The sequence below is a fragment of the Aliivibrio wodanis genome (assembly GCF_052920805.1).
In genome coordinates, this window is the sequence record NZ_JBREXA010000002.1 from 2,881,334 (window position 1) to 2,996,676 (window position 115,343).

Sequence of the window (115,343 nt, forward strand, 5' to 3'; positions counted from 1 at the left end):
AACAGAAAAAGAGTTGATCGGTTTATCACCTAAGGATGTATATAACGCAGAAGTAGCAGCCAAAGTTATTGATACCGATAGACAGGTATTGAGAGAAGATCAGGCTCTAACTTATGAGCAATGGCTCGACTATCCTGATGGGAGAAAAGCGTGTTTTGAGCTCAGTAAAATCCCGTTCTACAGTAAGTCAGGCCGTCATCTTGGTCTTGTTGGTTTTGGGCGAGATATAACGGAACGTAAAGAGTATGAGGACGCATTACAAAAAGCCAGCCGTGATAAAACAACCTTCATTTCTACCATAAGCCATGAGTTACGTACTCCACTAAATGGCATTGTTGGTTTAAGCCGTATGTTGTTAGATACCCGTCTTGATGATGAACAACATAATTACATGAGAACCATTAATGTTAGTGCAATCACTCTCGGTAATATTTTTAACGACATTATTGATATGGATAAATTTGATCGTCGTAAATTAGAACTGCTACCTAAACCGCTTGATTTCATAAGCTTTGTTACTGAGATGGAAAATATTTCAGGTTTAATGGCTGAGCAGAAAGGATTACGCTTTGATCTTGAAAGGCTCTCTGATTTACCCGCTAATATTAGTGTCGATAGTACACGATTACGACAGGTGCTTTGGAACTTGATCGGTAATGCGACTAAGTTCACCAAAGAAGGCAGCGTTGTGATGTCAGTTGGCGCAGAGATCCATTCAGACAGTGCCGAGATTACCTTTGAGGTTGAAGATACCGGTATTGGGATCCCTGAATCTGAGTTAGATAATGTTTTTGCCATGTATTATCAAGTTAAGCAAGGGAAAGATAACTTACATGCAGTAGGCACAGGTATTGGATTAGCAGTATCTAAAGAGTTAATAAATCTAATGGGAGGAGATATCACTGTAAGTAGTGATATTGGTTTTGGTAGTACGTTTATCATTACGATTAACGTGCCATTGGTTGATCATGCTGAAGAAGAAGAGGCGATGCCTGAAACGAAAAGTGCTAAGTCATTACGTATCTTCATGCTTGAAGATATAGAATTGAATGTTACTGTTGCCCGTTCATTACTTGAGAGCCTTGGTCATACCGTAGATGTTGCTATGTGCGGTGAAGATGCCATTAAGCAATTTGATCCAACTAAATACGACCTAGCCTTACTGGATATTCAATTGCCAGACATGACAGGCTTTGATGTTGCCCAAGCTTTCAGAGAAAAATTTGATGAGTTACCCCCATTGGTGGCGTTAACTGCAAATTTATTAAAAGAGAAAGATGAATATTTTGAAAAAGGGATGGATGAAGCGATCAGTAAACCACTCAGTGTGAAAGCTTTAACTGAGGTTCTTGATCTCTTCTCAATGTCGGATAAGAAAGTACCACAGAAAAAATCAATACCAATAGCAGTGGTAAAGACGACAGAGCAACTAGAGAATGAACAGTTGATTGATCGTTTGTTAGATATAGAAATGCTAGAGTCTTATATTGATATTGTTGGAACCAAACCGGTTTATAGCAGTATTGAAATGTTTGAAAAAAGTATGAAAGAGTATATTCAAATATTAGATACCAATATGACAGCAAGAGATCAAGACGGTATTGTGTTTGAAACTCATAAAATGAAAGGGGCGGCGGGCTCTATTGGATTGAAGCATATTCAACAAGTCGCTCAAAAAGCACAATCACCAGATCTACCAGCATGGTGGGAAAACATTGATGATTGGGTTGAAGAAATCAAAAATGAATATGAAAATGATATTCAAATATTAAAAAGCTGGCTAGAGCAGCAAGATAAATAAGGAATATGATGAGAAAGATACTATTAGCCTCAGTAATGATGGTTGCATTATCGGGGTGTCAAATGACATCTCAGCCACAAGTTGATTGGAAACAAGATAATAAAATTGAAGTGGTGGATGCTCAAATTCAGCTTAATTCAGCGGTATGGGTTGACCAGATGCCTACCATTGGTGAAGAAAGAGACGAGAGTAAAGTTAATTTTGCTCTGACGTTAACATCAGAACAGGTAATCGCTCCTGAGTTAGTTATTAATACTGTGGTTGTTCGCCAAGGCACTCAATCATGGGAAATGGCAGAAAGTGAGTTTGAAGTACGAGTACACGATAATCATACTTGGGAGATTGCAGGCCAATCTTTCTATGATATTGATGTAAACAAGGGGATTGATATTGCGATCGAAACTAATGATGAGTGGATCATTGAAACAGAAATTAAAATAGATACGGTTTATTAATACCAATAATAGTCAGTTCGATGATCTATTTATTACGCCGAAAAGTCGTACTTGCTTAAAATAAAAAAAAGCCCAACTAACGATAGTGAACTGACCCCCAATAATTGGACAACCAATTACTGAGGGTCTTTTTTATGTCCAAATATAGTCGTGAGCTAAAACTAATTATTGCTAAGCAGTGCTTAGTTAGTCGTACATCAATTCAATTATCTAAAGAATATTCGATATCTGCTCGTCAGATACGATATTGGACTCAAGTATTTTCTATCCATGGTAAAAACTCATTTTTACCAACTACACATGCCGATAATGCCAAAACAAAATTACAAGCATTGAAATTAATGTGGACTAACAGTTGGTCTCTCACTCACACTAGTGCAGTATTAAACTTATCCTCCCCTGGCACGCTATCAGTCTGGCTTAAAACATATAATGAAGCGGGGTTTAAGGGACTCAAGAATAGCAATATAGGAAGGCCTTCAATGAAATCATTATCCAATACTACACAAAAATCAGATGACGAAATGACCATTGAAGAGCTAAGAGAAGAGTTAAGTTATTTACGAACAGAGAATGCTGTTCTAAAAAAGTTCGAAGAGCTGAAACAGAAAAAACGCCAACAAACAAAGAAAAAGCGTTAATTGTTTTAGCTCTCAAAGCTAATTACCCTTTAAAATATTTACTTCGTATCACCAGTTTGGCAAAAAGTGTCTTCTATTATCAGGCTCAAATAAGTAGAAGGCCTGATACTTATGAGCATGAGTTAGAGATGATTGAGTCTATCTACCATGAACATAAAGGACGTTATGGCTATCGACGGATCCATTTAGCTATGCGAAGAAAAGGTGTAGAGCTGAATCATAAAACAGTACAAAGGCTGATGGCGCAACTAAACCTAAAATCTATAGTAAGACCCAAAAAATATCGTTCTTATCGAGGAGAGGTGGGTAAATCAGTCCCAAATGTACTTGAAAGGGATTTTAGTGCTACGAAACCAGATGAGAAATGGGTAACCGATGTAACAGAATTTAAAGTTAACGGACAAAAAGTTTACCTATCGCCAGTGGTTGATTTATTCAATCAAGAAGTTATCGCTTATAAAGTGACAAAGAATGCACGTTTACCGCTAGTCACGGATATGCTTAAAGAAGCAATAGGCAAACTAAGTAAGGGCTCGAAGCCAATTTTACACAGTGATCAAGGTTGGCAATATCGACATAAGACTTATCAACAGGAACTTGTAAAGCATAGGCTTCAACAAAGTATGTCTAGAAAAGGAAACTGCTTAGATAATGCAGTAGCTGAAAATTTCTTTGGTTTACTTAAAACTGAAATGTATCATGGATACATCTTCAAGGATGCAGATGAGTTAATAGAAAAGATCGAAGAATATATCGAGTATTACAATACGAAGCGGATTAAGGTAAAACTAAAAGGCCTGACTCCGATAGAATATCGAAACCAGGCCTTACAAGCCGCTTAACTAAAATGTCCAACTTAACGGGGTCACTTCAATAGCTGGGCTTTTTTATTTATTCATTTATAGGAGAGTCTTATAGCTCTTCTAAATCACCACAGAAGCGGTAGCCTTCACCGTGAATAGTAGCAATGATCTCTGGAGTATCAGTTACTGACTCAAAGTGTTTACGGATACGACGAATTGTCACATCAACAGTACGGTCATGTGGCTTAAGCTCACGACCTGTCATTTTCTTCAGAAGATCAGCACGAGTCTGGATCTTTCCTGGGTTTTCACAGAAATGAAGTAACGCACGGAACTCTGAGCGAGGAAGCTTGTAGCTTTCGCCGCTAGGACTTACAAGAGATCGGCTGTTAATTTCAACTGTCCAACCATTGAACTCATAGCGTTCAACAGTTTTTTTATCTTCAACCGCAGTGCTTTGATTCATTGAACGAGTTAATAAGTTACGCGCACGAATAGTTAATTCGCGAGGGTTGAATGGCTTAGTGATGTAATCATCAGCACCAATTTCTAGACCTAAAATCTTATCAACTTCATTGTCTCGACCTGTTAGGAACATTAGAGCCATATCGCCACGCTCACGAAGTTCACGAGCAAGAAGAAGGCCATTTTTACCTGGTAGGTTGATATCCATAATCACAAGGTTAAGTTGTTGCTCAGAAAGCACACTGTGCATCTCTTCGCCGTCACTCGCTTCAAAAACATTGTAGCCTTCGGCTTCAAAAATGCTTTTTAGTGTATTACGAGTTACGTGTTCATCTTCAACGATTAGGATCTGAGGGGTTTGCATGGGCGGTACCTAACTAACTGATTAAAGTCAAAAGTAGAATTAAGGGTATTAATTCTATAATAAAAAATTTACAAATAGGAATAGATTCTTCAATACTCAACTAAAATGTTAAGAGAAGAATAGAAACCTAAACGGTACGCCATCCTTGGTGGTTGTTATTGAATATATACCCAATAACACGATAAAGCTCTAATTTTGTGAGCTACTAGCTGAAACTCCATTAGAAAGGAGATTTTAATCCTTTAACACCACTCTAACAATAAGCGATTTTTATTTCCATACATTTTATTGATTTAAGTCAATAGCAACCGATGTCAATCCAGTGTAGTAATAAATATAGGGACATATCTATATCAAAATTGTAAATATCTATGCGTTTTTGAGCTAAGATTTTTAACAAGTGTTGTTATTGTAGAGTCAATTTTACAAACAAGGAGAAAATAAAATGGATTTATTACCAGATATTTGTGATCAATTTGAAGAAAAAGTGCAGTTGATTGATATTGAATTTAAAAACTATGGTGGAAAAACGTGCTTTTATGGCGAAATTGTAACGGTACGTTGCTATCAAGATAATTCTTTAGTAAGGGAGGTTTTACAAGAAAATGGTAAAGGAAAAATTTTATTTATTGATGGCAATGGATCTTGTCAAAAAGCGTTACTTGGTGATCAGGTAGCCTCACTTGCAGTCAAAAATCAATGGGAAGGCGTCATTGTGTATGGTGCGGTACGGGATGTAGGAGCAATACGCACAATGAAATTAGGGTTAAAGGCATTAAGTGCTTCTCCTTTTAAAACGGAAAAAAGAGGGGCTGGAGAGCAGCAAGTATCAGTTACGATAAATGCTCAAATAATATCTCCAGGTGATTATATTTATGCAGATCTTAATGGTGTTTTAATGAGTAAGGATCTATTAATTTAGCTTTGCTTTATAAAATAAGTTGCGTGATTATTTTTATTATTCAATAGTTTGGTGATTTATTTGTATATTTTTCTAAGCGAATAAATAAACTTTTCATTGACTTATTAGAGGAAAGTAAGGTAAATGTTACTTAACACACACATTTATCTTAGAATTTACTATATGTTTATTATCAGCTCTACGATTATTACCACAACAATTACCGGCACCATGGTTGCTGGGGTGGGCTGATACGTATAAGTATTTTAAAAAGCCCGCTCTGATAACCAGGGCGGGTTTTTTTTTGCAATTTTGTTACTAATTCTTAACTGTATTCTTTTATTATTGACCGAAAAGGTTATTATGCTAGAAGCAGTAAGGATACTGCAGTAACACTCGTTTTTAGGGAGGATAGAAATGCGAGTATTAAAATTTGGTGGTTCGTCATTAGCTGATTCAGATCGTTTTTTACGTGCCGCAGATATTATTGCCAATAATGCACAACAACAAGACGTTTCTGTTGTTTTATCGGCACCAGGAAAAGTAACTAATAAATTAGTCTCTGTGGTGGATAATGTTCTTACCAATGGGGAAGCCGAATTACAGATTTTAGAGTTAGAATCTGTATTCGTTCAGCTATTTAACGACATCTCAGCAATTCTTCCACAAATTGATCTTAAAACGCTTGAAAACAAGCTAAAAGATTCACTTTCTCAGCTTCGTCAATACGTTCACGGTATTACCCTATTAGGTATGTGTCCGGATAACGTTTATGCAAAAATCATCAGCAAAGGTGAGCGAATTTCAATCGTAGTGATGAAAGCCGTACTTGAAGCAAAAGGTCAGCCAGCTAGCTTGATTGACCCTGTTAAGTATTTATATGCTCGCGGTGATTTTCTTGAAGCAGCAGTAGATGTTGATATTTCTACACTCAATTTTAAAAATGAGCCATTACCAGTAGGCCACGTTAATATCATGCCAGGCTTTACTGCCGGTAATGAGAAAGGTGAATTAGTTACCTTAGGTCGTAATGGTTCTGATTATTCAGCAGCAGTCTTAGCGGCATGTCTTCGCGCAGAGTGTTGTGAGATCTGGACTGATGTTGATGGTGTTTATAATTGTGACCCTCGTTTAGTTGATGACGCACGTTTATTAAAATCATTAAGCTATCAAGAAGCTATGGAGCTGTCTTATTTTGGTGCTTCTGTGCTGCATCCAAAAACCATCGCTCCTATCGCGCAATTCCATATCCCTTGCTTAATTAAAAACAGCTTTAACCCTCAAGGTCCAGGTACATTAATTGGTCAAGATACAGGTGAAGATAATCTAGCGATTAAAGGCATCACAACATTAAACAACCTAACAATGGTTAATGTTAGTGGACCAGGTATGAAAGGCATGGTTGGCATGGCAAGCCGTGTATTTGGTGCGATGTCGACTTCTGGTATCTCTATTGTTCTGATTACGCAATCTTCTTCAGAGTACAGCATCAGCTTTTGTATTGAAGCAGAAGACAAGTCTCAAGCAGAGCAAGTTTTAAGAGAAGCATTCGAGCTTGAATTAAAAGATGGCTTATTAGAGCCAGTAGAATTTACGGATAATGTAGCGATTGTTACTCTAGTCGGTGATGGAATGCGCACCTCAAAAGGCGTGGCATCTCAATTTTTCACCTCTTTAACTGAAGTAAACGTTAATATTATTGCAATCGCACAAGGATCTTCAGAACGCGCTATTTCAGCGGTTATCCCTGAAGATAAGATCTCTGAATCAATCAAAGCGTGTCATGAAAACTTATTTAATAGTAAGCACTTCTTAGATGTGTTTGTTGTTGGTGTCGGTGGTGTTGGTGGTGAGTTAGTTGATCAGATTCAACGTCAGCAACCAAAACTTGCAGAAAAAGGCATTGAGATCCGTGTTTGTGGCCTAGCAAATAGTCGTGGGTTGTTGCTTGATAGCAAAGGCATCCCGTTAGATAACTGGCGTGATCGTATGAATAATACGACAGAAGAGTTTAGTCTTGCTCGTTTAATTGCCTTGGTGCAGCGCAACCATATTATTAACCCTGTAATTATTGATTGTACGTCAGATCATGGTATTGCTGCTCAATACGTGGATTTCTTATCTGCGGGTTTCCATGTCATTACCCCAAACAAGAAAGCTAATACAGATTCAATGGCGTATTACCATCAGTTACGTAATGCCGCTCGTGGTACTCGTCGTAAGTTTATGTATGAGACAACAGTAGGCGCAGGTCTACCAGTCATTGAAAACCTTCAGAATTTGATTGCTGCAGGTGATGAACTAGTGAAGTTTAATGGTATTTTATCTGGTTCTTTATCTTACATTTTCGGTAAGTTAGATGAAGGGATGTCATTAAGCGAAGCGACTAATGTTGCTAAACAAAATGGCTTTACTGAGCCAGATCCTCGTGACGATCTTTCTGGTATGGATGTCGCTCGTAAACTACTTATTCTTGCTCGTGAATCTGGTCTAGAAATTGAGTTAGATGATGTCGAAGTTGAGCAAGCATTACCACCAGGTTTTGATGACTCTGGCACGGTTGAAGAGTTTATGGCTCGTCTTCCAGAAGCGAATGAATACTTTGCTAAAGAGTCGGCAAAAGCGGCAGAGGAAGGGAAAGTATTACGTTATGTTGGTGAGATTCTAGAAGGAAAATGTAAGGTTCGTATCGCAGCTGTTGATGGCGATGATCCTATGTTTAAAATTAAAGATGGTGAAAATGCCTTAGCTTTCTATAGTCGTTATTATCAACCGATCCCACTGGTATTACGTGGTTACGGTGCTGGTACAGAAGTGACTGCAGCAGGTGTGTTCTCGGACTTAATGCGTACCCTTGGTTGGAAATTAGGAGTATAAAAATGAGTGTTGTTGTTTATGCTCCAGCATCAATTGGTAATGTTAGTGTCGGCTTTGATGTGTTAGGGGCGGCAGTTTCACCGATTGATGGCACATTGCTAGGTGATCGTGTTTTAGTTGAATTAGGAACAGAAGCTTTCACTTTAGCAACAGCGGGTAGTTTTGTAGATAAGCTGCCTGAAGATCCAAAAGAAAATATTGTTTATGATTGCTGGCGTGTATTTGCAAGAGAGCTTGCGAAAAAAGGCATTGAGCTTAAACAGATTCATATGGTGCTTGAGAAGAACATGCCAATTGGTTCTGGGCTTGGTTCTAGTGCCTGTTCGATTGTGGCCGCATTAGATGCATTGAATCTATTTCATGATAAACCATTAACTGACATGGAAGTGTTGGCGCTAATGGGTGAGATGGAAGGGCAGATATCTGGTGGTATTCACTATGATAATGTTGCCCCTTGTTATCTTGGTGGCCTGCAATTAATGGTTGAAGAGCTCGGTATTATCAGCCAAGAAGTCCCGTGTTTTGATGAGTGGTATTGGGTGATGGCATACCCAGGAATTAAAGTATCAACGGCAGAAGCGCGTGAGATTTTACCTTCTCAATATCGCCGTCAGGATGTGATAGCACATGGTCGTAACTTAGCAGGCTTTATTCATGCATGTTATTCAAAGCAACCAGAGTTAGCTGCAAAAATGATCAAAGATGTGGTGGCAGAACCCTATCGTGAGCGCTTATTACCTAATTTTGCTCAAGCGCGCGAATACGCAGCTTCAGCAGGAGCACTGACAACCGGTATTTCAGGATCAGGCCCAACACTATTTAGCATCTGTAAAGATAAAGACGTAGCAGATCGAGTTTCTCGTTGGCTACAAGAAAATTATGTTCAAAATGATGAAGGATTTGTCCATGTTTGTCGTTTAGATAAGCAAGGCTCACAAGTAACAGGAAGTAAACTATGAAGCTGTATAACATAAAAGAAAATGATGAGCAGGTCTCTTTTGGCCAAGCGGTTCGCCAAGGCCTAGGTCGTAACCAAGGACTGTTTTTCCCATCAGAATTACCTAAGTTTGATGATGTTGATGCGCTTCTAGCTGAAGACTTTATATCGCGTAGTACTAAGATCCTATCTGCATTTATTGGTGATGAATTATCACAAGAGACAGTGAGAAGCATGGTTGAAAATGCCTTTCAATTCCCTGCGCCAATTCATGCTGTAAAAGAGGGTGTTTATGCTCTTGAGTTATTTCATGGTCCGACGTTAGCGTTTAAAGATTTTGGTGGCCGTTTTATGGCGCAATCTTTAGCTGCGGTAACTGAAGGTAATGAGCAAATTACAATTCTAACCGCAACATCAGGTGATACTGGTGCGGCTGTTGCTCATGCATTCTATGGTATGGAAAATATCAAGGTAGTTATCCTTTATCCGAAAGGTAAGATCAGCCCACTGCAAGAGAAATTATTTTGTACGTTAGGTAAGAATATTCACACCGTCGCTGTTGATGGTGACTTTGATGATTGTCAGGCGCTAGTTAAGCAATCTTTTGATGATGCAGAGTTACGTAAAGAGGTGGGATTGAATTCAGCAAATTCAATTAACATCAGTCGTTTAATGGCGCAAATCTGTTACTACTTTGAAGCGGTATCTCAACTGCCAAAAGAGAAACGTGATGATGTCGTTATTTCAGTACCAAGCGGTAATTTTGGTAACTTAACGGCAGGTTTATTAGCTAAATCGCTTGGCTTACCAGTGAAACGCTTTATCGCTGCAACTAATGTGAATGACACAGTTCCGCGTTACCTTGAAACGGGTAAGTGGGAGCCGAAAACGACGATTCCAACGATTTCTAATGCAATGGATGTGAGCCAACCAAACAATTGGCCTCGAATTGAAGAGCTATGTCAGCGTTTAGGTTGGGGATTAGAAACTCTTGGTAAAGGTGCAGTAACGGATGAGCAAAGCGCTGAAACACTAAAAGCTATGAATGCTGAAGGTTATTTATGTGAGCCTCATGGTGCCATCGCTTATCGTATTCTTGAAGAGCAGCTTAATGAAGGTGAGACAGGGCTTTTCTTATGTACAGCACATCCGGCGAAATTTAAAGAAGTCGTGGATGATATCCTAGGTGGCGATCTTGAGTTGCCAGCCCCATTAGCGAAACATAATGCGATGGAACTATTATCTGAAGATCTTGCTAACGATTTTGATGCATTAAAAGCAGTACTTCGTAAAGTACAGTAACTAAAAGTATTAATAATAAAACTAAAATAGCACATCATAATTAGTTGATGTGCTATTTATGAAAAAGCCTCTTAAATACAGACTAAATAAGTCATTATTTAAGAGGCTTTTTTAAGCATAAAAAAACGGCACTCATGAGCAATGAGTGCCGTTTTTATTGCATTCAATTCACTCTAAAATTATAGAGTTTCAGTGAATGTACGTGCGATAACGTCTTTTTGTTGTTCAGTAGTTAGAGAGTTGAAACGCACAGCATAACCAGAAACACGGATAGTCAGTTGTGGGTAGTTCTCTGGGTGCTTAACAGCATCTTCTAATGTATCACGTTGTAGAACGTTCACATTTAGGTGCTGACCACCTTCAATTTTTGGTGCTTTTTCAATTGCAACGTCACGGCTTTCGTATTCGCCTAGTTCGTTTGCAGCAATAACTTGGTCAGCTTCAAAGCCAGTAGTTGCAACAACACAACGAGCTTCGTTTTTCTCGCTATCTAGTAGCCAGATTGAATTAAGAAGATCGTCATTTGCAGCTTTAGTAATTTGGATACCTGTGATCATTTTACTTTCTCCTAGTCCACTTTGTGGTTATTTTGTAAATATCTATGGGTCACATTATATACATGATACCCTTACTTTGTATATTGATATAGGTCAAAAAACTACAAAAAGTGCTAATTAATTCATCTTATAAACTTTGCTCTAAATCAATAAAGCTCCATATAGCTAGCTTGTAGCACGAAAAATGCAGGCTACCACTTTATTGTTATACGTCTATTTTGTAGTAATATTACTACAAAATAGACGTTTTATGTAATTAGAGAAATACAGGCTAACTGGTAGCGAAAGCAAGACAACTACTGACAAATAAAGTGTTTACCGCAATAATAGCGTGACGTTAATTTTGAAAGGAAAGTACAGAGATGAAATATATTGGGGCTCATGTATCAGCAGCGGGTGGTGTTGATCAAGCACCTAAACGGGCTTATCAAATCGGAGCTAATGCATTTGCATTATTTACTAAAAACCAACGCCAATGGGTAGCAAAACCACTAACCAGAAAAGTCATCTCTGATTTTAAGGCAAACTGTAAGCGTTTTGGCTTTTCTAGTGATCAAATCTTGCCTCATGATTCTTACTTAATTAATTTAGGTTCTCCAGAAGAAGATAAGTTAGAGAAATCTCGCGCGGCATTTATTGATGAGATGGAACGTTGTAATCAGCTTGGGCTTACGTTACTTAATTTCCACCCTGGAAGTCATTTAAAGAAAATTTCAGAAGATGAATGTTTAGCCTTGATTGCAGAGTCGATTAATTTAGCACATCAAGCGGTTCCTGACGTGGTTGCTGTTATCGAGAATACAGCAGGACAAGGCACAAATTTAGGTTGGAAATTTGAACATCTAGCGCAAATTATCGATCAAGTGGAAGACAAAGCACGAGTAGGGATTTGTCTTGATACTTGTCATACTTTTGCCGCGGGTTACGATCTAAGCAGTAAAGAAGCGTGTGAGCATACCTTTGCTGAGTTTGAGCGCATTGTTGGTTTTCAATATTTACGTGGTATGCATATTAATGACGCAAAAATTGAATTAGGCAGTCGAGTTGACCGTCATCAGTCGTTAGGAGAGGGGAACATCGGCTGGGATTGTTTTGAATATATTATGCAAGACGAGCGATTTAATAATATCCCTCTTGTGCTGGAAACCATTGATCCTGAGATTTGGAAAGATGAAATAGCTCAACTAAGAGTATTAAGCGAGAAAGAATAATGAAAGTGACCTGGAATTCGATTTTATCGGCTGAAAAAGAAAAAGCATATTACCAATCTATGGTTTCCAAAATAGAAGCAGAGAGAGAGCTTGGTAAAGTTATTTTTCCTGAAGAAAAGGATATTTTTACTGCATTTGATTTAACTGCTTTTGATGATGTAAAAGTCGTTATTCTGGGTCAAGATCCTTACCATGGTACAGGGCAAGCACACGGATTGTCCTTTTCTGTATTACCTGGTGTAAAAATCCCTCCTTCTTTACGTAATATGTATAAAGAGTTGGCCGAAGATATTGAAGGCTTTGTTATTCCAGGCCATGGTTATTTAGAAAGTTGGGCAAAACAGGGTGTCCTATTACTAAATACAGTGTTAACAGTAGAAGAAGGGAAAGCGCATTCCCATGCTAAATTTGGTTGGGAGCTTTTTACTGATGCGATTATCCAGAGTATTAATGAGCATAATGAAGGTGTCATTTTTTTATTATGGGGAGCTCACGCTCAAAAGAAAGGAGCTAATATTGATGAAAGCAACCATTCTATTTTAAAAGCCCCACATCCCTCTCCATTATCAGCTCATCGTGGTTTTTTTGGCAGTAAGCATTTTTCACAAGTAAATGGTTTATTGAAGCAGAAAAGCTTATCTGAGATCAATTGGAATCTAATTGCATAAAGAAACTGTGTGATTTTTGAACTGAATTCTGTGTTTTTGTTTTTGTGATATACACTTATATACATCTAATTAATTAGATTTATATAACAGAAACAGTAAAGGAGGACAGGATGCTTATAGAGAGTATTTATAAGGAACATGGTTACATTAATCGCATTATTCAATTATTAGATAATAAAGTTTCTTTATTAGAAGAGGAAAAAAGTGTTAATTACAACCTGATCCGTGAAAGTGTCGATTATTTATCATCTGTTGCAGAGAAGGTTCATCATCCAAAAGAAGATATGATTTATCAATACTATATTGAGCACTATGGTGAACATGAGGGGTTAGTTGATTTATTGCAAGAGCATCATACACTCTCTGACAGTACTGAAGCCTTTTCTGTGATTGTTGAAATGATTTTGAATGACGCTATTGTGCCAAAAGAAATATTTAAGGAAAATTTAAAGGAATTTACTAATCGAATTAAGCGTCATCTTGAGTTAGAGGAAGCAAAAATTTTCCCTTTTTTAAAAAGTCATTTAACAGAAGATGATTGGAAAGAACTTGAGGCACATTGGAAGGAAGAAGAAGATCCAGTATTTGGTCATCAAGTAAATAAACGCTATCTTGAATTAGCAAGTAAAGTGACATGATAATCATGAGTTTAAATAAGGAGAGTAGTTGCTCTCCTTAACTTGTTTGATTACCTTAATATTACATTATTTAAAGATAGATTCATCAAGGCTACCTTTAAATAAAGGATCTAACTCTTTTAATTCATGTAGTAATTGGCGACGATCTTGAAGTTCTTCTATTTCACGCCAGAAACGTTTTGTTTGTTTTTTTTGGGTTGTTGATGTTTTTGTTGCCAATAAATCATTTAGTGTGTACCCATCCATAAGCACCTCTTCTTCATTAAAGAATAACATCTTTATTCATTCTCTTACTTAATACCATATCGATAATATTATGACCTTGAACTGTTTCTCATTTGTTTACTTTTTATGACGATTGTATGAGACAGAACATATTCTCTCGGGTTGATTTATAAATAGCTCTGCATTTTTATTTAATTTGTAATGTTGGCTAGGGGTTATTTTAAAAAAAAGATGTATGTTTTTTGTTATAAATATATATTGATATTATCTAAATACCATTCAGTTCACTTATCAAAAGATAAGATCCATAAATTAAGCGTTTGAAAATATTCATATAGATAAGATCTAGCTATCTCACTGTTTCTAATCAATCCATTAATATATTTTATTCATCACAATTAAGGTTAGTCGTCTTTTACTTATGTTTATATATTGAGTTAAATGTCATTAAGATGATTTGTTTTTGTTGTGAAACGTAGCGTTGATTCTGGTTTTGTAGAAAACGTACAACAGAGAGTGTGTCTGTTTTCTATTGATTTTTTAGTAAATACTGAGCATTATTCAGCTCGCTAATTTTAGGTTATGAGTAAATATTTAGATTTTTTATATATAAATGAATAGAGTTGCACTAAAGAAAGCTAACTCATGCATATTAAATGAATACTAGAAACTTAATCTAGAGTTGGTGGGAGCACTGATATAGTCGGTGCGTGTAGATTATTATCGATGTAACAGAGAGGGAAAGATGACAAGTTTTATTAATTTATTGAACGACCTATTATGGGGTTCTGTACTTGTGTATCTGTTAGTCGCCATTGGTATCTATTTCACTGTTCGATTGGGGTTCATTCAATTCCGTCATTTTGGTCATATGTTTTCAGTATTAAAGAACAGTCGAAAATCAGATCCATCAGGTATTTCATCATTCCAAGCATTATGTACAAGTTTAGCTGCTCGTGTTGGTACAGGTAATATGGCTGGTGTTGCAGTGGCATTAACGGCTGGTGGCCCAGGTGCTATTTTTTGGATGTGGCTGATAGCAATGTTAGGTATGGCTACATCTTTTGCAGAAAGTACTTTAGCGCAGTTATATAAAACAAGAGATGATGAGGGTAACTATCGTGGCGGCCCAGCGTATTACATGGAGAAAGGCTTAGGAATGCGCTGGATGGGCGTCTTATTCTCAGTCTTTTTGATCATTGCTTTTGGTTTGGTATTTAATGCCGTACAAGCAAACTCAATTGTTGGAGCAATGCAAACTGCTTTTGGATGGCAGCCACTCTATGTGGGTATCGCGATCGTAATTATGTCTGCAGTTGTTATTTTTGGTGGTTTTAGAACAATTGCTCGTACTGCTGAGATAATCGTGCCTGTAATGGCTCTTGCATATTTAGCGATTGCATTATTTATTATGTTGACCAACATTGAAAAGTTACCGGGAGTCGTTGCTTTGATTTTTAAAAGTGCTTTTGGTCTTCAAGAAGCTGCCGCTGGTGGCTTAGGTTACGCTATCGCACAAGCAATGATTAATGGTATTAAACGTGGTTTGTTCTCTAATGAAGCAGGTATGGGGTCGGCACCAAATGCTGCTGCTTCAGCAACACCATATCCACCACATCCAGCATCACAGGGTTATGTGCAAATGCTAGGTGTATTTATGGATACAATCGTAATTTGCTCGTCAACCGTAGCCATTATTTTGATGTCTGGTGAATACGTACCTCACGGAGAGGTTACAGGGATTGAATTAACTCAACTTGCATTGACAAGCCAAGTCGGAGATTGGGGCGGTATTTTTGTTGCTGTAGCGATTTTCTTTTTTGCGTTTACTTCAATCATTGCTAATTATTCTTATGCTGAAACTAATTTGATCTTTCTAGAGCATAATCATAAAGCAGGCATTGGTATATTCCGTGTTGTTGTATTAGGCATGGTTATGTTTGGTGCTTTATCATCATTACCAACAGTGTGGGCACTAGCCGATGTATCTATGGGGTTAATGGCTATTGTTAACTTGATTGCTATTTCATTATTGTCAGGTACGGTGATAAAGCTAGCCAAAGATTACAATAAACAACTTGATGAAGGTAAAGTTCCTACTTTTGATAGTAATGACTACCCAGAGTTACACTCACAGCTTGAAGAAGGCATTTGGGACAACAGTAAAAAGAATTAATAATTACTGAAATGGATATAACCATTGTTTTTACCCATTAAATAAATAGATAAGGCCACGCATGCTAGCGTGGCTTTTTTTTATTCAAATAGTTACTATCTTGGTATATAAAAATACATAGGATATCTTGCTCATGCTTATCGTCGTTTCTCCAGCTAAAACACTTGATTATGAAACTCCATTACCAACACAAATCCATACTCAGCCTGATTTTATTACAGATTCAGCGGAACTTATTGAAGTTTGTAAGCAGTTAACGCCATTAGATATTTCGGGGTTAATGAAAGTGAGTGATAAAATTGCAAGTTTGAATGCAGTACGATTTGAAGAGTGGTCAACGAATTTTACTCAAGACAATGCTCGTCAGGCTTTATTTGCTTTTAAAGGTGATGTGTATACCGGTTTAGACGCAAATAGCTTAACAAGTGATGATATTGATTATGCTCAAACACATTTACGTATGCTTTCTGGGTTATATGGTTTGTTAAAGCCACTGGATCTGATGCAGCCTTATCGTTTAGAGATGGGAACCAAGCTTGCTAACCAGCGCGGAGTAAACTTATACCAATTTTGGGGCAGTTCAATTACTCAAAAATTAAATCAAGTTATTGCAGAGCAAGGTGATGATATCTTGATTAACTTAGCATCAAATGAATATTTTAAAGCGGTTAAACCAAAAGAGCTCACGGCTAAGGTGATTACACCTGTTTTTAAAGATTGTAAAAATGGACAATATAAAATCATTAGTTTTTATGCGAAAAAAGCGAGGGGGTTAATGGCTCGTTATATTATAGAAAATCGTATATCTAGTGTTGAAGATCTAAAGCAATTCTCGGTTGATGGTTATTACTTTGTCGCTGCTGAATCAACAGGTGAGCAACTTGTTTTTAAAAGAGAAGAACAAATAAAATAAAATAGAGTATGAGTACTAAAATAACCGCATTAAATGTCAATAAATCATTTCTAATTTGTAGCTAAATGGCTATATTACGTATGTATTTGTAAGGCAGATTGTTTTTCTGTTTTTTAGACGGTTTTTTAATCGCAAATTATGTTTATAAAGGGAATTTTACATTAAACTGACATGAAACCGTGTTGCAGTTGGTATAAGTCGTCAAAAAAATGACCACCACATCATCAGATTTAACTTACTATATAAAGGACAAATAAAATGGTAGAACAAGATTCAGTTACAGATTTAGCGACAACAAGTGTGGCTAATTTAGAGCATTGGCTGACTAGCAATTCAGAGTTGTTTATTACTTATGGTGTAAACATTATTTCAGCCTTAGCAATTCTTTTTATCGGTAATATTATCGTTAAGAAAGTTGCTGGCAGCGTAGCAAAAGTACTTGAAAAAAAGAAAATGGACAAAGCGGTTATCGACTTTATTCATACATTGGTTCGTTACCTTTTATTCATTATCGTATTAATTGCTGCGCTAGGTAAAGTTGGTGTTCAAACTGCTTCTGTTGTTGCGGTTATTGGTGCGGCAGGTCTAGCTGTTGGTCTTGCTCTTCAGGGTTCATTATCAAACTTTGCTGCAGGTGTGTTGATTGTTGCATTCCGTCCATTTAAATCTGGCGATTATGTTGAGATTGGTGGTGTTGCCGGTTCTGTTGATTCAATCCAGATCTTCCAAACTATTCTAACTACTCCTGATAATAAAATGGTTGTAGTACCAAACGGTGGTGTTATTGGTAGCCCTATAACAAACTACTCTCGTCATGCTACTCGTCGTGTTGATCATGTTATTGGTGTTTCTTACAGTGCTGATCTAAAGAAAACGAAAGAAGTTATTACAAAAGTACTTGAGTCTGATGAGCGAGTATTAAAAACACCAGCACCAACAGTTGGTGTTGTTGCTCTTGCTGATTCATCGGTAAACTTTGTTGTTCGTCCATGGTGTAAAACTGAGCAATATTGGGATGTATACTTTGATACGCTACAAGCGATTAAAGAAGGTCTTGATAAAGAAGGTATTGAGATCCCATTCCCACAAATGGATGTTCATTTAAATAAAGTAGATTAATCTTTGTTTAAATCAAAACATGAAATGCTGCCTTCGGGTAGCATTTTTTTTGTCTGTCTTTTTGGTAAAGTAGACAGTAAAAAGGAATTATCTTTAATATTAAGAGTCATAGGTATATGACGTTTTCTTGAGAAATTAAAAAATGAAAAAAATCATTAGTGCTTTGTGTTTATCAGCTTGCTTATCTCCTTCTGCATTTGCTTCTTCACCCGAGTTTCCTCATTTAGAAATATCAGGGAAGGGAGAAGTGATGGTTGTACCTGATATGGCTCAATTCTCAGTTGATGTAGTTGAGACTAAAACAACCGCCGAAAAAGCAAAGCAAGCAGCAGATAAAGCGGTGACTAGCTTTTTAGCTCGTTTAGAGGTTCAAGGAGTAAAACGAGAAAATATTAATAGTGGAAATATTCGTTTAACCCCAGAGTACCGTTATCCAAAAGGGAAAAAGCCAGAACTTGTAGGGTATAAGGCTATTCGTAATATTACTGTTACAGTAATGGACTTAAATAAGTTAAATGGCTATCTAGATAAGGCGCTAGGAGATGGCATCAATCGTATTAATCATATTGAGCTGAAGACCAGTAAAGAAAAAGAATACATTGAAGCTGCGCGCTTAGAGGCGATTAAAGATGCAAATGAAAAAGCTAATTCATTAGCTAAAGGGTTTGGTACTGAAGTGAAAGGTGTGTGGAAAGTGTCTTATCACAATAACTACAGCCAACCAGTATTAATGAAAAGTATGAGAATGGATGCTGCGCCAAATATAACCGAAAGTTATCAAGATACTCAAATGGTGATCAGTGATTCTGTCTCAGTAGTATATCGCCTTAAAGATTAAAAAGTATCAAATATAAAAAATGGGTAGCCGCAAAGGTTACCCATTTTTTGTTTCAACGATATAGTTAAGGTGTATGTATCTTAGTGGAGGATACGAGCTCGAATTGTACCTTCAATCGCTTTAAGTTGAGTTAACGCTTCTTCTGAACGAGCGGTTTCAACATCAATAACTACATAGCCCATTTCTGCTGATGTTTGTAGATATTGAGCTGCAATGTTAATCCCTTCATCTGCAAAAATACTGTTAATTTTAGTCAAGATACCAGGGCGGTTCTCATGGATATGCAGTAAGCGTGAAGTATCAGTATGTAGTGGAAGAGATACTTCAGGAAAGTTAACAGATGATAAAGTAGAGCCGTTATCTGAATACTTAGTTAATTTACCAGCAACTTCAACGCCAATATTTTCTTGAGCTTCTTGAGTTGATCCACCAACATGTGGGGTAAGAATGACATTATCAAACTTTTGTAATGGAGATTCAAATGGTTCAGCATTTGTTTTTGGCTCTGTAGGGAATACATCAATAGCAGCCCCTCCTAGATGCCCCGACTCAAGAGCATCACATAAATCAGGTATTTTCACTACCGTGCCACGAGCAGCATTGATAAAGATGGCACCTGGCTTCATACGAGCAAATTCTTCAGCGCCCATCATGTCTTTTGTGCCAGCAGTTTCTGGTACATGAAGAGAAATAACATCACACTTATTAAGTAATTCACTCATGGTTGAGATCTGAGTTGCATTACCTAGTGATAATTTGTTTTCAATATCATAGTAGTAAACACGCATACCTAGGTTTTCAGCTAAGATCCCCAATTGAGTACCGATATGTCCATAACCTACAATACCCAAACGTTTGCCTCTCGCTTCAAAAGAAGCATCTGCACTTTTTTTCCAAACGCCACGGTGAGCTTGGGCATTTTTTTCTGGGATGCCACGAAGCAGTAATAAAATTTGTCCTAGCACTAATTCAGCGACACTACGAGTATTTGAGAATGGTGCGTTAAAGACAGGAATACCGCGTTTTGCTGCTGCTGTTAAGTTAACTTGGTTTGTACCAATACAGAAACAACCCACAGCAACTAATTTATTGGCAGCATCAAAGACTTCTTGGGTAAGTTGAGTTCGAGATCGTAAGCCAATGAAATGAACATCTTTTACCGCTTCAAGAAGTTCTTCTTCTGACAATGAACCTTTGTGGTATTCAATGTTTGTGTAACCGTCAGCCTGAAATACTTCAACGCAAGATGGGTGCAACCCTTCTAAAAGAAGAATTTTAATTTTTTCCTTTTCCAGAGATACTTTTGCCATGTCGTTCTTATCCTTAAAAACAAAATCAATATTGATTAGGGAAGTGATTATTTATTGATAATTATAAAGTATCAAAAAATAACCAGTTTGGGTAAGAAAATTACGGAATAGTTAATAAAAAACGGTGCTAATGAGCACCGTTTGTAATCAAATAACATTTTTATCTCTCAATCTAAGAGATAAGAAAGGAAATTTGTGGTCTTAATCGAATTTTTTTACGCCTTCAGGAGAACCAACTAGTAGGGCGTCTGCGCCACGGTGGGCAAATAAACCGACAGTGACAACGCCTGCAAGGCTATTGATTTTATCTTCTAATTCTTTAGCGTTAGTGATCTGCATATTGTGTACATCTAAGATCATATTACCATTATCTGTGACTACGCCTTCACGGTATGCAGGATCACCACCAAGCTTAACTAACTCACGAGCTACGTAAGAGCGAGCCATTGGGATGACTTCTACAGGAAGAGGGAATTGACCTAAAACGTCGACTTGTTTTGTATCATCAACAATACAAATGAATTTTTCAGAAATTGCAGCAACAATTTTTTCACGAGTTAGAGCTGCACCACCACCCTTGATCATCTCGTTTTTACCATTGATTTCATCTGCGCCATCAACATAAACGTCAAGACTGAAAACATCATTACATTCGAATACTGGGATACCTAACTCTTTTAACTTTTCAGTTGATGCCACAGAGCTTGATACCGCACCTTCAATTTCTTTTTTCATGGTCGCAAGCGCATCGATGAAGTGGTTTACTGTTGAGCCTGTACCAACACCCACAATGCTACCCGGTTTTACGTATTCTAACGCTGCCCAACCAGCTGCTTTTTTCATCTCGTCTTGAGTCATGTTTTTCTCCTAATGAAATAATAGTGTACATACCTCTAAATAAATACTTGAATAATGATTTATCTAGATAGATATCAAATGAAATCGCTGTGATTATAACGTACTGTTTTTTCTTCGTCAGGAAAAATAACTCAATAGTTCTGAAAACTAAGAATGAAAGCAAACGTTTTCGTTTTTTTAATCATCGGGGGGGATTAATCATGGTTGATAGGTAAAAATAAATTTACCAGTGCCAAGTTTTCTCGGGAGTAATAATACGAGGAAGAGGAACATCCCAAGACTCAGTCGGTAATATATCTACTTGTTGGCAAGTATGAGCAATTCCGATTGGCATTGGTCCTTTTTGATATTGATTCCAATTGACTAAAGTTCTATCGTAATATCCGCCGCCCATTCCTAATCGGTTACCTGTGTGATCGAACGCCACAAGAGGAGTGATAATTAGATCAAGTTCGTTAACAGGGATTACTTTATTTTTATTGAGTTTAGGTTCTAGAATTTGGTATTTATTGGCAACTAAAAGGGTTTCACTTGTGTATTCAAGGAATAATAAGTGACCTTTACAGAAAGGGTGGATCACAGGTAAATAAATATTCTTTTCCTGTTTCCAAAGCCATTCAATAAGCAGTGAAGTATCAATTTCACCATCGGCTGAAAGATATATTGCAATAGAGTGAGCTTGTTGGATATTTGGGTCAGCAGCACACTGTAAAACCAGAGCGTGAGCAGCTTGGGTTTGCTGTAAAGAAGAAAGAGAGTTACGAGAGTTGCGGATCATTTGTCGAATATGTCGACGAGATGTCATGGAATACCCCAAAGTGCCGTAGTGGTCGTAGCCCTTGAACCCTAGGTTCAAGGCGGATCAGCAAAATTTACCGTAGGCTTCTCGATACGAGCCGAGCTTGCTCAATAGTAAATAAATACTAACCCTAATTTGTGCTTATCGGCTCAGGGACATAGATCCGCCTACAAACACTTCAGGGTAAAATTGATTCTTTTGCTATCCTTAGCGATAGCGCTATTCTGCCGTATTTTCTTCTGTTTGGCTAGGTTTAACTGTCGATATTGCTGCTTCTAAGGCCGTTGCGAGTAAACCCATACGATCATAGACAGCAGAAGAGTGTTTATTTGCTTCTTTTTTTGTCGTATGTAACTCGTAGCAGATATTCAACGAAGTGATAGTTAATAGTTGCTCTGTATTGGTTACTTTTGTTCGCTCTGATAATTCATTTACACGATTATCTAAATCTTTAGCGGCCTCTTTTAACGCTGCTTCTTGACCCGCAGGGCAGTTAACCTTGATGGTGCGTCCTAATATTTGGACTTGCACGGCTTGGCTTGTCATCAATACATCACTCATTGTTAAACTATAGAATTACACTGAGTAGGCAAGCCGTCAGTGAACAGTGTACGAAACTATAAGAAATGCGCTAATAAGATTCAAGTATTTCCCTTATCTTTATTGATAGTGGTTAACTATATTCTTAATAAAACAACAATATGATGAAAAGATACTCAATTGAGAGAGATCGTGAGTTTTCTGAAAATGCGCAAAGTGGTAGCATTGCCTCATCATTAATAAATTCAGAGATCGTCTCCATGAGCGAAATTAAAATGCCAAAATTCCTAGCGGTTGAATCAGCTTTACAGGACAGTAAACTTGCAGTAACGCCATCGGAGTTACATGGTTTGTTAGTTGGAATGATAAGTGGTGGATTATCATTAGATGATCAAACTTGGAAACCACTGATCTTTGATTACACAAATGACGGAATGGGTTGGCCAGACAGTGCATTAAAAATAGGCAGTGCAATCTTTCAGTGTACTGTTGCTGAATTAAGCAGTGATAATTTTGCTTTAGACATGCTTATTCCTGATGTGAAAGAAACATTGATGAATCGAGCTGACGGATTAAGTGAATGGGTTAACCATTTTATTTCTGGATTAGGTTTAGTTGAATTAAAACTAGATAAAGGCTCTGAATCACTAAAAGAAGCGCTATTAGATTTAGAAGAAATTGCCCGTCTAGGGATTGATGAAGATGATGATCTTGAAGAGCAAGAAGCGTTGTTTGAGCAAGTGATGGAACACGTTCGTATTTGTGTATTGACGATTCATGCTGAATTAGGTCAAAAAGTACATAACGACGCCTCTAAAACAGTGCACTAATTAGGTAAAGCTATGACACATTATGATGTAGTGATCGTGGGTGGTGCAATGGCTGGGTCAACACTGGCTTTAGCTCTTGAGAATATGAATAAAGACAGCTTGTCGATTGCTGTCATTGAGGCGGTAGAGCCGAATTTAGATCTTCACCCAGGTTATGACGCAAGAAGCATCGCGTTATCTAATGGGACGTCTGAGTTATTAAAAGATATTGGGCTTTGGTCAGAATTCGAATCATTTACGACACCTATTCATCATATTCATGTGTCAGATAGACACCATATGGGGTTAACTGAGTTAACCTCGAAAGAGCTAAGTGTAGATAGTTTAGGTTATGTGGTTGAGTTAGCGGATGTTGGACGTTTTTACCATCAAGCATTAGCAGCATCTAGCAATATTACGTTACTCTGTCCTGCTTCTGTTACTCATATTGAACGTGATATAGCAGTATCTACATTGACCTTATCAACAGGGGATGAGATCACAGCTTCTTTGATTGTTGCAGCTGATGGTGCCGAATCAAAGACATGTAAAACTATGAATATTGATAGTGAAAATGATAACTTTCATCAAGTGGCGATTATCGCTAATGTCACTAGCGATATTAACCCTCAAGGAAAAGCGTTTGAGCGTTTTACTGAACATGGCCCACTCGCTTTGCTCCCTATGTCACAGGGGCGAAGCTCACTTGTATGGTGTGTAAGCCCTGAAGAATCGCAACAGATATTAAATTACGACGATGATTCCTTTTTAGAGCATTTACAAAAAGCGTTTGGTTGGCGTTTAGGTAAGTTATATAAAACAGGAAAACGTGCACATTATCCATTATGGTTACGTAGGCAAAAAAGCCATATATCACATCGTTTTGCAGCAATAGGTAATGCGGCCCAAACACTTCATCCAATTGCAGGCCAGGGGTTTAATTTAGGGATCCGAGATGTATTTTCATTAGCGGAATGTTTAACTATCGCAAATAAATCAGGGGATGATATTGGCGAGTATCGTGTGCTTTCTGAATATCAGAAACGACGTCAAGAAGATCAAAAACAGACAATAACAATGACAGCAGGCCTAGTATCTATTTTTGCTAATAATGCATTTCCAATGATTATTGGAAGAAATGTGAGTTTGTGTGCTGTTGATACTTTCCGTTCTTTTTTAAAGCCCCTGACATTACGAGCAATGGGTAGAGTGAATAGATAATTATGATGCGAAGTGTAGATGTTGCAATTATTGGCGGTGGCATGGTTGGTTTAACTGTTGCCGCAGCCTTAGAACAAAGTGGATTAAGAATTGCTATTATTGAGAGCCAATTACCTGAAACTGAATTAGCTGATTTACCTGATATTCGAGTGTCAGCCATCAGCAGAGCCAGTGAGAATATCTTAGATAATGTAGGCGCATGGCAAGGGATCAAATCTCGAAGAGCTGCACCTTACACCTCAATGAAAGTATGGGAGCAAGACAGCTTTGCTCATATTGATTTTGATGCAGATCAGATCGCTCAACGTAATTTAGGCCATATTGTAGAAAACCGAGTTATTCAACTCTCCCTATTGGACACAATTTCAAAGCAAGATAACGTAACACTATTAGCACCAGAACGTTGTAGTAACATTATGTTTGGTGAAAGTGAGGCATGGCTTACTTTAGAGTCGGGCAAGGCAATTACAGCTAAGCTTGTTGTGGGAGCTGATGGTGCTAACTCCTGGTTACGTAATCAAGTAGATATCCCACTAACGCATTGGGATTATGGTCACAGTGCCCTTGTTGCAAATATTCGTACTGTTGAGAACCATAACCAAACTGCTCGTCAGATATTCAGACCAGAAGGACCATTAGCTTTTCTTCCTTTAGGCGAGGAAAATTTAAGCTCAATAGTTTGGTCATTAGATCCTCTAAATGCTGAAAATTTAGTTTCAATGCCAGAAGAAGACTTTAATAAGCAATTAACCGCAGCTTTTGATAACCAACTTGGTTTATGTAAGGTTGAAGGGGCTCGCCAAGCGTTTCCGTTGAAGATGCGCTATGCCAAAGACTTTGTAAAAGAGCGAGTTGTATTAGTGGGAGATGCTGCACACACCATTCACCCATTAGCAGGGCAGGGTGTGAATTTGGGATTAGCTGATGCCGCCGCCTTAGCTGAAACAATTATAGAATTACATCAAGAAGGTAAAGATATTGGTTCTAAAGTCAATTTACGTTCTTTTGAGCGTTGGAGAAAAGCTGAAGCAGCGCAAATGATAGCTTCAATGCAGGGATTTAAAGAACTTTTTTCTGGCGTAAATCCGATTAAAAAATTAGTAAGAGGGATAGGGATGTCCCTTACCAATGAATTAACACCAGTCAAAGATGAGTGTTTAAAGCGTGCGTTGGGTGTTTCTGGGCGTTTGCCTAAAATTGCTCAGCAGTAATAAATAGATGATCTAATATCTGAGCATTGGTATTAGATTTATAGTGTTTATGTCGGTATTACAAATACAAAAAAGGTAGCTTTCAAGCTACCTTTTTTATTTATTCAATAGCAATTTACTCTAATAGCACAGCTTTAATCGAGCCACTTCTAAATTAATTTCTTTTATCATTTTATAATGTTCACGCTCAGCTTGAGTCGGGACAATTAATCGCCCTTGTTCAAAGCGAAACTCGCCGATGCCATGAATATGAATTTTTCCGTTAAATAGTCGACTAATATGTTTAGCAATCATGCTCGGTGCATAGTGCTTAAAAAATCGCATCACGTTATCCTTTAGTGATTAATATTACATTACAAATGTGTTTGATTTGTTTTAGGCTATTATAAAGCAGAAAAGATGACGTTGATGTTACAAAATTAGGATAGAGTGATGATAAAGACATTTTTTGTATTTTTATCGTCTTAAATTTGATCTTTATTCGATATTAAACACTAAATTACTATTAGTTTTTATCATTTAACTTACTTAATTGCTGGGTAATGCATCAGTGCTGCTGTCGTTATTTGTCTTATGACAATAAAAAAAGCCCGAAATAAATTCGGGCAAACAGTCACAGATGCACTTCCAATATATATAGGTATATTGGATAAATTGTTTGGAGTTAAACAATTTATGCATTCTTTTGTAATAAAAGAACACATAAACAAGATAGCTAATGCGATACATTAATGCTACTTATTCATAAAAAATAAATAACAATTCACACTTAAATTAGGAGTTATGCGCTGTATATCAACTAATAAATGTAATTATGTAAATTAATCTTAGTCTCAATACAGTAATAGGCGACTTACCTTCGTTATATTTATAACGTTATTATTTTACGAAATGACCTATTTATCATCCAAAGAGTACGGTAACGTATCTTTTTTCCAGATAACTTCTTGATGTTTAAATTTTGTATCTTCTTCCAGATCATTTGGAAGAATAGCTAAGGCTACTGTATAGCCATCATCATAGCGGAATGCAGATACAATTGTGCCTCCTTTACGCCAATTATCCCCAACGCTACGCTCAATTGTATCGCCAGCAGCAGGAGCTAGTTCTGATTGACCTGATAATAGGTACATTGCACGTTTATTCATACCACGATACTTTGCTCTTGCTATCGTTTCTTGACCAGTGTAACACCCTTTTTTAAAGCTAATTCCATCAATGGCCTGTAAGTTCATAGCTTGAGGGATATGATCGTTGCTTAAAGAGGCGTCTAGTTGAGGATAACCTTGTTTGATATTATAAAGAGACCATAATGAATCATCACACAGTACAGCTTGGGTTAAGGTACTAAATACAGCATCTTTCTGTTCTGAGGTCGAAACAAGTAACCACTGTAGATCTGAAATTTTTACAAAAGTACCAAATTGAGAAACTCTCACATCTCCTTGGTTTTCTGTATTTTCATTAATCCATGTTTGTGCATCTTGACCAGTAAAGCCAAGTAAAATGTCATCACTAATAGTGATATCTACTTTAGAAAATACAGCATATTTTTTGATTTCAGTTAATTCGGTTTCAATAGCACTTTTACGCTGAAATAGAGCGTAACCATCGTTATGATGAAAGAGATTAAAGATACTCCATAGCTTACCTTTTGCATCACAGTGACCACCAAAAGTTACCTCATCTTGAGCTAAAGCTACGACATCACAGGTAACTTGGCCGTGTAAGTAAGATTTTTTGTCGTTACCGACTATGGTAATTAATGCCCAATTTTCGAGTTTAGAAATAGCGAAATTTGGTAATGTGTCATCTTTTTTTATTGATAATGCTGGAAATTCAGTACTCATCAGAAAATTCTTATAGTTAGTTAAGTTATCCCTTTATAGTAAATGTCTGCATTTTAAATGTCAGTAAAAAGAAACAAGTAGTTTTATGTCTCATCTTCTTAATATTGTGACTTTAGATCATGGTTGTCATTGAAATAGGCTGATAAACTCAGAGCCAGTTATTTCTATATTTTACGTTAGGGGACTGTATGTACAGTGTCGAAGAAAAAGCACGAGTAAAGTGGGCTTGCCGCCGTGGGATGCTGGAATTAGATGTTGTAATCATGCCATTTTTTGATGAACGTTTTGAAGATCTTACAGAAGCTGAACAGCAGAGTTTTGTCTCATTATTAGAGAGTGATGATCCTGATTTGTTTACGTGGATTATGGGACATGGACGCAGTGATAACCTGGCTCATGCTTCTATAGTAGATAAGATAGTTGAGCACAACCTCAGTAAACTTCGTTAAAATAACGCTTAGTTTTTCTCATATCGCCTATCTCATTCTATATGGTAGTTATTTCTACTTGGGGTGGGTGATAGTTTTAATTAATACACTCCCGTTTCCTCTCATTCCTCTTCTATTTTATTTTCTATACCAACATTGCGCCTTACTTTATCATCAATTATTAGATCAACAGGGTAGCTATACTTTTGTTAAAAGAGAGTCTGATGATCACCGTGATTGGGTTGTTATTCGGGTTTTGTTGGATAAGTAAAAGTGTCTGTATTCTTCAGGCAAAAAATGTGTATACAAAGAAATACTTTTATTTATTCGGGGATATGATGAGTATAAATAAGCAGCATCAACTTGCTGTGTTGCTAAGGTAATACCAATTCAGCTAACGAAATCAGTAAAAATGAATAGGGAATGATTGGAATTGACCTTAGCTTATGGAAGCAAGAAATACATACCCCACGATAGAGTGTAGGGTATGTAATTTAATATTAACTAAAGTTTTGAGGGACTAAAATAGTCGGCCCTGACTCTTCCAAAGATTCTGGGTAGTCAAGCGTGTAATGCAAGCCACAGCTCTCTTTACGTTCCATCGCACATCGCACCATCAACTCAGATACATCAAGCAGATTTCGCAGTTCGATCAAGTTATTAGAAACGCGGAAATTACTGTAGTAATCATGGGTTTCTTGTTTCAATAGTTGAATTCGGCGAAGTGCTCGCTCTAGACGCTTATCAGTACGAACGATTCCCATGTAATCCCACATAAACAAGCGTAATTCATGCCAGTTATGCTGAATTACCACTTCTTCATCTGAACATTCAACTTGGCTCTCATCCCAAACGGGTAATGATGGTGGTAGCTCACGATTATTCATGTCTTTAATAATGTGTTCTGCTGCAGACCATGCATAAACAACGCATTCTAACAATGAGTTAGATGCTAAACGGTTTGCTCCATGAAGTCCCGTATAGCTCACCTCACCAATCGCAAATAAACCATCAATGTCGGTTTGACCTTGTTTATCAACCATAACACCGCCACAAGTATAGTGAGCAGCAGGTACAATTGGGATAGGTTCTTTAGTCATATCAATACCAAATGAAAGCAGTTTTTCATTAATGGTAGGGAAGTGGTGATGAATGAAATCTTCAGGTTTATGGCTGATGTCTAAATACATGCAGTCAGCACCTAAACGTTTCATTTCAAAGTCGATAGCACGAGCCACGACATCACGAGGAGCAAGTTCTCCGCGCTCATCAAAATCAGGCATAAAACGTGTACCGTCAGGGCGACGCAAATAAGCGCCTTCGCCGCGTAGAGCTTCGGTCATTAGGAAATTACGAGCATCAGGATGGAATAAGCACGTAGGGTGAAACTGATTAAATTCTAAGTTAGCCACACGACAACCAGCACGCCAAGCCATTGCAATGCCATCTCCTGAAGATACATCAGGGTTAGAGGTATACTGGTAAACCTTAGAAGCACCACCGGTTGCTAACACAACAAATTTAGCACGAACCGTTTCTACGTGCTCAGCATCGCGGTTCCAAATATAAGCCCCAACGACTTTATCTGCTTCTCCACCAACTTTATCTTCAGTGATTAAGTCCAGCGCATTGTGGCGTTCAAAAATAGTAATATTAGGATGGTTTAGGACGTTGTCTTGTAGCGAGTTCTGCATCGCTTTGCCCGTTGCATCTGCAGCATGCAGAATACGACGGTGACTATGACCACCTTCGCGAGTTAAATGAAATTTTGGATCGGTAGTGTCGGTTTCTTTTTCATCATCGTGATCAAAAGGAACACCGCCATCGATTAACCATTGAACGCAATGCTTGGCATTCTCAGCAATAAAGGTGACAACATCTTTGTCACAGATATGTGCACCAGCTACAAGCGTATCATCGACATGAGATTCTACGGTATCACTTTCATCAAATACGGCAGCAATGCCACCTTGAGCGTAGTAGGTAGAGCCTTCATTACGAGGGCCTTTACTTAAAACGATCACCTTTCCATGTGGTGCGACTCTAAGTGCAAGTGAAAGACCAGCAGCACCACTGCCTATGACTAAAACGTCACAACTGTGTTCATTGGTTATGTTCATATATTCATCATTATCCTGTGATTATCCGAGTATTTTATCAGAATCTCGACAATAGCGTCACTTTTTGAGATGGAATCTTAAATATCAAGAATAGAAAATAGAAAATGAGAGGATAAAAGAAGGTAAAAAAACAGTATTAATCAATCATTGAACTATTAAATTGATAAAAAAATGTAATAATAAAGGAACTTTCTAAAGATTAGAAACTCATACATAGTGCTCAAGTTAATTGTGGTATAGCTAAAATATTTAGCTATTGCGTAATGTAAACTTAATGCGCATCTAAGAAGAATAACATGGGAGTACCCGCTCCAATGAGTGAGCAGTTAACAGATCAAGTTTTAATTGAGCGTGTTCAACGTGGTGATAAACAAGCCTTTAACCATTTGGTGGTTAAGTATCAAAATAAAGTGTGTAGCCTTGTTGCCCGTTATGTAAAAAACAGTGGTGATGTTCCTGATGTGGCGCAAGAAGCGTTTATCAAAGCATATCGTGCGTTACCAACCTTTCGAGGAGATAGTGCATTTTATACTTGGTTGTATCGCATTGCAGTTAATACTGCGAAGAACTACCTTGTTGCTCAAGGGCGTAGGCCTCCAGCATCGGATGTTGATGCTGAGGATGCAGAATATTATGAAGGGGCAAGTGCTTTAAAAGAAGTCACCAACCCTGAGAATTTATCATTAACTGAAGAATTACGACAAATCGTATTCTCTACTATTGATGGTTTACCTGAAGATTTGAAAACAGCGATAACATTGCGAGAGCTCGAAGGCTTAAGTTATGAAGATATTGCTGTTGTAATGGAGTGTCCGGTTGGTACGGTTCGTTCTCGTATTTTCCGTGCTCGTGAAGTTGTTGAGAAAAAGATTCAACCGCTAATGCAGCGTTAATTATTTCCAACGGTCAAACGGTGAAGACAATGACTGATAAAGAACAAATTTCAGCGTTTATAGATAATGAAGAGATGGACAATGCGTTCATTGAATCACTTTCACAACCTGAAAACGCAGAAACCTGGGAAAATTACCATTTAATTGGTGATGTACTGAGGGGTGAAACGCCAGTCAGCAAAGATTGGAATATTGCTGGCAACGTTGCTCTTGCTCTTGAGAATGAGCCAGTTCATCAAATGAATGATACTGTGACAGAGTTTATGCCTTCACAGCCAACACCAAGTGAAGCGAAGAAAACACTACCAAGCTGGCTAACTCAATTTAGCCAAGTAGCTATGGCCGCGTGTTTTTCTTTAGTGGTTATTGTTGGGGTTCAGAAATACAATGGTGCCGATCCAAGTGTTATCCCTTCAAGTGGTGATATACAAGTTTTAGATACCATACCTTTTAGTGGAACGGCAGAACCAGTAAGTTTAACTCGTGATTCATTAGCGAATAAAACATCAACGGAAGCAAATGTAATGGAACAGCGTAAGCGTATTAATGCAATGCTGCAAGATTATGAATTGCAACTTCGTTTGAATGCGCACGATGGCTCAATTGATCGCGATTTATTAGAGCAAAATACAACATTGGCAGAATAATGAAACGTATCCTGATCAGCTTTATCGCTTTGGTCAGCTTCTTTCCAATAATGGCCTCAGCAGATGAACAGTCGTCTGCTGAGGCTTTGTTGCATCAAATGGGAGAGGCAAACCACCAATTAAACTATGAACTTTCTTATATATTAGTAAAGAAAAGTGGTATAGAACCTTTTATGTATCGCCATTCTCATGCTGATAATATGACACTCTCTCATCTTGTTTACTTAAGTGGCTCAATGCGAGAAGTGATACGTCGTAATGAAGAAATTACGTATTTAGAGCAAGGAAATGAACCATTTTCGATTCAATCTGAATCCATTGTCGCCCCTGTGATCCCTTTATTACATAAAGATGTTGTTCAACTTAAGCAATATTATGATTTTGTATCAATGGGAAGAGCAAGAGAGGCGGGTTCACCAACACAAGTTGTACGTATCGTCTCTAAAGATGGTAATCGTTATTCTTATATTGTCTGGATTGATGAGCGCAGTAAATTACCATTACGTACCGATTTAATGAATCGTGACGGGGATATTATTGAACAATATCGTGTAGTCTCATATACAGTAAATGATCAAATCGCAGATTATATGAATAAACGTTTGGGTGATGTCGAGCTACCTAAAGTTATGCCGAATGCGCCGGCTGCCGAAGATAAAGCAACTTGGAGTGTTAATTGGCTACCTAACGGATTTAAAAAAGTTTATTTCAATCGTTATCGTCTAGCAATGAATCAACGTGCTGTTGAGAGCCAAATGTATTCTGATGGATTATTTAATTTTGCAGTCTATATTTCAGAAGCCGATAAACTAAGCCATTCAGATCAATCTATTCGCCAAGGTAGACGTTCACTTTATAGTTATATTAATGGTGATTATGAGATAAGTGTTGTTGGAGATATACCTGCTATTACAGCGAAACGTATTTCTGAATCGGTTACTTTTAGCACCTTAAAATCAAAAAGCGAGGAGCAGTAGTCGTAATGATGACAGCATTAGCTACGGTGTTAGATATTCAAGATGATATTATTGTGGTTGGTTGCCAACAACAAACCAGCTGTAATCATTGCTCATCGAAAGACTCATGTGGAACGGGTATCGTTTCTAAAGTTTTACCGGGAAAAGTGCATCACTGGGCTTTTCATACAGATAAGAAACTGGCGGTAGGGCAAATGGTTGAAATTGGATTACCAGAGAAGAATTTATTGCAATCTGCCGCTATTGTTTATCTTGTGCCTTTGCTATTTCTTTTGTTTGGTGCGCTGCTTTCTGAATGGTTAGTTTCACCATTTATTGGTATCGGTGAAGTTACTACTATTATCATCGCCGCTTTTTCATCATGGGTAGGATATTTTATTGCGAAAGCCCTTTCCCAACGAATTGAGCTGAACACAGAACAACAAGTTAGCTTGATTCGAGTCCTTGGTGAGCCGATTTCTGACACTATCTCAGTAAATGCAGCAGGATAAGATAGCGACTTGCGAGGAAATTGGGTAGAATCCCATTACTTGATCTCACGATCCAATCCCATTAACTAATTGAGTTTGTCACGTCATTCATGAAGCATATTCGTAATTTTTCTATTATTGCCCATATCGATCACGGTAAATCTACACTATCTGACCGCCTTATCCAAGTTTGTGGTGGCCTGTCAGACCGTGAAATGGCAGCACAAGTTCTTGATTCAATGGATCTTGAACGTGAACGCGGTATCACCATTAAAGCACAGAGTGTAACTCTAGACTATACGGCGAAAGATGGTGAAACCTATCAACTAAACTTTATCGATACACCAGGGCACGTTGACTTCTCATACGAAGTATCACGTTCACTTGCCGCTTGTGAAGGCGCATTATTGGTAGTCGATGCCGGCCAAGGTGTTGAAGCACAAACATTAGCAAACTGTTACACCGCAATTGAAATGGATTTAGAAGTAGTCCCAATCTTAAATAAGATTGATTTACCAGCAGCTGATCCAGAGCGTGTAGCAGAAGAAATTGAAGAAATCGTTGGCATTGACGCGATGGAAGCAACGCGCTGTTCAGCGAAAACAGGTTTAGGTGTTGATGAAGTTCTAGAAACTATCGTTAAATCAGTTCCTGCTCCAGAAGGGGATCCTGACGGTCCAACACAAGCGCTTATTATCGATTCATGGTTTGATAACTACTTAGGTGTTGTTTCTTTAGTTCGAATTAAAAATGGTTCACTGAAGAAAAATGACAAAATCAAAGTAATGAGCACAGGACAAGTTTGGGGTATTGACCGCATTGGTATCTTTACACCAAAACAAATTGATACTGATGGATTAAATACCGGTGAAGTAGGCTGGGTTGTTTGTGGTATTAAAGACATCTTAGGCGCACCTGTAGGTGATACGCTGACACACGCTAAAGGCGGTTGTGAAGAGCGTTTACCTGGTTTCAAAAAAGTAAAACCGCAGGTATACGCGGGTCTGTTCCCTGTATCTTCTGATGATTACGAAAACTTCCGTGATGCGTTAGGTAAATTAAGTCTAAATGATGCATCGCTTTTCTATGAACCAGAAAGTTCAGCAGCACTTGGTTTTGGTTTCCGTTGTGGCTTCCTTGGAATGCTACATATGGAGATTATCCAGGAGCGTTTAGAGCGTGAATATGACCTTGACCTAATTACAACAGCGCCAACGGTTGTTTATGAAGTAGTATTGAATAATGGTGATTTACTGTATGTAGATAGCCCATCAAAATTACCAGCAACAAACGACTTACAAGAAATTCGTGAACCTATCGCACGCTGTAATATCTTAGTTCCTGCTGAATACTTAGGTAATGTGATTACATTATGTGTTGAAAAACGCGGTATTCAAGTTGATATGGTATATCACGGCAACCAAGTTGCGCTGACATATGATGTTCCTATGTCAGAAGTAGTACTAGATTTCTTCGACCGTTTGAAGTCAACTTCTCGTGGCTACGCGTCACTGGATTACAACTTCCAACGTTATGAAGTGTCAAACATGGTTCGTGTGGATGTATTAATCAATGGTGACAGAGTTGATGCATTAGCGATCATTACTCACCATGATAATGCACAAAGCCGTGGTCGTTTATTGGTTGAGAAGATGAAAGAGTTCATCCCTCGTCAAATGTTTGATATTGCGATTCAAGCGGCGATCGGAGCTCACATTATTGCGCGCTCAACGGTGAAGCAATTACGTAAAAACGTAATCGCAAAATGTTATGGTGGCGATATTAGCCGTAAGAAAAAACTGTTGAAGAAGCAAAAAGATGGTAAGAAACGTATGAAGCAGATTGGTAATGTTGAATTACCTCAAGAAGCTTTCCTTGCGATTCTTCATATAGGTAAAGATTAATTTATAACACCTGATTTTTCAGAGTGACGTAAATTAAGCTTTATTACAGTTCAAAGAAAGCGATGATCAATGGTCTTCGCTTTCTTTGTTATGCAACACTTAATAACTTAAGGGAATGTAATGGCTAACACTTTTTCACTTATTTTAGTTCTGGTAACACTGTTTACAGGGGTTATTTGGGCTATTGATAAATTCGTCTTGGCACCAAAGCGTAAGCAAAAAATTGCAGCAGCTCGTGAGCAAGCGAATGGACAAGTTGATGAAGCGACACTTGTAAAAGTTGCTCCTCAACCGGCATGGATAGAACAATCGGTTTCTATTTTTCCAGTGATTGGCCTTGTTTTAGTGTTGCGCTCATTTATTTATGAGCCGTTCCAGATCCCATCCGGTTCGATGATGCCGACTCTTTTAGTCGGGGATTTTATCTTGGTCGAAAAATTCTCTTATGGAGTTAAAGACCCTGTTTGGCGTACGCAGTTAGTAGAAACTGGAAAACCAGAGCGTGGTGATATTGTTGTTTTTAAATTTCCACCACAGCCAAGTGTCGACTATATTAAACGTGTAGTTGGTAAACCTGGCGATACTGTTGTTTATAGTTCTTCAAAGCAGTTATGTGTTAAGCCAAAAGGCGAGAGCAAGTGTAATATCATCCCGTTAACGAACATGAAAGACAGTGAATTCACGCCAGATCGTACTAACTTAGTTCAATATACTGAACAGTTAGCAAAAGAGACAACGCATGATATTCTGGTTAACCCGATGAGAGTTGATCGTGTTTCTAACTACCAACCTCGACCTGGTTATAACGAGTGGGTTGTTCCAGAGGGGAATTACTTTGTGATGGGCGATAATCGTGACAACAGTGCCGACAGCCGTTATTGGGGCTTTGTCCCAGAAGCGAACTTAGTGGGTAAAGCGGTCGGGATCTGGATCAGCTTTGAATTTGAACGTGGTAGCGATAGTGTGCTGCCTTCCTTTATTCCTACTGGTGTGCGTTTTAACCGCATCGGTGGCATAGACTGATTAAGATTATGAATTCTTCATTACAACGCTTAGAAAAGAAAATTGGTTACCAATTTAAAGACGAAGGTTTTTTAAAGCTGGCGCTGACTCACCGTAGTGCAAACAGCATTCACAACGAACGCTTAGAGTTTCTTGGCGATTCGATCTTGAGTTTTGTTGTTGCTGATGAGCTGTATCATCGATTCCCTAAAGTGGACGAAGGTGATATGAGTCGTATGCGTGCAACCTTAGTTCGTGGGCATACGTTAGCTGAGTTAGGCCGTGAGTTCCAACTGGGTGATTACCTATTTTTAGGCCCTGGTGAATTGAAAAGTGGTGGCTTCCGTCGTGATTCTATTTTAGCGGATGCGGTAGAAGCGATCATTGGTGGCATCTACCTAGATAGCGACACTGAAGTTATACGTGGGATTATTTTAGCGTGGTACAAGACTCGTTTAGATTCAATTGAACCGGGTGTATCACAAAAAGATCCAAAGACACGTCTTCAAGAGTACCTACAAGGTCGTCGTAAGCCGTTACCAACGTACACAGTAACAAAAATTAAAGGTGAAGCTCATAACCAAGAGTTCACTATTGAATGTATCGTGGCAGGCTTGGATAAGCCTGTTATCGGCAAAGGAAGTAGCCGCCGCAAGGCAGAACAGTCGGCTGCTGACATAGCATTAGGGCAAGTAAATTAATGTCAGATGACAAAGAATTCGATCTAGATGCGTACTTCTCATCAGAAGCTAAAACAGAATCTAGCGACAACCAACACTGTGGTTTTATTGCTATCGTTGGTCGTCCAAACGTAGGTAAATCAACACTTCTTAACCAAATTTTGGGGCAGAAGATTTCGATTACATCACGTAAACCTCAAACGACTCGTCACCGTATTATGGGTGTTGATACGGATGGGGATTATCAAGCGATTTATATTGATACTCCAGGTCTTCATATTGAAGAAAAACGAGCGATTAACCGTTTAATGAACCGTGCTGCAAACTCATCGTTAAGCGATGTTAACTTGGTTCTATTTATGGTTGATGGTACGCACTGGACACCTGATGATGAAATGGTATTGAATAAGCTGAGAAAAGCAGAATTCCCTACGGTTTTATTGGTGAATAAAGTAGATAACGTTAAAGATAAAAATGACGTTATGGCGCACCTTCAAACCATGACAGAAAAAATGGATTTTGTTGACGTTGTGCCAATTTCAGCTAAATCAGGCTCTAATATTGATGTTGTTCAGAAATTAGTTCGTCAGTATTTGCCAAAAGCAGTACATCACTTCCCTGAAGAGTATGTAACCGATCGTTCTCAACGTTTCATGGCGTCTGAAATTATTCGTGAAAAGCTAATGCGTTTTACGGGTGAAGAATTGCCATATTCAGTAACCGTTGAAATTGAACGTTTTGATTACAATCCTAAGATGGATGGTTTCCATATTAACGGTCTTATTCTTGTTGAGCGTTTAGGTCAAAAGAAAATGGTTGTTGGTAAGAATGGCGAGAAGATCAAGGTTATTGGTCGTGAAGCTCGTATTGATATGGAAGGCTTGTTTGACCGTAAAGTGTATTTAGAGCTTTGGGTTAAAGTTAAATCTGGTTGGGCTGATGATGAGCGAGCACTTCGTTCTCTAGGTTACATCGACGATTTATAATTTCTAGAAACTAGAAACTATAAGATCTAGAACAAGATCCCGAATAACTTAATCAAATTAATTTAAGTTGTTTGGGATTTTTTATTATAGCGAAATACATTTTTATAGTATCTAGAAGCGAAGCGTTTATAGTTAGCGAAGCGCATAGTGCATTCTTTTTTATAGGTAAGAAACGTGGAAGAAGGCTTACAACGTTGTTTTGTCCTGCACCGTAGACCATATAGTGAAAGCAGTCTAATTTTAGACGTGTTTAGCGAAGAATATGGTCGTTTATCTATCATCTCTAAAGGTGCGCGAAGTAAGCGATCTAATCTAAAAGGTGTATTGCAAGCGTTTACCCCATTACTTATGAAATGGTCAGGTAAAGGTTCGATGCGAACACTGCGTCAGGCTGAAAGTATCAGTTTGGCTATTCCTCTTACTGGCATTAATCTCTATTCAGCCATGTATATCAATGAACTGTTGGTGCGTGTGATTGAACAAGAAACCCCATATCCAGCTCTTTTTTTAGATTATCTCACCGCGTTAACTGAGTTAGCACAAACCAAAAATCCAGAACCTGCTTTGCGTCGTTTTGAATTAGCTTTATTATCTTCACTGGGCTATGGCGTCGATTTGTTACATTGTGCTGGTAGTGGTGAAATGGTTTCCCCAGAAATGACCTATCGTTATCGTGAGCAACAAGGTTTTATGGCATCCATTCGTCATGATCCCTTAATGAGTTTTAAAGGGAATGAATTGATTGCCATCAGTGAGCGACGATTTGTGACACTAGAGCAATTAAAAGCGGCAAAACGCTTTACACGCATAGCCTTAAAGCCGTATCTTGGCGGCAAGCCCCTAAAAAGTAGGGAACTGTTTCTTCCAAGAACAAGGAGTATTCTAAAATGAGTTCAATTTTACTTGGCGTTAATATCGATCACGTAGCCACCCTTAGAAATGCAAGAGGAACTAAATACCCAGATCCTGTTCATGCTGCTGAAATTGCAGAGCGTGCTGGTGCTGCGGGTATTACGATTCACCTGCGTGAAGACCGTCGTCATATTAATGATCGTGATGTACGTATTCTGCGTGAAACGCTACAAACGCGAATGAACTTGGAAATGGCAGTGACGGATGAAATGGTTGGTATTGCACTTGAAACACAACCTGAATTTGTTTGCTTAGTACCAGAGAAGCGTGAAGAGTTAACGACAGAAGGTGGGTTAAATGTCTTAGGTCAGCTTGAGAAAGTGAAGGCTGCAACGACAAAACTCTCTGATGCTGGCATTAAAGTGTCCTTATTTATCGATGCAGATAAAGAGCAAATTGATGCCGCGGTTGAATGTGGTGCGCCATATATTGAACTCCATACTGGTGCTTACGCTGATGCAAAAACAGAAGAAGCACAGCAAGATGAGCTGAAAAAAATTGCAGCAGGCGCAAGTTATGCTGCATCTAAAGGCCTAATTGTTAATGCTGGTCATGGCTTGACGTATCATAACGTTGAAGCGATTGCGGCTCTGCCAGAAATCTATGAATTAAACATCGGCCACTCTATTATGGGACGTGCGGTGTTTGATGGTTTAGAAAAAGCCGTCGCGGATATGCACCGTATTATGCTTGGTGCTCGTAAGTAATGGCAATTGTTGGTCTAGGGACTGATATTGCTGAAATAGAAAGGGTTGAGAAAGCCCTTTCTCGTTCAGGAGATGCGTTCGCTGAGCGCATCTTAAGTTCATCTGAATTTAGTAAATATCAATCATTAAAGCAAAAAGGACGTTTCTTAGCTAAGCGTTTTGCAGCAAAAGAAGCTGCTTCTAAAGCGTTAGGCACCGGTATTGCACACGGTGTTACCTTTCATGATTTTACTATCTCAAATGATGAGAATGGTAAACCGCTATTAACACTCTCAGGTAAGGCTCTCGAGCTTTCTCAATCATTCCAAATATCTCATACTCATCTAACCATTTCTGATGAAAGGCATTACGCTGTCGCCACCGTTATCTTTGAATCTTAATTTAAGAGTATCTAAGACTGTTTATTTCGTATTAACTCCTGTACCATTGATGGTATAACATTCGGTTTGTTAATTATAAATCAAGCGTAGAGTTATAAAAGAGAACAGTTGTGACGAAAATACTTCCTATTTTATTACCAATATTCAGTTGTTTATTTTCATTTTCTGCTCAATCAGAAAGTGAGGTAAGTAATTGGACATTTTCAGGGTTTGGCACACTTGGCTATACCTATGACGATACTGAGCAAATTGGCTATATTCGAGACTATTCTCAAACACTCGATATAGATCAAACCTCTTCATTCCAAACTGACTCCCAAATAGGAGCGCAGTTGTCTTATCGATCGTCCCCTTACTGGAGCACGATGGTTCAAGTTGTTCTTGCTGATGAAGTAGATTATGAACTAAGTGATTCGCTTGAATGGGCTTACTTAGCTCTGCATCCTATTTCAAATGTAGATATTCGATTTGGTCGAATGGGACTAGATCTTTTTGCTTTGTCAGATACTAGACGTATTGATTATGCTCATTTATGGGCTAGACCGCCAAGTGAAGTATATAGCTGGGTGCCTATTTACTCTGTAGATGGTATTGATGCTGCTTATTACTTTGAAACAGAAAGTACCTATTGGCGGATTAAAGCCCAATATGGGAAAAGTCATTCTAAATCAGAAATGAGTGCGGGTGAGACGGTTTATGAATTTGAAGGTGATGACCTTCTTGCATTAAGTTTGACTGCAGATAGAAATGATTGGAGCTTTAGAACAACCTTAGCTGCTGTCACTGTTGGCTCTGATTTACCAGAACAAGCAATGCAGCTGCAATTTGTCCTTGAAGAGATAGAACATTCAGATATAGGACTTTTACCCGCTAGAATTCGTGAACTAGCAGGTGCATTAAGTGACGAATTGAAGATTAAAGGGGAGCAAATTAAATATGCACAAATTAGTGTGCAATTTGATAATTATGATTGGTTATTACTCTCTGAGTTGACGTATAGCGATGCTGATATATCTATAATGCCAAGTGGCTTAGGTGGATATTTAACCTTTGGTAAGCGGATTTCAACTTTTACTCCATATATTAATTATTCTTTTTTCAAGCCTAAAAATGAATTTTATAATGAAGAGTACCTTTGGGAAGGAAAGGCGCCTCAATTAACGACATTATTTCAAACTACTACTTTTATAATTAACTCAGGGCGTATAGAGCAAGATACGATTACTCTTGGTACTCGTTGGGATTTTCATCAACAAGCAGCACTGAATTTACAGTGGGATCACGTCTCAATTGCATCAGCAGGCTCTGCGATGTGGGCGGGCGCTGGTGGTGACCTTTACCAAAGCCAGGATGTAAACCTTTTTTCTGCTTCTATTAGCTTTGTATTTTAGGTGTAGTAATGAAGAAAATGTTATTTTTGTTGTTAACCTATATTGCTCTAGTGCCCTCAAGCTTTGCGGATATTTATGTGGTAGCCCATAAGGAAGCACAAATTGAACACTTATCAAAAGATGAAGTTACTGCTTTGTTTTTAGGTAAGAAACGAACGCTGCCTAATGGTGAACTGGCTTTTATGATCGACCGAGGATTAGACTCTACGACTCGCTCAGAGTTTTTTTATCTGTTGAACAAAATGTCACTACCTAGGGTTAATGCTTACTGGTCGCGTCTTACTTTTTCTGGGCGAATGATACCACCGACAGTTATTGAACAAGAGGCAGAGATGCTTGTCTTGTTATCCGAAAAAAATAATGCAATTAGCTATACAAATCAAAAGCCTACAGATTCAGACGTTAGTATTATTTTAAGTTTAAAATAGAGATAAATCATGAATAAGTCCCTAACATAACGATTAATTGTTACTTTGTTAATTTCAGCATTGATTTATATGGTAGCGATTGCAGGCGCGTTGATTGAGTTTGGTATTAAAAAGGCGAAAGATAACGCTTTAATCCAACAAGAAAAACTAGTGACGACAGTAAGGGCATCTGCTTCTATTGCAGCTTATGTCGAAAATGAAGAAATAGCAGAAGAGGTCGGTAGCTCTCTGCTTCTACACCCTGAGATATTAGCAGTAAAAATTACTTCGAATGAAAGTTTTAACTATGTAAAACAAAGGGACATCGGTCTAGGTGCTATTAACTGGGAACAGAGTGGCTACCAATATATTCTATTATCACCTGTTAATAACTTATCTATCGGCAGTATTTCAATTATTTTAAATGAAGAGTTATTGAATCAAAATGCAATTGATGTGGTAGAAGCACAAATAAAGTTATTAGTATTTCAAACGATTATTCTTTTGATTGTTATGTTAATTGCAATTAAAAAAGTGGTGGGAACACCATTGAAGAGGGTAGCAGCACAATTAGCTACTATTCGTCCAGGAGAAGAGACAAAACTCACGCTGGATGAGCAGCATCAAAATGATGAAATAGGTCTTGTTACTTCGAGTGTGAATCAATTTGTAGAGAGTGCGACCTCTGCTATTCATACAGAGAGAGCATTACGTGAAAAAATTAGCTTGATGGAAAAGCATTATCGTAATGTATTAGAGAAAGCTCAGATTGGCTTTTTTGTATTAAATGAAAAAACAGAACTCTTAAAAGGAAATGATGTTCTTTTTGAAAGCTTAGAATGTCATTTATTACTCAGCAAAGAAGATATACTCGGTCAGTGTTTATTTGATAGCTTTCTAAAAGATTCTACTCTTGGTAATAAATTAGCTAAGAAAGCAAAGTTAACACAAGAGCCAATCAGTCAAGAGTTTGTGATTGAACCAATATTAGGAGAGCCGGTTTGGATTCAATTATTAATATCGGCTTATCAAGATAGTACGACACTTGAATGGTATTATGAAGGTGTTATTTATAACGTAACGGACCGAGTAATAAAAGAGCAGCAAGCATTGAATCTTGCTCAGTTAGATACATTAACTGGTTTAAAAAACCGCTTAGGTTGTGCTGATTTCCTTTTAAAATCTAAACCGGGAAATGAAGACAAAGTTTTAGCGGTAATGGTTCTAGATTTAGATGGATTCAAAACTGTTAATGATACTTTTGGCCATGCTGCTGGTGATGAAGTGTTATGTATTATTGCTCAGCGTCTAAAAAATCAAGTAAGACAGAATAAAGATCTTGTTAGCCGTTTAGGTGGAGATGAATTTGCAGTATTAATCAGCTGTGATCAGAAAAGTACTAACTTGGTTGAATACATAGCTCAAAAGTTAATAGATACCGTCTCGAAGCCTATTGTCCTGAAACAGGGTGCAATGGTGAATGTAGGAGTGAGTATTGGTATTGCTTTTGATGTTACTGGAGAGTTTGATGTTTGCTTATCTTTAGCCGATGAAGCCATGTATCAAGTGAAAAAAGATGGAAAAAATGGTTACCGTTTATATCGAGCTAGCTAACTATTATCTGAACAACTACGTTTTAGAGTTAAGTAATTGATCAGATAATAGGTGGTATTGGTATTATTAAATTAGTTTTTGAGCATCTTTAGTTACTTTCTCCATCTCATCCTGAAGTTCAAATAGTTCAGGCTCTATATCTTCAATTGACTGCTCTTGTCGTAGAGCGGTTTCAATTAAATTACATAGTTGCTTTAATCGAGGTACGCCACAATACGAGCTACTGCCATGTAATTTATGTATATAGTGACAAAGCTCTTCAGGTGATGAGCTCCCTTCAAGCGCTTTTTCAATCCAACCGTCAACTTCAGGAATAAACTCCACTAGCATTTGAAGCATCTCTTTAGCGAGATCATCTTTTCCTGCAGATTGCTTTAATGCGGCCTCCCAATCAATACTACCGTTTTTATCATTACTTGCTTCTTCAACATGTAGCTCAGGGATAGCATCAGCTAAGATCTCGATTTTTTCTACATCAGTCGTATCGGTTAATGGGCTCCAATGAATGATCACTTGTTGAAGTACATGTTCTTCAATTGGTTTAGTTAAGTAGTCATCCATCCCTTCAGTAATAAGCCTCTCTCGTTCACCTGCCATGGCGTGCGCTGTTACCGCAACTACAGGCGTTTGTGCATTTAAGACAGTTTTTCGGATCTCTTTACATGCCATAACACCGTCCATTTTTGGCATTTGAATATCCATTAAAATAATATCAAATTTCTGTTCGGTGGCTTGTTGTACAGCATCTAGACCATTCTTACAGGTGACAACACTTTCAACTTGCTCATGCAGTAACGCTGAAATCAATTTGAGATTAGCTGGGTTGTCATCAACAGCCATAACCTTGATTGGCAAACGATGTGGGGTGTCATGAGAGGCCATAAGATCAGGAAGAGTGAGTATTTGCTCTTCTTGTTTTTGAACTAATAATGCATCTAGTAGTTTTTTCTTCGCAAATGGTTTTGATAAACAGGTGATATTTGGTAGTTGATTTAACTTCTCGGTTAATGCCAATTCAGTACTTGGCAAGCCAATAACAATGGTCGGGCAGTGAGGTGCTAGTTTATCTGAAATGACTTTTAATGATTCAGCACTTGGCTTGGAATTAGAGCTTAAGCTGATTAGGGCGTAGTCATGAGGTTCTATATTGTCAGGTAGTGTTGAACGATAGGTAACAAAGACACCGTGGTGGATAAATTGTTGCTGTAAGATAGATGCTGATTGCATATTCGGTTCAATCAGTAGTAGTTTTTTCTTATCGAGTTGCTGAACATCTCGCTCATCAATCATAGGTAACTCAGTTTGGCTCATTTTAATTGTAAACCAGAAAGTAGAACCTTGATGTAAGCGACTGCTTAAACCAATTTCGCCGCCCATTTGAGCAACTAATTTTTGCGTGATAACTAAGCCTAAACCTGTACCGCCATAGCGTCGAGAAATGCTCGCATCTGCTTGGCTGAAGGCTTGGAACAGTTGTGCTTGTTGGCGTTCAGAGATACCAATACCAGTGTCACGAACAACAAATTGAAGGTCTACCGTATCATCATGTAAATGCTTTAATTCTACCGAGATGTCGATGTTGCCCTTTTCAGTGAATTTAATTGAGTTACCAACTAGGTTGTTTAAGACCTGTTGAATTCGAAGTGGGTCACCAATTAGCCCTGACGGAACACGTTGGTCAATTTTAAGCGTAATTTCTAAGCCTTTTTCATGTGCACTTGTTGCAAGTAGGCTGACTACTTCATCCAGAGAGTCTTGGAAATTAAATGGAAGATTTTCAAGCAGTAATTTACCGGCTTCTAGTTTCGAGAAATCAAGAATGTCATTAATAATCGTTAATAAGTTATTGGCTGAACGTTCGATGGTTTGTAAGTAGTCTTTTTGATGTTCTGAGAGGGATGTTTTTAGCATTTGACGTGTAAAACCGATCACGCCATTAAGTGGTGTTCTTAGCTCGTGCGACATATTGGCTAAGAATTCAGATTTAACCCGAGCCGCTTCTTGAGCTCGCTTTTTCGCAATGTCTAATTCTACGTTTTGGATTTCTAATTGCTCTAAGGTTTCACGTAGATCAGAGGTTGCTTGATCGATACTTTGTTGCATCTCAACATGATATTCAGACAAGGAAATAGCCATCGCATTGATGCCATTTTTAAGGGTGTCTAGCTCACCATGCAATTTATTCTCAATACGCACATTTAGGTGACCACGACGAATACGGTCAACCACGCTTACCATGTGTGAAATAGGTTGGGTTACATCTTGCATCAAGCGATATGCAAATACGCCAGATAAACTTAATCCTAAAATTAAAACAATTAAGGCTGAGAATATTTCTTGATATTGCTGCAATCGTAAACTGGATAAATCTAATTCAATAGCAATATAACCTAAGGGTTCATTAATATAAGAAGAATCAAAATTAGATGAGAACTGCCCTTCTGGAAGGATAGGCGTTCTTAAGATTAATGATTCTTCTTGAAATGAAATATCAAGTAATAGAGGGATGGGCTTATCTTTAGGAAATGTTAAGCTTTCAAAATTAGGATGGAAATTAGAGGTTACAAAAAGTTCATGCTTTTCATCAAATACAGCAATACTACGAACAATTTTAGAATGTTTTCGATGTGCGTAGCTTATAAGTCGACGAACGGCTTCTCGGTTTTTCCCCGTCATTCCATACTCACTCGAAATAGCTAGTGGTTCAATAATGCTTGTTCCACTAGAAATGAGCTGCGCTTCTAAATCATTGTATCGGTTCATGGTAAAGAAACCACTGAGTAGTAAACCGATGATTAATGTTGGCGCTAGGGTAAGGGTGATGACTCGAGCGCGTAAACCGTATTTTGTCATATTGATTCGTTCTGATTGACTTCCTTGAGCGCGTAGCTTAATCAAGTTGAGAGGTAAGCTCAATTACTCTGTGCTTAAATCGTAAGCTGAAACGTAAATGAATCTTTAATCAACGCTACATCTTGGTGTGGTTTCGGTATAATGACGCCAAATTTTGTAAATCAGGCAGCAATTATGGCGCAGTTCTTCAAAGCGAAAAAAAAATCTTCAGTAAACACAAAGCATCAGTCTGTGGATGTGGTTCGGTTAGATCATAACGGCGCAGGCATTGCGTTTGTGGATAAAAAGCCAGTGTTTATTGAAGGTGCTTTACCTGAAGAAAAGGCCATTATTCAATTTATTGAACAAAAGAAACAATATTCCCGAGCTAAATTAATTAAATTGATAGAAAAGAGCTCTAAACGTCAAAAAGAAATTTGTCAGCATTATCATGAATGTGGTGGTTGTAATCTACAGCATCTTCAACATGATGAACAAATCGTAGCAAAGAATATTAAGCTGCAAGAGCTAATGAAAAAGCAAGGGGTTGAGCGCTGCGAAATGGTTGATCCTATTGTTGGTGATGATAAAGGTTATCGCCGTCGAGCACGTATTAGTTTGATGTTTAATAAACAAACGAATCAGCTCGATTTTGGTTTTCGTAAGAAGCAAAGCAAAGCAATTGTAAATGTTCGCCATTGCCCAGTATTAGTGAATGAACTTGATCAACATCTAACGTCACTTTATGAATTATTGAATTCATTTAAATCGAAAAAACAGTTAGGACATGTCGAGTTAGTTCAAGCTGACAATGGCAGTGTATTGTTGATCCGTCATTTGGCAGATTTTAATAAAACCGATCATCAAGCATTAATATCTTATTGTGAAGAGCGTGATTTGATCTTGTATTTAATGCCGGAGTCAGATGTCTTAAATCATGTTCATGGCGAAGACCCATATTATCTTATTGATGGTGCTAAAATTTACTTTACTCCAAAAGACTTTATTCAAGTTAATGGTGATGTGAATAAAAAAATGGTGCATCAAGCCCTTTCTTGGTTAGCTCTAAAAGAAAATGACACGGTATTAGACCTATTCTGTGGCTTAGGTAATTTTAGTCTGCCTTTAGCCCAAAAAGTACAAAGCGTAGTGGGCATTGAAGGTGTTGAGGAAATGGTGCAACGCGCTCAATCAAATGCAAAAAGAAATTCGCTAGATAATGTCACGTTTTATCAAGCAAATTTAGAAGAAAGTATTGATGATCAAGTGTGGGCAAGCACAAAGTTTACAAAGATTTTACTCGATCCTGCTAGAGCAGGGGCTGCAGGAGTGATGCAAACTGTGGCAAAATTGAAACCTCAAACCGTAGTTTACGTATCGTGTAACCCAGCAACACTTGCACGCGATAGCCAATTACTAATTCAACACAGTTACAAGCTTACTAGGCTAGGAATGCTTGATATGTTCCCACACACAGGACATTTAGAATCTATGGCATTATTTGAGCGATAATTAGCGGTAACACTCGCTACGCTTAAAAGCCTAAAAGAATCATTATAAAATTGGATTATAGGAAACGGACATGGTCGCAGTTCGCGGAGCACATCTTAAGGAAAATGAAGAGTTCGAGTTAGGTGAATGGATCACCAGCCTTGAACAAGATAAAAACACCTCAAAAAAACTGACAGAGGTGTATAAGCAATGTGAAGAGTTAGTCTCATCCCATGAAGAAGGGCAACTCTTGTTATGGCGTGGCCGAGAGATGATTGAAATATTGATCACTTTAAGCATGGACAAGCCAACGCTCGTTGCTGCTCAGTTATTCCCTTTAGTTGTCATCAGGTGCTTTAGATAGAGAAGCTTTAACTGAGAACTATAGTAAGGAAATTGAAAAATTGATCGATGGCGTTGAAGAGATGGACGCTATTGGTCAGCTAAATGCTTCTGTAGATGCAGAATCAGCGTCGTCTCAGGTGGATAATATTCGTCGAATGTTACTTGCGATGGTGGATGACTTCCGTTGTGTGATCATAAAATTAGCGGAGCGTATCTGTAATTTACGTGAAGTGAAAAATGAACCTGATGAAGTTCGTCGTGCAGCGGCTAAAGAGTGTAATAATCTATATGCACCTCTAGCAAACCGTTTAGGGATTGGTCAGTTGAAATGGGAAATTGAAGATTACTCCTTCCGTTACCAGCACCCTGACACTTATAAGAAAATAGCCAAGCAGCTATCAGAGCGACGAATTGTTCGTGAGCAGTATATTGATGATTTTGTCACCGGTTTAGGTGATGAAATGAATGAATATAATATAAATGCTGAAGTGAGCGGCCGGCCGAAACACATTTACAGCATCTGGCGTAAAATGCAGAAAAAGAGCTTAGCATTTGATGAGCTATTTGATGTGCGTGCGGTTCGTATTATTGCCGATAAATTGCAAGATTGTTATGCCGCTCTTGGTGTTGTTCATACTAAATTCAAGCATTTACCAAGCGAGTTTGATGACTATGTCGCTAATCCTAAACCCAATGGTTATCAGTCGATCCATACCGTAGTATTAGGGCCAGAAGGCAAAACTATTGAAATCCAGATCCGTACTAAGGATATGCATGAAGACTCCGAGCTAGGGGTAGCCGCGCACTGGAAATACAAAGAAGGCGCTTCAAGTAATAGCCGTAGTGGCTATGATGAAAAAATCACTTGGTTACGTAAGTTGCTTGATTGGCAAGAAGAGATGTCAGACTCAGGTGAAATGCTGGATGAATTACGAAGCCAAGTATTTGATGACCGAGTGTATGCCTTTACTCCACGTGGTGATGTGATTGATCTTCCTATGGGCGCAACGCCATTGGATTTTGCTTACCATATTCACTCAGAAGTGGGTCATCGTTGTATCGGTGCAAAAGTGGCTGGGCGAATAGTACCATTTACGCATCAGCTTACTATGGGGGATCAGGTAGAGATTATTACCCAAAAAGAACCTAATCCGTCGAGAGATTGGTTAAACCCAACATTAGGTTTTGTTAATTCTGGTCGCGCTCGTGCAAAGATCAATGCGTGGTTTAGAAAACAGAGTCGTGAGAAAAACCTTGATGCGGGTAAAGAGATCCTAGAAGTTGAGTTGGCTAAAATTGGTGGTACATTGAAAGATGCAGAGAGATATGCTCTGAAGCGTTTTAATGTCAATTCAACTGATGAGCTCTTTGCGGGTGTTGGTAGTGGTGATTTACGTATTAACCAAGTGATTAATCATATTAATGCGTTAATTAATAAACCAACAGCAGAACAAGAAGACCAAAAAGCATTAGAGCAATTGCAAGAGTCTGAAGCCAAAGCACAAGCTCATGCTCAAGCACAAAATAAGAAACGTAATGATGCGGTTGTTGTTGAAGGTGTCGATAACTTAATGACACATCTTGCTCGTTGTTGTCAGCCGATCCCTGGAGATCCAATAGCTGGCTATATTACTCAAGGCCGTGGTATCTCGGTTCACCGCAGTGATTGTGATCAGCTTAATGAACTGCGCCACCATGCAGCAGAGCGTATTATCGATACTGTTTGGGGCAGTGGCTTTGAGGGTTCTTACATATTAACCCTACGTGTGACAGCAATGGATCGTTCTGGCTTATTGAAAGATCTAACCACACTATTTACTAATGAAAAAGTAAAAGTTTCGAGTATGAAGAGTAGAAATGATTACAAGAAACAATTGACGATTATGGATTTTGATTTAGAAGTGTTTAACGCTGATATTCTTGGGCGATTAATTACTCGAGTTGAACAAGTAAAAGATGTCATGGAGGCTATTCGCTTATCTTAAATAAAAACAAAAGTTACAGCTATTATTTAAGTTGTTGATTTATAAGTCTTAGCTATGATGGCCGAATGTTTTATTGAGCATTCGGCTTTTTTATTTAAAAAATACTCAAGTTCTGAAATATCAGGCCGTAAAGATAAGTATCAACGATGAATTATAGGCTTCTATCCTATAACAATAAGTGAAGCCAGACCGGAGCAAGAATTATGTCAATTTCAGTAAATACAAATATCTCAGCGATGACAGCACAGCGTTACTTAAATAATGCAACGACTGCTCAAACTGATTCAATGGAGAAATTGTCTTCAGGCTCAAAAATCAACAGCGCTGCTGATGACGCTTCTGGTCTTCAAATATCAAATCGTATGACAGCACAAACTCGTGGCTTAGATGTAGCAGTTCGCAATGCTCATGACGGTATGTCAATTGCACAAACGGCTGAAGGCGCGATGAAAGAAACAACTAACGTACTACAACGTTTACGTGATTTATCTCTTCAATCAGCAAATGGTTCAAACCACTGAGGCTGATCGCCAAGCAATGCAAGAAGAAGTTGGTTCATTAACTGATGAGTTAAATCGTATTGCAGAGACTACATCATTTGGTGGAACACGCCTTATCAATGGTGAGTTTGGTACAAAATCTTTCCAAATTGGTGCCGACTCAGGTGAAGCGGTAGCAATGACACTAAATAGTATGCGTGCTGATGAGTCAACAATGGGTGGCAAATCTTACTCTGCTGAGAAAGGCCGTGATATTAACTGGGCTGTAGGCAAAGAAGGCACTCAATTAAACGTTCAATATAATGACAAAAATGGTAACGAGCAAAAAATCAATATCACAGCAAAAGCAGGCGATGATATTGAAGAATTAGCGACTTACATTAATGGTCAAACTAATGAATTAAGTGCTTCAGTAACAGAAGATGGTGTACTTCAAGTATTCATGTCAGGTGAAACTATCTCTTCACCATTAGAGTTTAGTGGTTCTCTAGCCAATGAATTAAAAATGGGCGGTGAATCAGATGATACTGTTGGTTCAATGGACTTAACAACTGTTGGTGGCGCACAGCGCTCTATTGATGTTATTGATGCTGCCTTAGAATATGTTGATAGTAACCGTGCTGATTTAGGTGCTTTCCAAAACCGTTTTGAAAGTGCGATTCAAAATTTAACGAACATCAATGAAAACATTACTGATTCAAATAGCCAAATCAAAGATACTGATTTTGCAAAAGAAACAACAACGTTTACTAAGAGCCAAATCTTAAGCCAATCAAGTTCTTCTATTTTGGCACAAGCGAAGCAATCGCCAAACATGGCAATGAGCTTATTAGGTTAGACCCTATAACACTAAGCTTTGTAAAGCTTAGCTCTATGAATTTAGAAAAAGCGATGACTATAATGGTCATCGCTTTTTTGTTTTTTAATCACAGGTAAATCTATGACAAGCTCAAATAATCTTGAACAATTGCTTTCCATCATGGCGAAATTACGTGACAAAGAATCCGGTTGTCCGTGGGATAGAAAGCAAACCTTTGATTCAATTATTCCTCATACCTTAGAAGAAACCTATGAAGTGGTGGATGCCATTCATAAAAAGGATTGGGTCAATTTAAAAGAGGAGTTAGGTGATTTACTATTCCAAGTGATCTTCTATTCTCAAATTGCCAAAGAAGAGCTGCTGTTTGATTTCAATGATGTACTTGAGACGTTAAATGAAAAATTAGTTCGTAGGCACCCCCATGTGTTCAGTGATGACGTGTTCTCGTCAGAAGAAGAGATAACTGCCAATTGGGATAAAGTTAAGCAACAAGAACGGTTAGAAAAAGAAGCGTTAGATAGTGAGTCAAAAGAACAGCAGAGCATCTTAGATTCGATTCCTAGTGCGTTACCTGGCTTATTACGAGCAAATAAGATTCAAAAGCAGTGTGCAAAAGTGGGTTTTGATTGGGATGAGTTGCAACCGGTTGCTGATAAGGTAAGCGAAGAGGTTGCAGAGGTGCTAGAAGAGGCACGAAAAAATCCACGAGATGAGAAGAAGCTTGAAGAAGAATTAGGAGATTTACTTTTTGCTACAGTAAATTTTTCTCGTCATTTAGGAAAAAATCCTGAACAAGCTTTATGCAAAGCAAATGATAAATTTGAACGTCGTTTTCGTCAAGTTGAAGCGAAAATCGCCAAAAAAGGCAAAAAAATGCAGGAATGTGATTTAAATGAACTAGACTCAGAATGGGAAAAAGTGAAACGAAGTGAGCAGAATTGATTTGGAGCAAAAAATAAATCAATTAACTGTGATACTTTTCACGTTGTGGCGATAAAGCGGTTCTGGTATATTCATTTCCCGTCCAGATAAAATCCATTTTATTCCTCATTACACCAATTTCAGGTAACGTATGACGACGAATTACATTTTTGTAACTGGCGGGGTTGTATCCTCACTAGGTAAAGGTATTGCAGCAGCATCATTAGCAGCTATTCTTGAAGCTCGTGGCTTAAAAGTCACTATGATGAAGCTTGACCCATACATCAACGTTGATCCAGGCACTATGAGCCCAACTCAACACGGTGAAGTATTCGTCACGGAAGACGGCGCAGAAACTGATCTAGATTTAGGTCACTACGAGCGCTTCATCCGCACCAAAATGACTAAACGTAATAACTTTACGGCAGGTCGAGTATACGCAGACGTTTTACGTAAAGAACGTCGTGGTGATTACTTAGGTGCGACAATCCAAGTTATCCCTCATATTACGAATGCGATTAAAGAACGTGTTATCTCTGGCGCTGAAGGCCATGATATCGCACTCGTTGAAGTTGGTGGTACAGTTGGTGATATCGAATCTCTACCATTCATGGAAGCGATTCGTCAACTTGCTGTTGAGATAGGCCGTGAACATACAATGTTTATGCACCTAACTCTTGTGCCTTACTTAGGCGCTGCTGGTGAGCTTAAAACTAAGCCGACTCAGCACTCAGTAAAAGAACTTCTGTCTATTGGTATCCAGCCAGATATCTTAGTTTGTCGTTCTGATCGTGTTATCCCAGCAAACGAACGTAAGAAAATTGCTCTTTTCTGTAACGTACAAGAAAAAGCAGTTATCTCAATGAAAGACGTAGATTCAATCTACAAGATCCCACAACTTATTAAAGCACAAGGTACTGATGAGTTAGTATGTAAACGCTTTGGTATTACGGCTCCTGAAGCTGATCTTTCTGAGTGGGAACAAGTAATTTATGAAGAAGCGAACCCTACTGGTGAAGTTACTATTGGTATGGTTGGTAAATACATTGAATTACCAGATGCTTACAAGTCAGTAAATGAAGCATTAAAACACGCGGGCTTGAAAAATCGTCTAAACGTCACTATTAAATATGTAGACTCGCAAGATGTTGAGTCTAAAGGTACTGAAATCCTTGAGGGCTTAGATGCAATTCTAGTTCCTGGTGGTTTCGGTGACCGTGGTATTGAAGGTAAGATCCTTGCTGCTCAATACGCTCGTGAAAATGCAGTACCATATTTAGGGATCTGTCTTGGTATGCAAGTTGCGCTGATTGAATATGCGCGTAACGTTGCTAATATGGAAGGGGCTCACTCTTCTGAATTCTCTAAAGACACTAAATTCCCTGTTGTTGGTTTAATCACTGAGTGGATTGATGGTGAAGGTAAGGTTGAAGAGCGTACTGAGAAATCAGATTTAGGCGGCACAATGCGCCTTGGTTCTCAGCTATGTCACCTTGCTAAAGGTTCTAAAGCTCGTGAGCTTTACGGTAACGCAACTGTTGAAGAGCGTCACCGTCACCGTTATGAAGTAAATAACAATTTACTTCCTCAGCTTGAAAAAGCCGGCCTTAAAATTTCTGGTCTATCAGCTGATAAGAAGCTTGTGGAAATTATTGAACTTCCTAACCACCCATGGTTTGTGGCTGCTCAATTCCACCCAGAATTCACATCAACTCCTCGTGATGGTCACCCATTATTTGAAGGTTTTGTTAAAGCAGCAGGTGAAAATGCTCGCGGTGAATTCGAAAAGTAATAGGATTTACGGATAGCTGCTCAATGTTGTAGCAGCTATTTTTAGCTTTTAAATTAAAGAAAATAGAGGAAACACAATGTCTAAGATCGTTAAAGTTCTAGGTCGTGAAATCATCGATTCTCGTGGTAACCCAACAGTTGAAGCTGAAGTTCACCTAGAAAGTGGTTTTGTAGGTATGGCTGCTGCTCCATCTGGCGCATCTACAGGTTCTCGTGAAGCTCTTGAGCTACGTGATGGCGACAAATCTCGTTTCCTAGGTAAAGGTGTTCTTAAAGCTATCGCAGCTGTAAATGGTCCAATCGCAGAAGCTCTAATCGGCAAAGACGCGAAAAACCAAGCTGAAATCGACCAAATCATGATCGATTTAGATGGTACAGAAAACAAAGCAAACTTTGGTGCTAACGCAATCCTTGCTGTTTCTCTAGCAAATGCTAAAGCTGCTGCAGCTGCTAAATCTATGCCTCTTTACGCTCACATCGCTGACCTAAACGGCACTCCTGGCGTATTCTCTATGCCTCTACCAATGATGAACATCATCAACGGTGGCGAGCACGCTGATAACAACGTTGATATCCAAGAATTCATGATTCAACCTGTTGGCGCTAAAACGCTTAAAGAAGCTCTACGCATCGGCGCAGAAGTTTTCCACAACCTAGCTAAAGTACTTAAAGCTAAAGGCCTAAGCACTGCTGTTGGTGATGAAGGTGGTTTCGCTCCTAACCTTGAGTCTAACGCTGCTGCACTAGCTGCAATCAAAGAAGCTGTTGAAGCTGCTGGTTACGAGCTAGGTAAAGACGTTACTCTTGCTATGGACTGTGCTGCTTCTGAGTTCTACAACAAAGAAGACGGTATCTACGACCTTAAAGGCGAAGGTAAGAAATTTACTGCTGAAGAATTCAACCATTACCTAGCTGGTCTTGTTGAGCAATTCCCAATCGTTTCTATCGAAGATGGTCTAGACGAGTCTGATTGGGCTGGCTTCAAGCACCAAACTGAACTTCTAGGTGACAAGATTCAACTAGTTGGTGACGATCTATTCGTTACAAACACTAAGATTCTTGCTCGTGGTATCAGTGAAGGCATCACTAACTCAATCCTTATTAAGTTCAACCAAATCGGTTCACTTACAGAGACTCTAGCTGCAATTAAGATGGCTAAAGATGCTGGTTTCACAGCAGTTATCTCTCACCGTTCTGGCGAAACTGAAGATGCAACAATTGCTGATCTAGCAGTTGGTACAGCTGCAGGTCAAATCAAAACTGGTTCTATGAGCCGTTCTGACCGTGTTGCTAAGTACAACCAACTAATCCGTATCGAAGAAGCTCTAGGTGAACTAGCGCCATTCAACGGTCTTAAAGAAGTTAAAGGTCAATAATCTCAGCTTCTGAGAATATGACTTAATTCTTTAATCGTTCGATTAGAATTTAGATATAAAAACCGTCTCATTTGAGGCGGTTTTTTTATTTCAGCTACACAGCTAGTGAAGTTCTAATAAGGGGTTGATATAGTTAACCTTCAATTTTTATCATTATTAATTTATTGGAGCAAGTATGCGTGCATTTGCCATTTTATTATTGGCCACCCTAGGTTGGCTTCAATATACCTTATGGTTTGGAAAGAATGGGATGTCAGATTATGCAAAAGTGTCCAATGATGTCGTCTTACAAGAAGAAGTGAATCAAGGATTGCGAAACCGTAACGAGCAAATGTTTGCTGAAATTGATGATCTGAAAAAAGGCTTAGAAGCGATAGAAGAACGTGCTCGACATGAGTTGGGAATGATAAAAAAAGGCGAAACATTTTATCGAATCATTGATAATAATAGTGAAGGGTAAGCAATGTCTTTAACAGAAGCGTCGTCCATTGTTGCTATTGTTCCGGCAGCAGGTGTAGGCAGTCGTATGAAAGCGGATCGCCCAAAACAGTATTTATTACTTGATGGAAAAACCATTTTAGAGCATACCATCGAGCAATTACTGGCTTTTTCTTGTCATTGATAAAGTAATAGTGGCCATTAGTGATACCGATCCTTACTTTGATGAATTACCGATATCAAAAGATAAGCGGGTAATACGTGTGCCAGGAGGCATAGAGCGAGCAGACTCTGTACTTTCTGGCTTAGAATATTTAAAAGAACATCAACTCAGTGAGTGGGTCATGGTGCATGATGCTGCGCGTCCTTGTATTCGACATAGTGATATTGAAAAATTGATCGCTGAAGTTATCCCTCATCATATTGGTGGGATTTTGGCTTCTCCTGTACGAGATACAATGAAACAAGCCAACCAAGAGTCGACAATTGAAACCACCATTGATCGCAGTGTGTTATGGCATGCTTTAACTCCGCAACTTTTCACAACTGAGATGCTGTATTCAGCATTAAAAACAGGATTAGAAAAAGGCTTATCGATTACCGATGAATCTTCAGCTATCGAATTAATGGGTTATCTTCCTAAACTCGTTCATGGGCGTGCCGATAACTTAAAAGTCACGCAACCTGAAGATCTTGATTTAGCTGAGTTCTACCTTCAAAAAATGAAAAAGGAAACCAAATAATGAGAATTGGACACGGATTTGATGTACATAAATTTGGTGGTGAAGGCCCCGTTATTATCGGTGGTGTTAGCGTTCCTTATGAACAAGGTTTAATTGCACACTCTGATGGCGATGTTGCATTACATGCACTGAGTGATGCGTTGCTTGGGGCGATTGCTGAGGGTGATATTGGTCGTCACTTTCCTGATACTGATGATAAGTGGAAAGGTGCAGACAGCCGTGCTTTATTGCGTGATGTCTACCGTCGTGTAAAAGAGAAAGGGTTAGTTTTAGGTAATGCTGATGTAACTATTATTGCTCAAGCCCCTAAAATGGCACCACATATTCAAGCAATGTGCGCGGCAATTGCTGAAGATTTAGAAACAGAACTTGGTAATGTAAATGTAAAAGCGACAACGTCTGAACGTCTCGGTTTTACAGGAAGAAAAGAAGGCATCGCTTGTGAAGCGGTGGTGTTGTTAGTTAAAGCATCTTATTAATTAGAGATATATTCTATGTCAGACATCATGTCTAATTTTTCGTGGTTATACGGAAAACCAGTAGCAACAGGTAAATTAAAGCAACTACCTGAGCACTTCATTGTAAAAGAAGTGCTCGGTTTTTCGTTCACTGGTAAAGGTGAGCACCTAATGGTTAAGATCCGTAAAACGGGTGAAAATACCAAATATGTTGCCAATGAATTAGCTAAATTTTGTGGTGTAAAATCAAAAGATATCAGCTGGGCTGGTTTAAAAGATCGTCATGCAGTGACTGAACAATGGTTAAGCGTACACTTACCAAAAAGTGATCATCTTAAATTTGCCTTATTTGAGGCAACACACCCTGGTGTTGAAATTTTAGAAATGACACGCCACAACAAAAAATTGCGTCCAGGTGATCTTCTAGGAAACAGCTTCCAGTTAATTGCGACAGAAGTAACTGACATGGACGATGTATTAGCTCGTTTAGAGAAAGTCAAAGTGTCTGGGGTGCCTAACTATTTTGGTTCACAACGTTTTGGTCATGAAGGCAATAACGTGACAGAAGCGCGTCGTTGGGGTCGTGAAAACGTTCGTACTCGTGATAATACGAAGCGTAGTTTCTATTTATCAGCAGCGCGTTCTTGGATCTTTAATCATATCGTTTCGCAAAGAATAACAGAGGGTTACTTCTCTCAACCGGTTGATGGTGATATTCTTCTAGATCGTTCAGATCGTATCGTTAATGAGAATGTAACCTCAGAAGAGAACATTCAAAAAATTCAGAGTGGTGAATTATCAATCAGTGCGGCATTAGCTGGTGATAATCAATTACCAACGACAGATACAGCACTAGCATTGGAACAGCCAAACTTAGATGCTGAACCTGATTTAATGGCGTTGATCTGTGGTAACCGCATGCGTCATGAGCGCCGTAGTGTTGAATTACATCCTGAAAACCTCACTTGGTCTTCTGAGGGGGATACGTTAACGCTGAATTTCTCTTTAACATCAGGCAGTTTTGCAACAGTAATTGTCCGTGAGTTATTGCAAGAAATTGAAGTAGAAAGAACGTACGAATAATACAAAATTCAGTAAAAGAAGTGGAGATAAGAGTGAACAAAAAGTTACGTATATTATTAAGTAATGATGATGGTGTTTTTGCTGAAGGGCTTAACACCCTAGCAGCAGTATTGTCTGATATTGCTGATATTACGATTGTTGCACCAGACCGAAACCGTTCAGGTGCTTCGAATTCACTTACACTTGAATCACCACTTCGAGTTCGTCAAATTGAAGCTCAAATTCATTCAGTACAAGGAACTCCTACAGATTGTGTGCACTTTGCGTTGAATGAATTAATGAAAAGTAACCTTCCAGACCTTATTATTACAGGCATTAACCATGGTGCTAATTTGGGTGATGATACCTTGTACTCTGGAACGGTAGCTGCTGCAACAGAAGGGCATTTTCTAGGATTACCAGCAATAGCAATGTCTTTAGTGGGTGATAAACATTTTGATACAGCAGCACTGGTTGCTTTAAAGCTAGTGCAAAACCATTTAGAAAAGCCACTAACGACAAAAAGAGTACTTAACGTTAATGTCCCAGATTGTGAATATGCTCAAATATCTTCTTGGGAAATTACACGTTTGGGTGCTAGACACCATTCAGAGAGCATGATTAAAGATACAGACCCTCGTGGTGAAACTATTTATTGGTTGGGACCTCCTGGGAAGAAACAGGATGCAGGTCAAGGGACAGACTTTTATGCAGTGAAGCATAATTGTGTTTCTGTCACTCCATTACAAGTAGATCTGACTGCCCATGATTCATTAACCATAATGGCTGATTGGTTATTAAAAGAGAGCTCAATATTATGATTAACTCTCGCTCAGGGTCGTTAGAGCAATTTTTACGTCAACAAGGTATTCGAGATGAAGCAATCTTGAGGGCTATGCGTGCATTACCACGTGAACGTTTTGTATCAGAAGCACTGTCACATCAAGCTTATCAAAATAATGCGTTGCCAATTGGCGAAGGACAAACTATTTCTCAGCCTTATATTGTCGCTAAAATGACTGAGTTATTAGCATTACAACGGGATGCTGATGTCCTAGAAATAGGTACAGGTTCAGGTTACCAAACTGCAGTATTAGCCCAGCTAGTTGACCATGTGCATTCAGTAGAGCGAATTAAATCACTTCAATGGAATGCAAAACGCCTACTTAAGCAACTTGATATCTATAATGTATCGACAAAGCATGGTGATGGGTGGAAAGGGTGGCCGAGTCAAAGTCCATTTGATGCAATCATTGTGACTGCTGCTGCGGAATCGATACCTAATGAGTTATTATTACAGTTAAAAGAAGGTGGTAGGCTAGTAATTCCTGTTGGTGAATTAACACAACAATTACTACGTATTACTCGTTATGGGGATGAATTTTACTCAGAAGTGATTGAAGATGTCCGTTTTGTTCCATTAGTTGCCGGTGAATTAGCATAATAATAATGAAAATAATAATGTCTCTTCCTCGTTCGTACTTGATTGCTGCAACATGCGGTATATTGCTTTCTGGTTGTAGTATGACGGCTAATAGCCCTGCACCTGTCTCTAGTGTAAATCACTCTTCTTCTTATGCTGGTGCTGAACGTGGTAGCTATCGTGGTAGTTATTATCAAGTAGAGAAAGGCGATACATTATATTTTATTTCATACGTAACTAATAAAGATGTTAAAGAGCTGATTGCTTTTAATGAATTAGATGCCCCTTATATTATTCATCCTGGTCAAAAAATTAAATTATGGGGGCCTAAATATGTCGCCCCAGTTTATGGAAATGATGGCCATGATTTTAGTAAAAAGAATACGTCCCCAGCAACAGCAATAACTGGTACAACAACGGTTGCCGTTGTACCACTAGTTACTAACAAACCTATCAGTAATAACGAGTCAAATGTGTCGAACAGCACAAACTCATCACCTGTACAAAAACAAAGCACAAAAAAGGTTGAAAACACTAAACCTAAGGAGTATGTTAAATCTAACAAATCGGTAACATCTTCTAAGTCAACGTCAGTTGTAGAGCCTAAAAAAACAGTTAAACCAAAGCCGATTGTTAAAGAGAAGCCAATAGTTAAGCCCAAACCTAAACCTAAACCTAAACCAAAACCAGTAGAAAAAAAATCGGATAAGGTAGATTCGTGGTTATGGCCAACAAAAGGGCGAGTAATCGCCAAGTTTTCAACAGGAGACCAAGGTAATAAAGGGATTGATATTGCAGGCCAGCGAGGTCAAGCAATCATCTCTACCGCAAAAGGAACAGTGGTTTACGCAGGTAATGCGTTAAGAGGATATGGTAATTTAATTATTATTAAGCATAACGACGATTATTTAAGTGCCTATGCTCATAATGAGTCACTGTTTGTTAAAGAAGGTCAAAATGTCAATGCGGGACAAAAAATAGCATCGATGGGCAGCTCAAATACGAGCAGTGTTCGTTTGCATTTTGAGGTTCGCTTTAGAGGGAAATCGGTAAATCCACAACGGTATTTACCGTAACAGGGATGACATAGCTGAGTTGTAATGTCTTGCTGGCTCGCCATGGGGAGGCGCTATGAGTAAAAGCAATACAGTAACTAAAGAAGTTGAAGAGTTCGAGCTAGATACAGTTAATGACAGTGACGTTATTGCTGAGGAAAGTTCGGAACGTCTTGAGGTAACCAGTTCACAAAAAGTAATGGATGCAACGCAACTTTACTTGGGTGAAATTGGCTTTTCTCCATTATTAACTGCAGAAGAAGAAGTTTATTTTAGTCGTTTAGCCTTAAAAGGTGATCAAGCGGCACGCTCTCGAATGATTGAGAGTAATCTTCGACTCGTTGTAAAAATAGCACGCCGTTACAATCATCGTGGTCTTGCACTGTTAGATCTAGTTGAAGAAGGTAATCTAGGGTTGATCCGAGCGGTTGAAAAGTTTGACCCAGAAAGAGGTTTTCGCTTTTCTACCTATGCAACATGGTGGATACGCCAGACTATTGAGCGTGCCATTATGAATCAAACTCGAACCATACGTTTACCTATTCATGTAGTAAAAGAGCTTAATGTTTATTTGCGAGCCGCACGTGAGCTTTCACAGAAACTAGATCATGAGCCAACGCCTGAAGAAATTGCAGAAAAATTAGATAAACCAGTTAGTGATGTGAGTCGTATGCTGCGTTTAAATGAACGAGTAACTTCTGTAGATTCAATGGTTGCCGGTGAGTCAGATAAAGCCTTACTAGATATTTTACCAGACACCAAACATAACGACCCTGAATCGGAAGCGCAAAAAAATGATCTCAATGCATCTCTAGTTGGTTGGCTTGAACAGCTAAACCCAAAACAGAAAGAAGTAGTCGCCCGTCGTTTTGGTTTATTAGGCTATGAAACAGCAACACTAGAACAAGTTGGTAAAGAGATTGGTCTAACGCGTGAACGAGTAAGACAAATTCAAGTGGAAGGGCTACGACGTCTGAGAGAAATTATGACGCAGCAAGGCTTGAATATGGAAACGCTATTCGCAATTGAAGAGCATTAAACCTCATAAATATAACTCAGGCTAATTAGATAATAAAAGCCCCAGCAATTTAATTGTTGGGGCTTTTTTCTTATGAAGTCTCCTGTTTTTCACTTTCTTGTAAAGTATGAAATCCAGACCAAATACGATTAAATGTAGTGATCCAACATAACGCAGAATAGACATAGGCAATGAGGGAAAAGTGAGTAGGAAATAAGCAGAATAGAACAAAGCAAGCAATGGTCTCTGTTCCCTCCGTTAAACCACTCATGTAGTAGAGGGATTTGTTTTTATATATCGGATTATCAATGTTTCGTTTCCCTGCCATAATAGCAAAAGCTAAAAAGCTACTTCCGGTTCCGATGAAAGAAAAGATAAGCAGTGCACCAGAAATTGCATTCTGCTCAGGGTTTGCCAAGATAAAACCAAAAGGGATGAGTGAGTAAAATAAAAAATCTAAGCTAATATCTAAGAAGCCACCAGAATCAGTAATACCATTAATTCTGGCTAGCGCCCCGTCCAAGCCATCACAAATTCGATTTAATAATATGAGAATTAACGCAATATTATATTCTTGAAAAATCAGAGCAGGAAAAGCTAAGCAGCCTAAAATAAAACCAAACACGGTTGTTTGGTTAGCTGTGATCCCAAATTGATGTAAATGGTTAGCAATCATCGATAATGGTTTTCTGATAATTTTAACACTGAATTTATCAAGCATGCTTACGCTCCGCTGGCCAAACTAATTGTTGGCTGTCTTTAGGTATATCATCAACATCGTGTGTCACAAGCAATGCTGGAATATTTGCTGACGCTAACTGTTCAAAAACCCAATCTCGAAACTGAATTCGCAATGCTTTATCAAGTTTGCTAAAAGGTTCATCTAATAATGCAACTTTAGGCTTGGCTAATAACATACGGACTAAGCTGATCCTAGCTCGTTGACCACCAGAAACTTGATCTGGAAATACAGTCGCTAATTCTTCTAATTGCACGCTTTCTAATGCTTCCATCGCTTCTATTTTTCGTTGTGATCCTTTAATGGAATTAGGCAATGCAAAAGCCAGGTTTTCCCAAATACATAAATGAGGAAATAAAAGATCTTCTTGAAATAATATTCCTACGTTACGTTCATGAGAGGGAAGTTGATGTATAGGTTTTTCATCAATATATATTTTTCCAGTATAGTGAAAATCAGAGCTGAGATGTCCAGCGATGACATTTAGTAAGGTTGATTTACCACAGCCACTAGGTCCCATGACACTGAGTACTTTTCCCTTCTGTATTGATAAAGAACAAGAGGGTAATAAAGTAGAACCATTACGAGTTAGAATGTTGAGATCGATTATTGATAGGCTCATTACTCGTCATTTTTCCTTGTTGTTAAGTTGAGATGAGAGCGGTGTGAATAGACTCGCCCAATAATGAATGCCAAGCTAAAGAATATAAAAGGAAGTAACGCTTGCCATAAGCCATATAACGCAGTGACTCGACGATCAAAGCCACTTGAAAGTGCAACGGCTTCAGTTGTTAAAGTAACCACTCTTCCAGCACCCAGCATTTGAGTCGGTAAATATTGTGCCAAACTTACACTGATCCCAACTGCCCACGCGTACAAAACAGCGGGTAGAAGAAGAGGAAGTTTTATTTTTATCCAACAATACCAAGGGGATTTCCCAAGACTTAGGCCTGTTTGAATTAAGCGTTGATCAAAACTCCGCCATGGTCCATCTAAAGCAAGAAAAATATAGGGAAATGCAAAGAAAACATGTGACCACACTACCCAAAACCAATAAGAGTCACTAGAAAAATAGAGAGCGCTAACTTGAAGGCCAAATAATAAAGAAAGTTGTGGTACTAACATTGGGATTGCGATCAATAGTGAAGGAATATGCCAGCGATATTTAATTTTGAATTCATGTCCTAACAGCGCCAAAGTAAGAGCTAATGTAGCTGAGAGTATCGCTATTACTATGCTGTCAGTGATAATTGGTAGCAGATTTTCCCATTCATGGTTCCAAAAACGAAGTGTAAATTGGGTTGGTAGTAATTCAGGGAATCGCCAGCGTTGTGCAACGCTCCAGAGAACCATCATTGGCAATGATAATGTGATAATACCTGCGATTGTGGTAAATAAACTTAAACCAGGAAGGCGAAATCCCATACGACCAGAGATTTGCCAATGGCGGCAATGCTTGGTGATCCCCCATTCTAAAAATCGATGTATAGCAATAAGTAGAAGGCATAAGAAAAAGAGAATCATTGCCCCTGCGCCAGCTCTTGGTTGTAATTTAATATCAGGATCGGTAAACCATTGCCACACTAAAACTGCAAAAGTTGGAGGATTAGTAGAACCTATAATTAAACTGACGTCGACCACTGAGATGCTATAAGCAATGATAGCAAGTAAAGGAAAACGTGCCTTTCTAAGCCATTGAGGAAAAAGGCATTTCCACCAAATTTGATGGCGTTGGTAGCCAAGGCTTGCAGAAACTACTATCGTTTTGTCTATATTCAGTTGCTGCATAATAGGAATGCTCATTAAAAGAAGAAAGGGAACTTCTTTAATAATCAGTACTAAAATCAGGCCGATACTCCATGAATCATTAATGATAATTGGAAAACCAAATTCTCCTAAGGGAGCAAGCAATCTGGCTAGTATACCTGTTGGAGAAAAGAGAAAAGCAAATCCAATAGCAAAAGCAACATGGGGCATGGCAAGTAATGGCGATAGTAAAGGCTCTATTTTTTTCCAAATAGGCAGTTGCCATGTGCGCTGTAAAATAGAAAAACTAATAACACAAGAAGCAATCGTGCTAATAAAGGCACTAGTTAAGGTTAAAATTATAGAGTGTGATATTCCGCTCCATTCAAATACAGAGGTATAGCCGTTAAAAGAGAAGTCATTTAATCCAATCGGGGGGATATAGCTGAAAGAAGAGCTTATGACTCCGATCAACCCTGGGATGATCGGGAGTATACAAACTATAATAAGAAAGAGATAAAAAAAAGGTAAAACCATAGTCTTATTATTAATGCCCTAATAAAAATTCACATCATGTCTAAAAATAGAAAAGTGATGCATTATGCCATATTGTATTGATAGGCGTGAATGAAATAGGACTAAAAGTAAACTAATTAGTTCATTTTTGGAAGTGTTAATTTTGATAGTGAGATTTGTTTCCAATATCAAAATGCAATGGCATTCTCCATTTTTGGATAGCAAGAAAAAGAAAAACCACTCCACAACTAAGTAAGCATATTAAAGCAATAAGCCAAACTTCGAGAGCTAGCATTACAGTGAGAATACATAGAAGAAAAGGAACAATTTTAAGTCCGAAGACGTTAAAGCAAAATGATTCTTTTAGTGCAATCCCAGAAAAAGTAATGAAGAGAAATCCTAAAGGTAGCCACAGTAATTGACTATTTTCTAAGACAATTAATAGCACTAAGCCCACCCATGTAGGCCAGGTGATCAGCAATCTAATTTTTTTATCATAAACATGTAAGTTAGCCGCACTCATGGCTGAAGCGCTGACAAGACAAAAAAGTGCTAGCTGCATAAAGGAACCATCGATGATAATTAGAGCGATATCATCAGCAATAGCAAGACTGGTCAAAAATAGTGAGATAGAAAAGAGAGTAATACCTAAGCGATAAGTGATAACGCTGATCTTATCTAAAGTATCAAGAGTTTCAATATGTTCGGTATTTGCCATGAAATTAACCTGATTTATATATATATTTTAACTTTAGCATGCTTCATTGAAGTTCGTCTTGTGTAATTTTCGTTAATCACATTTCATTATAATTACGTAGTGATGGTCTATTTTTCTTATTTGTAATCATTTTTGGTTTATATCTTTTCATATAAGTAAAATTTAGTGATTTACATCACATAAATGATGATTTTAAATCTGTGCTATGTATACTCCTTCCCCCAATACAAGCCGTCACATGGAACAGTGAATGACCCCAAGGACTTGGACCAGCTACTGTTAAACAGCTTGTAAAGGGTAAACAATGAACATACTTATTTCTATCGTCACTTCCTCTTGGTGTAGTCAATCTTCACCGATCTCGTCATCTACGATGGCCGCTCCTTTTGTTTCTTCTTTTTATTCTAAAATCGTATAGGCGTAATTATGACTATTTTATTTAGCCTATTAGGCATGTGCGCACTTATTTTTTGTGCATGGATATTTTCCGAGAAGCGTTCAGCGATCAATTGGAAAACTGTCTCTAGAGCCCTTTTATTACAATTCTCTTTTGCCGCTCTGGTACTTTACTTTCCATGGGGGCAAGCTGCATTGGCAGGGTTAAGTAGCGGGGTATCCAGTTTGCTTGGTTTTGCTGATGAAGGGATAGCGTTTCTCTTTGGTGATCTTGCTTCTACTGGTTTTATTTTTGCTATTCGTGTTCTTCCTATTATTATTTTCTTTAGTGCTCTTATTTCCGCGTTATATTATTTAGGCATTATGCAAAAAGTCATCGCTATTCTTGGTGGTGCAATTCAAAAATTCCTCGGTACAAGTAAAGTAGAATCCCTCGTCGCTACTGGTAATATCTTCCTTTCTCAAGGTGAATCCCCTCTTCTTATTCGTCCATTCCTAGCTCAAATGACTCGTTCAGAACTTTTTGCTGTAATGGCGGGTGGTATGGCATCGGTTGCTGGTAGTGTTCTTGGTGGCTATGCAGGTTTAGGTGTAGAGCTAAAGTACCTAATCGCAGCAAGCTTTATGGCTGCACCGGGCAGTTTATTGATGGCAAAGATTCTAGTTCCTGAACAATCAACACCGGTTGACCAGCATGAACTAACCATTGATAAAAGCGAGCAAAGCAATGTGGTGGATGCATTAGCAAGTGGCGCAATGAACGGCATGAAAGTCGCGGTTGCGGTTGGTACTATGCTGATTGCATTTGTCAGTGTGATTGCAATGGTAAACAGCGGACTAGAAATGGTTGGTGACTGGTTTGGTTTTGCAGGAATCACTTTACAGACCGTATTTGGTTATGTATTTGCACCAATCGCTTGGGTTATAGGTGTACCAAAGCATGAAATGATCATGGCTGGTTCTTACATCGGTCAAAAAGTCGTTTTGAATGAGTTTGTTGCATTTATTGATTTTGTTCAGCATAAAGATCAACTATCTGCGTATACACAAGTAATTATCACATTTGCATTGTGTGGCTTTGCTAATATCGGTTCGATAGCGATTCAATTGGGCTCTATTGGTGTAATGGCTCCAGAGCGTCGTGCAGAAGTTGCTAATATGGGTTTTAAAGCGGTACTGGCTGGTACGTTAGCGAACTTGATGAGTGCATGTTTAGCTGGATTGTTCTTTAGTTTATCAATGTAAAATCTAGCTTGAAGTTAAAAGTTAAAGCCCATGCTGTATGAAAATACGCATGGGCTTTTGTCTATTTAACCAATTACAATTTGACCTAAGACATAGCCAACGACACAGGCTGAAACGACACCAATTAAGCCCACTGACATAAATGAATGGTTAAAATACCATTTACCAATCTTAGTTGTACCTGAGCTATCAAAGTTTACCGTAGCAATATCTGATGGGTAATTTGGAATGAAGAAGTAACCATAAACGGCTGGCATTAAACCAATAACTAAAGCCGGTTCTAAGCCAAGGGCTAGGCCTACTGGTAACATCATACGAGCGGTTGCAGCTTGTGAGTTCACCACAACAGAAACAATAAATAGAGATAAAGCAAACGTCCAAGGGTGAAGCGTTACCATATCAACAATACCAGCTTTGAATTGAGGCATAGCGTATTGGAAATAGGTATCTGACATCCAAGCGATACCAAAGATAGCAATTGCTGCAACCATACCTGATTTAAATACCACACCATTAGGAACATCACGAGGATCAGTTTTGGTCGCTAATAAAATAATACCACCAAACGCTAGCATCATCATTTGGATTACCACCGACATCTTGATTGGCTTGTCACCATCAACAATAGTTCGAATTTCAGGGAACATTGCAATTACAACAATCGAAGCAATTGCAGCTAAAAAGATAAGAACTGCATTACGTGCTTTTGTTGGAAGTTCTTCATCTAAAGAGGTTGAGGTTGTGTTTAAGATTTTTTCACGCCAAATAGGATCTTTTAAACGTGCTTGGTAATCTTCATCATCTTCTAACTCTTTGCCGCGACGTAAGCTGTAAAGTGCCAGCATTAACGTACCAAACAAAGTCGAAGGAACCGTTACCATTAAGATCGACATTAAGGTGATTGATGCGTCAATATCTACTAATTGTGCGAGATAATAAACAACCGCAGCAGAAAGTGGTGAAGCGGTAATAGCAATTTGAGAAGCAACAGATGCAGCAGCCATTGGGCGCTCAGGACGGATACCATTCTTTAATGCTACATCACCGATGATAGGCATAATTGAGTACACAGCATGACCTGTACCTAGTAAAAATGTCATTGCATAAGTGACAAATGGCGCAATGATGGTGACCCGTTTTGGGTTCTTTCTTAAAATGCGTTCAGCCACTTGTAACATGTATTTTAAACCACCAGCGGCTTCTAATATAGAGGCGCAAGTCACAACGGCTAAGATGATCAACATTACAGTGACGGGAGGAGAGGTTGGTGGCATTTTGAAGATAAAGACTTCAATGACCAAACCAATTCCAGAAACAACCCCTAACCCTATACCACCAAATCGGGAACCAGTATAGAGAACGAGTAATAAAAAGAGAAATTCAAAGTACAACATAGAACCACCTGCATTAATGCAATTATAATTAAAATCAACTAAGGGCATTAATACCTTATTTATCATATGGTTTAATTGAGCAAGTTCTCATTTAGACTGTTGTTGGTTTTATAAATAGAAGCTTGGTTGATCTGAATTAAATGAAAGGTCATTTTTTATCAAAAAAAGAAAAAATGGGCGCTATCTATCGGATTGTACTGGTTATTATATGATGGGGTTTGGGTATTAACTCGGTGCTAATACCCAAAGAAGACTAGTCTCGTGTGAAGTTTTGCTCTGAAAAGTGGTCAAGATCGTACGGTGTTTGTTGGTAAACACAATAATTGAGCCAGTTAGAAAACAGTAAATGACCGTGACTGCGCCACGTCGCTTTTGGCGGGATCTCAGGGTTATCGTCTGGATAATAATTCAGAGGAATAACAGGTTCCATTCCCTCGCCGAGGTCACGAACGTACTCATTATGCAGAGTAAATGAATCGTATTCTGGGTGTCCGGTGACAAATACGTTTCGTTTATCTTTGGTTGATGCTAAATACACACCTGCCTGATCAGAAGTGGCAAGAATATCGAGATCTGTGTGCTCATTTAGATAATCAGCTGAAAAGTCAGCGTAACGAGAGTGAGGTGCTAAAAACTGATCATCAAAGCCACGTAAAATAGGGTGGTGTTGGTCAAGGTTATTATGCTGATATACGCCAGATAATTTTTCTTTACGTGTACGTTTAGGTAAATCATACAATAACTTTAAGCCAGCTTGGGCTGCCCAACACACATACAAACTTGAAGTCACATGGTCTTTTGCCCAGGTCATAATTGTTTGTAGGTGATCCCAGTAGATTACATCTTCAAATTGCACTAAACCCAGCGGTGCGCCTGTAATTATCAGCCCATCAAAATTGCGATCTTTGATGCCTTCAAATTGGCGATAAAAGGTATCTAAATGCTCAGTTGGTGTATTTTTACTGGTTCGATTATCAATGCGTAATAGCTCTACATCCACTTGTAATGGACTATTCGAAAGTAAACGTAAAAATTGTGTTTCAGTTTCAATTTTCTTTGGCATCAAGTTTAAAATGATGACTTTTAGAGGACGAATGGCTTGTGTGGTGGCGCGAGACTCTTGCATGATAAAGATATTTTCTTCACGTAATACTTCAGCAGCAGGGAGTTGGTCTGGTATTTTTATCGGCACAACTTATCCTTAAGTTATTTTAATTTGTAGCATTCTATACGTCTATACCCCTAAACTACCTTATTATTTATCGAGTGTCGAGATAGGGTCATGCTCATTTTTTATATTTTTATCATTACAATATTAGTAGTGGCTAATTTGTGTTAAGCTAAATAAGCATTGACTAATTAATGGTTCGTACGTACTCTTATTAATATGTTTAAAAAACAAACTAATGAGTAATGATGATGACAATTCCATGGAGCTCTTTATTTGGCGGAATACTGTTAGGTGTATCAGCGACTTTATTGCTTTTACTTAACGGTAAAATTGCCGGGATCAGTGGAGTACTGACTGGGTTAATGGCACCGAAAAAACGAGACTACGCATGGAGATGGCTGTTCGTGCTTAGTATGATCGCGGGTGGTGCTATTGGTGTGTATTTCTTAGGCGCTGAAGTGCCAAAAGAGTATGAAACTACAACCAGTATGCTTATTGTTGCTGGACTATTGGTTGGTATTGGTACTCGTTTAGGTAATGGCTGTACGAGTGGTCATGGGATTTGTGGTATTGGACGCTTATCGGTTCGCTCAATGGTGGCAACCGCAGTGTTTATGCTTGTTGCTGCAATAACCGTATTTGTTCGATTACATATACTTTAATAAGGGATGGTTATGAATAATGTATTTTTTCGTCTAGTGTCTCTTATCTCTGGTCTTCTATTTGGTCTAGGCATGGCGATATCAGGCATGGCTGATCCTGAAAAAGTTATTGGTTTTTTAGATGTTACTGGTCACTGGGACCCAAGCTTAATGTTTGTAATGGGAGGGGCACTATTAGTCTTTATGCCTGCCTATTTCTTATTAATTAAACCAAAAACAAAACCACTTAACGCTGAACAATTTTGTTTGTCTAGTAACAAACAAATTGATACGAAATTGCTATCAGGAGCAGCTATCTTTGGTTTAGGTTGGGGGATTGCAGGTATTTGCCCTGGACCCGCAGTATCAAGTATCGGGCTTGGTAATAGTGGTTTGGTTTATTTTTTAATTGCCATGATGATAGGGCTAGGAAGTACTCATTTCATTCTTAATAAAAATACGTAATATCAAACTTGCATCAGAGAGGAGCTAATAACATTATTGGCTCCTTTACGTCTATTCTGAGTTCGAGCCGTTATTCTTTATTCATAGCAATAACGCTCTTCTTCTTTTTCACTATTATATTCAACCAATTCCCATTCAAAATGCGCTTTATCATAAAAATAAATGCGTCGACCATACTTCTCTTGTGCGATATCTCCATTTTGTTCGTAACCTAAAGAAAGCAGTTTATTTTGAATGCTATCTAAATTCTCAACGATCATTCCAATATGGTTAATTGCAATATTTTGGTATGGCTTACGATTGTCGATAGAGGTCATTGAATCGTGTGGCTCTTGCAAGGCAAAGTAGCAAGTATCGTTGCCGATATGTACCCAACGTTGTTTTCCTTTAGGGGTTTGATCTGCTTTTATTCGAAAGTCAGGTGCTGCATTTAAAAGAAAAGCGATAGCTGCATCAATGTTTGGTACGGTGAGATTAGCATGTTCAAATTGTGTCATAGTGACTCCTGTCATTGATTAATCTTGCTTAGTTGGATACAGCTTAAAACCTCAACTTAACTTTAGGTCAATAACTAAATTAATTTTCCTTATCATTTATTTTGATTTGTACCAATGTAACTAATTAGATGATCTATTTATTACGCAGGAAAATCACTTAAGAGTAAGGCGAAAATTCTTATAAGTAGTTATTCTACAGCAATAATTTTTAACGCAACTATTGAGATATTTAACCAGTAATAATGACCAGATAATTAATGGAGTTGGTATTAAACATTATGTTTTGTCTGAATTATAGATAAAAAAAAGCCCGTAGTACTTAGGCTACGGGCTTTGCTTATTTATGAGATAAGAGAGTTATTATGCTTTCTTTTTCTTTGGGTGCCATGCACCATCTAGGTTATCTAGCTCAGGGAACTTAGTACGATCAAACTCTGGAGTTTTTCCCGCTTTAAGTTGAGTTTCGTAATCTTTAATGATCTTGATTGCCAGTTTAGAAAGCAATACTAGAGCAACGATGTTGATTAATGCCATCATCCCCATAGATGCATCAGCTAAGTTCCATACCACCGGTAGAGAAGCTACAGAGCCAAACATAACCATTGCTAGTACACATAGACGGAAACCAAATAAACCCTTCTTAGAATTACCATTCAAGAACATTACGTTTGTTTCAGCGTAGCTGTAGTTTGCAATGATAGACGTAAAACAGAACAGAAGAATAGCTAGAGCCATAAAGTAGCTTGTCCAACCGCCTAATTCATTGGTTAGTGCTTGTTGAAGAAGGCCAATGCCTGTTGCTGCATCTGGTTGATCCATTACGCCTGAAAGCATAATCATCGCCGCAGAAGCTGTACAGATAACTAGCGTATCAACAAAAACACCTAGCATTTGCACAAAACCTTGTGATGCAGGGTGGTTAGGGTTTGGTGTAGCACTTGCTGCGATGTTTGCAGCAGAACCCATGCCCGCTTCATTCGAGAATAAACCACGAGCGATACCAGATTGCATTGCTTGAGCGATAGTATAAGCAACACCACCAGCCGCCGCTTCTTGCCAACCGAACGCACTCTTAACGATAAGCGCTAATACTGCAGGAACTTCAGTAATATTCATCAATACAACAATTAGTGCAATCGCAAGGTAACCAATAGCCATAACAGGAACGATTTTTGAAGATGCGCTAGCAACACGACGTAAACCACCCATGATAAAGAAGCCTGAAACAGCAACAATGATGATACCCATGATAGTTTTATCAAAACCAAATGAATGATTAAGTGCATCAGTAATCGTGTTTGCTTGAACGGCGTTGAATACTAGACCAAAAGCGATGATTAGGAAGATAGAGAAAAGAGTCCCCATCCAGCGTTGACCAAGACCTTTCTCCATGTAGTAAGCAGGGCCGCCGCGGTATTGACCGTCAACGTCTTTCACTTTGTATACTTGAGCTAGTGTTGATTCAATAAATGCTGTAGCCATACCAAATAGAGCAATTACCCACATCCAGAAGATAGCACCAGGGCCACCAACAGTTAATGCTACTGCCACACCTGCCATGTTACCCGTTCCCACGCGAGCAGCCATAGAGGTGCAAAATACTTGATAAGAACTGATACCGCTGTCGATCTCTTGACCGTTGCGTAAAATTTTAATTGAGTGACCAAGTTGGCGAAGTTGAATGAAGCCAAGACGTACAGTGAAGTACACACCAACACCAACAAGAAGATAAACGAGAACTTGTCCCCAAAGAAGCCCATTAATTGCGCCAATAACGGACATTAAAGCTTCGTTTATTGACTCAACTAGAGTTAAATCTGTGTTTGTCATGAAATTTCCTTATTAATAATCGTCAATTTATTTTTCTTAAAAAATGAATTTCAAACGTTCAATCTTTAAGAAATATAAGTAACTTTGTTATAAAGTTGTATAAAATATCGTTTGCTAAGGATTTGCGGCGATTAATATAGTTCAGTAGGCTTTGCATAGTCAATAATAATGAAACAATATGCCATACTTTTTTTACGTATGGTTAAAAATTTTTACAAAATAATGTTTTTATTTTTATGTGTTTTATGCTCTTTTGGAAAGTTTCTTATTTTTAGCTAGACCCGCTTTTATTATAAAAAATAAACCTGCTTTTGGGTTTATGGTATCTATCTATTTTATAAAGTTGTATCTAAGTACTTAACTCTAAGTATGCAGATATAACTTAATGATAGTTAATTCTTTTTTATCAATATGCCGTGGGCTCTAAAATTGAAATTTCTTATTCTATTACCAATATTTAATTGATAATTTTATCGTTATCTTTCCATTCCTAGACTGTCACCTTTATTTGAATATTTTAGATAAGTTGACCTTCGAAGAGTTAGCGTAACTGGTGATAAATTACAGTTTTTCTTCTCAAATAAATGTTTTTAACATGCATAGAAAAATTTCTCATTTAATACTCTTTTGTGATTATCTAGGTATTGAAACGGATATTTATGGTGTACATGCTTAAAAATTTGGCAGTTGAACAGTGAAAGTACTAAAACAAAATTAAGCCCTAGGGTTTCTAAGTATTATCGTTTAATTTAGGGTGCTGAAGCTCTTACTCTATATTTTAATTATTGGTGATGTTATGAAATGTATTTTGTCCATTCAATCTCATGTGGTGTTTGGTTGTGCAGGCAACAGTGCTGCGGTCTTCCCGATGCGTAGGATGGGAATGGAAGTATGGCCAATTAACACGGTACAGTTTTCAAATCACACGCAATATCAACAAGGCTGGAAAGGTATGGCTATGCCTGCTGGCCACATTTCAGAATTGGTTGATGGTTTATCAGCAATTGAAGCGACTCAAGTTTGTGATGCGGTATTAAGTGGTTACTTAGGATCAGCAGCGCAAGGTCAAGAGATTATTACTGCTGTTCAAAAAATCAAACGAGACAATCCAAACGCGATTTATTTCTGCGATCCTGTGATGGGACACCCTGAAAAAGGGTGTATCGTTGCGCCAGAAGTGGAAATGTTTTTTAAAGAATCAGCACTAGCCTCAGCAGATATTGTTGCACCTAATTTATTAGAGTTAGAAAGTTTATCTGGTATGGTGATCAATACATTAGACCAAGTGATCGCAGCAAATAAGCAACTGATTGATAAAGGTGTAAAGATGGTAGTGGTGAAACACTTAAGTCGTGCGGGAGTTCAAAAAGATCGTTTTGAGATGCTATTAACCACTAAAGAAGGTAGTTATCACATATCTCGTCCTTTATATGACTTTGATGCAAAGCGCCAGCCTGTAGGGGCCGGAGATTTAATTAGTGGAGTGATGCTTGCCAATTTAATGGCAGGATATGTGCCAGTAGAGGCATTCGAGCGTACTAATGCCGCGGTTGATTCTGTTATGCAAGAGACTTTCAATCGTGGAGCTTATGAGTTACAGATCATCGCATCACAAGAGCAGTTCAATGCACCTGATATAATAGTAAAAGCAGAGAAAGTAGCCTAATTAAAAGGGCACTAAATAGAGATAGTGAGATTATTGCTGAGCAATGTCATTTAAGAATTCAAGTCGCTTTTTCTCTTGCTCAGACATTTGATAAGGCTCGTCATTGAGGCTTGAAATATCAAAATTTAGAACAGAAAGAACGGCATCTTTACTGGTGCCGTAACGTGTCTTTTCTCCTGGGAAGTCAGACATTCTTTCGATTGTTATATTCCGTAACTCTAGATCCCCTTGTTGGTTTTTAAGAACAGATTGATGTGCTTTTAATTCAAAAACCACCTTTCCTTGAGTAATCTCTTTCTTATTATTTAATGATGCAATCGGCTTTCCATCAACATGGTATAAATTTGCTCGAATACGATAATTCCCCGCTTCTTTTACTTCTAAATTGAGAGGGAAAATCATATCACTGCCTACAGAGTAAGTAGCGTCTAAAGAGTTAACATAAGCTACAGGATTAGAAAATTGAATATCTGTAGTCAGGATATCTACGCCATCGATAAATGAAACCGTTGCTTTAATTCTTATTTCTTGAGGCCACTCTTTTTTGGGCGTGAATTCTGTTATTAATTCTTGAGAATATCGGGATAAAAGAGGCTCACGTGTATTTGGATCAAATAATTCGTATTCAATATGGTCAATACCTAGGTCTGAATTTAAAGTTACGACGATAGGTTCCGGGTAATCAAAACGGTATTTTTTTAATGATAAAGAAGCAGTATGAGAGCCATCTAAAATAGGAATATCGACCACGCTAAAATGGTTTGGTTCTAAGTAATTAATATCATTAGAAAGCAGTGGCGTCGAGTAAGATGGGAATGCTACATCATTTGCATAACTTTTAGATAAAAGAGCAAACTGTTGAGTCAATTCTTGAGGTAGTTCATGGCGAGATTGCGTTTGAGTATCTTCTATTAGTGTTGAGTTTGTCTTATTTTTTTTACTCTTTACTGGCTGTGCTGAAGTTATTTCGTCAAGAGGTTTTTTTTGCTCTAACGTGTAGGCTGAAACGATAGCGGGTGGTGGAGTATTGTCTCGCATTATCCAATGAAAAGTGGCTGCTGCAACCATCAGCAGCACGCCAATAAATAAAAAGTGTTTGTTCATTATAGTAATTCACTAACCAATTCAGACATGGTTTCATTATCTGATTTATCAACATAACGGTAAGTACTACCATTTAACCAATAAGTTGAGTCTGTTGTGTTTACTTGGATGACAGTACCATCAAGCAATGTTTTTTGTTGGTTTACTGCTGTCACTTTCCCTTGATGACTCGTTCCGATTAAACCACTATGGCTATAGTCATCTCCCATAAGTAGAGGATAATGATAAGGCATAAAACTGGTTACTGCTTGTGATTGAGGCTCTATTTTTCCATCAAAAGAAATAGATGCAGAGCAACTTGTAAATTCACCAGATTGACTTGAACCACATGATGAGTGGCTTGCTACTACACCGTCGTCTTTACCAGGAAGAAAACCACTGGTAGAGCCGAAGTAATCACTGCCTTTACCTACAAAACGAATACGAGGAATACGATTGTCGGGTAGAGGTGCTAATTGTCGAGCATTAGCTACTTTTAAATCATTTAAGACACCAGTGTTTTGAGGACTAGGAACCTCACCAAGCCATTTTGTCATAGCGTATTTTAAAGGTGCATTTAAATACCCATTGCCTTCTGAAATGTTAATCGCAAGATCACCTAATTCAGAACCACCGCCAGCACCTGCAAAATCAAATGTCGCAATAATATTTAGTGGTGTTAGCCCTGCATTTTTTAACCAGTTTTCCTGATTGTCTAATAGATAACGAGCGACTAAATCCCCCGTTGAGTGAGTAACTAAAATACACCCATTTTGACAAGTATTACTTTTAGATAGAGCTTTGAGTTTTGGCCAAACGTAATCGGTTGAAATTTTTCCTGCAACTCTTTCTTGTGATGGCCAATCAATTCGTTCGTCAGCTTTTGATAGCCAAAAATCTTGCCAATAGTTTTTACCATCAGCAATTACTTCATCGTGCATTGGCTGAGTTTGTAATTGACCCGCTTGAAAACCGTGGATCAAAATAATGGGATGTTCTCCTAATGCCGCCAGACTAGGAATAGGCGATATAGCAGTGGTTAACAGCAATAAACGAGAAAGAAATTTCATAAAACCTAGCCTTTTGAGAGTAATTATCTTTCTAGAGTATAAGCTCGTTAAATATTTATCAAATGAATAATTTGATCTTATTTCCATTTGAATAAGAATATTTTAAATTTTTATTTTTGAAATTGAAGAGTGGGTGTAACCACATTCAAACTCTGCAACTTTTACTTACAGTCCTTGGTGGTATCTTATTGGACTTTTCGCTAAAGTCTCGCCGTCTTAATTTTGCTCGCATATGAACCCTCATATTAAGATTAACCTTATCATTAGATATTTAGTCTAATTGATATAATCAGTGTTTCGAACAAGGAACTCATCATGAACTCACTCATACAGGAACCCCCAAGTTGGAGGTTTAACTCTTTTTCTACATGATGATCTGAGGGCGATATGTTTTCAGATCTGGAGACATATTATGGAATTCGTACAACAAAAAACGCACATAGAACAAATTGAAACCACAGCTAGCCTGCATAAAGATACCGGTGTTGATAACCTTGGTATTAGCATTAAACATGCCTCGATAGGAATGCTATATAAGAAGCGTGTATTTTGGCTCGTTTTATTAGTCTTCGGTAATATCTTCTCAGGGGCGGGAATTGCGTATTTTGAAGATATTATAACGTCTTATGTCGCGCTTGTTTTTTTCTTACCTTTATTAATTGATAGCGGTGGTAACGCAGGATCTCAATCCGCAACCTTAATGGTTCGAGCGTTAGCCACTGGTGATGTAAAGCCCAATGATTGGGGTAAAATGCTAGGCAGAGAAGTATTTGTCGCGCTCGGTTTAGGATTAAGTATGGCGGCTGCGGTTTATCTTCTTGGCTTCTTTCGTGGCGGCTATGAGATTGCGATGGTAGTGGGGCTCAGTATGATCGTTATTGTCCTGATTGGTAGCTTAATTGGCATCATACTTCCGTTTGGTTTACATAAACTCAATGTAGATCCTGCTTCTGCTAGTGCACCAATGATCACTTCTATTGCTGATATTTCTGGCGTCTTAATTTATTTTGCTATTGCCTCTGCGTTGCTTGATATAGGGTGATGTCTCAGTCTCTATAAGATAACCCCAACCTCTCAGGGGGTGGGGGTTGACCTTTATTAAGTTTGAGGGCAAATAGCGACCCTATTTCGACCATTACTTTTAGCTTGGTATAGAGCCTTGTCTGCCCGATCTACACATTCTTCCCAACTTTCAAATGAAGAAAGTTGAGCTACGCCAAAACTGGAGGTTAGTGAGAGTTCGCTGCTACCATCTATAGTTATTTTAGATATCGATTGACGTAATTCATTCGCCATTTCCTTTGCTTTTTCTGCATGGCTATCAGGTAATAAAATCATAATCTCATCTCCCCCAAAACGAAAAGCAGAGTCAGAAGAATTAAGTGAATTTTTGATTGATTCTGCGACCATTTTTATCACACGATCACCGATAATATGCCCATGCTGATCGTTGATTAATTTAAACTTATCAATATCTGTCATGATGATGCTGATTGGGGTTGTTTTTACTTCCTGCATCATATTAGGAACCATTTTTTCTAAGGCTCGGCGGTTTTTAAGAGTAGTTAGTGAATCATGATAAGAAAGAATATGGATAGAGTTCAGTAGCCGCGCATTAATCATCCAAAGCATAATAAAGCTCATTGAAACAATAAGAACAATACTAAATAAGAAAGTGAGTTGGTGAATTAAACCTGCGGTCATAAAGTTAGTTAGTTCAAGTGACGGCAGTACGACAATGATCCGAAAAATCATAAACCCGCCATAGATAGCAAAGGATAAGGCCATCATTCGAGTCGCTAATACAAGATCATCATTCTTGCCTTTGAGCACAACAATGGCGGTACTTAGAGTGACAAAGACCATATATAGGCTGATGATGATGATTCGGTATTTTATGGAAGGGATATAATAGGTAAAGTAAATTAAACTGATTAAAGTGACGAACATCATTAAGGAACTAAAGTGAGTGTATTGTAGTGAGTGCTTTCTAAACAGAGATAAACTATATAGAGACAGATGGAAGCCAAACGCAATTAACATATTAGCGCCAACAATACTTAACCAGTCAGGAATGTCTCCCCTTAAACTTAGCATTAGTGGCCCAGTACCAATAACGAATATTGACATTGCAAATGTTGAAAGCCCTCGAATGGTCTGTTGAGTGAATTGAAAAAGCAGCAGGCCAATGCAGTAGATTAGGGAAAATAAAATAATAATAAAATTAAGGGTTCTTATATCGAGTGAAAAACCATCCATGATTTTTTCTATCTCCTTGTGTTTATTTGAATAATATTGACCTAGAACGTAAAAGTTCAGTCAATATGGATACATTTATCACTATACAGGTATCATTTTGCTAATGGCAAAAAGTTTAGATAATTGCGACGAAGTAGGTTATTTATAGCGAGCTATCCTATTTTAACTTTATGTATTAAAAGCGTTTTTATATGAAATGAAACTGGATGGATATCGTGTGGTTATTCGGCGGGATTAATACGAAAACAAACGATTACTATATATGAGGATCCTGATTTTTAATCAAAGATTTGGGTTACGATAAATGGGGCAGCTGCTAATATGCAGTCACTATTGTTATTGGCTAACGTCGCTTGAGTTATTGAATTTAAGAGTAATTAAAATGAATACAGAACAAAAATCGTTTGTTTCTCAGCAAGTAATTGAAGATGCCTGTGAATGGGCAATTATGCACGGTGTGGCATTTCGACAAGCAGATAATACGGCACGGCACTGTCCATTTAGTATTGCACCAATGACCATTGAGCGTGAGGTTTATCAGTACTTATTAACCGTGACGCCATTAATCACGAAGCTTATTAATAACGTGTCTGAAGATCATGATTTTCTGCAAGCGTCATTGGGTCATATGGCCAAAGCGGATCCTTTTTTCGGTCGCTTAATGTCACTACACAGTACGCTACATAATGATGTGAATAACTACACCGCCGCTCGTAAACCCTTATTATTAATGCGTACTGATTTCATGGATGATCGAAACCATGGTGCGAAAGTAATTGAATTTAATGGGATTGCGGCAGGCATGGGGCCTTTTGGTCAACGTGCTACTGAGTTTCATTTATTTATGAAAAACCAATGGCCGGATACCTATAATCAATGGATTGAAGATCCATCAGCCACTTCTGCTGATAATCATGGTTTAGAGCAATTGGCCTATGGCATTGCGATTGCTGCAAGAGCGGTTAATTCGGATTTTAATGATCAAAGTAAACCTACATTTTTGATGGTGGTTCAAAAGAACGAAGATAACGTATACGACCAACATTTGCTTGAAGTTGAGCTGCAAAAACAAGGTGTACGCACGGTAAGACGTACGTTTGAACAACTCAGCACTCAGCTGTCTAGTGGTGAAAATAAACGTCTGTTATTAGATAATGTTGGAGCTATTGATGTGGTGTATCTGCGTGCGGGTTATCAATATGAGGACTATTTCTCACCAGAACTTAATGAGTCAGAATGTTGCCATACGTTAAGCCAAACCCGATTGCTTATTGAGCAGAATCATGTCGCGGTGAATGCAACCATCAGTCAGCAATTAGCGACCAGTAAAACAATGCAAATGCGATTAACCATGATGCCAGAAGCGGAATATTCGCGCTGGGGATTAACCCTCGAAGAGGCGACATTGGTAAAAAGTGTCTTAGCTGATATGAAGCCTGTTAATAACGAAACTATCATATGGTTTAACTCAGAAGCAAAGCAAGAAGAGTGGGTGTTAAAAAATCAAGGTGAAGGTGGTGGTCATTGTGTCTTTGGGCAGGACATCAGTGCGAAATTAAGCCAATTGATGTCAGAGGAATATGATGCATGGGCGTTAATGCAACGTTTATATCCACACGAACGTGAAACGCCAACCATTGCGGTTCGTGATGGAGAACAGACAATCGTGAATGATTTAGTCAGTGAAATTGGCTTGTTTACGGTCTATTACAATGGAAATCCAGTAACAGAATTTGAAGGGTATGCCGGATATTTAATTCGCAGTAAGCCTGCAAGTGAGAATGAAGGAGGGATCCACAGTGGAAAAGGGATCCTTGATTCACTGGTGCTAATTGATTAATAAGCATAGGTGAATATAAAGCCCAATATCAATGGTGTTGGGCTTTCTTCTGATTACCATACTACTAACACATCCAGATAAACTGGCTGCTGTTATTCCCCTAACTTTCACAAATGTTTTTTATGTGCGGTAGTACAAAAATTAAGTGGGTAGTAAAGGGCGAGTGTATTTTAAAAATGTATTTTGAGGGTAGTTGTTAAGGGAGGGATCTTTTGATTTGTAAGGTATCTGACACAAAAAAGCCCAACCTCTTTCGAAGTTGGGCTTTTCCAAACGTTTGGTGGAGCTGGGGGGATTTGAACCCCCGTCCGAAAATCGTTCACCGTTGGCGCTACATGTTTAGTCGATCTTTAATTTCACCGTAAAACTGCGAACCGACACGCTATCTTATGGCTAACCTGAATTATAATTCGAACTTCATCTCTCAGGTGGGAGAATCCATTCTAGTTCGTTTGGGTTTGATCCCCTGTTATTCCCCGTCTTACAAACGGAAGCTAGGGCAGGAGAGCTCTGAGCAGGTTATTAAGCTGCTAGTGCGTAGTTTTCGTCGTTTGCGACTATTTTTTTGCGGCTTTTTACGTGGCCAACCGCCCCACGACATGCTCCTCGGGTTTCAAAATTCCCGTCGAATCCTGAATCAGCCCCAAAGTTGTTACCAGATGATATTAACAGAAAAACAGCGTCTGTCTAGCTAGTATCAGTCTAACTGGTTGAAATTAACGCAAACTACTCTTCATAATTCGTGCTTTATCTCGGTTCCAGTCTTTTTCTTTTGAATCTGTACGTTTATCGTGCAGTTTTTTACCTTTAGCTACGCCAACTTTGATCTTTGCCCAAGAGCGAACCCAATACATTGTTGTTGCTACTAGTGTCATACCTTCACGGTTTACACGGCCAATAAGGTTATCAATTTCTTTACGGCTCATCAGTAATTTACGAATACGTGTTGGATTCGCAATAACATGAGTAGACGCTGCTTGTAGTGGGGTAATATTCATACCACTAATAAAAATTTCACCATCGCGAACATAAACGTAGCTTTCCGCGATATTCACTTTACCAGAACGAAGAGATTTAACTTCCCAGCCTTGGAGTTCAACCCCAGCTTCGATTTCATCTTCAATGAAATATTCCGTGGCGAGCTTGCTTGTTCATAGCAATGGTATTACTGCCCGCTTTATCTTTAGATTTTTTCTTTGCCATAATGCCCACATTATACGTTATTAGTTGAGAGTAGGGGAAGTAGTTTGGCTCTTAACATCAAGATGGTATGATGCCTACCTCTATAATGTAAAGGATAATTTATGCCTCAGGTTAGCCGATCTGCATTAGTGCCGTTTAGCGCAAAGCAGATGTACGATTTAGTCAATGATGTTGCATCATACCCTCAGTTTTTACCAGGGTGCTCAGGTTCTAAGATTATTGAACAGAGCGATGGGGCGATGATTGCGTCTGTGGATGTAGCTAAAGCAGGCATAAAAAAAACATTTACGACCAAAAATAATTTGGTTGATTCTAAAATTATTGGTATGAATTTAGTGGATGGGCCTTTTAAATCGTTAACTGGCGGCTGGCATTTTATGGAACTAGATGAAACTGCGTGTAAAGTAGAATTAAAATTAGAGTTTGAATTTACGAATGCGTTAGTTGCTATGGCATTTGGTAAAGTATTTCAAGAGCTTACTAATAATATGGTGAATTCATTCACTAAAAGAGCGAAACAGGTTTATGTTAACGATTAATGAGATGATCCACGTTGAAGTGGTATATGCCTTACCGACAGAGCAGGTTGTTTTCAAACTTGCTGTTAAAGCTGAACAGACAGTACAAGAGATTATTCAGCAATCTGGTGTGTTAGAGCGATACCCTGATATCGATTTAAATGTAAATAAAGTTGGCGTATTTAGTCGTAATATAAAATTGGATGCCACTATTCGAGATAAAGATCGTATTGAAATTTATCGTCCTTTACTTGCAGACCCAAAAGAAATTAGACGAAAAAGAGCAGAGCAAGCGAAGAAAGAAGCGGCGAAAAAGTAGATTTATCTTATTTTATTATAGATGCCTATCAATATTTTATTGGTGGGCATTTTTTATGAATATACATTTATCTTATAAATGGATTATAGATAACATTGTTTCATTATTGGGGTTTTATTTGCGATTTAAGTCACAGTTATAACTATTTTATTTGTTGGTGGTTATTGTAAGTTATTGTTTTTGATCGGTTTTATTTTTGTGATGTTAGTTCGTTAAATTTATTGGTTTTATTTATTATTGAGGCTCTTTAGTTAGGCTTCCTTTGTTAACGCTCACTGAGCGATATTTATTTTTCTATAATAAAAAAGCAAAGGTTTACGATGAAATTAAAAAAGATCAGTCTTCTTGCAGCTTTAATTGGTAGTGCGCTATCAGTTAATAGTTATGCTACTTTGATAACCCCTCTTGAAACACTCAGTTTTCTATCTCAAAGTGAACAGCAAAACAGTTTAACTGGCAGCTTACAAGGTATGGTGAAGTTTGCTCAAACTCACACCATTGATCCTGTTGGAAATTTTGAGCAGGAAATGCCACGCTTAATCAGTAATCGACGTACCCTAATTATGTTTATGCCATCTGAGGAACAAAAGAATATATCTTCTGTTTTACTTATTGCTCGTAATTCTAATGGTGAAATTTTAGGAAAATTAAATCTTTCAGAACCTAAACTATTACCAAAAGCTGATAAGGCAGCAAAACCAACGGCTGAATTACCTGATGTTACTTATTCTAAAAATGCATGGAGTGCATCTATGCCATGGAGTTGGTTAGAGCCTGGTTTACAGTTAAGTTTTGTTGATCAATTAGGTAATGAAGGACATTTAACTACCATTGATATTGGTGGTGAAAATGAAATCATGATTCAAAATATTCGTTTGGGAATGCTAACACCACCAAGAGAAGAGCATCGATTTGAGAAAGAGCCGAAGTTAGTTGCGGATTACTTTCAAAAAGTCCCTGTATCTAAAATTATTGTGGGTAATTATTCCCCGATGTTTTTTGAGAAGATTGTTCTTTCTGATGGGACTATTTATACCGACACAAGTGCTGTTGAGGGTGGGGTATATAGCGGTGATATGCGTGAAAATATAGGGAAAAATCTAATATCAATGGGTATTGATAATGCCAATTTTGGTATTACGTCAAGTGATGGATTTGCGCACTGGCAACCACAGTATTTTAATCAATATGTAGTACATGTAGGTCGTGGTAAATACACCAATGGTATTATTGACCATGGTTTAAGTGGTGGTAATGGAATGGCAACATTACATAATTCAGTAGGTAATGAATTTAGCCATGAATTAGGTCATGCATTTGGAATGGGGCACTACCCTGGTGGTGGTATGTGGTCAACTCAAAATGAAAATACAGGATGGGGTTGGGATGCTTTTAATGCGCGTTTTATTGCAAACTTCTTCTGGACTCGTACTGGGAATGCATCAGTTCAGGGCTATGAGACCCCTCCATTTGCAGGTATTTATAGATTTAATACAGATACCATGGCTAGTGGCAGTGCAAGCTCACCGTTATCTCAATATACGCTACATACAGGTTATACGCAGAAACGAGTTCAACAACGATTTGAAAAAACAGGCCGCATTAGTGAATCATCATCAACAGGTTATATGATCTGGGATGAAGACCAGAAAAAAATGGTTGAGATGCAAGATAAGAAGCGTCTAAAACCGGCTGAGTTTGGTGTTCCTGTTACTACGCTCGTTGGCTTCTACGATCCTAAAGGCGAAAATAATACTTATATTTATCCTGCATTAAATGGCAGCTTTGGGTATGTATATAATTTTGGCGAAGTAAAAGGAGGCCAGTGCTGGGTTGATGTTACTTATAAAAATGGAGATGTACAGCGTGTCGGCGTAGATGGCCTAACCTTGCGTGATGGTCACATGAATAAGTTTCACTTCAATGTAGCGACTGAACGTAATCCTGTGTCAGCTACGATTAGTTGTCCTGAGCAAGATACAATGGCTAATTATGAGTCATGGCGTACAGAGCAACTTGGTACAAATGACTTTAAAGAATGGTCGTATAGCCGCCAGGGAGATATTGGAGATATTTATCGTACTGGTGATGGACAGCGTTATTTTGAGTTAACGAAAAATGGATATTGGTATTTTCCTAGCGGTAATGGTTCAAATGCAAATTGGAAATTTAGAGGTTATGAAGCCGATTTTAAAGCAGAATACACTCAATTAATTGAAGAGATGCCATACGATGCTTTTGGCATTAAAGAACTTGATTCAAGTGTAATCTCTAAACCTGAGGTTGAACCTTATGAGGCAGTGATAATTGGTGAAGAGTTTGCTTATCAACAAGTGAAATCAAGCGTAACGATTTATCAACATGGTAATTATCAAGGTAAAACAGAAGTTATAGAGCAAGATACTGCGCAATTATTACTGGATAATAATGCAAGTTCTATCAAGCTTGGTAATGAAACGATTGCGATAACTTATGAAGGTAAAGACTTTACAGGTATTAGTCGTTTATTCCGAGATGATATGTCATTTATGACAGGATCAAATGATACAGCAACTAGTATTAAAATTATTGATACACGTGAACCTTATGCGTGTGTATATCAAGCACCTAATTTCCAAGGTGGAGAGATGTGTTTTACCGATAAGTTAGAGCAACTTCCTTTTGAAGGCGATGTTCGATCGGTAAGAGTCTTTAATGGCGCGATGATTGATCTATTATCAGGGAAATATATTACAGGAGATAAGCTTACTATTAGTGAGGATCGTGCTGAATTAAGTGAGTTTGATGATATCGGTTCAAGTGCTCGTATGACACCATTAGCTTGTGTTTATCCTCATGGTGATTTTGGAGGTACACCTCAGTGTTATAGTGAGAGTGTATCTCAGCTTTCACCTAATAATGGTTTAAGTTCGATTAAACTTTATAACGGTGCAGAAGTTCGACTATTTGATAAGTCTAATTTTGGAGAAGGATTAAGTGTACTGGTTAACGAAAGTGCTGGTTGGATTGATAACTTTAATGATAAAGCATCGAGCTTGAAGTTTACTGAGGAACTACCATCAGAAGTTATTGATGGTGAAATAATAGTTCCTGCAGATCCGATTGAACCAGAATTACCTACTAATCCACCGGTAGATAATAGTGAACGTGCTATGTGGAAGGTAAGCTTGAAAGATGGTCAATCGGCAATTACAAGTAGTTGGATTACCGATGGATACCGTCAAAATCTGTATTTCTTATCACTAAGTACTACTATTTATGGTGTTAAGAGCCCGATAACGAATGGGGAAGAAGGTTATTCATTAGTACGTGCGTATGCAATGTCTTCTACATCAAATCGCCCAACATCAATTAAGTTTAGAGCACAGAAGGTAACAGAATTAGGTAATTACCAAATGAATGATACTTTAGGTGGTGATAAAGAAGCGAAGTTGAAGCTCTCTTTCTATAAAAGTGATAATCCGGGGATAAAATCAGGAAAGTACTTTATTGAAATGGTGGTTAATGCACGCGATCCTCAAAATTCGGGACATAATATTCCTCGTTACGTGAAGTTAAATGTAACTTTGTAATACTTTATAACGAGTAAAAATAAAAAACCGGATATCGTTCAACGATATCCGGTTTTTTGTGTTTTAACTTCTTAAAAGAAAACTAGATTTTCTCAAAGAAATTGTCACTCATTGGAAATACACCATCAAGACTGGTTAAATTACCATTATCATCAAAGTGAACAACTAAGTCCTTTTGAATTGAGTCATTATGCCCTTTTGTGAAATTATAAATATAATACCAAGTATTTGGGTATCCTGACTCAACAAGCATTGGTGAGCCCATAACAAACTGTACTTGTTTTTTTGTCATGCCAAATCGCAGTTTATCGACGGCTTCCTGTTCGACGTAGTTACCTTGGGCTATATCGATTCGATATACCAATGGCTCTAATAGCGAGCAACCACCCAAAAGCCCTACAGCAAGGGGTAGAGCAATGATCCATTTTTTGAATTGCATAGTTCGTACAGCTTAGCCTTTAAAATAATGAATAGATGATAAACAAGCTGACCTAATAAGTAAAAAGGTTAAGCTAGTTCTGATGAGTTTTGACCCTAATTTTTGAATCTAGTTGCATTCTCGTATAGATTTTTAAAGATCTACGGGTATAAAAAAGCCAATATCTTAAGTTAGATATTGGCGATAATTTATCTATAGAGCTACAAATTAGAGTTAAGCAGCATTTAGTAGCTCTTTTGCGTTAGCTAAAGTATGGTCTGTTATTTGTGTACCACCTAATAAACGGGCTAGCTCTTCAATGCGCTCTTCAGTGCTTAATGCTCGCATTTGAGTTTCTGTTTTTCCTGAGTCGGTATGCTTAGCAACAAATAATTGGTTATGCCCACAACCTGCTACTTGAGGTAAATGCGTAACACATAATACTTGAGTCGATTCTCCAAGAGTGCGTAGCATTTTTCCTACTACAGCAGCGGTTGGCCCACTAATACCCACATCTACTTCATCAAAAATAAGGCTTGGTGTATCTACTTTCTGAGCCGTAATTACTTGAATCGCTAAAGAGATACGAGATAACTCACCACCAAGAGGCAACTTTTGCAATTGGGTGTAATGGTTGGCCTGGGTTGGTTGAGACTTTAAAGCAAAGAGTATCAATCCCAAGTGGTGATATTTTATTAACGCCATCACTTTCAATCTGAATATCGAATACCGCTTTTTCCATGCTTAATGTTTGCATGCTTTCGGTTATTTTATTGTTTAGCTCTTTGGCGTAACGCTGGCGACTCTTAGTCAGTTTATGGGCGGCTTCTAAGAAGTGCTGTTTTAGCTCTTCAACTTCTTGCTCGCGTTGTTCACGTTTTTCATCTGAACAATCAAGGCGATCGTATTCAGCTAATAGTTGTTGATGGTGTTCATACAATTCATCAGCAAGTACGTGGTGTTTCTTTGCCATCGACATGACTTTGCTGAATCGTTCTTCAACAAAGGCTATTTGTGCAGGATCAACATCAATACAATCTAAATAATTTTTAAGCTCATGATTTGCTTCTTCAACTTGAATCATCGCTTCATTAAGCATTTCAGATAAAGGAGCCAGTTGAGGGTCTAGCTGACCCAGTTGCTGAAGGTGGTTATTTGCATGTTGAAGTTGCTGTAATGCATTAACGTCGTCACCTTCATAAAGTATAGAAATAGCTTGTTGACAGTGCTCAACTAAATCACCAGAGTTAGACAGGCGTGTATGCTCTTCTTCTAACTGTGCAAACTCTTCTTCGCCTAGAGCTAATTCATTTAGTTCTTTTATTTGATATTCGATTAATTGCTTTTGTGCTTCATTTTGCAGACTGTTCTTGATGAGTTGTTTTAAAGAATTATCAGCTTGTCGCCATGCTTGATAGCGGCTACGTGTTTTATTTAGTAGGGAAACGTGCCCTGCGTATTGATCAAGCATATTTAACTGATATTCAGGTTTCATTAATTCATGGTGTGCATGTTGGCCATGAATATTAATTAATAAGTGACCTAATGTTTTAAGCTGTGTTGCAGGAACAGGGCTACCATTAATAAAGCCGCGAGAACGGCCTTCTTTAGTAATGACTCGGCGTAAAATACATTCATTACCATCATAGAGTTCATTATCTTCTAACCAACGCTTGGCATTAAGGTTATTTTCTAATGTGAAGAGTACGGTGATCTCTGCTTTCTCTTCTCCTTGGCGAACCATAGAAGCTTCAGCGCGATCACCTAAACATAAACCAAGAGCATCAATTGCAATAGATTTACCTGCGCCAGTCTCACCAGTAATGGTGGTCATGCCTTTAGTTAAATCAAGCTCTAATGATTTTACAATTGCGAAATGAGTAATTTTGATATGTGCCAACATAAGCCATTCTCTGTGAAATTCAAACACTAAAAACACTGTATAAAGAAACAGTATATACTGTTTCTTTATACAGTAAAGTCTAAATTAACTTTTTGTGAATAGCTTATCTTTATTTATGTAGCGAGATTAGAATAGTTTACTTGACCAACCAAGCTTATTTCTAAGTACATGATAGTAGCTATAATCTTTTGGGTGGATAAGTTTTAGCTTACTTGGACTTTGATAAATATGTACTTCATCACCAGGACTAACAGGTAAAGATACTTGTCCATCACAACTGACTTCTAATGCATTGCGATTATCGGGCGAAATAAATAATTTAATATGACGCTTTCCCTCAACAACTAATGGTCGACTTGAAAGGGTGTGTGGAAACATAGGTACAATCGAAATAGCATTCAGGTTAGGTGAAAGGATTGGTCCACCACCAGATAAAGAATATGCAGTTGAGCCAGTAGGTGTTGAGATTATCAACCCATCAGATCGTTGTGAGAAGGCAAAACTGTCATCAATATAAACTTCAAACTCAATCATATGGGCGACTTGCCCAGGGTGAAGAACCACCTCATTAAAGGCGGAGTTGTGGCTTTTTACTTGCCCATGGCGATGAACTTCAGCTTCTAATAAAAAGCGTTCTTCCTTAACAAACTCACCATTTAATACGGCTTCTAGTGGTACTTTAAAATTATCAGGATCAAGATCAGTTAAGAAACCAAGGTTCCCTCTATTAACTCCAATGACTGAAATATCAAAACGAGATAGGACACGAGCAGCGCCAAGCATATTGCCGTCACCACCAATAACAATGGCGAGATCGGCTAGTTCACCTAGCTTTAAGAGATGATTAAAACAGTCATCAGGGATATCAGGTAGCGCCTCACGTAAACGATCATCTATTAATACTGGATAGTTTAATCCAGTGAGCCAGTGATAGAGGGCTAAATGTGTTTTTACGGCACTTGGATCTCTTGGTTTACCAATGATTGCGATAACGTTAAAGGCTGTTTTCATATCCATCATCCGTCATGAAATGGGCAACAAATGTTACAATTAGTACTATTATGCTTGAATCGCTTTATTTAGTCCCCATAATAATGACAAAGTTTTAATTTGCTTATAGAGCGACGCCTTGGTTTATATTAAGATCGCTTTATAGCTAGTCATTAGCATTCTGGAGAAGCAGTAATGAATAACGAAGATAAAAAAGTAAACGAAGAAGTCGTAGTTGAAGATCATATTGAAGCGGTTGGTACTGAAGGCGATGTTGAATGGAATGAATCTTCAGAAGATAACCAAGAAGCAAAAATTGCGGAACTAGAAGCGGCATTACTTGCAACTCAAGCGCAGCTTAAAGACCAGCAAGATGCGGTTTTACGTGCAAAAGCTGAAGAGCAAAATGTACGTCGTCGTGCTGAAGGCGATATCGATAAAGCGCGTAAATATGCGTTGAAAAAATTCGCAGGTGAGCTACTTCCTGTTATTGATAATTTAGAGCGTGCTCTTGAGAATGGCGATAAAGAAAATGAAGCGGCAAAAGCATTGCTTGAAGGCGTTGAATTAACACTACAAACGTTTATTTCAACCGTTGAAAAGTTTGGTCTTACGATGATTAACCCTGTTGGTGAAGTATTTAACCCTGAGCTTCATCAAGCTATTGGTATGCAAGCAAGTCCAGAGCATGAGTCAAACACAGTAATGATTGTGATGCAAAAAGGCTACTCATTAAATGAGCAAGTACTTCGCCCAGCAATGGTTATGGTTGCTCAATAATAGCTGCGATTAAATAGTCACAATAAATAAAACGGCATCAGAGATGATGTCGTTTTTTTTGTTCTGGTGAAAATAAAATTGATTTTTTTTATTGTATCCCTTGAATTGTGATTTAGCGCCCTTATTAATTAGTCATAGAATGAATTATGGGATTCAGTCCCAACCCTTATTCAAGTTGTTTTGGATAAGTTTAAATAGATAATTGGAGAGAACCTGATGGGTAAGATCATTGGTATTGACTTAGGTACAACTAACTCTTGTGTTGCTGTTTTAGATGGCGACACGCCACGTATTTTAGAGAATGCAGAGGGTGAACGTACAACGGCATCGGTAATTGCATACACAGATGGCGAAACTCTTGTAGGTCAGCCAGCTAAACGTCAAGCGATTACTAACCCACAAAACACATTATTTGCGATTAAGCGTCTGATCGGCCGTCGTTTTGAAGACGAAGAAGTTCAACGTGATATCGAAATCATGCCGTACAAAATCGTTAAAGCTGATAACGGTGATGCTTGGGTTGAAGCGCAAGGTCAAAAAATGGCTGCTCCTCAAGTTTCTGCTGAAATTCTTAAGAAAATGAAGAAAACAGCTGAAGATTTCCTAGGCGAAGAAGTAACTGGCGCAGTAGTAACTGTACCTGCTTACTTTAACGATGCTCAACGTCAAGCAACGAAAGATGCTGGCCGTATCGCAGGTCTTGATGTTAAACGTATCATCAACGAACCAACAGCAGCAGCGCTAGCTTACGGTCTAGACAAAAAAGGCGGCGATCGCACTATCGCAGTATACGACCTTGGTGGTGGTACATTCGATATTTCTATCATTGAAATCGACAACGTTGATGGCGAGCAAACTTTCGAAGTTCTTGCTACAAACGGCGACACTCACCTAGGTGGTGAAGATTTCGATAACCGTATGATCAACTTCCTAGTAGATGAGTTTAAGAAAGAGCAAGGCATCGACCTTAAAACTGATCCTCTAGCAATGCAGCGTGTTAAAGAAGCAGCAGAAAAAGCGAAGATTGAACTGTCTTCAGCTCAACAAACTGACGTAAACCTTCCTTACGTTACTGCTGATGCAACAGGTCCTAAGCACATGAACGTTAAAGTTACGCGTGCAAAACTAGAATCTCTAGTTGAAGACCTAGTAGTTCGTACTCTTGAACCACTAAAAGTTGCTCTAGCTGATGCTGATTTATCAGTAAGCGAAATCACTGACGTAATCCTAGTTGGTGGCCAAACACGTATGCCTATGGTTCAAGCTAAAGTTGCTGATTTCTTCGGTAAAGAAGCTCGCCGTGACGTAAACCCTGATGAAGCAGTAGCAATGGGTGCTGCAGTTCAAGGTGGCGTACTAGCTGGTGACGTTAAAGATGTACTTCTTCTAGATGTTACTCCTCTATCTTTCGGTATCGAAACGATGGGTGGTGTAATGACTAAACTAATCGAGAAGAACACAACGATCCCAACTAAAGCGGACCAAACGTTCTCAACGGCTGAAGATAACCAAAGTGCGGTAACAATCCACGTACTTCAAGGTGAGCGTAAGCAAGCGACATACAACAAATCTCTAGGTCAATTTAACCTAGAAGGTATCCAAGCAGCACCACGTGGCATGCCACAAATCGAAGTAACTTTCGATCTAGATGCTGATGGTATCTTAAACGTATCTGCAAAAGATAAGACAACAGGCAAAGAGCAGAAGATCACTATCAAAGCATCTGGTGGCTTAACTCCTGAAGAAATCGAAGCAATGGTACAAGAAGCTGAAGCTAACAAAGACGCGGACAAAAAGTTCGAAGAGCTAGTAACAGCACGTAACCAAGCGGATCAAATGATCCACGGTACGAAGAAACAAATCGAAGAAGCAGGCGATGCACTTCCAGCTGACGAGAAAGAAAAAATCGAAGCAGCAATCAAAGCACTAGAAGAAGTTAAATCTGGTGATGATAAAGAAGTTATCGATGCGAAAACTCAAGAGCTAATGCAAGCAGCACAAAAGCTAATGGAAATCGCTCAACAGAAAGCTCAAGCACAACAAGGTGCTGAAGCGGGTGAGCAACCTAAGCAAGAAGATGATGTAGTAGACGCTGAGTTCGAAGAAGTTAAAGACAAATAATTGAGATTTAGTCGCTAGAAAGCTCGATTCCTGTGTCGGAAGTGCTCATTTGCGTTCGCAAACTCCGCGCTTCCTCCTTGGACTCAAACTTTCTAGCTTATAAATCAACAATTATTTCTAATTAGAAACTGATGTTTTTTATTAGAATTCTTCGTTGAAAATATATTGCGGGCGTTGGAGTTTTCTCTACCGCCCGCAAATTCGTAATTAATAGGTCAATCTAGATAATCATTCTCGAACGTTGAACCTGATTATCTAGATTGAACTCATGCCGATGGTGTAGTAACCGGCGGTATCAAAAATTGGTGACCAAAGCATGTCTAAACGTGATTTATATGAAGTATTGGGTGTAAGCCGTGATGCTTCTGAGCGTGATATTAAGAAAGCCTATAAACGTCTAGCGATGAAATTTCACCCTGACCGTAATCAGGGTGATGAAACTGCGCCAGAAAAGTTTAAAGAAGTAAAAGTTGCGTATGAGATCTTAACGGATGCTCAAAAGCGTTCAGCTTATGATCAATACGGTCATGCAGCCTTTGAACAAGGTGGTATGGGCGGTGGCGGCGGCTTTGGCGGCGGTCAAGGTGACTTTGGCGATATCTTTGGTGATGTGTTTGGTGACATTTTTGGTGGCGGCCGTCGTGGCGGTGGTCAACAACGTGCACAGCGCGGTTCAGATTTACGTTACAACATGGAACTTACGCTAGAAGAAGCAGTTCGTGGTTGTGATAAAGAAATTGAAGTACCAACATTAGTTTCTTGTGATCCATGTGAAGGTACAGGCGCTAAGAAAGGAACCTCTTCATCAACTTGTAGCACTTGTCATGGTCACGGCCAAGTTCAAATGCGCCAAGGTTTCTTTGCTGTGCAACAGGCTTGTCCTACTTGTCACGGTAAAGGCAAGATTATTAAAGACCCATGTAATTCTTGTCATGGTGAAGGTCGAGTACAAAAGACTAAAACGCTTAATGTTAAGATCCCATCAGGGGTTGATACTGGCGACCGTATTCGTCTATCTAATGAAGGTGAAGCGGGAGAGCATGGTGCTCCGGCAGGCGATCTGTATGTACAAGTTCATGTAAAAGAGCACAATATCTTTGAGCGTGACGGTAACAACTTATACTGTGAAGTACCAGTAAGCTTTACGATGGCTGCATTAGGTGGCGAAGTTGAAGTTCCAACTCTTGATGGCCGTGTAAGCTTAAAAGTGCCTTTAGAAACTCAAACGGGACGTATGTTCCGTATGCGTGGTAAAGGTGTGAAAGGCGTTCGTACTCATAGTGCGGGTGACTTAATCGTTAAGCTGATTGTTGAAACTCCAGTTAAGCTAACGAAACGTCAAAAAGAACTTCTGCAAGAGTTCCAAGAATCATTTGATGGAAAAGATGCGAAGAAGCACAATCCTAAATCAGAAGGTTTCTTATCTGGTGTTAAGAACTTTTTTGATGATTTAACTAAATAATTTTAGTTAATCCATAATTTAAAGCCTCAATAATAACAATGGTTTATTATTGGGGCTTTTTTATATCTATAGCTTTATTTTTTACACTTTTTTGACTTACTATAATACAGTTAGCTTATTATGTGACCAATTAATTTGTCCTATTATACGGATCTTGAGAATCAATTTATGAGCATCTTTAAAAATAAATGGCCGCTATTCGCTGTTTTATTATTAAGTTCAACCATTGCTAACGCTGAAATTATGGAAAGTGGAAGAACAACTCCTAGTTTCAAGCAAGACGCAGCCTCTATCCGTCACACCTATGAAACTCAGCTCTATACCTTATCTGCATTTAAAGCGGGCCATTATGGTTTACGCATGTACCGTCAAACGATGGATCCTAAATATTCAGCGGCGGTTTGGTCTGATATGGCGCGAGTGGCAAGTCGACTTAATCAATTCTCTTCAGAAGTTCATACGCCGAAACAGATTGAAGCGTACTCAAAGAAACGCTTAAGTACCTATGTAGATGATACTGATGTTCGCAGTATGTTGCGTTATCAAGCGACTAAATCTATGCCTGAATATTTTTATCTTGGTGTCGATTTACTTGGTTCAATGGCAAGAGCCGACGAGTACGGATTAAAACATCGGAATGATAAAGAACTGCGTGAGATCATTCGTCGTTATGATTTTAAAAAATACGCGACAGATGAAGCGATGATAAAAGCGTGGGCAGCTCAACTAGCAAACCAAGTCTATTGGTTACGTCAATTGGGTGAACAAGATGTGGTTGATGATTTTGTAGAAGCGTTTAAATTAGCTTATCCAGATGAGAAAGATACAGAACTTACTAAGCAGCAATATGGTAATAAAATCTACGGATTAACGCATATTTTATTGGCTGATTCTCAATATTATCAATATCCATTAAAAGAGTCTGATCATCAATGGATATACGATTACCTGCGTAATAATATTGATACTATTTTAGAAAGAGCCAAAGAAGACATTATTTCAGAAGTAGGAATTACCTTCTTACTGGCAGGGTTAGAAAATGATCCTGTAGTTTATAAAATGCAAAAACATATTCAAGATGCGATTAACCGTGAGAAGAATATGGTGCCATCTACATCAAATAGTACTGATTTAACTGATGGTGAGCATCGTAATGTGTTAGCGATAATGTTGCTTGATTGGCAAACGCCACATGCCGCGCCAACGATTCAAAATGAACCAAAGGTATTTAAAAGTAAGCCCTATGGTCTTGTGAAAAAATAAAAAAACGCCCAGAGATAATGATATCGCTGGGCGTTTTTATTTCAATCAGTTCAAGTGATTAGCTGTTATTACGCTAGGCCTTGAAGCTTAACGAATTTTTCTAATAACTCTTCTTCTGTTTCTACGTTGTTTGGATCTGAAACGACACAATTGTTGATTGGGCAAACCGACTGACAGGTAGGAACATCGTAATGGCCTTTACATTCAGTACAGAGATCTGGATTAATTTCGTAGATCTTGTCGCCCATGGTGATCGCTTCGTTTGGACACTCAGGATCACACATATCACAGTTGATGCATTTTTTATTGATCAATAACGCCATTACTTACTGCCGTGTGGGTTACGAGTATCTTCACCCGTGTGTAAGTTACGCATTAGAAGACCGTATTCTAAATCAACGTTTGCAGGAACAGGGATGAATACAAAGTGGCCGTTGCCTTTTGCTGCATCAACTGCTTCGCTCTTACGGTTTTCCATCACTTCTAGTGTCAGTGTTAAGTTGCCTTGTGGAGTCATGATCTCAACTGAGTCACCCACTAGGAATTTGTTTTTAACATCAACTTCCGCTAAATCACCACGACGTTTACCTGTGAACTCACCAACGAATTGTTGAGAGTCAGAGATAGAGTAACCGTAATCGTAGTTTTGGTACGTATCATGTGTGTGACGACGTAGGAAACCTTCAGTGTAACCACGGTGAGCTAGGCTCTCTAGCGTCCCCATTAGGCTTTCATCGAATGGTTTACCAGCAACCGCATCATCAATCGCTTTACGATAAACTTGAGCAGTACGAGCACAGTAGTAGAAAGACTTAGTACGACCTTCGATTTTAAGAGAGTGAACACCCATCTTCGTTAGACGCTCTACGTGTTGGATAGCACGAAGATCTTTAGAGTTCATGATGTAAGTACCATGCTCGTCTTCAAATGCTGCCATTTTCTCTTCAGGGCGATGTGCTTCAGAAAGAAGAACGACTTCATCCGTTGGTTTACCTAGACCTAATGTGTTATCTGGACGCTCGTTTTGAACCTCCACATCTTGGATCTCAACACCTGTAGGATTAGCTTCAACGATTTGACCGTTTTCGTCTTCTTTTGCTTCTTCAGCTTTGTATTCCCAACGACATGCATTAGTACATGTACCTTGGTTTGGATCGCGCTTGTTCATGTAACCAGAAAGCAGGCAGCGACCAGAGTACGCCATGCATAATGCACCGTGTACAAAAATTTCTAGTTCTGTATCAGGACAGTGTTCACGGATCTCTTCAATTTCTTCTAGTGATAATTCACGAGATAAGATCACACGCTCAACACCTTGAGTAGACCAGAATTTCACTGTCGCCCAGTTAACTGCGTTAGCTTGAACTGACAGATGAATAACTACTTCAGGGAAAGCTTCACGAACCATCATGATTAAACCAGGATCTGACATGATTAAGGCGTCAGGGCCCATTGCTACAATTGGCTCTAAATCACGAATGAAGGTTTTTAATTTTGAGTTATGTGGTTGGATATTACATACCACATACAGCTTTTTACCTTGCGCGTGCGCTTCGTTAATGCCGATTTCTAGGTTTTCATGGTTGAATTCATTGTTACGAACACGAAGGCTGTAACGTGGCTGGCCTGCATAAACCGCATCTGCACCGTAGGCAAACGCATAACGCATATTTTTAAGGCTGCCCGCAGGCGAAAGTAGTTCTGGTTTAAACATGATTGCTTCCCAATGTTGTATTCTGATCTCAGGTCAGGTCATATCACATGGATATGAAGGAGGCCGGATTTTACATGGAAAGTGAGGGAAGTGCTAGGGATTAGCAAAATTGAGCTTGTATTTTATAGGGGCATTAGCCTAGGAGCTATACGCTACGCTAACTAGAAACTATAAGAGCAGACAGCGTATTGCTTTTATAGTTTCTAGACGCGAAGCGTTATAGTTAGTGAAGCGTATCGTCTTATTCTTTCTCTTCAATGCCACCAAGAGCTTTGAAAAGATCAGGTAGCAGAGCATCAAGTTCAGAGCTCATTAAAGAGAAATCAGCATCAAAACGTGCTGCTTTATCTTCAAAACCAATATCTTCGTTTTGATCTTTTACATCATCGCTGAATTTAAGGCGTTTTAATGATAAATCATCAGCAAGGATGAACTCTAAACGGTCTTGCCAAGTTAGTGCTAACTTAGTCACAACTTTGTTCGCATCAATATGAGCATGGATCTCATCACATACTAATTCTTGTTGCTTGCAACGGATCACGCCGCCATCTTCTAAAATTGCTTTTAGTTCCGCTTCTTCACCCATTTCAAAACCTTGAGGAGTCGTGCCTGTTTTAACCCACTCAGTTAATGCATTTTCAATAGGTTGCGTTGAAGTAAGAGGAACAACAGGTAAGCTGCCGATAGATTTACGAAGCAACGCTAATACGTCTTCCGCTTTTTTGTAACTACCTGCATCAACAATAATAAAGCCAGATTCAGGCAAGATTAATGCGTAGGTTTGTTGGTGTTTACTGAATGCACGAGGAAGAAGATCAATTACGATGTCATCTTTGATAGAGTCTTTCTCTTTTTTCTTAAGAGGGCGACCTTGTTCAAGCTCCATAGCATCAATTTTTGCATTCATTGATTCTTTAATCACAGACGCAGGCAACATCTTCTCTTCTTTCTTAGCACAGATAAGAATATTTTTGCTTGCTACGTGAGTCAGCATATCACCATGACGGCCCATTGCAGTTACCCAGCCAAACTTTTGCATATCTTGGCTGCCACAAGGTGTGAAACGAAAATCGTTCAGTTGTTTTTCAAGTTGCTCAGGATTGAGGTCAACTTCTTTTGTAAAACGATAAATTAAACAATTTTTAAACCACATCATGCTGTTGAATTCCTGTCTTTTTTAAGTGCGCTTATGATAGGAGATTTTGACACATTATGCTTGTAGAGTTTTCGGGATTTTGGGGAAATACCCATAAGGTTGAAAATCAATGATGAATTTATGAACTTTTCTTTTCAATGGTCACAAAAGTGTCATAATTACCTTTAATAATAGCGTCACACATTTTTGTTGGTTAACTTAGGTAAAAGATAATGTCTAGAAGGATCCTTGTCGTAGAAGATGAAGCCCCAATTCGTGAAATGCTGTGCTTTGTTTTAGAGCAGAAAGGCTATGAACCAATTGAAGCAGAAGATTATGATACTGCGCTTGGTTTACTCTGCGAACCTTACCCTGATTTAATTTTGTTAGATTGGATGTTGCCAGGTGGCTCAGGCATCAATTTGATTAAACACCTTAAGCGTGATGAGTTCACTAAAAAGATCCCAGTGGTAATGCTAACCGCTCGTGGTGAAGAAGAAGATAAAGTTCGAGGCCTTGAAGTCGGTGCGGACGATTACATAACTAAACCATTCTCACCAAAAGAATTAATGGCGCGTTTAAAAGCGGTTATTCGTCGTGTATCACCTACCTCTGTTGAAGAATTGATTGATGTACAAGGTTTGAAATTAGACCCTGTTTCTCATCGTGTTACAGCGAATGATAAGCCGTTAGATATGGGGCCAACTGAATTTAAAATGCTGCATTTCTTTATGACGCATCAAGAACGAGTGTATAGCCGTGAACAGCTATTGAATAACGTGTGGGGTACTAATGTGTACGTAGAAGATCGCACTGTTGATGTTCATATTCGTCGTCTTCGTAAAGCGTTAGAGGCGGAAGGTCATGATCGTTTAGTGCAAACCGTTCGTGGTGCAGGTTATCGTTTCTCTGTTCAAACGTCGTAAATCATAATAACTATAAGTGAAGGATAAAATACATGGTTGAACGTCTTTCATGGAAAAAAATGGCCGGTGAACTGGCTTTTTTCTATGTACCTTGGGTTATTGTCGGGTATCTGTTTGATGCGTTATGGCCATTATTGTTTATTGCTTCATTTATTTTATTAATTTGGCATTTGCATAACCAAATTAAAATGTCTCATTGGTTGCATGAAGGGCGTAAGGCAACGCCTCCCTCAGCGTCAGGAAGTTGGGAGCCTATTTTTGATGAGACTTATCGTTTACAAAAAAGACATAAAAAGCGTCGTAAAGAATTATCAACGTTAATTCGTCGCTTTAGGCAAGGGGCTGAAGCGCTGCCTGATGCGGTGGTGGTTTTTCGTCATGAAGGTAATATTGTGTGGTGTAACACCTTGGCACAATCTTTACTGGGTTTTCGTTGGCCTAGTGATTCAGGACAGCCGATTACTAATTTGATCCGCACACCTGATTTTGTTCAATATTTAATGGCTCAGCATTTTGATATTCCATTAGATATGCCCTCACCAATTAACACAGATAAGACACTTGAGATCCGTATTGTGCCGTACAGTGAAGGTGAATATTTGATGGTGGTGCGTGATGTTACCCAAATTAAGCAATTAGAGGGAATGCGCCGTAACTTCTTTGCTAACGTGTCTCATGAATTACGAACCCCTATGACGGTACTTCGTGGTTATCTAGAAATGTCAGAAGACCCTGAGATGCTTGTTGGACCAATGTGGAATCGAGCGCATGGTGTGATGACTGAGCAATTGTCTCGAATGGAAGGTTTAGTTGAGCAGCTACTTACGTTATCAAAAATAGAAGCGGCTGCAACCTCAATGTTAGAAGATCGTGTTGATGTGCCATCTATGTTAGATATTTTAGAAAAAGAAGCGCTTGCGCTCAGTGGTGAAAGAAAGCATATCATTACTTTTAATGTGGATCATGATCTTAAAGTACAAGGTGATGAAGACCAATTACGCAGTGCGATTTCAAACTTAGTGTATAACGCGGTTAAGCATACTACTGATGGCGCAGAGATTATGGTTGAGTGGAAAAAAGCACAATCTGGCGCACTTTTAACGGTAACGGATTCTGGTCAAGGAATTGAGCCACAGCACATCCCTCGTTTAACAGAGCGCTTTTATCGGGTAGATAAAGCGCGTTCAAGAGATACGGGCGGGAGTGGTCTTGGCCTTGCCATTGTAAAACATGCACTTAGTCATCACGATTCGCAATTAGAAATTCAGAGCCAATTGGGCAAAGGTAGCACCTTCTCATTTGTTCTTCCAAAGAAATTGATATTAAAATAGGGCCTCATGAACATTATGTCTAGCAAACAACAAAGATGGCTACGGGGTTTGATCCCTGTGGGATTACTTTGGTTGGGGTTTATACATAATGCCTATTCTTATGATGGAAAGTTAGCTCATTATGAACGTGTATCTGGTATCTCTGGTAATTTGTCTTCCATCGGTTCTGATACTCTCGCAAATATGATGACACTTTGGGCGGAAGATTTTCAACGGGTCTATCCCAGAGTTAATATTCAAATTCAAGCATCAGGGTCATCAACCGCTCCTCCTGCTCTTATTGAAAGTACGGCACAATTTGGGCCAATGAGTCGGCGAATGCGGCAAAGTGAAAAAGCCGCTTTTGAACGACAATTTGGTTACCCACCTACTGAAATCCGAGTTGCTATTGATGCCCTCGGAATTTTTGTTCATCAGGATAACCCCATTAAAGGGTTAGACTTTATTCAACTTGATGCCATATTTTCAGCCACATTACGTTGTGGTGCGTTAAAACCGATTAATCGGTGGAAAGATTTAGGAATCAAGGCTCGTTGGGCTACGCATCAAATTCAACTGTTTGGTCGTAATTCAGTTTCTGGTACTTATGGTTATTTTAAAAATAATGCACTGTGTGACGGAGATTTTAAGGTCAATGTTAATGAGCAGCCGGGCTCTGCTTCAGTGGTTCAAGGCATTTCCGCTTCTGTTAATGGTATTGGTTATTCAGGCGTTGGTTATCAAATGTCTGGAGTGAAATTATTGCCCATCAGTAAAGAAGGAACAGATTACATTGAGCCAACAACGGATAATATAACCAGTGGTAAATATCCCTTAGCTCGCTTCTTATATATCTACATAAATAAGCCGCCAACAGCAAAGCTTAAGCCTTTAGAAGCAGAGTTTATTCGTTATATGCTTTCTGCTAATGGACAAAAAAGAGTAGAGCAAGATGGGTACATTGCACTATCTGAGCGATTTGTTTTACAAGAATTATCCAAATTAGATTTACACTAAACTGTCATTATAGTGTCACTCACATAATGAAATATAAAATGGCTATCAATAATTAAGTACAGAGGTTAATCCATCATGGCATACGCCAAACCTAATCAGAGAATTCGAGATAAACAACGCCGTGTTGTTGATCTGATTATGCGCGTGTGGGTGAAATCCAGTGGCGTAGGGATCATCGCAGCCCTTATGCTTATTTGCTTTTATTTATTAGCGGTTATTGCTCCTATTTTTACTTCAGTGAATGTTGAACCTACTTCCCAATATACCGTTTCTTACCATGATAACACGCTAGCAATAGGCTCAGATGAGCAAGGGGAAATGGCGTATCGTATTGATGATACTGGGCGTGTTGAGTTTATTGATCTCATTAATAAAAAATTAGTGAGTGAACAACAAATCATTAAAAATGCAACAGCCTTTACCTCAACGATTGAAAGCCAAGATTGGTTTGCATTTGGTGATGATAAAGGGCAGGTTCAGTTTGCCCAAATTGGTTTTCAAACCAATTATTCAAAAGGTAATCGCCAACTTATTCCTCTAGTTGAAAAGTTTGCGCCATTTCCTGTGATTAAAGTGGATGAAAAACAGCAAGCATTAACCCAATTAGCATTAAGCCTAACCGCAACAGAAGGCGTTATTTTAGCTAAAACACAAGATGAACGTTTATTAGGTATAGAGCTTGATAGTGTGGTTAATCAAATGACAGGAGAAACGGTATGGGAAGCAGTACCTATCACATTTGAGCAAACTGGTTCAGATAAAATTGATGCCTTACTTTCAATGGTGATAACCCCTAATAATGATTTTTTGTATTTGTTGTATCAGCATGAACTTCAAGTGTGGATGTTAAAAGATCATCAAGCCAATTTACGTGAACGTATTCCGTTAAAAGAATCAGCACAAAAACTGACATTATTATCCGGTGCTCATTCGGTTTTGGTTCAGTTTGAAAATGGTACATTGTCCCAATGGTTTGATACGATAAGTGATGAAAAGCGTCGATTAACGCTGATCCGTACTTTTGATTTTGGTACGCCAATTTCGCAGTTATCACCAGAAGTATATCGAAAAGGTGTCAGTGTTATTGATGAAAAAGGGAATTTGTCACTTATTCATACCACGACAGAAAAAAGACTTTATCGTCAGCACTTATTTAATGATGAGGTACTTGCTGTTACTCAACCACCGAATGCAGAAAAGCTTATTGTTTTGACTCCAAAAGGGTGGGAATGTTTTGAAGTAACAAACCCTCATCCAGAAGTCAGTATGCAATCTGTCTTTGGACAAATATGGTATGAAGGATATCCAGAGCCGGCTTATATTTGGCAATCAACCGCAGCTAACGATGATTTTGAATCTAAATTCAGTTTAATGCCACTGGCGTTTGGTACACTTAAAGCTGCCTTTTATGCTTTAATTTTTGCAGGTCCGATAGCCATTGGTAGTGCAATTTATACGGCGTATTTCATGTCTGCCAATGTTCGTCGATATGTCAAACCAACCATTGAAATAATGGAAGCATTACCTACGGTGATTATTGGTTTGTTAGCGGGTATTTGGCTTGCCCCTATTGTTGAAAATAATTTAGTTGCCGTCTTTAGTTTATTTGTATTCTTCCCTTTGAGTATGATCATTATTGCGTTTATTTGGCACATATTACCTGCTCATATCATGAGGAAATTACCTAGAGGTCAACATGCAATCCTACTTATTCCTGCGCTAATTGGAATTGGATATCTTACTTTTCAATATGGTTATTTGATTGAAAGTTGGTTATTTGATGGGGATTTACGACACTTTCTTGGTGATCGGAGGGTTGGCTACGATCAACGTAATGCATTGGTGGTAGGGATCGCGATGGGAGCGGCTATTATTCCTACTATTTATACTATTGCTGAAGATGCGATTTTTTCAGTACCTAAACATTTATCTGAAGGCTCATTAGCATTAGGGGCGACGCAATGGCAAACCTTAACTAAAGTCGTCTTGTTGACCGCAAGCCCTGGTATTTTTTCTGCGGTGATGATGGGATTAGGGCGTGCGGTAGGCGAAACGATGATTGTATTAATGGCAACGGGTAATACCCCAATTATGGACGGTAATATTTTAGAAGGCATGAGAACTCTTGCTGCGAATATTGCGATTGAAATGCCAGAATCTGAAATGGGAAGCACTCACTTTAGAATGCTTTTCTTAGCCGCCTTTTTATTATTTGTTTTTACTTTTTTCGTTAACTCATTGGCAGAATGGATACGCCAAGGATTACGTGAAAAGTACCGCAGTTTATAGGTTGGTCGATATGACGGTGAATAATGAAACATTGGATTAAATCTGGATCTCCTTGGATATGGTTGACTGCAGGTTCTGTGAGTATCAGCATGATTTCTGTGCTTGGCATATTATTGCTGATTGGTTGGAAAGGGCTCTCTTATTTTTGGCCTACACCACTACAAGAGTGGCACACAATAGATGGTAAGGTTATTGTCGGCCAATTGTATGATGTTGAAAAATTTCATGGTAAAGATGCAGAGCATCAAGAGCGTTTAATCATCAAGGTAGGAAATCGAGATATTTATGGGTTTGATTTTATTAATATCGATCAAGATAAGATCCAATCAGTAAGTAAGCCTTCTGCTCTTGTTGTTGTTGATAGGCTTCAGCATGGTAAGTTTTTTGGCACCATCATAGAAACGTCTAATGGGCTAGAGCTTACGCGTCAACAAGCAGAATCTTGGGTTCGTAGTGAAAAAGCTAAAGTCGATCTGTTAGAGCAAGAGCAACATAAGTTGTATGGTTTACTTGATGACTTACCGAACTCTGATTTATCCAAGAATGAGAAAGTTAAAAAAGAGAGTTTATTAAATCAGCAAGTGGACTCTATTTTAACGCAGTTAAATTATAGCTATCTGATACTTAAAGACGGGCAAGGTACTATTTATCAATTAAATAGTGATAATGTACTTGGTATCTGGTTCCCTAATGCAATGTCTTTACAAGAAAAAATCATACATTGGCTTGGGGCATTGTATGATTTTGTTAGTGAAAATCCAAGAGAAGCTAACTCGGAAGGAGGGGTGTTTCCTGCGATTTTTGGTACCATTTTATTAGTTCTGTTAATGTCAGTTATTGTAATGCCGTTAGGTGTGATAGCAGCAATTTATTTACATGAATACGCAAAGCCAAATATGCTAACAAGGTTAGTCCGTATTGCCGTGATTAACTTAGCTGGTGTGCCGTCGATTGTTTATGGTGTGTTTGGTTTAGGCTTTTTCGTTTATGTGGTGGGTGGGACGATTGACCAGCTGTTTTATTCAACCCAACTGCCTACGCCAACGTTTGGTACGCCGGGTTTATTATGGTCGGCACTGACATTGGCTATCTTAACGTTGCCTGTTGTTATTGTGGCGACAGAGGAAGGTTTAAGTCGTATACCAAGTTCAGTGCGCCATGGCTCATTAGCATTAGGGGCAACTCAATTTGAAACCTTGTGGAAAATCGTTTTGCCTATGGCAAGCCCTGCGATCATGACGGGGTTGATATTAGCGGTGGCAAGGGCAGCTGGTGAGGTGGCACCACTGATGTTGGTCGGTGTTGTGAAATTAGCTCCTTCTTTACCTGTAGATAATGTTGCGCCTTATTTGCACTTAGATCGTAAATTTATGCACCTTGGATATCATATTTATGACGTTGGTTTCCAAAGTCCAAATGTGGAAGCAGCAAGGCCTATTGTGTACGCGACGGCTTTTTTGTTGGTCACTGTTATTATTGGATTAAACCTAACGGCTATCGCTATTCGTAATAATCTACGAGAGAAATATCGAACACTGGAGTTGTAATTATATGTATTCATTATCACCGGATCTCTCGTTTTTATCGCCAATAGACGTAAATAATTTATCGGATGAAAATACGGCGATAGAGATCAATAATCTCAGTTTGAAGTATGATAAAACCCCTGCGTTATCTAATATTGATATGCGCATACCTAAAGGGCAAGTGACGGCGTTTATTGGGCCATCAGGCTGTGGTAAATCTACGTTATTACGCTGCATTAATCGAATGAATGATTTGGTTGATAATTGCAAAATCAAAGGCTCAATTAAGTTGTTTGGTGATGATATTTATCAACCAAATACTGATATCCCTTCATTACGTCGTCGTGTCGGGATGGTGTTTCAGCGCCCAAATCCATTTCCTAAATCAATTTATGAGAATGTTGTTTACGGTTTACGTTTACAAGGGATTAAAGAAGCGCGAATATTAGATGAAGCGGTAGAAGACGCATTAAAAGCCGCAGCATTATGGGATGAGGTAAAACATCGATTGCATGAAAATGCCTTTGGATTATCAGGTGGTCAGCAGCAACGTTTAGTCATTGCTAGAGCAATAGCTATTGAGCCAGAAGTATTATTATTAGATGAGCCAACGTCTGCATTGGATCCTATTTCTACCCTGACGATTGAAGAGCTTATCTATGAGCTAAAAAGTAAATATACCGTAGTTATCGTGACGCATAATATGCAGCAAGCTGCACGAGTGAGTGATCACACGGCTTTTATTAATCAAGGTAAATTGGTTGAATATGGTAATGCAAATACCATTTTTACTTCTCCAGTGCACAAACAAACAGAAGATTACATTACAGGCCGTTATGGGTAATTAGCTCATCATAGTCAAACTAAAAATAAGGACATACCATGCAACTTGGTCGACATATATCAGGCCAATTCAACTCCGAACTAGAAGCTATTAGAACTCATGTATTAACCATGGGAGGTATGGTTGAGCAGCAGCTTACCTATGCATTGGAAGCGCTGCATAATCACGATGCTGAATTAGCAAAACGTGTGATGCACGAAGATCATAAAGTCAATGCTATGGAAGTCGCTATTGATGAAGCCTGCACAAGGATTATTGCAAAACGTCAGCCAACAGCGAGTGATCTACGTTTAGTAATGGCTATTATTAAAACCATTATGGATTTAGAACGCATTGGTGATGTAGCTTCTCAAATCGCAAAAGTATCTTTAGAAAACTTTACCAATAAGCAGCATTCATTACTTGTTTCTTTAGAGTTGCTAGGTCGTCAGTCGGTAAAAATGATGCACTCTGTTCTTGATGCATATGCTCGAATGGATGTAAAAGCAGCGACGGAAGCATATAAATTTGATGATAGAATTGATGCCGAATATGAAGCGGTAGTTCGCCAATTAATGACGTACATGATGGAAGATCCAAGCTCTATTCCGAGTGTGATGAAAGTAATGTGGGCTGCTCGTGCTATTGAGCGAGTGGGAGACCGCTGTCAGAATATTTGTGAATATATTATTTACTTTGTGAAAGGTAAAGATGTTCGTCATATTGGTGATCAAAATATTGATGATGTAATTAAATAAAAATCTTTTACTCTTTGATTTTAGCCCTGAAAATAATGGGGTGGTTTCATTACCATGAAATCGCACCATTATATAATATCAACCCAAATAAGAGCTTGTTCAATAAGTGATTCTAACTGGTATCATTAAATTGCTACTTAAAAAGTAAATGTTATACCAATATTGAAGTTAGTAGATAAATCATAAGGAATGTAAGTCTCACTCATTGGGAAGTAATTAAGGTCAACACCCGCTCTTAACCCTAGGTGGTCAGTTGCTTGGAAAACATAAGATGCGCCAATGCTTGAACCTAATGCACTTTCTTTTGTAGTTTCACCACTTTTAGTTTTCTTACCATCATAATCTGCAAGACCGATCTCAAGCTGCATACCATGCATTTTTGATACGCCAAACATTTGTTGAACACCAAAACGGTATGAGTCGATGGTTTCATCATACATAGAGCTGCTATAAACGGTTCGTCCATAACTGATAAACGCCGCATCAAAGCCTAAAGCATCAGTAACACCCGCTTGAATGCCAAAGCCGCCGTAAGGACCGATTTTAATTTCAGGAGAAAGGTGGAAGTCATTAGCAAAAGTATTGGCGCTAAATAGAGTTGCGATAGCAAGAACTAGGTGTGATTTTTTCATATTGGATACTCTCTCATAATGATTTTAAGCATCCGTGCTCTGTTTGATTTTTAATTGTTTTGATGGCGCTATAATAAGAAATAATTGGATGTATCACTAATCACGAGTGCTTATCTTGCTCATAACCAATACTTATTAATGGGTATAGATTTGAGTTGTAAGGAATAAAAATTTCAAATACTGAATAACTAGAGGGGGAGTTACTACTAGGTAAGGTTATTGAGCTTTTATCATCGACTTTATGCTTATATATAAGATAAATAATGGAATGATGAGCATGGATAATAAGGTCATATTATATAATTCCAATTATAATTATTGAAAGCATCAGTGCTTGTTGGTGGCATTCCTAGCCGATGAGAGAAGTATATGGAATGTACGTTAAAGCCTCCAATCCCTTAAAAGAATGGAGGCTTTAACGTTTAGTTATTAATGAGAGAGAAGAATAGACCTAATAACTAAAAGTTATCATTGAGTAGGGATTGAAGGATTTGCTTTAGCCATAACATCGTTGGGTTATTGCGATTTTTGTGGTGATAATAAGCACAGACTTTAGGATTAATATCTTGATTATCAAAAAGTATTTTAAGGCTTCTTAGTTGATGTTTATGTTCAATATCTAAAAATTTAGAAGCAGGGAACATCATGTCCGAGTTATTAACAATATCGATAACCGCAGAAGGTACTTCTGATCTAAAACCAATATTAGCTTCTAGTCCTTTTATTTTTAGAATCTTTTCAGCCAAGGATTGATGAGAATTCCAATCAACAGCAATTACGGTGGCTAATTCAAAATTTACACCATCTTTAACTTCGATTTTGTTTCCTTCATAAGGGTGATCTTTTCTTATATAGCCAGTAAATCGATCTTGAGCAATAGGTTTTTGAATAAGCTCTTTTGGTGCATGGCTGATCTCGTAGTTTGACCCTAATTGGATCTCATTATTAATAATGTCAGTCATAGTAGACTTAGACCAATTTAATAATTGTACCTGTACATGAGGAGCTTCTGCTCGTATGGCTTGAAATAATTTATTAGCAATAGAACTTAAAAGAAAAGGGGAAAGTGCAATTTTAATCACACCTTCAAGTTCTTGAGGGTTAAACTCATTACTTTCATTTAATGTAGAAGATAGCTCATCAAGTATTGGTGAAATGCTTTCTGCTAATTGGTTAGCATATTCAGTAGCACGAAGGCCGTGATGAGTTTTGACGAATAGTTCATCATTCAAATGGTCACGTAAGCGTTGTAAGGCTTTACTGATCGCGGGCTGAGAAACAAAAAGTCGCTCGGAAGCTTGGCGCATATTTCTTTCTTGGTGCAGAATAATAAAGGTTCTTAAAAGGTTAAGATCTAAGTTAGAAAATACGTCTTTAGCCATGAGTACACTCCTTTGAATACCATTTCATTTGAGCAGACAATAAAGATTTGGTAAAGAAAAAAAACTCAGAATGGGAATAAAGGAGGCAAGTTACTAAATCGGTAGTATGACAAAGAACAATATTAAATCGTAGGTATTAATAATAAAGTGCCCTACCAATCCTTGGAGGGGCGAGAGTTATTTATTTAAAGTTATATTGGATGCCAACTCCACCAGCAACATCTGAAGATGAATAACTGCCTGAGGATTCATAATGGAATGTTCCCGAAACACTTAATTTTTCATTGATACCATAAGCACCGCCTAATGCTAAAGCCTCTTTGGAACCAGAGAAGCCGATACCGGCACCAATTGCAAATTCACCTTCTGTAACAAATGGGCGCGCATTAGCGACAGCATGTAAACCAGCGCGTACTCCATCAATCTTGTCGTCTTGTTCATTAAATCGGCGGTTGTTCTCTTCAGCCATCGTTTTAAATTCATTTTCTAATGTATTGATACGATCACCGTCGCTGATTGCAGGGATCCCCCATTCTGGAGTGTTATCAATAGGTGGCTGGGTAGGTTCTCCAGGAGCTGGTCTATCTGGAGTATTGTCAATTGGTGGTTGAGTCGGGGTTGGTGGCTGTGGTCTGTCTGGTGAATTATCCACCGGTGGCTGTTCAGGAATATCTTGACCAAAATCAGGGTCTGCTAACTCTGGACGCTCTACAGGAGTATCAGGCCCTATTCCCCAATGAGGTGTATCACCAAAATCAGGTGTTGGACGATCTGGTGTTGAGGGAGTAGCTTCAGCCATAACAGAAGAAGAAAATATTGCGGTTAACGATAACACTAGAATAGTTTTTTTCATTTCATAACTCTCATATTAATCATAAATTAGATTTAGTAATGAGCGTCCATGCTTACTGATAAATCTGTTTCCGTTTGATGGAATGAATAATATTGAGATTGGTGATTACTTTCTAATCGTCTGTAATTATATTGCTGATAAGCTACACTTATCACTTCTGGTTAGGTTGTGATTCCTGATAACTAGATTTATGGTGGGCCTTTAATAATAGATCAGTAATCAGTTGATTTAGCCAATTATGGAGAGGGTTCTTTTTATGCCTTTGATGATAGTAACTATGAATAGGGTAATTTAGAGGTACGTCATTAAGAGCAAGATCAATACGCCTTAACCTTGAATATTGATGAAGTGGAAATAATGAAGTTGAAGGGAAATACATATCAGTGTGTTGAACAACGTCAATTAAAGCCATTGGTAGTTCAGAACGAAAACCAACTTTATGGTCAATATTTAAATCTCGTAGCACTTCACTAGCGAGACTCTTATTGTCATTCCACCCAGGAATAATTAAAGAGGCAAGTTCATATCCCTTAAAATCATAAGGCGTCGCAATTTTTTTTTGTATTGGATGATCATTTCGAATAATTACACAACCCGTCACAGTCATTAAATTATGTGTGATTAATTCTTTAGAAACCTTGTCATATTCATAATTAATCGCAATATCTAACCTCCCTTTAATTAGGTCATCAAAGGTTGAGGACGACCAATTAAATAGTTGTAGTTCAACATTTGGTGCTTGCTCTTTTATGGCATGAAATAAAGCACCTGATAAACAACTTAGCACTTGAGGAGCTAAGGCTATTTTGAGTGTATTTTGTAACTCACTCGGTTGGAAGTTTTCAGATCTATTTAATATTGATGATAATCCATCAAGGTAAGGCTGAATATTTTCGGCTAACTCTTCTGAAAATGGCGTCGCTTTTAGACCATGATGAACCTTTATAAAGAGTTCGTCATCGAAATGATTGCGTAGCTTTTGCAGTGCTTGGCTGATGGCAGGCTGAGAAACTAATAGGCGCTCAGATGCTTTTCTCATATTAAGTTCTTGAGAAAGAATTAAAAAAGTTTTTAGTAAATTTAAATCCAACGTTACAAAGAGATCTTTAGCCATATATGCCTATTTCCTATAAATAAATTGAGTCATTTAATACTCTTCACGCTTCCTTCACGATACCGCTTCTATAGTACTCACATTACGAATTAAGACCAAGTTTAACTCAATTTTGTTCTTGTTCATGTTGAGTTCAACTAACTACTTCTAATATGTAGTTATAGAAAGCCATTAATTAAATTGGAAAATAGTAAAATGAAGAAAATCGTATTAGTAAGTGCATTAGTATTAGCATCAACAGGCGCATTCGCAGCTCAAAATACTCAAGTTGCTAAAGGTGGTTTTACAGGGCCAAGCACAGTAACGGTAAATACAGTTCAAGTAGCTCAAGAAGCAAAAGATGATACTCCAGTAACACTAACAGGTTATATTGTTGCTTCGTTAGGTGATGAAGAGTATCAATTTAAAGATGCGACCGGTGAGATAATTGTTGAGATTGATCACCGTGATTGGAATGGCATTGAAGCAACACCTGAAACAAAATTAGTTATTCAAGGTGAAGTTGATAAAGAGTGGAAACACACCGTTATTGACGTAAATACTGTGCAATTAGCGAAATAATTTTTCGATAGAGTTCTGTATCAAAAAGGCCAGAGATAATTCTTTGGCCTTTTTATTGGAATTAAATCTATTTAATATTCTGTCTTACTGCATCAATTTTTTTAGAGTCAGTTACAGGAACAATAAAGTCATCCAAGTCACCAGCCCCCATTTTAACGCCATCTAACACTAATTTCATTTTACTTGGGCGAGTAGATTTACCTGATAAATGAATTTCAGTCACGTCTGTTTTTTCTATAATCTCTTTTGCATTATTTGCGGTGACACCAGCACCTGCTAATATGTCAAAGCGCCCATTTGCCAGTTTTACCATTTCAGTAAGAATATCTATACCATCATAAGCATTTGCGGCCAGACCTGAAGTAAGTATGCGCTCGCAACCTAATTCAGCAATGTTCTCAATTGCTTTTTTATAGTTTGAGCATTGGTCTACTGCACGATGGAAAGTGACACCCAAGTCATTATCGTTAGCGACTTTCATAAGGCGAGTCGCGAGCGGCATATCAATATCGCCATTGGCTTTTAATACACCAAACACGACCCCTTGTAAGCCCGCTAATTTTGCAGCATGAATATCCTCAATCATGGCTGATATATCGTCGTTGTCATACAGAAAATCTCCCTGACGAGGACGGATCATCGCATAAACAGGAATAGAAGAGATAGCCGCTGCTTTTTTCATGAAACCAAAGCTTGGTGTTAATCCACCTAAAGCAAGAGAAGAGCAAAGCTCAATTCTATCTGCGCCACCATTAATGGCATTATGCAGAGATTCTAGGTTATCGATACAGACTTCAATTTTAATAGACATGATATGTAGATAGAAATAATGGAGAATGAGTGAGTATAAAGAATATTTAGTTTTAGATGTGTGAAGAGGGCGTCAGAATTACGCTCTAGAATAAAGAAAAAGCCCTGAAGATAACTTCAGGGCTTTTAGTATTAGGCAAACTTTCTGATTTTAGGCTACTGCGTTTATACGCTTTTAATATTCTAGCCACATGCACCGTTGAGCGTAGGTGCATTCGAGTACTTTGATGTAAAGTACTCTATGTTAGCAATTACTTGCTTAGGTCGTCAGCGTGTTCAGATAGGAATGCTGCAACACCTTTTGGAGATGCGTCCATACCTGCTTTGCCTTCTTCCCATTGTGCTGGACAAACTTCACCATTCTTCTCGTGGAAGTTTAGTGCGTCAACCATACGTAGCATTTCGTCGATGTTACGACCTAGTGGAAGATCGTTAACCACTTGGTGACGAACAAGACCGTCAGAATCGATTAGGAAAGAACCACGGAAAGCAACACCAGCTTCTGGATGCTCAACGTCGTATGCTTTACAGATCTCGTGCTTAACATCAGCAACTAGAGGGTATTTAACTGGACCAATACCGCCATCTTCGATAGCAGTGTTACGCCATGCGTTGTGAGAGAATTGTGAATCGATAGAGATACCGATTACTTCTGCGCCTTTAGCTTGGAAGTCAGCTAGACGGTTGTCAAAAGCGATTAGCTCTGAAGGACAAACGAAAGTGAAGTCTAGTGGGTAGAAAAATACTACCGCAGTCTTACCTTTAGTGAATTCTTTGAAGTTGAAGCTATCAACGATTTCACCGTTACCTAGAACAGCTGCAGCAGTAAAATCTGGTGCTTGACGACCTACTAATACCATTTTTGAATCTCCTAAAAATTAGATTTTCCAAACTTCGTGTTTGGCTTTACGTTTCAACAGGACAAACTATAGTACAAAAGGTATGATGGAAAAAAGCGAATTAAATAGATTAATGTAATCGAGAAAAGCGATGAACAAGTGGCCATCATTAAAACAGTTACACTACTTTATTACTCTGCATGAGACTCGTCACTTTGGCGATGCAGCAGAAAAGTGTTTTGTCAGTCAATCAACGTTGAGTAAAGGGATACAAAACCTTGAAGAATTAATTGGTTGTCCACTGTATGAGCGAGATAAAAAAACATTAGTGTTTACCCCTATCGGGGAGAAAGTCGTTGAGCAAGGGCGAGAATTATTAGCTAAAGGGCAAGATTTAATAGAGCTAGGTTCATTGTGCCAAGGGGACGCAATGCAAGGGCAGTTACGTGTTGGGTGTATTCCAACAATCGCGCCTTTTTTATTGTGTGATTTGGTACAAGAAGTGAATAAATGCTACCCACAGCTGACGTTACTATTAAGAGAGGACACAACAACGAATTTATTAGCGGCGTTAAGGCAGGGACAACTTGATGTTCTTATTCTTGCTTTACCTGTTGATATTTCGGGTATGGAAAGTTTAGTTGTTGGTCGTGATCCATTTAAAATGGTTATTAGTAAAGATCAAGCGAGCAGAATATCTACACCAATCCATTATGACGAGTTACCGGATGAGTTTGTTTTCTTGTTAGAGAAAGAGCACTGTTTAACTGAGCATGCGGTTTCTGCCTGTAAGTTAACAAGCAAAGAAAAAATAAATCCGTTTACAGCAACAAGCCTTCATACCTTAGTTCAAATGGTCGCTAATGGATTAGGGACTACTTTTATTCCTCAAATGGCTATCAAGCATGGTTTGCTAGATAACCAAAATTTAGTTGTCGTTGAACCACCAGGTCAAGAGGCATCACGAGAGATTGGATTAGTTTGGCGACCAAGTTCATCTCGTTTACAGGCTTTTCATCAACTTGCAGACATCGTTAAACACATTTTATAATTTTATTTTCATATTTAAGGCGCTTATTTATTTTTTAAATAAGCGCCTTTCTACTTTTGAATAACAGAGCAATTAGTGACCGCATTCTCACTTCTTTATATTTGTTTTGATACAGATCTGACCAGTTAATTTCTTTCCTTCTTGTTGTATACCGTCACTTTCTTTTTATTACCTCTTAAATAAGTATCTTCCTTCTTCTTTTTTTATTCTATGCCGCTGTTTTCTTTGTGAAATTAAAACTGTGAATTTTACATGTTCAATTTTACAAGTTTAATTTCTGTAATTTAATTACGTTTATTTTAGATCTTAATCTCCTTTTTATGTTATCAGCTTGTAAAAATTAAACTTTGACAATCATTGTTATAGAGCATTTACTCATAACTCAACTTGCTGGGTTTTAGCGACATCTTATTGAAAATACAAGGCGGTATTAGCCTTTGGTAGGGGTTGTAATTTATTCGCTCTTTCGAGAATGTAATAGACGTAAACAGCAAGAACAATGAATAGGATGAAACATGAATACTAAATCGTAGTGTTTTAGTTACAAATGTAATTTTGCCGGAGGCACAAACCATGACAGATACCATGATGATCACAGAAAAAGAAATATCTATTGTTGGACCCAATCTGCCACAAGTTGAAGAAGTATTAAGTGCTGGGGCTGTCCGGTTTTTAAGTCACGTCGTCGAAAAATTTGCACATCGTATTCCTGAGCTTTTAGAAACACGTCAAGTTCGCCAAAGAAAGATTGATGCTGGCCAATTACCTGATTTCCTTGCGGAGACTCGCTCTATTCGAGAATCAGAGTGGAGTATTCAAGGTATCCCTACGGATCTTCAAGACAGAAGGGTTGAGATTACGGGCCCAACTGATAGAAAAATGGTGATTAATGCATTAAATGCCAATGTAAAAGTATTTATGGCAGATTTTGAAGATTCACTAGCGCCTTCGTGGGAGGCTGTGTTGGATGGGCAAATCAATCTTAGAGATGCAATGAACGGTACGATTCAATACACCAATCCGCAAACTCAAAAGGTATATCAACTAAAACAAGATCCTGCGGTATTGATTTGTCGAGTTAGAGGGCTGCACCTTCCAGAAAAACACGTGTTGTTTAACGGTGTTGCTATTCCCGGAGCTTTGTTTGATTTCGCACTCTATTTTTATCACAACTATCAAACGTCATTAAAGAAAGGCAGTGGTCCGTACTTCTACTTACCTAAACTACAAGCCTACCAAGAAGCGGCATGGTGGAGTGACGTATTTACTTTTGCTGAACGTGAGTTTGGCTTAAAACAAGGCACGATTAAAGCGACCGTTCTTATTGAAACCTTGCCTGCTGTATTTGAAATGGATGAAATTCTATACAGCTTAAAAGAACATATTGTTGGATTGAATTGTGGCCGATGGGATTACATTTTTAGCTACATTAAAACCTTAAAAAATCATCCAGACAGAGTATTACCAGATCGCCAAGTGGTAACGATGGAAAAACCGTTTTTAAATGCCTATT

General features: G+C 38.5%; 99 protein-coding genes, 2 other RNA genes and 6 pseudogenes (2 of these 107 running past the window's edge). 70 read left to right on the forward strand and 37 right to left on the reverse strand.

The window, feature by feature from the left end:
• From arcB to ACU5DF_RS21420, 4 genes and pseudogenes are all read left to right on the forward strand, one after another.
• Window positions 1-1,801, forward strand: partial view of an aerobic respiration two-component sensor histidine kinase ArcB gene (arcB, locus tag ACU5DF_RS21405; protein ID WP_446714105.1) — the 3' portion only. The gene continues 569 nt to the left of window position 1, outside the view; only the last 1,801 of its 2,370 coding nucleotides appear in the window; its start codon lies off the left edge, out of view; it ends in the stop codon at window positions 1,799-1,801.
• A 62-nt stretch (window positions 1,802-1,863) separates the two neighbouring features.
• Window positions 1,864-2,256: a hypothetical protein gene (locus ACU5DF_RS21410; RefSeq protein ID WP_446714106.1), complete on the forward strand. Its 393-nt coding sequence runs from the start codon at window positions 1,864-1,866 to the stop codon at window positions 2,254-2,256.
• 134 nt (window positions 2,257-2,390) lie between these two features.
• A complete protein-coding gene (locus ACU5DF_RS21415; protein ID WP_446711711.1) occupies window positions 2,391-2,897 on the forward strand; it encodes a helix-turn-helix domain-containing protein in 507 nt (168 codons plus the stop codon).
• Window positions 2,861-3,739 (forward strand): annotated as a pseudogene (locus tag ACU5DF_RS21420) (IS3 family transposase); the annotation flags it as partial. The gene ACU5DF_RS21415 and the pseudogene ACU5DF_RS21420, both read left to right, overlap by 37 nt.
• Before the next feature lie 70 nt (window positions 3,740-3,809).
• Here the strand turns inward: ACU5DF_RS21420 and arcA are convergent.
• Entirely contained in the window at window positions 3,810-4,529 is a 720-nt protein-coding gene (gene arcA, locus ACU5DF_RS21425; RefSeq protein ID WP_446714107.1) for a two-component system response regulator ArcA, read from the reverse strand.
• Between the two features lie 445 nt (window positions 4,530-4,974).
• Between arcA and ACU5DF_RS21430 the strand changes: the two genes are divergently transcribed.
• The 4 genes from ACU5DF_RS21430 to thrC all read left to right on the forward strand — a co-directional run bounded on the left by ACU5DF_RS21430 (window position 4,975) and on the right by thrC (window position 10,546).
• Entirely contained in the window at window positions 4,975-5,451 is a 477-nt protein-coding gene (locus ACU5DF_RS21430) for a putative 4-hydroxy-4-methyl-2-oxoglutarate aldolase (RefSeq protein ID WP_446714108.1), read from the forward strand.
• A gap of 396 nt (window positions 5,452-5,847) precedes the next feature.
• A complete protein-coding gene (gene thrA / locus ACU5DF_RS21435) occupies window positions 5,848-8,307 on the forward strand; it encodes a bifunctional aspartate kinase/homoserine dehydrogenase I (protein ID WP_446714109.1) in 2,460 nt (819 codons plus the stop codon).
• Window positions 8,308-8,309: 2 nt separating this feature from the next.
• The gene (gene thrB, locus ACU5DF_RS21440) at window positions 8,310-9,266 is read left to right on the forward strand and encodes a homoserine kinase (RefSeq protein WP_446714110.1); all 957 of its coding nucleotides are present in this window, start codon (window positions 8,310-8,312) and stop codon (window positions 9,264-9,266) included.
• Window positions 9,263-10,546 (forward strand): threonine synthase, encoded by a 1,284-nt coding sequence (thrC, locus tag ACU5DF_RS21445; RefSeq protein WP_446714111.1) that lies wholly within the window; start codon window positions 9,263-9,265, stop codon window positions 10,544-10,546. The genes thrB and thrC overlap by 4 nt, the downstream gene beginning before the upstream one ends.
• Before the next feature lie 179 nt (window positions 10,547-10,725).
• On the opposite strand, the gene grcA is transcribed toward thrC, so the two are convergent.
• On the reverse strand, window positions 10,726-11,103 hold the full coding sequence (gene grcA / locus ACU5DF_RS21450) for an autonomous glycyl radical cofactor GrcA (RefSeq protein WP_446714112.1): 378 nt from the start codon (window positions 11,101-11,103) through the stop codon (window positions 10,726-10,728).
• A 362-nt stretch (window positions 11,104-11,465) separates the two neighbouring features.
• Here grcA and nfo point away from each other — a divergent pair, with 362 nt between their 5' ends.
• The 3 genes from nfo to ACU5DF_RS21465 all read left to right on the forward strand — a co-directional run bounded on the left by nfo (window position 11,466) and on the right by ACU5DF_RS21465 (window position 13,620).
• Window positions 11,466-12,314: a deoxyribonuclease IV gene (gene nfo / locus ACU5DF_RS21455; protein WP_446714113.1), complete on the forward strand. Its 849-nt coding sequence runs from the start codon at window positions 11,466-11,468 to the stop codon at window positions 12,312-12,314.
• Window positions 12,314-12,982 (forward strand): uracil-DNA glycosylase, encoded by a 669-nt coding sequence (gene ung, locus ACU5DF_RS21460; protein WP_446714114.1) that lies wholly within the window; start codon window positions 12,314-12,316, stop codon window positions 12,980-12,982. Before nfo ends, ung begins: the two co-directional genes overlap by 1 nt.
• A gap of 110 nt (window positions 12,983-13,092) precedes the next feature.
• Window positions 13,093-13,620 (forward strand): hemerythrin domain-containing protein, encoded by a 528-nt coding sequence (locus tag ACU5DF_RS21465; protein WP_446714115.1) that lies wholly within the window; start codon window positions 13,093-13,095, stop codon window positions 13,618-13,620.
• A 66-nt stretch (window positions 13,621-13,686) separates the two neighbouring features.
• Here the strand turns inward: ACU5DF_RS21465 and ACU5DF_RS21470 are convergent, their stop codons facing one another.
• Entirely contained in the window at window positions 13,687-13,896 is a 210-nt protein-coding gene (locus ACU5DF_RS21470; protein ID WP_446714116.1) for a DUF3545 family protein, read from the reverse strand.
• Window positions 13,897-14,590: 694 nt separating this feature from the next.
• On the opposite strand from ACU5DF_RS21470, the gene ACU5DF_RS21475 reads away from it, so the two are divergent.
• The 4 genes from ACU5DF_RS21475 to ACU5DF_RS21490 all read left to right on the forward strand — a co-directional run bounded on the left by ACU5DF_RS21475 (window position 14,591) and on the right by ACU5DF_RS21490 (window position 18,891).
• Entirely contained in the window at window positions 14,591-16,021 is a 1,431-nt protein-coding gene (locus tag ACU5DF_RS21475; protein WP_446714117.1) for an alanine/glycine:cation symporter family protein, read from the forward strand.
• A gap of 133 nt (window positions 16,022-16,154) precedes the next feature.
• A complete protein-coding gene (gene yaaA, locus ACU5DF_RS21480; protein WP_446714118.1) occupies window positions 16,155-16,934 on the forward strand; it encodes a peroxide stress protein YaaA in 780 nt (259 codons plus the stop codon).
• Between the two features lie 258 nt (window positions 16,935-17,192).
• Entirely contained in the window at window positions 17,193-18,053 is an 861-nt protein-coding gene (gene mscS, locus ACU5DF_RS21485; RefSeq protein WP_045102828.1) for a small-conductance mechanosensitive channel MscS, read from the forward strand.
• 142 nt (window positions 18,054-18,195) lie between these two features.
• Complete coding sequence (locus ACU5DF_RS21490; protein WP_045102827.1) at window positions 18,196-18,891, forward strand: oxidative stress defense protein; 696 nt, start codon at window positions 18,196-18,198, stop codon at window positions 18,889-18,891.
• Window positions 18,892-18,971: 80 nt separating this feature from the next.
• On the opposite strand, the gene serA is transcribed toward ACU5DF_RS21490, so the two are convergent.
• From serA to zapA, 5 genes are all read right to left on the reverse strand, one after another.
• Window positions 18,972-20,201, reverse strand: coding sequence for a phosphoglycerate dehydrogenase (gene serA, locus ACU5DF_RS21495; RefSeq protein ID WP_446714119.1), 1,230 nt, complete (start codon window positions 20,199-20,201; stop codon window positions 18,972-18,974).
• 201 nt (window positions 20,202-20,402) lie between these two features.
• Window positions 20,403-21,059, reverse strand: coding sequence for a ribose-5-phosphate isomerase RpiA (rpiA, locus tag ACU5DF_RS21500; protein ID WP_045102825.1), 657 nt, complete (start codon window positions 21,057-21,059; stop codon window positions 20,403-20,405).
• A gap of 223 nt (window positions 21,060-21,282) precedes the next feature.
• Entirely contained in the window at window positions 21,283-21,864 is a 582-nt protein-coding gene (locus ACU5DF_RS21505) for a 5-formyltetrahydrofolate cyclo-ligase (RefSeq protein ID WP_045102824.1), read from the reverse strand.
• Window position 21,865: 1 nt separating this feature from the next.
• Window positions 21,866-22,046, reverse strand: a non-coding RNA gene (gene ssrS, locus ACU5DF_RS21510) — 6S RNA.
• Window positions 22,047-22,077: 31 nt separating this feature from the next.
• Window positions 22,078-22,404 (reverse strand): cell division protein ZapA, encoded by a 327-nt coding sequence (gene zapA / locus ACU5DF_RS21515; RefSeq protein WP_446714289.1) that lies wholly within the window; start codon window positions 22,402-22,404, stop codon window positions 22,078-22,080.
• A 254-nt stretch (window positions 22,405-22,658) separates the two neighbouring features.
• Here zapA and ACU5DF_RS21520 point away from each other — a divergent pair, with 254 nt between their 5' ends.
• The 3 genes from ACU5DF_RS21520 to ACU5DF_RS21530 are packed head-to-tail and all read left to right on the forward strand — an operon-like array spanning window position 22,659 to window position 25,639.
• Window positions 22,659-23,228: a YecA/YgfB family protein gene (locus tag ACU5DF_RS21520; RefSeq protein WP_446714290.1), complete on the forward strand. Its 570-nt coding sequence runs from the start codon at window positions 22,659-22,661 to the stop codon at window positions 23,226-23,228.
• A 12-nt stretch (window positions 23,229-23,240) separates the two neighbouring features.
• Window positions 23,241-24,428, forward strand: coding sequence for a 2-octaprenyl-6-methoxyphenyl hydroxylase (gene ubiH / locus ACU5DF_RS21525; protein ID WP_446714120.1), 1,188 nt, complete (start codon window positions 23,241-23,243; stop codon window positions 24,426-24,428).
• 2 nt (window positions 24,429-24,430) lie between these two features.
• Window positions 24,431-25,639, forward strand: coding sequence for an FAD-dependent 2-octaprenylphenol hydroxylase (locus tag ACU5DF_RS21530; protein WP_446714121.1), 1,209 nt, complete (start codon window positions 24,431-24,433; stop codon window positions 25,637-25,639).
• 120 nt (window positions 25,640-25,759) lie between these two features.
• Here the strand turns inward: ACU5DF_RS21530 and ACU5DF_RS21535 are convergent, their stop codons facing one another.
• Both ACU5DF_RS21535 and ygfZ read right to left on the reverse strand, forming a co-directional pair.
• Complete coding sequence (locus ACU5DF_RS21535) at window positions 25,760-25,963, reverse strand: stringent response modulator YtfK (protein WP_045102821.1); 204 nt, start codon at window positions 25,961-25,963, stop codon at window positions 25,760-25,762.
• Window positions 25,964-26,535: 572 nt separating this feature from the next.
• Window positions 26,536-27,492 (reverse strand): tRNA-modifying protein YgfZ, encoded by a 957-nt coding sequence (gene ygfZ, locus ACU5DF_RS21540; protein WP_446714291.1) that lies wholly within the window; start codon window positions 27,490-27,492, stop codon window positions 26,536-26,538.
• A gap of 185 nt (window positions 27,493-27,677) precedes the next feature.
• Between ygfZ and ACU5DF_RS21545 the strand changes: the two genes are divergently transcribed.
• Entirely contained in the window at window positions 27,678-27,938 is a 261-nt protein-coding gene (locus ACU5DF_RS21545) for an FAD assembly factor SdhE (protein WP_045102819.1), read from the forward strand.
• A 479-nt stretch (window positions 27,939-28,417) separates the two neighbouring features.
• Here the strand turns inward: ACU5DF_RS21545 and nadB are convergent, their stop codons facing one another.
• Window positions 28,418-30,037 (reverse strand): L-aspartate oxidase, encoded by a 1,620-nt coding sequence (gene nadB / locus ACU5DF_RS21550; protein ID WP_045102818.1) that lies wholly within the window; start codon window positions 30,035-30,037, stop codon window positions 28,418-28,420.
• A 314-nt stretch (window positions 30,038-30,351) separates the two neighbouring features.
• On the opposite strand from nadB, the gene rpoE reads away from it, so the two are divergent.
• The 14 genes from rpoE (at window position 30,352) to ACU5DF_RS21620 (ending at window position 43,007) form a co-directional block, all read left to right on the forward strand.
• The gene (gene rpoE / locus ACU5DF_RS21555) at window positions 30,352-30,930 is read left to right on the forward strand and encodes an RNA polymerase sigma factor RpoE (protein WP_045103352.1); all 579 of its coding nucleotides are present in this window, start codon (window positions 30,352-30,354) and stop codon (window positions 30,928-30,930) included.
• 29 nt (window positions 30,931-30,959) lie between these two features.
• Window positions 30,960-31,577 (forward strand): RseA family anti-sigma factor, encoded by a 618-nt coding sequence (locus tag ACU5DF_RS21560; protein WP_446714122.1) that lies wholly within the window; start codon window positions 30,960-30,962, stop codon window positions 31,575-31,577.
• The gene (rseB, locus tag ACU5DF_RS21565) at window positions 31,577-32,554 is read left to right on the forward strand and encodes a sigma-E factor regulatory protein RseB (RefSeq protein ID WP_446714123.1); all 978 of its coding nucleotides are present in this window, start codon (window positions 31,577-31,579) and stop codon (window positions 32,552-32,554) included. The genes ACU5DF_RS21560 and rseB overlap by 1 nt, the downstream gene beginning before the upstream one ends.
• 5 nt (window positions 32,555-32,559) lie before the next feature.
• Entirely contained in the window at window positions 32,560-33,045 is a 486-nt protein-coding gene (locus ACU5DF_RS21570; RefSeq protein WP_446714124.1) for a SoxR reducing system RseC family protein, read from the forward strand.
• An 89-nt stretch (window positions 33,046-33,134) separates the two neighbouring features.
• Window positions 33,135-34,928: a translation elongation factor 4 gene (lepA, locus tag ACU5DF_RS21575; RefSeq protein WP_045102814.1), complete on the forward strand. Its 1,794-nt coding sequence runs from the start codon at window positions 33,135-33,137 to the stop codon at window positions 34,926-34,928.
• A 120-nt stretch (window positions 34,929-35,048) separates the two neighbouring features.
• Window positions 35,049-35,951: a signal peptidase I gene (lepB, locus tag ACU5DF_RS21580; RefSeq protein ID WP_045102813.1), complete on the forward strand. Its 903-nt coding sequence runs from the start codon at window positions 35,049-35,051 to the stop codon at window positions 35,949-35,951.
• Window positions 35,952-35,959: 8 nt separating this feature from the next.
• The gene (gene rnc / locus ACU5DF_RS21585; protein WP_045102812.1) at window positions 35,960-36,631 is read left to right on the forward strand and encodes a ribonuclease III; all 672 of its coding nucleotides are present in this window, start codon (window positions 35,960-35,962) and stop codon (window positions 36,629-36,631) included.
• The gene (gene era / locus ACU5DF_RS21590) at window positions 36,631-37,596 is read left to right on the forward strand and encodes a GTPase Era (protein WP_446714125.1); all 966 of its coding nucleotides are present in this window, start codon (window positions 36,631-36,633) and stop codon (window positions 37,594-37,596) included. Before rnc ends, era begins: the two co-directional genes overlap by 1 nt.
• A gap of 174 nt (window positions 37,597-37,770) precedes the next feature.
• Window positions 37,771-38,487: a DNA repair protein RecO gene (gene recO, locus ACU5DF_RS21595; RefSeq protein WP_446714126.1), complete on the forward strand. Its 717-nt coding sequence runs from the start codon at window positions 37,771-37,773 to the stop codon at window positions 38,485-38,487.
• Complete coding sequence (gene pdxJ / locus ACU5DF_RS21600) at window positions 38,484-39,215, forward strand: pyridoxine 5'-phosphate synthase (protein ID WP_045102809.1); 732 nt, start codon at window positions 38,484-38,486, stop codon at window positions 39,213-39,215. The genes recO and pdxJ overlap by 4 nt, the downstream gene beginning before the upstream one ends.
• Window positions 39,215-39,595 carry a holo-ACP synthase gene (gene acpS / locus ACU5DF_RS21605; RefSeq protein WP_045102808.1) on the forward strand — a complete coding sequence of 127 codons (381 nt, stop codon included), beginning with the start codon at window positions 39,215-39,217 and terminating at the stop codon, window positions 39,593-39,595. Before pdxJ ends, acpS begins: the two co-directional genes overlap by 1 nt.
• A gap of 110 nt (window positions 39,596-39,705) precedes the next feature.
• Window positions 39,706-40,986 (forward strand): hypothetical protein, encoded by a 1,281-nt coding sequence (locus ACU5DF_RS21610; RefSeq protein WP_446714127.1) that lies wholly within the window; start codon window positions 39,706-39,708, stop codon window positions 40,984-40,986.
• A gap of 8 nt (window positions 40,987-40,994) precedes the next feature.
• A complete protein-coding gene (locus ACU5DF_RS21615) occupies window positions 40,995-41,414 on the forward strand; it encodes a hypothetical protein (RefSeq protein WP_446714128.1) in 420 nt (139 codons plus the stop codon).
• A gap of 69 nt (window positions 41,415-41,483) precedes the next feature.
• Window positions 41,484-43,007 carry a diguanylate cyclase domain-containing protein gene (locus ACU5DF_RS21620; RefSeq protein ID WP_446714129.1) on the forward strand — a complete coding sequence of 508 codons (1,524 nt, stop codon included), beginning with the start codon at window positions 41,484-41,486 and terminating at the stop codon, window positions 43,005-43,007.
• A gap of 66 nt (window positions 43,008-43,073) precedes the next feature.
• Here the strand turns inward: ACU5DF_RS21620 and barA are convergent, their stop codons facing one another.
• Window positions 43,074-45,860 carry a two-component sensor histidine kinase BarA gene (barA, locus tag ACU5DF_RS21625; protein WP_446714130.1) on the reverse strand — a complete coding sequence of 929 codons (2,787 nt, stop codon included), beginning with the start codon at window positions 45,858-45,860 and terminating at the stop codon, window positions 43,074-43,076.
• A gap of 174 nt (window positions 45,861-46,034) precedes the next feature.
• Between barA and rlmD the strand changes: the two genes are divergently transcribed.
• The 14 genes and pseudogenes from rlmD to rpoS all read left to right on the forward strand — a co-directional run bounded on the left by rlmD (window position 46,035) and on the right by rpoS (window position 61,286).
• Window positions 46,035-47,351, forward strand: a complete 1,317-nt coding sequence (gene rlmD, locus ACU5DF_RS21630) for a 23S rRNA (uracil(1939)-C(5))-methyltransferase RlmD (protein WP_446714292.1) — start codon at window positions 46,035-46,037, stop codon at window positions 47,349-47,351.
• A 70-nt stretch (window positions 47,352-47,421) separates the two neighbouring features.
• Window positions 47,422-49,660, forward strand: a pseudogene (relA, locus tag ACU5DF_RS21635) (GTP diphosphokinase).
• Window positions 49,661-49,863: 203 nt separating this feature from the next.
• Window positions 49,864-50,998: pseudogene (locus ACU5DF_RS21640) on the forward strand (flagellin).
• Window positions 50,999-51,100: 102 nt separating this feature from the next.
• Window positions 51,101-51,922 (forward strand): nucleoside triphosphate pyrophosphohydrolase, encoded by an 822-nt coding sequence (gene mazG / locus ACU5DF_RS21645; RefSeq protein ID WP_446714131.1) that lies wholly within the window; start codon window positions 51,101-51,103, stop codon window positions 51,920-51,922.
• Between the two features lie 130 nt (window positions 51,923-52,052).
• The gene (gene pyrG / locus ACU5DF_RS21650) at window positions 52,053-53,693 is read left to right on the forward strand and encodes a CTP synthase (protein ID WP_446714132.1); all 1,641 of its coding nucleotides are present in this window, start codon (window positions 52,053-52,055) and stop codon (window positions 53,691-53,693) included.
• A 76-nt stretch (window positions 53,694-53,769) separates the two neighbouring features.
• Entirely contained in the window at window positions 53,770-55,068 is a 1,299-nt protein-coding gene (gene eno, locus ACU5DF_RS21655; RefSeq protein WP_446714133.1) for a phosphopyruvate hydratase, read from the forward strand.
• Window positions 55,069-55,243: 175 nt separating this feature from the next.
• A complete protein-coding gene (ftsB, locus tag ACU5DF_RS21660; protein WP_045102798.1) occupies window positions 55,244-55,528 on the forward strand; it encodes a cell division protein FtsB in 285 nt (94 codons plus the stop codon).
• Window positions 55,529-55,531: 3 nt separating this feature from the next.
• A pseudogene (ispD, locus tag ACU5DF_RS21665) lies at window positions 55,532-56,249 on the forward strand (2-C-methyl-D-erythritol 4-phosphate cytidylyltransferase).
• A complete protein-coding gene (gene ispF, locus ACU5DF_RS21670; protein ID WP_446714134.1) occupies window positions 56,249-56,728 on the forward strand; it encodes a 2-C-methyl-D-erythritol 2,4-cyclodiphosphate synthase in 480 nt (159 codons plus the stop codon). The pseudogene ispD and the gene ispF overlap by 1 nt, the downstream one beginning before the upstream one ends.
• Before the next feature lie 15 nt (window positions 56,729-56,743).
• Window positions 56,744-57,790, forward strand: a complete 1,047-nt coding sequence (gene truD / locus ACU5DF_RS21675) for a tRNA pseudouridine(13) synthase TruD (RefSeq protein ID WP_446714135.1) — start codon at window positions 56,744-56,746, stop codon at window positions 57,788-57,790.
• Window positions 57,791-57,810: 20 nt separating this feature from the next.
• Entirely contained in the window at window positions 57,811-58,590 is a 780-nt protein-coding gene (gene surE / locus ACU5DF_RS21680; protein WP_446714136.1) for a 5'/3'-nucleotidase SurE, read from the forward strand.
• On the forward strand, window positions 58,587-59,213 hold the full coding sequence (locus ACU5DF_RS21685) for a protein-L-isoaspartate(D-aspartate) O-methyltransferase (protein WP_045102793.1): 627 nt from the start codon (window positions 58,587-58,589) through the stop codon (window positions 59,211-59,213). The genes surE and ACU5DF_RS21685 overlap by 4 nt, the downstream gene beginning before the upstream one ends.
• Window positions 59,214-59,218: 5 nt before the next feature.
• Window positions 59,219-60,268, forward strand: coding sequence for a peptidoglycan DD-metalloendopeptidase family protein (locus ACU5DF_RS21690; protein WP_446714137.1), 1,050 nt, complete (start codon window positions 59,219-59,221; stop codon window positions 60,266-60,268).
• Window positions 60,269-60,323: 55 nt separating this feature from the next.
• Window positions 60,324-61,286, forward strand: a complete 963-nt coding sequence (gene rpoS, locus ACU5DF_RS21695) for an RNA polymerase sigma factor RpoS (RefSeq protein ID WP_045102791.1) — start codon at window positions 60,324-60,326, stop codon at window positions 61,284-61,286.
• Window positions 61,287-61,356: 70 nt separating this feature from the next.
• Here the strand turns inward: rpoS and ACU5DF_RS21700 are convergent, their stop codons facing one another.
• From ACU5DF_RS21700 to ACU5DF_RS21715, 4 genes are all read right to left on the reverse strand, one after another.
• Window positions 61,357-61,986, reverse strand: a complete 630-nt coding sequence (locus ACU5DF_RS21700) for a CDP-alcohol phosphatidyltransferase family protein (protein ID WP_446714138.1) — start codon at window positions 61,984-61,986, stop codon at window positions 61,357-61,359.
• Window positions 61,979-62,626 (reverse strand): ATP-binding cassette domain-containing protein, encoded by a 648-nt coding sequence (locus ACU5DF_RS21705; protein WP_446714139.1) that lies wholly within the window; start codon window positions 62,624-62,626, stop codon window positions 61,979-61,981. The genes ACU5DF_RS21700 and ACU5DF_RS21705 overlap by 8 nt, the downstream gene beginning before the upstream one ends.
• Window positions 62,626-64,287 carry an ABC transporter permease gene (locus tag ACU5DF_RS21710; protein ID WP_446714140.1) on the reverse strand — a complete coding sequence of 554 codons (1,662 nt, stop codon included), beginning with the start codon at window positions 64,285-64,287 and terminating at the stop codon, window positions 62,626-62,628. The genes ACU5DF_RS21705 and ACU5DF_RS21710 overlap by 1 nt, the downstream gene beginning before the upstream one ends.
• 136 nt (window positions 64,288-64,423) lie before the next feature.
• On the reverse strand, window positions 64,424-64,984 hold the full coding sequence (locus ACU5DF_RS21715) for a DUF2301 domain-containing membrane protein (RefSeq protein WP_446714141.1): 561 nt from the start codon (window positions 64,982-64,984) through the stop codon (window positions 64,424-64,426).
• Window positions 64,985-65,410: 426 nt separating this feature from the next.
• On the opposite strand from ACU5DF_RS21715, the gene ACU5DF_RS21720 reads away from it, so the two are divergent.
• Entirely contained in the window at window positions 65,411-66,625 is a 1,215-nt protein-coding gene (locus ACU5DF_RS21720; protein WP_446714142.1) for a NupC/NupG family nucleoside CNT transporter, read from the forward strand.
• A gap of 65 nt (window positions 66,626-66,690) precedes the next feature.
• On the opposite strand, the gene ACU5DF_RS21725 is transcribed toward ACU5DF_RS21720, so the two are convergent.
• Together ACU5DF_RS21725 and metA are read right to left on the reverse strand one after the other, a co-directional pair.
• A complete protein-coding gene (locus tag ACU5DF_RS21725) occupies window positions 66,691-68,019 on the reverse strand; it encodes an anaerobic C4-dicarboxylate transporter (protein ID WP_446714143.1) in 1,329 nt (442 codons plus the stop codon).
• A 253-nt stretch (window positions 68,020-68,272) separates the two neighbouring features.
• The gene (metA, locus tag ACU5DF_RS21730) at window positions 68,273-69,211 is read right to left on the reverse strand and encodes a homoserine O-succinyltransferase MetA (protein WP_446714144.1); all 939 of its coding nucleotides are present in this window, start codon (window positions 69,209-69,211) and stop codon (window positions 68,273-68,275) included.
• 221 nt (window positions 69,212-69,432) lie between these two features.
• On the opposite strand from metA, the gene ACU5DF_RS21735 reads away from it, so the two are divergent.
• Window positions 69,433-69,852, forward strand: coding sequence for a YeeE/YedE family protein (locus ACU5DF_RS21735; RefSeq protein WP_446714145.1), 420 nt, complete (start codon window positions 69,433-69,435; stop codon window positions 69,850-69,852).
• Window positions 69,853-69,864: 12 nt separating this feature from the next.
• Window positions 69,865-70,296 carry a DUF6691 family protein gene (locus tag ACU5DF_RS21740; RefSeq protein ID WP_446714146.1) on the forward strand — a complete coding sequence of 144 codons (432 nt, stop codon included), beginning with the start codon at window positions 69,865-69,867 and terminating at the stop codon, window positions 70,294-70,296.
• 77 nt (window positions 70,297-70,373) lie between these two features.
• On the opposite strand, the gene ACU5DF_RS21745 is transcribed toward ACU5DF_RS21740, so the two are convergent.
• Complete coding sequence (locus ACU5DF_RS21745; RefSeq protein WP_446714147.1) at window positions 70,374-70,793, reverse strand: VOC family protein; 420 nt, start codon at window positions 70,791-70,793, stop codon at window positions 70,374-70,376.
• Between the two features lie 360 nt (window positions 70,794-71,153).
• The gene (locus ACU5DF_RS21750) at window positions 71,154-72,623 is read right to left on the reverse strand and encodes an alanine/glycine:cation symporter family protein (RefSeq protein ID WP_045102781.1); all 1,470 of its coding nucleotides are present in this window, start codon (window positions 72,621-72,623) and stop codon (window positions 71,154-71,156) included.
• Between the two features lie 796 nt (window positions 72,624-73,419).
• Between ACU5DF_RS21750 and pdxY the strand changes: the two genes are divergently transcribed.
• On the forward strand, window positions 73,420-74,289 hold the full coding sequence (gene pdxY, locus ACU5DF_RS21755) for a pyridoxal kinase PdxY (protein ID WP_446714148.1): 870 nt from the start codon (window positions 73,420-73,422) through the stop codon (window positions 74,287-74,289).
• 30 nt (window positions 74,290-74,319) lie between these two features.
• On the opposite strand, the gene ACU5DF_RS21760 is transcribed toward pdxY, so the two are convergent.
• Together ACU5DF_RS21760 and ACU5DF_RS21765 are read right to left on the reverse strand one after the other, a co-directional pair.
• The gene (locus ACU5DF_RS21760) at window positions 74,320-75,393 is read right to left on the reverse strand and encodes a hypothetical protein (RefSeq protein ID WP_446714149.1); all 1,074 of its coding nucleotides are present in this window, start codon (window positions 75,391-75,393) and stop codon (window positions 74,320-74,322) included.
• Window positions 75,393-76,442, reverse strand: a complete 1,050-nt coding sequence (locus ACU5DF_RS21765; RefSeq protein WP_446714150.1) for a hypothetical protein — start codon at window positions 76,440-76,442, stop codon at window positions 75,393-75,395. Before ACU5DF_RS21765 ends, ACU5DF_RS21760 begins: the two co-directional genes overlap by 1 nt.
• A 412-nt stretch (window positions 76,443-76,854) precedes the next feature.
• Between ACU5DF_RS21765 and ACU5DF_RS21770 the strand changes: the two genes are divergently transcribed.
• Entirely contained in the window at window positions 76,855-77,484 is a 630-nt protein-coding gene (locus tag ACU5DF_RS21770; protein WP_080889815.1) for a magnesium transporter, read from the forward strand.
• Window positions 77,485-77,540: 56 nt separating this feature from the next.
• Here the strand turns inward: ACU5DF_RS21770 and ACU5DF_RS21775 are convergent, their stop codons facing one another.
• The gene (locus ACU5DF_RS21775) at window positions 77,541-78,701 is read right to left on the reverse strand and encodes a GGDEF domain-containing protein (protein ID WP_446714151.1); all 1,161 of its coding nucleotides are present in this window, start codon (window positions 78,699-78,701) and stop codon (window positions 77,541-77,543) included.
• A gap of 382 nt (window positions 78,702-79,083) precedes the next feature.
• Here ACU5DF_RS21775 and ACU5DF_RS21780 point away from each other — a divergent pair, with 382 nt between their 5' ends.
• Complete coding sequence (locus tag ACU5DF_RS21780) at window positions 79,084-80,541, forward strand: glutathione synthase (protein WP_446714152.1); 1,458 nt, start codon at window positions 79,084-79,086, stop codon at window positions 80,539-80,541.
• Between the two features lie 278 nt (window positions 80,542-80,819).
• Here the strand turns inward: ACU5DF_RS21780 and ssrA are convergent.
• Window positions 80,820-81,186: a transfer-messenger RNA gene (gene ssrA, locus ACU5DF_RS21785) on the reverse strand.
• A gap of 71 nt (window positions 81,187-81,257) precedes the next feature.
• Window positions 81,258-81,744, reverse strand: a pseudogene (smpB, locus tag ACU5DF_RS21790) (SsrA-binding protein SmpB).
• Window positions 81,745-81,845: 101 nt separating this feature from the next.
• Here smpB and ACU5DF_RS21795 point away from each other — a divergent pair.
• The 3 genes from ACU5DF_RS21795 (at window position 81,846) to ACU5DF_RS21805 (ending at window position 86,153) form a co-directional block, all read left to right on the forward strand.
• On the forward strand, window positions 81,846-82,283 hold the full coding sequence (locus tag ACU5DF_RS21795) for an SRPBCC family protein (protein WP_045102766.1): 438 nt from the start codon (window positions 81,846-81,848) through the stop codon (window positions 82,281-82,283).
• Window positions 82,270-82,581 (forward strand): RnfH family protein, encoded by a 312-nt coding sequence (locus ACU5DF_RS21800; RefSeq protein ID WP_446714153.1) that lies wholly within the window; start codon window positions 82,270-82,272, stop codon window positions 82,579-82,581. Before ACU5DF_RS21795 ends, ACU5DF_RS21800 begins: the two co-directional genes overlap by 14 nt.
• A gap of 320 nt (window positions 82,582-82,901) precedes the next feature.
• On the forward strand, window positions 82,902-86,153 hold the full coding sequence (locus tag ACU5DF_RS21805) for a M66 family metalloprotease (RefSeq protein WP_446714154.1): 3,252 nt from the start codon (window positions 82,902-82,904) through the stop codon (window positions 86,151-86,153).
• Between the two features lie 82 nt (window positions 86,154-86,235).
• Here the strand turns inward: ACU5DF_RS21805 and bamE are convergent, their stop codons facing one another.
• The 3 genes and pseudogenes from bamE to nadK form a co-directional block, all read right to left on the reverse strand.
• Complete coding sequence (bamE, locus tag ACU5DF_RS21810) at window positions 86,236-86,592, reverse strand: outer membrane protein assembly factor BamE (protein ID WP_446714155.1); 357 nt, start codon at window positions 86,590-86,592, stop codon at window positions 86,236-86,238.
• A gap of 213 nt (window positions 86,593-86,805) precedes the next feature.
• Window positions 86,806-88,474: pseudogene (recN, locus tag ACU5DF_RS21815) on the reverse strand (DNA repair protein RecN).
• Between the two features lie 126 nt (window positions 88,475-88,600).
• The gene (nadK, locus tag ACU5DF_RS21820; RefSeq protein ID WP_045102762.1) at window positions 88,601-89,485 is read right to left on the reverse strand and encodes an NAD(+) kinase; all 885 of its coding nucleotides are present in this window, start codon (window positions 89,483-89,485) and stop codon (window positions 88,601-88,603) included.
• Window positions 89,486-89,659: 174 nt separating this feature from the next.
• Here nadK and grpE point away from each other — a divergent pair, with 174 nt between their 5' ends.
• The 4 genes from grpE (at window position 89,660) to ACU5DF_RS21840 (ending at window position 95,090) form a co-directional block, all read left to right on the forward strand.
• A complete protein-coding gene (gene grpE / locus ACU5DF_RS21825; protein WP_045102761.1) occupies window positions 89,660-90,244 on the forward strand; it encodes a nucleotide exchange factor GrpE in 585 nt (194 codons plus the stop codon).
• A 216-nt stretch (window positions 90,245-90,460) separates the two neighbouring features.
• Window positions 90,461-92,365, forward strand: a complete 1,905-nt coding sequence (gene dnaK / locus ACU5DF_RS21830) for a molecular chaperone DnaK (protein WP_446714156.1) — start codon at window positions 90,461-90,463, stop codon at window positions 92,363-92,365.
• A gap of 316 nt (window positions 92,366-92,681) precedes the next feature.
• Entirely contained in the window at window positions 92,682-93,827 is a 1,146-nt protein-coding gene (gene dnaJ / locus ACU5DF_RS21835; RefSeq protein ID WP_045102759.1) for a molecular chaperone DnaJ, read from the forward strand.
• Window positions 93,828-93,995: 168 nt separating this feature from the next.
• Window positions 93,996-95,090 (forward strand): DUF3541 domain-containing protein, encoded by a 1,095-nt coding sequence (locus tag ACU5DF_RS21840; RefSeq protein ID WP_446714157.1) that lies wholly within the window; start codon window positions 93,996-93,998, stop codon window positions 95,088-95,090.
• A 68-nt stretch (window positions 95,091-95,158) separates the two neighbouring features.
• On the opposite strand, the gene ACU5DF_RS21845 is transcribed toward ACU5DF_RS21840, so the two are convergent.
• The 3 genes from ACU5DF_RS21845 to rdgC form a co-directional block, all read right to left on the reverse strand.
• Window positions 95,159-95,413 carry a YfhL family 4Fe-4S dicluster ferredoxin gene (locus tag ACU5DF_RS21845; protein ID WP_045102757.1) on the reverse strand — a complete coding sequence of 85 codons (255 nt, stop codon included), beginning with the start codon at window positions 95,411-95,413 and terminating at the stop codon, window positions 95,159-95,161.
• Entirely contained in the window at window positions 95,413-96,804 is a 1,392-nt protein-coding gene (gene trhP / locus ACU5DF_RS21850) for a prephenate-dependent tRNA uridine(34) hydroxylase TrhP (protein WP_122034421.1), read from the reverse strand. The genes ACU5DF_RS21845 and trhP overlap by 1 nt, the downstream gene beginning before the upstream one ends.
• Before the next feature lie 241 nt (window positions 96,805-97,045).
• Window positions 97,046-97,957: a recombination-associated protein RdgC gene (gene rdgC, locus ACU5DF_RS21855; RefSeq protein ID WP_446714293.1), complete on the reverse strand. Its 912-nt coding sequence runs from the start codon at window positions 97,955-97,957 to the stop codon at window positions 97,046-97,048.
• A 215-nt stretch (window positions 97,958-98,172) separates the two neighbouring features.
• Between rdgC and phoB the strand changes: the two genes are divergently transcribed.
• The 7 genes from phoB (at window position 98,173) to phoU (ending at window position 106,588) form a co-directional block, all read left to right on the forward strand.
• Complete coding sequence (gene phoB / locus ACU5DF_RS21860) at window positions 98,173-98,865, forward strand: phosphate regulon transcriptional regulator PhoB (protein ID WP_446714158.1); 693 nt, start codon at window positions 98,173-98,175, stop codon at window positions 98,863-98,865.
• 32 nt (window positions 98,866-98,897) lie between these two features.
• The gene (gene phoR / locus ACU5DF_RS21865; RefSeq protein WP_446714159.1) at window positions 98,898-100,196 is read left to right on the forward strand and encodes a phosphate regulon sensor histidine kinase PhoR; all 1,299 of its coding nucleotides are present in this window, start codon (window positions 98,898-98,900) and stop codon (window positions 100,194-100,196) included.
• Between the two features lie 15 nt (window positions 100,197-100,211).
• Window positions 100,212-101,192 (forward strand): PstS family phosphate ABC transporter substrate-binding protein, encoded by a 981-nt coding sequence (locus ACU5DF_RS21870; RefSeq protein WP_446714294.1) that lies wholly within the window; start codon window positions 100,212-100,214, stop codon window positions 101,190-101,192.
• Between the two features lie 75 nt (window positions 101,193-101,267).
• The gene (locus ACU5DF_RS21875) at window positions 101,268-103,481 is read left to right on the forward strand and encodes an ABC transporter permease subunit (RefSeq protein WP_446714160.1); all 2,214 of its coding nucleotides are present in this window, start codon (window positions 101,268-101,270) and stop codon (window positions 103,479-103,481) included.
• A gap of 23 nt (window positions 103,482-103,504) precedes the next feature.
• Entirely contained in the window at window positions 103,505-105,028 is a 1,524-nt protein-coding gene (gene pstA, locus ACU5DF_RS21880; RefSeq protein WP_446714161.1) for a phosphate ABC transporter permease PstA, read from the forward strand.
• Window positions 105,029-105,032: 4 nt separating this feature from the next.
• Window positions 105,033-105,851 carry a phosphate ABC transporter ATP-binding protein PstB gene (pstB, locus tag ACU5DF_RS21885; RefSeq protein ID WP_446714162.1) on the forward strand — a complete coding sequence of 273 codons (819 nt, stop codon included), beginning with the start codon at window positions 105,033-105,035 and terminating at the stop codon, window positions 105,849-105,851.
• Between the two features lie 38 nt (window positions 105,852-105,889).
• Window positions 105,890-106,588 carry a phosphate signaling complex protein PhoU gene (phoU, locus tag ACU5DF_RS21890; RefSeq protein WP_446714163.1) on the forward strand — a complete coding sequence of 233 codons (699 nt, stop codon included), beginning with the start codon at window positions 105,890-105,892 and terminating at the stop codon, window positions 106,586-106,588.
• Window positions 106,589-106,725: 137 nt separating this feature from the next.
• On the opposite strand, the gene ACU5DF_RS21895 is transcribed toward phoU, so the two are convergent.
• From ACU5DF_RS21895 to ACU5DF_RS21910, 4 genes are all read right to left on the reverse strand, one after another.
• Complete coding sequence (locus ACU5DF_RS21895) at window positions 106,726-107,220, reverse strand: hypothetical protein (RefSeq protein WP_446714164.1); 495 nt, start codon at window positions 107,218-107,220, stop codon at window positions 106,726-106,728.
• A gap of 458 nt (window positions 107,221-107,678) precedes the next feature.
• Entirely contained in the window at window positions 107,679-108,602 is a 924-nt protein-coding gene (locus tag ACU5DF_RS21900) for a LysR family transcriptional regulator (RefSeq protein WP_446714165.1), read from the reverse strand.
• A 181-nt stretch (window positions 108,603-108,783) separates the two neighbouring features.
• On the reverse strand, window positions 108,784-109,455 hold the full coding sequence (locus ACU5DF_RS21905) for a YadA C-terminal domain-containing protein (RefSeq protein ID WP_446714166.1): 672 nt from the start codon (window positions 109,453-109,455) through the stop codon (window positions 108,784-108,786).
• A 151-nt stretch (window positions 109,456-109,606) separates the two neighbouring features.
• On the reverse strand, window positions 109,607-110,569 hold the full coding sequence (locus ACU5DF_RS21910) for a LysR family transcriptional regulator (RefSeq protein WP_446714167.1): 963 nt from the start codon (window positions 110,567-110,569) through the stop codon (window positions 109,607-109,609).
• Between the two features lie 195 nt (window positions 110,570-110,764).
• Between ACU5DF_RS21910 and ACU5DF_RS21915 the strand changes: the two genes are divergently transcribed.
• Complete coding sequence (locus ACU5DF_RS21915; protein WP_446714168.1) at window positions 110,765-111,130, forward strand: YgiW/YdeI family stress tolerance OB fold protein; 366 nt, start codon at window positions 110,765-110,767, stop codon at window positions 111,128-111,130.
• Between the two features lie 67 nt (window positions 111,131-111,197).
• Here ACU5DF_RS21915 and ACU5DF_RS21920 read toward each other — a convergent pair whose 3' ends face one another.
• Both ACU5DF_RS21920 and ACU5DF_RS21925 read right to left on the reverse strand, forming a co-directional pair.
• Window positions 111,198-111,941, reverse strand: a complete 744-nt coding sequence (locus tag ACU5DF_RS21920) for a copper homeostasis protein CutC (protein WP_446714169.1) — start codon at window positions 111,939-111,941, stop codon at window positions 111,198-111,200.
• Window positions 111,942-112,191: 250 nt separating this feature from the next.
• Window positions 112,192-112,800 (reverse strand): peroxiredoxin C, encoded by a 609-nt coding sequence (locus ACU5DF_RS21925; RefSeq protein ID WP_045102747.1) that lies wholly within the window; start codon window positions 112,798-112,800, stop codon window positions 112,192-112,194.
• A gap of 130 nt (window positions 112,801-112,930) precedes the next feature.
• On the opposite strand from ACU5DF_RS21925, the gene ACU5DF_RS21930 reads away from it, so the two are divergent.
• The gene (locus tag ACU5DF_RS21930; protein WP_446714170.1) at window positions 112,931-113,830 is read left to right on the forward strand and encodes a hydrogen peroxide-inducible genes activator; all 900 of its coding nucleotides are present in this window, start codon (window positions 112,931-112,933) and stop codon (window positions 113,828-113,830) included.
• A gap of 573 nt (window positions 113,831-114,403) precedes the next feature.
• On the forward strand, window positions 114,404-115,343 hold the 5' portion of the coding sequence (gene aceB / locus ACU5DF_RS21935; RefSeq protein WP_045102745.1) for a malate synthase A. The gene runs 665 nt beyond the window's last position; 940 of the gene's 1,605 nt are visible here — the first part of the coding sequence; it begins with the start codon at window positions 114,404-114,406; its stop codon lies beyond the right edge, outside the window.

Bases quoted from the DNA above. Each gene is read 5' to 3' on its own strand.
- ACU5DF_RS21410 (WP_446714106.1), top strand. From the start codon at position 1,864: ATGACATCTCAGCCACAAGTTGATTGGAAACAAGATAATAAAATTGAA.
- ACU5DF_RS21415 (WP_446711711.1), top strand. From the start codon at position 2,391: ATGTCCAAATATAGTCGTGAGCTAAAACTAATTATTGCTAAGCAGTGC.
- arcA (WP_446714107.1), bottom strand. From the start codon at position 4,529: ATGCAAACCCCTCAGATCCTAATCGTTGAAGATGAACACGTAACTCGT.
- ACU5DF_RS21430 (WP_446714108.1), top strand. From the start codon at position 4,975: ATGGATTTATTACCAGATATTTGTGATCAATTTGAAGAAAAAGTGCAG.
- thrA (WP_446714109.1), top strand. From the start codon at position 5,848: ATGCGAGTATTAAAATTTGGTGGTTCGTCATTAGCTGATTCAGATCGT.
- thrB (WP_446714110.1), top strand. From the start codon at position 8,310: ATGAGTGTTGTTGTTTATGCTCCAGCATCAATTGGTAATGTTAGTGTC.
- thrC (WP_446714111.1), top strand. From the start codon at position 9,263: ATGAAGCTGTATAACATAAAAGAAAATGATGAGCAGGTCTCTTTTGGC.
- grcA (WP_446714112.1), bottom strand. From the start codon at position 11,103: ATGATCACAGGTATCCAAATTACTAAAGCTGCAAATGACGATCTTCTT.
- nfo (WP_446714113.1), top strand. From the start codon at position 11,466: ATGAAATATATTGGGGCTCATGTATCAGCAGCGGGTGGTGTTGATCAA.
- ung (WP_446714114.1), top strand. From the start codon at position 12,314: ATGAAAGTGACCTGGAATTCGATTTTATCGGCTGAAAAAGAAAAAGCA.
- ACU5DF_RS21465 (WP_446714115.1), top strand. From the start codon at position 13,093: ATGCTTATAGAGAGTATTTATAAGGAACATGGTTACATTAATCGCATT.
- ACU5DF_RS21470 (WP_446714116.1), bottom strand. From the start codon at position 13,896: ATGTTATTCTTTAATGAAGAAGAGGTGCTTATGGATGGGTACACACTA.
- ACU5DF_RS21475 (WP_446714117.1), top strand. From the start codon at position 14,591: ATGACAAGTTTTATTAATTTATTGAACGACCTATTATGGGGTTCTGTA.
- yaaA (WP_446714118.1), top strand. From the start codon at position 16,155: ATGCTTATCGTCGTTTCTCCAGCTAAAACACTTGATTATGAAACTCCA.
- mscS (WP_045102828.1), top strand. From the start codon at position 17,193: ATGGTAGAACAAGATTCAGTTACAGATTTAGCGACAACAAGTGTGGCT.
- ACU5DF_RS21490 (WP_045102827.1), top strand. From the start codon at position 18,196: ATGAAAAAAATCATTAGTGCTTTGTGTTTATCAGCTTGCTTATCTCCT.
- serA (WP_446714119.1), bottom strand. From the start codon at position 20,201: ATGGCAAAAGTATCTCTGGAAAAGGAAAAAATTAAAATTCTTCTTTTA.
- rpiA (WP_045102825.1), bottom strand. From the start codon at position 21,059: ATGACTCAAGACGAGATGAAAAAAGCAGCTGGTTGGGCAGCGTTAGAA.
- ACU5DF_RS21505 (WP_045102824.1), bottom strand. From the start codon at position 21,864: ATGACATCTCGTCGACATATTCGACAAATGATCCGCAACTCTCGTAAC.
- zapA (WP_446714289.1), bottom strand. From the start codon at position 22,404: ATGACAAGCCAAGCCGTGCAAGTCCAAATATTAGGACGCACCATCAAG.
- ACU5DF_RS21520 (WP_446714290.1), top strand. From the start codon at position 22,659: ATGAGCGAAATTAAAATGCCAAAATTCCTAGCGGTTGAATCAGCTTTA.
- ubiH (WP_446714120.1), top strand. From the start codon at position 23,241: ATGACACATTATGATGTAGTGATCGTGGGTGGTGCAATGGCTGGGTCA.
- ACU5DF_RS21530 (WP_446714121.1), top strand. From the start codon at position 24,431: ATGATGCGAAGTGTAGATGTTGCAATTATTGGCGGTGGCATGGTTGGT.
- ACU5DF_RS21535 (WP_045102821.1), bottom strand. From the start codon at position 25,963: ATGCGATTTTTTAAGCACTATGCACCGAGCATGATTGCTAAACATATT.
- ACU5DF_RS21545 (WP_045102819.1), top strand. From the start codon at position 27,678: ATGTACAGTGTCGAAGAAAAAGCACGAGTAAAGTGGGCTTGCCGCCGT.
- nadB (WP_045102818.1), bottom strand. From the start codon at position 30,037: ATGAACATAACCAATGAACACAGTTGTGACGTTTTAGTCATAGGCAGT.
- rpoE (WP_045103352.1), top strand. From the start codon at position 30,352: ATGAGTGAGCAGTTAACAGATCAAGTTTTAATTGAGCGTGTTCAACGT.
- ACU5DF_RS21560 (WP_446714122.1), top strand. From the start codon at position 30,960: ATGACTGATAAAGAACAAATTTCAGCGTTTATAGATAATGAAGAGATG.
- rseB (WP_446714123.1), top strand. From the start codon at position 31,577: ATGAAACGTATCCTGATCAGCTTTATCGCTTTGGTCAGCTTCTTTCCA.
- ACU5DF_RS21570 (WP_446714124.1), top strand. From the start codon at position 32,560: ATGATGACAGCATTAGCTACGGTGTTAGATATTCAAGATGATATTATT.
- lepA (WP_045102814.1), top strand. From the start codon at position 33,135: ATGAAGCATATTCGTAATTTTTCTATTATTGCCCATATCGATCACGGT.
- lepB (WP_045102813.1), top strand. From the start codon at position 35,049: ATGGCTAACACTTTTTCACTTATTTTAGTTCTGGTAACACTGTTTACA.
- rnc (WP_045102812.1), top strand. From the start codon at position 35,960: ATGAATTCTTCATTACAACGCTTAGAAAAGAAAATTGGTTACCAATTT.
- era (WP_446714125.1), top strand. From the start codon at position 36,631: ATGTCAGATGACAAAGAATTCGATCTAGATGCGTACTTCTCATCAGAA.
- pdxJ (WP_045102809.1), top strand. From the start codon at position 38,484: ATGAGTTCAATTTTACTTGGCGTTAATATCGATCACGTAGCCACCCTT.
- acpS (WP_045102808.1), top strand. From the start codon at position 39,215: ATGGCAATTGTTGGTCTAGGGACTGATATTGCTGAAATAGAAAGGGTT.
- ACU5DF_RS21615 (WP_446714128.1), top strand. From the start codon at position 40,995: ATGAAGAAAATGTTATTTTTGTTGTTAACCTATATTGCTCTAGTGCCC.
- ACU5DF_RS21620 (WP_446714129.1), top strand. From the start codon at position 41,484: ATGGTAGCGATTGCAGGCGCGTTGATTGAGTTTGGTATTAAAAAGGCG.
- barA (WP_446714130.1), bottom strand. From the start codon at position 45,860: ATGACAAAATACGGTTTACGCGCTCGAGTCATCACCCTTACCCTAGCG.
- rlmD (WP_446714292.1), top strand. From the start codon at position 46,035: ATGGCGCAGTTCTTCAAAGCGAAAAAAAAATCTTCAGTAAACACAAAG.
- mazG (WP_446714131.1), top strand. From the start codon at position 51,101: ATGACAAGCTCAAATAATCTTGAACAATTGCTTTCCATCATGGCGAAA.
- pyrG (WP_446714132.1), top strand. From the start codon at position 52,053: ATGACGACGAATTACATTTTTGTAACTGGCGGGGTTGTATCCTCACTA.
- eno (WP_446714133.1), top strand. From the start codon at position 53,770: ATGTCTAAGATCGTTAAAGTTCTAGGTCGTGAAATCATCGATTCTCGT.
- ftsB (WP_045102798.1), top strand. From the start codon at position 55,244: ATGCGTGCATTTGCCATTTTATTATTGGCCACCCTAGGTTGGCTTCAA.
- ispF (WP_446714134.1), top strand. From the start codon at position 56,249: ATGAGAATTGGACACGGATTTGATGTACATAAATTTGGTGGTGAAGGC.
- truD (WP_446714135.1), top strand. From the start codon at position 56,744: ATGTCAGACATCATGTCTAATTTTTCGTGGTTATACGGAAAACCAGTA.
- ACU5DF_RS21685 (WP_045102793.1), top strand. From the start codon at position 58,587: ATGATTAACTCTCGCTCAGGGTCGTTAGAGCAATTTTTACGTCAACAA.
- ACU5DF_RS21690 (WP_446714137.1), top strand. From the start codon at position 59,219: ATGAAAATAATAATGTCTCTTCCTCGTTCGTACTTGATTGCTGCAACA.
- rpoS (WP_045102791.1), top strand. From the start codon at position 60,324: ATGAGTAAAAGCAATACAGTAACTAAAGAAGTTGAAGAGTTCGAGCTA.
- ACU5DF_RS21700 (WP_446714138.1), bottom strand. From the start codon at position 61,986: ATGCTTGATAAATTCAGTGTTAAAATTATCAGAAAACCATTATCGATG.
- ACU5DF_RS21705 (WP_446714139.1), bottom strand. From the start codon at position 62,626: ATGAGCCTATCAATAATCGATCTCAACATTCTAACTCGTAATGGTTCT.
- ACU5DF_RS21710 (WP_446714140.1), bottom strand. From the start codon at position 64,287: ATGGTTTTACCTTTTTTTTATCTCTTTCTTATTATAGTTTGTATACTC.
- ACU5DF_RS21715 (WP_446714141.1), bottom strand. From the start codon at position 64,984: ATGGCAAATACCGAACATATTGAAACTCTTGATACTTTAGATAAGATC.
- ACU5DF_RS21720 (WP_446714142.1), top strand. From the start codon at position 65,411: ATGACTATTTTATTTAGCCTATTAGGCATGTGCGCACTTATTTTTTGT.
- ACU5DF_RS21725 (WP_446714143.1), bottom strand. From the start codon at position 68,019: ATGTTGTACTTTGAATTTCTCTTTTTATTACTCGTTCTCTATACTGGT.
- ACU5DF_RS21735 (WP_446714145.1), top strand. From the start codon at position 69,433: ATGATGATGACAATTCCATGGAGCTCTTTATTTGGCGGAATACTGTTA.
- ACU5DF_RS21740 (WP_446714146.1), top strand. From the start codon at position 69,865: ATGAATAATGTATTTTTTCGTCTAGTGTCTCTTATCTCTGGTCTTCTA.
- ACU5DF_RS21745 (WP_446714147.1), bottom strand. From the start codon at position 70,793: ATGACACAATTTGAACATGCTAATCTCACCGTACCAAACATTGATGCA.
- ACU5DF_RS21750 (WP_045102781.1), bottom strand. From the start codon at position 72,623: ATGACAAACACAGATTTAACTCTAGTTGAGTCAATAAACGAAGCTTTA.
- pdxY (WP_446714148.1), top strand. From the start codon at position 73,420: ATGAAATGTATTTTGTCCATTCAATCTCATGTGGTGTTTGGTTGTGCA.
- ACU5DF_RS21760 (WP_446714149.1), bottom strand. From the start codon at position 75,393: ATGAACAAACACTTTTTATTTATTGGCGTGCTGCTGATGGTTGCAGCA.
- ACU5DF_RS21765 (WP_446714150.1), bottom strand. From the start codon at position 76,442: ATGAAATTTCTTTCTCGTTTATTGCTGTTAACCACTGCTATATCGCCT.
- ACU5DF_RS21770 (WP_080889815.1), top strand. From the start codon at position 76,855: ATGGAATTCGTACAACAAAAAACGCACATAGAACAAATTGAAACCACA.
- ACU5DF_RS21775 (WP_446714151.1), bottom strand. From the start codon at position 78,701: ATGGATGGTTTTTCACTCGATATAAGAACCCTTAATTTTATTATTATT.
- ACU5DF_RS21780 (WP_446714152.1), top strand. From the start codon at position 79,084: ATGAATACAGAACAAAAATCGTTTGTTTCTCAGCAAGTAATTGAAGAT.
- ACU5DF_RS21795 (WP_045102766.1), top strand. From the start codon at position 81,846: ATGCCTCAGGTTAGCCGATCTGCATTAGTGCCGTTTAGCGCAAAGCAG.
- ACU5DF_RS21800 (WP_446714153.1), top strand. From the start codon at position 82,270: ATGTTAACGATTAATGAGATGATCCACGTTGAAGTGGTATATGCCTTA.
- ACU5DF_RS21805 (WP_446714154.1), top strand. From the start codon at position 82,902: ATGAAATTAAAAAAGATCAGTCTTCTTGCAGCTTTAATTGGTAGTGCG.
- bamE (WP_446714155.1), bottom strand. From the start codon at position 86,592: ATGCAATTCAAAAAATGGATCATTGCTCTACCCCTTGCTGTAGGGCTT.
- nadK (WP_045102762.1), bottom strand. From the start codon at position 89,485: ATGAAAACAGCCTTTAACGTTATCGCAATCATTGGTAAACCAAGAGAT.
- grpE (WP_045102761.1), top strand. From the start codon at position 89,660: ATGAATAACGAAGATAAAAAAGTAAACGAAGAAGTCGTAGTTGAAGAT.
- dnaK (WP_446714156.1), top strand. From the start codon at position 90,461: ATGGGTAAGATCATTGGTATTGACTTAGGTACAACTAACTCTTGTGTT.
- dnaJ (WP_045102759.1), top strand. From the start codon at position 92,682: ATGTCTAAACGTGATTTATATGAAGTATTGGGTGTAAGCCGTGATGCT.
- ACU5DF_RS21840 (WP_446714157.1), top strand. From the start codon at position 93,996: ATGAGCATCTTTAAAAATAAATGGCCGCTATTCGCTGTTTTATTATTA.
- ACU5DF_RS21845 (WP_045102757.1), bottom strand. From the start codon at position 95,413: ATGGCGTTATTGATCAATAAAAAATGCATCAACTGTGATATGTGTGAT.
- trhP (WP_122034421.1), bottom strand. From the start codon at position 96,804: ATGTTTAAACCAGAACTACTTTCGCCTGCGGGCAGCCTTAAAAATATG.
- rdgC (WP_446714293.1), bottom strand. From the start codon at position 97,957: ATGTGGTTTAAAAATTGTTTAATTTATCGTTTTACAAAAGAAGTTGAC.
- phoB (WP_446714158.1), top strand. From the start codon at position 98,173: ATGTCTAGAAGGATCCTTGTCGTAGAAGATGAAGCCCCAATTCGTGAA.
- phoR (WP_446714159.1), top strand. From the start codon at position 98,898: ATGGTTGAACGTCTTTCATGGAAAAAAATGGCCGGTGAACTGGCTTTT.
- ACU5DF_RS21870 (WP_446714294.1), top strand. From the start codon at position 100,212: ATGTCTAGCAAACAACAAAGATGGCTACGGGGTTTGATCCCTGTGGGA.
- ACU5DF_RS21875 (WP_446714160.1), top strand. From the start codon at position 101,268: ATGGCATACGCCAAACCTAATCAGAGAATTCGAGATAAACAACGCCGT.
- pstA (WP_446714161.1), top strand. From the start codon at position 103,505: ATGAAACATTGGATTAAATCTGGATCTCCTTGGATATGGTTGACTGCA.
- pstB (WP_446714162.1), top strand. From the start codon at position 105,033: ATGTATTCATTATCACCGGATCTCTCGTTTTTATCGCCAATAGACGTA.
- phoU (WP_446714163.1), top strand. From the start codon at position 105,890: ATGCAACTTGGTCGACATATATCAGGCCAATTCAACTCCGAACTAGAA.
- ACU5DF_RS21895 (WP_446714164.1), bottom strand. From the start codon at position 107,220: ATGAAAAAATCACACCTAGTTCTTGCTATCGCAACTCTATTTAGCGCC.
- ACU5DF_RS21900 (WP_446714165.1), bottom strand. From the start codon at position 108,602: ATGGCTAAAGACGTATTTTCTAACTTAGATCTTAACCTTTTAAGAACC.
- ACU5DF_RS21905 (WP_446714166.1), bottom strand. From the start codon at position 109,455: ATGAAAAAAACTATTCTAGTGTTATCGTTAACCGCAATATTTTCTTCT.
- ACU5DF_RS21910 (WP_446714167.1), bottom strand. From the start codon at position 110,569: ATGGCTAAAGATCTCTTTGTAACGTTGGATTTAAATTTACTAAAAACT.
- ACU5DF_RS21915 (WP_446714168.1), top strand. From the start codon at position 110,765: ATGAAGAAAATCGTATTAGTAAGTGCATTAGTATTAGCATCAACAGGC.
- ACU5DF_RS21920 (WP_446714169.1), bottom strand. From the start codon at position 111,941: ATGTCTATTAAAATTGAAGTCTGTATCGATAACCTAGAATCTCTGCAT.
- ACU5DF_RS21925 (WP_045102747.1), bottom strand. From the start codon at position 112,800: ATGGTATTAGTAGGTCGTCAAGCACCAGATTTTACTGCTGCAGCTGTT.
- ACU5DF_RS21930 (WP_446714170.1), top strand. From the start codon at position 112,931: ATGAACAAGTGGCCATCATTAAAACAGTTACACTACTTTATTACTCTG.